Here is a 115,343-nt window from a genome sequence, read left to right as displayed (position 1 = left end):
GTTGAACATGGTACGTATCCAACATTAAAAGTAACAGGAAAAGGGAAAGAAGTGTTACTTGGTAAAGAGAATGTTTTACGCAAAGAACGTGTAGAGACAAGACAAATTGTTCAAGACCATCCTTTATTTGAAGTACTCCGTGAAGTACGTAAAGAAATTGCACAAGGAGAAGGTGTACCTCCATTCGTTATTTTCTCTGATCAAACGTTAAAAGATATGTGTGCCAAAATGCCGCAAAGTGACTCTGAACTTTTAACAGTAAAAGGGATTGGCGAACACAAACTTGTGAAGTACGGTTCTCATTTCTTGCAAGCAGTACAGCACTTTATTGAGGAAAACCCAAACTATGCTGAAACAGTTAAGACAGAAGTGGTGACAGAGCGGAAAAAGCCAGGGAAAGCTTCAGCAAATTCTCATTTAGAGACGTATGAAATGTATAAACAAGGCATTGATTTAAATGAGATTGCAAAAGAACGTAACCTATCAAGACAAACAATTGAAAATCATTTAATTCGCTGTTTTGAAGATGGAATGGAAGTAGACTGGAACAGTTTTGTTCCTGCAGAATATGAACTGCTGATTGAAACTGCAGTGCAAAATGCTGATGGTGGTCTGAAATCGATTAAGGAACAACTTCCGAATGAAGTGAGTTACTTTATGATTCGTGCTTATTTACAAATTAGAAAGTAGTGACATGTAAAGGGGATAGGGATTTTATGCATCACGTTTTTGTGTATGGCACGTTAAGAAAAGAGCAAACAAATGCTCATTATATGCAAGGTGCAACATGCATCGCAGACGAAGCATGGACGTATGGGGAATTATTTGATACAAACGAAGGGTATCCAGCCATGACTTATTCGAATGAAGAAAAGGTCTATGGTGAAGTTTATGAAGTAAATGATGAGATATTGCGTAAGTTAGATGAACTAGAAGAATATACAGGTAATGCGGAGACTGATTTATATGATCGCATTACGCAAACAGTATATGCTGCTGATAGGGAAATAGAGGCATATGTGTATATCGCTCAAGATAAAAAGATGATATTGAAAGTGATTGATTCTGGAGATTGGGTGGAGTATCAAAAAGAAAAATAAGAGTAACTAAAGAGTAGATAGTGGAATAATCCATTATCTATTTTTTATATTTACACTTTTAAAATTCTTATTATTTTGATAAATTGTAAATATAGGGAAATAAAAAGGAGGATTTTTCAGGGGTGTCAGAAATTTAGTTTCTCAACTGTAGTAGAAAAATAACGTACAGGAGGAGAATAATAATGAACGAATTAAATGTAAAAGAATTTTATAAAAAACAATTTGAATTACTAAGCCATGATATAAATAATGAAAATTGGTTACAGGAAGTTGCTGAAGAAATTCAAGAGCAAGTGGGATATCCATTTCAGACGATGTTAGAACTAGGTGCTGGAAATGGCGGGTTTGCAAGAGCGATGTCTAATTTGGGTGTAAAAATGACTACGGTTGAGCTTGTACCAGAGTTAGTTATGTTTGCTAAAAAACATTCTACTAACGACATTGTGATTCATTGTGCTGACTTTTATAAAATTAACTTTGAAGAAAAGTTTGATGTTGTTAGTTATTTAGACGGATTTGGTGTAGGAACAGATGAAGAACAATTGGTTTTATTAAAACGAATCCATAATTGGTTGAAAGATGGTGGGTGTGCACTTATTGATATTTATCAACCATTATATTGGGAAAAAGCAAATGGACAAGAAATGCCGATTTATTCTGCAATGCGAAAATATGAATACGATAGTGAAAATGCTAGGATGCTGGACCACTGGTGGGAAACGGATTCTTCAAATGATATCGTGACACAATCTTTACGTTGCTATACTATAGATGAGATTAGTAATTTATGTGCAGAGGCTCATTTCAGTATAGTTGGGATTTTCCCAGGGGGAGCATATGACTTCGAAGAGAGAAAATATAAAGAGCAAGCGTCTTTAAATGAATGTTTATCATATCGTATAAAAGTAAAAAAGAGTAAGGATTAATTCCTTACTCTTTTTTACTTTTATAGTGTGAATATTTAATTGTCGTTCTTTTTTTATTCTTATGGATCTTAGTATGATCCCAATTCGAAGAAATAATACAGTAGCAACGACGTCTTAATAGACAACTAGATAAGAAATTGGAGAGTGTGTAAGGGGAACTTAGTTAGATAGTATAAAGTTCTTTTAATCAATAGATAATAGCAGCTGTTGTATAAATCACTTTATTATATGTGTAGTTGTATGATTTAGATGTTATATATTCTTATAATGTAAAAATATCATTTGAATTTCGATATTAGAAAGGTGAAAAATAAGTTTTTTCGGAAAACTTAAATTAAAATTGTTGACTTTATAAATGGATTTTTAATACAATTATGTTTCGACTGAAAAATTAGAACGGACAGGAGGGAATCATCAAATGAACAACATTTTTAACGAAGAATTACAAAAAATGAAAGATACATTAAGTACGATGGATGAACAATTGGATCAGCTTGAAAAAATTCCAGTTTATTATGGCGATGATTTTAAAGAACAAATTCTTGAAAGTATGAGGGAGTCTAATAGACAAAACTTACGTATTGGTGTACAAGAGCCGTACTTTGGAAGATTAGATTTTCAGGAGGATGGCAAGGAAGACGTTATGCCGATTTATATCGGTAAAGTAGGTGTTTCGGATATAGACACGATGAAACCAATCATTATTGATTGGAGAGCGCCTGTCGCAAGTATGTTTTATTCATTTACCGGTGGTGAAGAATTAGCATTTTATCAATCACCAGACGGATTAGTAGAGGGTGATGTTTATTTAAAGCGAAACATCTCCATTCGAAAAAGAGAACTAGAACGTGTTGTTGATACATATGTGAAAGGAAATGAAGATGTATCGCATGCTGATGATTTTCTTCTATATCGACTAGGTGAGAATAAAGATAATAAACTAAAGGATATTGTTTCGACGATACAATCGGAGCAAAATGATATTATTCGTGCGGAAAGAAACTTACCATTACTAATTCAAGGGGTTGCAGGGAGCGGAAAAACAACGATCGCTTTACATCGCCTTGCTTTTTTAATTTATGAATATCGTGAACAGTTAGAAGCTGAAAGAATGATTGTATTCGCTCCGAATAGTTTATTTTTAGACTATATTTCGAGCGTACTTCCTGAATTAGGTGTAGGGAATATTAGTCAAACAACGTTTTCAAATTGGGCATTACGTACGTTAGATGATTCGGTGAAACTAAAGCAGACAGATGAAAAATTAAAAGAAGCCTTTTCTATTAATCGTGATGAAAGAAAGGTTATGCTTGGTAAATTGAAAGGTACACTGAAATTTAAGTCCTTTATTGAAGAGCGAATGGTTGAATTTGAAAAAGAACTAGTGCCAACAAGTGATTTTGAGGCGTGGGATAAAGCTGTTATTCCAGTGGAAGATATTAAAAAGTGGATGCAAGTGGAATATAAACATTATCCATTAAAGAAAAGAAGAGAACGTTTACTCGGCCGAATGAAACGCTGGATTGAAATTGAACTGAAAAAGTATGGAGAAACTAACGAGAAGAAATTATTAAAAAAAGAAGCGACAAAGAGATTGAACAGTTATATGAAGTTTTGGCCGAAAATGAGCCCACTTTCAATATATAGTTCAATATTGAAAAGTAAAGAAATACTCGAAGTATTACCTGAAGAACTTGTTAGAGAAACAGAAAAGAATTGTCGTAAAAAAGAAGTGTATGTAGAAGATTTACCCGCTTTAATATACATACATCACCGCATCACAGGTATTGAAATTGGACAAAAGTTTCATCACGTCGTTATCGATGAAGCGCAAGATTTCTCGCCATTCCAAGTTTATGTATTGAAAGAAATTACACTAGGTAATTCTTTTACTATATTAGGTGATTTATCTCAAGCGATTTATGATTATCAAGGGATTGAAGATTGGAGTGCTTTTAAGGAAGTCTTCCAAGAAACAGGTTATTATGAACTGACGAGAAGTTATCGCTCTACAAAAGAAATTATAGAATTTGCGAACGAAATAATTAAAAATGCAGAGATTCCTGTAGGGCTTGCAACGCCAGTTTTCCGTAGTGGAGAAGAAGTAAAAGTAATTCATACTGAAGATCAGTTTACTGAAATTGTGAAGACATTAAAACAGCTTCAAAATGCAGATGTGAAAACAATTGCGGTAATCGGAAGAACAGACGATGAATGCCGCGATATGTATGAGAAATTAACAAATGAAGGATTGTCTGTAAACGTTATTGAAGCAGATCAAAGTAAATATAAAGGTGGTATTTCGGTAGTACCTGTATACTTAGCCAAAGGGTTAGAATTTGATGCCGTTCTACTCATTGATGTTGATGAAGAACATTATAAAAATACGAAACACGATGCGAAGTTATTATATGTCGGATGTACAAGGTCGCTTCATGATTTATGGATTTTCCATAGCGGGGAAGCATCTCCGTTAATTAAGAAATAAAAATTCAAGAGGTTTTTCTAGTAATGAATAGGAAAGCCTCTTAGTTGATAAATATATAGGGGACATGATAATGATTACAAAAGTAATAACAAAAAGAAATTGGGAAATCGCAAAAACAACTGGAGAAATTTATGAAAAATCACTAATTGAAGAGGGATTTATCCATTGTTCATATTTAGAACAAGCTTTAAACGTTGCACAAAAACATTTCATGCATGAAGAAGATGTTTTATTACTGACAATTGATCGATCCTTAGTGAAAGCAGAAATAAAATATGAACTTGCTTCTAACGGCCAAGAGTATCCGCATGTTTACGGAGCAATTAATATTGATGCAATTATTGATGTTGTTCCATTTTCTAAAGAAAAATGGGAATTTATATTACCAGAGGTACAAAGATAAGAATGTTATATATAAGTTAGTGAGAAAAGCACAAATCATATAGTTTGTGCTTTTTATTATCCGTTTTTTGGTAAAAAATTGTTGTTTTTGTCACAATTATACTGTACGATACATAGTATAAAACATATACTGTATGACATATAGTAATAAAAATGAGGTGAATACATGGATGCTTTATTAAATTCATTAATTACTGAACTAAGAAGAGGCACATTAACATTAGCGGTTTTAAGCCAATTAAGAACGCCGCAGTATGGATATTCACTTGTCCAATTATTGGAGCAATCAGGGATTACAATTGATCAAAGTACTTTATATCCACTACTTCGCCGATTAGAAAAGCAGGAGCTAGTGACGAGTAGTTGGGATAAAACGGAGAGTAGACCTCGTAAGTATTACGTTTTAAGTGAATACGGATTAGAGATATTTTTGCAGTTAAAAAAGGAATGGATAAAGGATTCGAAAGAACTTTATAACTTATTAAAGGAGGAGGACAAGAATGAACTTGATTGATATTTATGTCGAGGAAGTAGCGAAGAGATTACCTGAAAAAAATCGTGAAGATATTATTCTTGAACTACGATCAACAATAGAGGATATGTTACCTGATGATTATAATGAAGAAGATGAAAAAAGAGTTCTTGAAAAATTAGGAAGTCCGGTTTCGTTGGCTAATGGGTACTTGGATAGACCGATGCATTTAATTGGACCACGTTATTTTGATGTATATATGACATTATTAAAAATGATCATTCCAATTGCAGCCGTTATCGCACTCATTGCAATGGTTGCAGAAAATTTTATAAGTTATACTGGTGATCAAGCGGTATTAAATATTGTTTTACAATTGATAGGTAAAGGTGTAGGAGAAATACTTGAAGTGGCTCTCCATGTATTTTTCTGGTTAACACTTGTATTTGCTATTTTAGAAAGAACGGATAAAGACAAAAATACGCAACCATTGACGACAAGTTTAAAAAAGTGGACGCCAGATGATTTGAAAAATATTTCGTATATTCCGAAGAAAAAAGCAATCTCTAAGTTTGAAGTTTTTGGAGGTTTAATGTGGACGGCAATTTGGGCTACACTTTACTTTTATGCGAATCACCTCGTTGGTGTATACAGTGGTACGGAAAAAGGATTGAAGTTTGTTGCGCCGACGTTTAATCAAGATGTGTTACTTCAATATTGGCTAATCGTTGTGATTATGATTGTTTTTGAAATAGCTATATCTCTTTATAAGTTAGTACAGGGACAATGGACGAAAAGATTGGCAATCGGAAATACTGTTCTCCAAATAGCGGGAACAATAGTATTCATTGTAATTGTAGTAAATCCGCACTTGTTTAACGAAGGATTTATTACGTTTGTGGCAAATGTGTTTACTATTTCTCCAGAGGAATTTAAAGGGTGGTTAATTGGTGGAGGTATTCTCATTTATATAGTATCTGCTGCATTAAACATTTATGATGGCTTCCGAAAAGCTAGTGTTCGTGTAACGAATAGGTAGTTAAAAAGATAACGTATATGAAAGGAAGAAAACAATGATAAGGGAAGCAATGGAAACAGATGTAACATATATTTTAGATATTTATAATGATGCGATACTAAATACAACAGCTGTATATGCATATAAACCTGTAACCCTTAAAAATAGAATAGATTGGTATGAACAAAAAAAGGCTGATGGCTATCCGGTTTTTGTATACGAACAAGATAATAAAGTAGTAGGATTTGCGACATTTGGTCCGTTTAGAGCTTGGCCTGCTTATAAATATTCAGTTGAACATTCTATATACGTTAAAAAGGGATATAGAAAATGTGGGATAGGAAATTCTTTAATGAAAGAATTAATTACAATTGCAAAAGAAAGGGAATATATGACTTTAGTTGCTGGAATTGATGCAGATAATGAGAAAAGTATTGCCTTACATGAAAAATATGGATTTGCTCATGCGGGGACAATCAAAAAGGCTGGTTATAAGTTTAATAAGTGGCTAGATTTAGCTTTTTATCAATTGGAGCTTAGTGGTCCTAAAAATCCTTTAGAAGAATAGAGGTTTTTCGTAAAAATTTATCTTTTAGGTAGCAAGGAGTAATTCATGCTACCTTTTTCTTATTGTAATAGCCGATTTAATCTGCTAAAAAGGATTTTTAAATTCTATATTGAATTATTAGAAGGTGATAAAACGATATGAAATGAGGAATGAAAATGGAAACTGTCATTCAAAAAATGAAAGAGATACACTCTGATCATGTTGGGATAGCTATTTATTCTACAAAAAGCAATCGTATAGTTGCTTCATATAATAGTGAATTAAATATTCCGTTAGCATCGGCAGTAAAAGTAGTAATTGGATTTGTAGTAGCGCAGATGGTGAAGGAAAATAAACGTAATTGGAATGATATACTTCATGATGTTAAATTTAATCCACATGAAGATAGTGCGCAGTTATATCCACATTTACAAGGAAGAAATACTTTAACACTTAGTAAAGTAGTTGAAGTAATGATAGCATGTCATGATAGTTACGTTGCACAGTCAGTTGTAATGTACTGTGGTGGATGGGATGCTGTGAAAATGTATGCTCAAACGTACTTTTCAAAAATTCATATACAAGAGGACGCTAGAGATGAGAAAAATATTGGAGAATTAAATGAACTTCTTTCACTTTTAGTACATATATTTCAAGGTTATAAATCAGAAGCAGAATTATGGGAACCAATTATTAGCGGCATGGTAAGGCAGCAAGGTGAATATGAAGGAATACATTCATATCACTTAGCTCATATGACAGGTGGACTATCTTCAGCTACAATAAATATTGGTATAATAGGAATATTTAACGAATTCCCGTTTCTTTATGTTATTGGGGGAAAAGACTTACCTAATCGACGTGAAAATAAAGAGGTAGATAAAGTTTTTGCAGTAGCTTTGAAGTACATATACAAAGAATATAGTGAAATTACGCTAGGAGTGATTGATTGAAAAGAAACTTAAAGACATCAACAATCATTATATTAATAGTAACAATTATCGCCTTGGAAGTTGGAATCGCGATTTACGATCACACTTTATCGTTAGATACAATTTACTTTGCAGCAATCCTCATTTGTATTGTATTACTTTTTGGTACACGTATTTCTAAAGAGAAAGAAAGTACATCGAAACAAGGGCGAAGAAAAACAGCTCTTCTATTTTGGACATTTATTTTACTGTCTATCGCTTCTTTTGCAGTTATAAGTTATATAAGAATAGGCTATGTTTCTGTGCCCGGGATAATTGGTTTTTCATGCTTTGTTACATATGGTGGATTCGTATTTATTAGTATTTTAAAGAGGAAAAGTAAAAATTAAAGGTAACTTACTAAGTTGAAAGGGAGGAATATATGAAACACATAGAGAATGGTACTCGCGCTGAAGGAGAATACATAAAAAATAAAGTCATTCAATATAACATGTCTATTTTAAATGATGAAGCGAAACAGCCGATGGAACAAGTAAATTTCGTAGTGAAAGATGAGGCTGGAAAAATCTTTGGCGGGGTAACAGGAACGATGTATTTTTATCATCTTCATATAGATTTTTTATGGGTTGACGAATTGGTTCGTCATGATGGTTATGGCAGTCAACTATTACATAAAATCGAAGACATCGCGAAGGAAAAAGGTTGTAGATTAATATTACTAGATTCATTTAGTTTTCAAGCACCAGAATTTTATAAAAAACACGGCTACCGAGAATATGGTGTTGTTGAAGATCATCCTAAGGGACATAGTCAACACTTTTTAGAGAAGAGATTATAGTAATAGTATTCTACAAGAAAAATAGATTTTAAAAGTATCACTAACAAGGTGATGCTTTTTATTTTGTTTATAGCTACTACTCAATCAGATGCAATTATGGGAACAAATAATAAGGTTCGTATAACAAAGATTTTCTTTTTTATCGGAAATGAGTTACTGTCTTTGTAGAAGAAACTAGTCGTATTTACTATATGCACTAACAAATACTATTGAATTTTTAGAAGGAGAAGAGCAATAAGACGAGCACTGAATATAATAATGATAAAGGAGGTGTTAAGTTATGGGGTATATTGTAGATATTTCAAAATGGAACGGTAACATTAACTGGGATGTAGCAGCGCCCCAACTAGATTTCGTAATCGCTAGGGTACAAGATGGTTCAAATTATGTAGACCCTTTATATAAAAATTATGCCCAAGCAATGAAAACAAGAAATATTCCTTTTGGTAACTATGCATTCTGCCGTTTTATTTCAATTGCTGATGCGAAGAAGGAAGCACAAGATTTTTGGAATCGTGGTGATAAGAGCGCTACAGTTTGGGCAGCTGATGTAGAAGTGAAAACAATGGATGACATGAGAGCCGGTACACAAGCTTTTATCGATGAATTACGCCGACTAGGTGCTAAGAAAGTTGGTTTATATGTTGGACATCATATGTATGCGCCTTTCGGTATGGCGAACGTAAAAAGTGACTTTGTATGGATTCCTAGGTATGGCGGTAATAAACCAGCATATCCTTGTGATATTTGGCAATACACTGAGACTGGTAATGTACCTGGTATCGGTACATGTGATTTAAATCAATTAATAGGAAATAAGCCACTTTCTTGGTTTACTGAATCAGTACCAAAACAAGAAAATGTGCAAGCGCAAGTTTCAAAACAAAACATTATCCAATCAGGTGCTTTTTCACCACATGAAACTCCAGATGTTATGGGAGCGTTAACTTCTTTAAAAATGACTGCTACCTTCATTTTACAATCAGATGGTTTAACATATTTTGTTACTGAACCCACTAGTGATACGCAATTAAACGCAATGAAAAGCTGGCTTGATCGAAAAGGTTGGTGGTATGAAGTTAAATAATAAAAAAATAACTAGCTACTATTTGTGTAAAAAAAGAGCCGTCCAGTTTTTTTGGAGGGCTCTTTTTTACTACTCAAATAGCTTATTCATTAAATCTTGTATTTCACGTCTTCTTTTATCTGTTTCGTCCTTATCAATTGTATACGTATCATCCTCTATTATAAGAACATCACCCTCTTTTGCAGTGGAAGGGAGTTTGGATTTAGGTACATCAATTGTTACGTTATTCACTTCAATAACTGCTAGTTCCCCTTCAAAACGGTCAATAATACCTCTTTTCATAATTATCTCTCCGTTCTTACAGAAATGCTAGAACCATCACTATTAATAGTTACAGTTCCATTTAAATCGGTTCTATATACCTTAACAGCCATTGCATTTAACTTTGCTAAAGTTTCCTGTGTAGGATGGCCATATCGGTTACCTGCACCTGCACTGATCACAGCGATACTTGGTTTCACTGCATCTAAAAATGGTTGAGAAGAAGATGTCTTACTTCCATGGTGACCAGGTTTTAATACATCGGATTTTAGGCTGGAACCGTACGTTGCAACCATATCTTTTTCACTTTTAGATTCAGCATCACCAGTAAATAAGAAAGATTTGCTGCCATGTGTTACTTTTAATACAGCACTCCACTCATTTAAATCGTTACCGTATTCTTTAACAGGAGCTAAAAATTGTGAGTTTAAACCATTGATTGGTAAAGTTACTCCAGATTTCGCTTCTTTAATAGTTAACCCTTTGTTAGCTACTGCAGTTAAAAAGTCTTTAAACGTTTGTGTCGTATGACTCACTTTAGGTGCGTAAACGTTTTTTACATTTATAGCATAAAGCACTTCATCCAATCCGCCTACATGATCGGCATCAGGATGAGTGGCAATCATATAATCGATAGTTTGAAATCCTAATCCTTTTAAATAATTTGCTACAACTTTACCTTTTCCGTTATTTCCACCGTCAATAAGGATCGTTTCTCCACTTGGAGATTTAATAAAAGTAGCATCACCTTGTCCGACATCAATGTAATGAACTTCTAACTCTCCTTTAGGCTTAGGAAGAGCAGGACGGAAATTTGGTTCTAATACACGAGCCAAAAATGCAGCAAATTGTTCACGAGTTACTTTTACACCTGGACCAAATGTACCATCAGGTAATCCAGTGGTAATATTATTTTGTGCTAAAATTTTGACATAATTGTAACCCCAGTGATTAGATGGAACATCAGGGAAATTGACGTCAGCACCTGTAGGCTTCAAATCAAAAGTTTTAACTAAAACTTTTGCCATTTCTGCACGAGTTAATGAGCGGTCAGGGAAATAGTTTGTTTCGCGTTGTACAATGTTATTATGTGCTAACTTATGTACAGAATCATAGTAATAGATACCTTTGGCTACATCGGAAAAAATATGATTATAACTAGATGGTTTTTCTAATTTTAATGATAAATCTAGCATTAAGGCCATTTGTCCACGAGTTACATCATCGCTTGGCTTAAAAGATCCATCTGGCGTACCTTTAATGATACCTTTATCCGATAAATAGTTAATTTCTTTAATTGCCCAATGATTAGATTGGACATCAGGGAAAGATTTGGCACTTGTAAGATTTGGAATGAACAATGATAAAATCATGACAAATGCTGTTAGTAATAAACTAAACTTTTTCAAAAAATCGCCTCACTTAATGTATTTTTTACCTTATTAACTTTACCATTTCTTACAAGTAATTTAAAGTTTAATAGATAAATATCCCATTAGTAATTGTTTATATTCATAAATTCACCAATTTTAAATAACGTAATTTAATAGAGGGGATATGAAAGGTAGTGAAGAACTGTTTATATTGCAATTGTAGAATCTGTATTATAAATTAATCTTATGAAGGTTTGGTAACAGGGGGATTCCAGAACTATATAGTGAAAGAAGGGAAGTAAGGAAAAGTAAATACCAAGAGAAACTGCACTGTGTAGATCGTATTGAGGAATTCGCTGCAATATCATTGGAGTTACTTAATGAGAAGTGCTAACAAGTATGCAAGCAAATTTGCTAATACCAAATTGAATTATTCATAAAAGTAATTATAATAATATAAATTCTATTCAATGGGAGAAAGAAAATGTACACGTATAAATTACAACATGATCAACCAATCTGCGCAGAAAAAATAAAGAAACTTTACGATTCTGTCGGTTGGTGGCCAGAAAGAAAAGAAAAGAAAACGATATTCAAAAAATGTTAAAGAATAGTATAGCTATTGGGGTATGGGAAAATAACGAATTAATAGGATTTGCTAGAGTTGTTTCTGATGGTGTTTTTCGAGCGTACATAGAAGATGTTGTTGTACATGAGAGTGTAAGAAATAAAGGTATTGGAGAGAAGATGCTTACAATGTTACTTGAAGAGATACCTCATATCGATATTGTGAGCTTATTTTGTGGAGAGAAATTCATAAAGTTTTATGGTGAACAGCAGTTTCAAGCGACGAAACAAATTGTAATGCATCGTAATCAAATAGTGAAAGAATAAGAGGTGACAATTAGAATGATTGCAATAAGAACATATTGTTTATCAAAAAGAAAAGCGACAGAAGATTCTCCTGATGGTTGGAATGCAACATGTATGAGGCTTAACAATAAAATATTTGCGATATTGAACCATGAAGAAGGTGAAAAAGCGGCAATTACATTAAAATGTGATCCAGAACTTTCAATAAGAATAAGAGAAGATTATCCAGATACAATCATTCCAGGATATCATATGAATAAAAAACATTGGAATACAGTGTATATTAATAAAGTTGTAGAGCGGGAGCAAATGTCACTGCAATTGACGTGAGTTCTGAAATGGTAAAAGCTGCAAAGGAAAGTACAGGTGATAAAGCGACGTTTCTTTGTCATGACTTGCAAGAAACATTACCATTTGAAGATAATACTTTTGATGTTATTGTGAGTTCGTTAACCCTTCATTACTTAGAAAATTGGAATCAAGTATTTCAGGAGTTTCGTCGAGTATTGAAGCCAGGTGGAGAATTTATATATTCCATTCATCATCCTTTTATGGACTTTACAAAGTTTACTTGTGAAAATTATTCCGAAAAACAATTATTAGTAGATACTTGGGTTAAATCCAACATTACAATTGAAGTTGAATTTTTTAGAAGGTCACTTCAAGACATTATTAATGAAACAACAAATTATTTTGTGTTAGAAAAAATGGTGGAACCGAGGCCAGTTGAAAAGATGAAAGAAGTAAATGAAAAATCTTATCATTATTTAAATACAAATCCCCATTTTCTTATTATGAAAGCAATTAATAAATAGCTAGTAAAATGATTATATTTTACTAGCTATTTGTAGTTTTAAATTACATTTTAGGAGAACTTTATATGAATAGGGAACGAAATAGATTATTATATGCACTGTTTACTATCGTTGTAATTATTTTAGGTCTTAGCTCAAGAAAGTTAGCTTTTGCGCTGCCCGCTCTATTAAATGATTATTTAGGTGATGCTTTATGGGCATTAATGATTTTTACTGGATTCGGATTTTTATTTCCTAAAATAGAAACGAAGAAATTGGCTTTTATTAGTTTAATGTTTTGCTACGGGATTGAAGTGAGCCAATTATACCATGCTGAATGGATAGATAGCGTTCGTGCAACGACTTTAGGTGGACTCGTATTAGGTTACGGATTTTTGTGGAGTGATTTGGTGGCTTACACAATTGGTGTGGGGATTGGAATGTTTTATGAATTTATGTTACGGAAGAAATAAGGGAATCTGAAAAGGAGTATGTATTTATGAAAAAAATAATATTAATAGGTTCTGGTGGTTCAGGGAAATCTACATTAGCAAAACAGCTAGGAAATAAACTAAATATTAAGGTGCATCATCTTGATGCACTATTTTGGAAACCAAATTGGGAGGGTGTTTCGAAAGAAGAGCAAAGAACGGTTCAAAATGAATTAGTTAAAGAAGATGAGTGGATTATTGATGGGAATTATGGCGGGACAATGGACATAAGAATGAACGCAGCTGATACAATTATCTTTCTTGATATTCATAGAACAATATGTGTTTATCGTGCTTTTAAAAGGATTGTACAATATCGGAATAAAACAAGGCCGGATATGGGGGCTGGATGTAAAGAAAGATTTGATTTGCAATTTTTCAAATGGATATGGGAATACCCTAAAACGAAACGACCTTTCATTTTAAAGAGGCTAAATCAATTAAGCAAGGATAAAGATGTTGTTATTTTAAAATCTTCAAATGAAGTAAAACTATTTTTAGAGAAGTGCGATAACGTAGATAGTTAGATTATAAAAAGAAGTAACATATACAAAGTTATTTATTACACATGGCGGGATGAACAGTACACATGGAGGATTAAATAACGGGATTCCACTCATTGTAATTCCACAAAGTGCAGATCAGCCAGTAATCGCAAAGCAAGTAGAGAATCTAGGAGCTGGGATTAAGTTGTCTATGAAAGAATTAACTGTGGAACAACTACGTGAAAGTGTAGAACTTGTATTAAATAATCCATCATATAAAGAAGCTGCATTACATTTGAAGGAGTCATTTCGAAAATCTGGTGGGCATAAACAAGCTGTCGATGAGATTTTTACATTTATAGGTCAGTAATAAATAGAAGATTATACATGAGAAAAGTGTCTATATGAAATGGTATAGACACTTTTCTGTTATATAAAGCGGAGAATCAATTACATTGAAAGATTAAATATCCTGTTTTATAAATTCTGGCCATAGTATTATGTGTTAGTAATGCTTTCACATTTTCTGCACAACTTCTGCACATGTTTTGTTGATTTCTATGTCATGATATATTCATTAAGTGAAATATTTCACATGAATAGAAATATATTTTCACTGCGGTGTATGCATAACTAACACATACATCGATACAAGATTGTCTCTCGTTATTCTTTTACATCAAAGCCCACATTACACTACAAAGTATAACAAGAAGGGGACAGGAACATGAATAATCGATTTTTAAAACAACTACAAAACATGAAAATGAACAAAAAAAGTCTAGGAGCTGTTGCATTAACAGCTGGAATTATTGGTACGACACTTATTCCTCAAAACGCATACGCGCACGGTTTTGTTGAAAAGCCTGGCAGCCGATCTGCTTTATGTAGTCCAACTTATGGTGCACTAAATGTAAATTGCGGAAGTGTTATGTATGAACCGCAAAGCTTAGAAGCACCAAAAGGATTCCCGCAAGGTGGCCCAGTTGATGGGCAAATCGCTTCTGCAGGTGGTAAATTTGGTGGTATTTTAGATCAACAAGCAGACAATCGTTGGTTTAAAAATACAATCACAGGTGGTGAAAATACATTTACTTGGAAGTATACAGCGCCTCATTTAACGAGTAAATGGCATTACTATATTACAAAAAAAGGATGGAATCCAAATAAAGCGCTCACAAGAGCAGATGTTGAACCAATTGGAACTGTACAACATGATGGTTCTGCAGCCTCAAATAATTTAACTCACAAAATCAATGTACCTACTGATCGAAGTGGATATCATGTGATTTTAGCAGTATGGGATGTAGCTGATACTGCAAATGCATTTTATAATGTCATTGATGTTAAACTCATCAATGACGTAAAACCAGATACAGAAGCTCCAAGTATTCCAAATGGAATTCAGGAACAAAAAGTAACAGCGCATAGTATAGAACTAGCATGGAACGCTTCTACGGATAATGTAGGGGTAAAAGGATATCAAATCTTCCGTAACGGAGAGATGATCGATACTGTACCGGGCACTCATTTTATTGATAAAAAATTACAACCAAGTACGGAATATTCTTATACTGTAAAAGCGATTGACACAGCTGGAAATGTCTCGAAAGAAAGTGCAGCATATACAGTGAAAACGACAGTTGAGGCTCCTGATACAGAAGCACCAACACAACCAAAAGGATTACATAGTATGGGAACAACAACGTCAAGTGTGGATTTAATGTGGAGTCCTTCTGACGATAATATTGGTGTAGACCATTACGATATTTATAGAGAAACAGAAGGATCGATGAAAAAGATTGCAACATCCAATACGACTTCTTATATGGATAAAAATTTACTCCCTAATACTACTTATAAATATGTAGTGAAAGCTGTTGATGGAGCTGGAAATGAATCTGTACAGAGTGATATGTTCACAATTACTACAAAAACTGAAAGCGCTTCATATGAAGAGTGGGATGCAAAGAAAGCATATGAAAAGGGAGATAGAGTTCTACACAAGGGAAAAGTATATGAAGCAGTCCAGAGTTATAAAGGAAATGGGGATCCAAACTGGATTTATGCCTTATCATTATGGAAAACAATATAAGCTTTACCGAGGTATGAACTAAGAGATAATGGGCTTTGATGCAAAAGGACATCTTGAGAATTCATTTTTCTATTAATAAAAGAGGGTAGTATATGAATACATAAAGTAGTTTCATATACTACCCTTTTTATTATGATAATATTTTCGTCATAAGTATATGCGGAATTCCATCTTCCATAAATACATCAGAAGAAGTTTGATAATCTAGTTTTTTATAAAACCCTTCAGCTTGTGTTTGACCGTGTAGTTTTACTTTTGTAGCGTCTTTGTTTCGAGCAATTTCTTCTAACGCTTGAATAATTACTTTTCCTAAACCGTATTTACGATAGTCTTTTAAAATACAAATGCGTTCTAATTTACCAGTACCATCAACAAATCGGATACGACCTGTACCTACAGGAAGCTCATTATAATAAACTAAAATATGTTTACATGTCTCTCCGATTTCATCAAACATATCGAATTCATCTTCAAGTGGGACATTTTGTTCTTTTACAAATACTTCTTTTCGAATGTGAAAGGCAGTTTCTAAATCTGTAAGTTCTGTTATGAGTTTGGAGTGCAAATTGTTCAGTCCTTTCTAGTGTGATGTGCTTTTGTTTTCATAGTATATCATAATGTTACGCAATAAAGAGAAAATATAAAAAGCTGACTGTAAGAGTCAGCTTTCATGATAATTCCTTAATCCCATTTTTTGTTCCAATAATCGCCTTACTAGTCATATTAACAAACAATCCGGTTTCAACTACACCAGTAATCATTTTTAATTGTTTGTGTAAATCGGAAGGAGTAGATATATGATTAGGGAATATACAATCGACAATCATGTTATTATTATCAGTTATAACCGTTACATTATTTTTTAAGCGTAATGTTGTTTGACATCCTAAAGATTGGATTTTATTTTCGGTTTGTTTCCATGAAAAAGGTATGATTTCAACAGGTAATGGAAAAGTTCCTAAACGTGTCACAACTTTTGATTCATCAGCGATAATTATAAGTTCTTTCGAGGAGGAGGCTACAATTTTCTCTCGTAGTAATGCACCACCGCCGCCTTTAATAAGCTGTAAATTAGGATCAATTTCATCAGCTCCATCAATTGTAAGATCAAGACTTTGTACGTCGTTTAACGAAATCAATGGGATATTTAATTGCTGCGCTAATGCCTCTGTTTCCTTTGATGTCGGTACAGCTTGAAATGATAACCCTTCTTTTACACGATCACCTAATTTTTGAATCGTCCAATATACAGTTGAACCTGTGCCAAGCCCAACTGTCATTCCATCTTTTACAAAGTTTGCAGCATATTCACCTGCGAGTTGTTTTAGATTCATCGCTTTATTCCGCCGGACGTGGCCCAGCATCAAGACCTGAATTCTCAACTGTAAGTACCGGACGAACGACTAAATCTTTATGTACACGCATTTGACAAGATAATCGTAAATGATCCTCAATCCCTTTTTCCGTCATCGCATTTTTTTCATTCGCACTCGCTTCACAAAAATCACCCGCTATAATTTCTACTCTACAAGTTGTGCAACGTGCTTTTCCGCCGCAACGATGAAGTATGTTTACACCGTTGTCTTCAATCGCTAATACTAACTTTGTGCCTTCTGTTACATCAAAAGTTCCTGCACCTTCAATTGTTAATTTTGGCAAATTTATTCCTCCTCACGTAAAATTGTACATAACATATTTATGACCGCGAATTATTGAACATAAACATAATTTTTTTATATGCCCCGTAACTTTTTTATTTGTTGAATCGTTAATTAAGTAAGCGCTGAGAAGGAGTGGTTATTTTGTGCACAAAAGTAACTCATATTTTAAAAAATCATATCGATATGAATCATTCAAATATAAACTTTTTAATTGAGCAATATGGAGAATTGAAAAGGTACTGTACATTTTTAACGAAAAACAAATGGGACGGCGAAGATCTTGCCCAAGAAACAGTTTGTAAAGTTCTTCAAAAATATAGTGATAAAGATATTTGTATGACGCTTGTATATAAAATAGCTAGAAATCGTTGGTTAGATCAAATAAAGTCAAAATCAGTTCATGAAAAAATAAGAGACCAAATTACTTTTGAAGAACCACATGAAAAAATTGCGGATTTGCATGAAATGGTAGGGAAAGTATTATTTTCATTAAATGTCCAGCAATCTGCAATTTTATTATTAAAGGATGTTTTTCAATATAGTATCGCTGATATTGCCAAAGTATGTTCCGTATCGGAAGGGGCAGTGAAAGCTTCTTTATTTCGGAGTAGAAATAGGCTGAAAACTGTAAGTGAAGAAGGGATTGAGATAGTCGAATTCACAGATGATATTGAAGTTGTAGTAACATCTATTCGTGAAGAAAGGCCGGAATTATTAACCAAACTTCTTCCGACAATTGATTTTACTAAGTTACCATCTAAACAGCCAGTCTTATTATTTAATGCGAAAAACCCTTCTTCCTACAGTTGTATGCTTTGCGCGGCATAACAATTATTGGAGGGATTTAAAATGAATGCAATTCCATATGTAGTAGAACAAACGAAATTAGGAGAACGTTCCTATGATATATATTCAAGGTTATTAAAAGACCGAATTATTATAATCGGTTCAGAGATTAATGATCAGGTTGCGAGCAGTGTAGTAGCGCAATTATTATTTTTAGAAGCGGAAGACGCGGAGAAAGATATATTCCTGTATATTAATAGTCCTGGCGGCTCAACGACAGCGGGATTTGCAATATTAGATACGATGAATCTTATTAAACCGGATGTGCAAACGCTTTGTATGGGCTTAGCAGCATCATTTGGTGCCCTTTTACTATTAGCTGGCGCAAAAGGAAAAAGGTTTGCCCTTCCTAATAGTGAAATCATGATTCATCAGCCACTTGGCGGTGTAAAAGGGCAAGCAACAGAAATCGAAATTACAGCAAAAAGAATATTGAAATTAAAGCATGACATTAATAAAATTATTGCTGACAGAACAGGACAGCCAATCGAAAAAATAGCACATGATACGGAAAGAGATTATTTTATGACAGCAGAGGAAGCTAAAGAATATGGGATTGTTGATGGGGTCGTTGAGAAAAAATAACATAAAACAGGCTAGAGAATATGCTAATTCTCTAGCCTGTTTTTTTAATCTTTAATCCATTCATCAACTAACGATTGATTCTTTTTAATCCAATTTCGCGCCGCTTCTTCGGGATCTTTCGTTTTATTTAACATGACCATTAATGTACCAAGCTGTTCATCGTTCATTTTCCATTTATCAAAGTATTTCACGATATCCGGATGATCTTTTTCGAAACCTTTACGAACAGAGTAATAAATGTCATCTTTTTCACCATATACTTTCTTAGGGTCTTTTAAATATTTTAAGTCAAATTCTGAAAAGCCCCAATGTGGATTCCAAAGCGTAACAGCGATTGGTTTCTTTTTCGTATATGCTTTCTTTAATTCACTCATCATCGCAGCTTCTGAAGATTGGACAAGTTTTAGTTTTAGGTCATATTCCTTCATTGCTTTATTCGTTAAATTCATAAGACTACTACCGGGTTCGATACCGACAATTTTATTATCTAGTTCATCTTTATGAGCATTTAAATCTTCGATACTGTTTATGTTTTTCACATAAGATGGTACGACTAAACCTAGTCCAGTTCCTTCATACCATTTTGATTTTAAGACAATATCATCTTTATAACGATCGTTTAGTGGTTTATCCGTAACGGGTAGCCATACTTCTAAATTAGCATCAACATCACCACGAGCGACACCAGTCCAAATCGCCGCTTTTTCTAAATACATGAGTTCAACTTTGTAGCCTTTTTGTTCTAATAAAACTTTCCACATGTTTGCTGTTGCAATGTTTTCTTTCCAACTTGTTACACCAAGTTTAATTTTCCCTTTCGAATTTGCATTTGTTGCATTACATGAGGTGAAAATCATAGTAATAAATAATGCAAGGCATATAAGCCATATTTTCTTTCTCATTGAAAACCTCCTAAGGAACGTTTGCCTTTTTAAATAAATGTATAAGTAAGCATTCTTATTATGAACGGAAACGAGAATTTTAAAGAAATCTTATGAATGTCATTTTTATGTAATATTTCTTTGCAAAATCGCAACACTATGTGAATAGATGGGTAGAAAAGGAGTAGTGACATGGATAATACAAAGGTGCGTGTTGAAAACGTAACAAAAGTATTCGGGAAACATCCGCAAAGAGCCCTTTCCTTATTAAAAGAGGGAAAAAGTAAATCGGATATTTTAAAAGAGACAGGAATGAATGTTGGTGTGAAAAAGGCAACGTTCGAAGTATATACTGGAGAAATTTTCGTTATTATGGGTTTGTCTGGTAGCGGGAAATCTACGTTAGTTCGTATGTTAAACCAATTAATTAAACCAACCGCAGGTCATATATACATAGATGGTGAAGACATCGCAACGATGGGGAAAGAAGAGTTGCGAAGAGTGAGAAGAACGAAGATGAGCATGGTATTTCAAAAGTTCGCTTTATTTCCTCATCGTACAGTGATTCAAAACGTTGCGTACGGGTTAGAAATTCAGGGAGTTCCAGTTGAGGAACGAGAGAAAAAAGCGTTAGAATCTTTGAAATTAGTTGGATTAGACCATCATAAAGATAATTATCCAAGTCAACTTAGTGGTGGAATGCAGCAACGCGTTGGAATCGCAAGGGCACTAACGAATGACCCAGATGTTTTATTGATGGATGAGTCATTTAGTGCATTAGATCCACTTATTCGAAAAGAAATGCAAGATGAGCTATTAGAACTTCAAGATAAAATGGAAAAAACAATTATTTTTATTACGCATGATTTAGATGAAGCGCTTCGAATTGGTGATCGAATTGCATTGATGAAAGACGGAGAAGTTGTCCAAATTGGAACACCGGAAGAAATTATGATGAGTCCTGCCAATGAATTTGTAGAGAAGTTCGTGGCGGACGTGAATTTAGGAAAAGTAATTACGGCAGAATCTATTTTAAAACGACCGGAGACTTTATTAATTGATCGTGGACCACGTGTAGCACTTCAAATTATGAGGAACGCCGGTGTTTCTACTGTATATGTTGTAAACAAAAAGTATGAGTTTTTAGGTATATTAACTGCGGATGATGCGAGTAAAGCAGTACAAAAACAGTGGCCGATTGCTGATTTATTACTTAACGATATTCCGCATGTTTATTTGGATACTTTACTTGAGGAAACATATGCAAAGATGGCGGAGATGAAATATCCGTTACCCGTAATTGATGAGAAGAAAAGACTTAGAGGAATCATTAAACGTGAAAGTGTCATTCAAGCTCTTGCAGGAAACATTGAGGAAGAGGTGAAAGACGATGAATAGTATTCCGCGTATTCCATTAGGGGAATGGGTCGATTCATTTGTTGCAAGTTTATATGAGCACTTTGAAGGCGTATTCCGAGGGTTCTCTTATATTATTGGAGGATTCGTTGATTTACTCACTAATTTTTTAATAATAATACCAGCTATATTGATGATTATTATCCTTTGTTTCCTCATTTGGTACACAACGAGAAAATTATCTTTAGTTATTTTTACACTGATCGGTTTATTATTTATTTTAAATATTAACTACTGGGCACAAACGATGCAAACATTAGCACTTGTACTTACATCTGTTATTATTTCAATCATTGTAGGTATCCCAATCGGAATTTTAGCTTCTCAAAATGAACGCTTCTCAAAATTTTTAAAACCGACATTAGATTTTATGCAAACAATGCCAGCTTTCGTATATCTTATTCCTGCGATTACATTTTTCGGAGTAGGTGTAGTACCTGGGATTATTGCATCAGTAATCTTTGCAATGCCACCGACAATTCGTTTTACTGATTTAGGAATTAGACAAGTTCCAGAAGATTTAATTGAAGCAGCGAATGCGTTTGGCTCTACCGCATCACAAAAATTATTTAAGGTACAATTACCACTCGCAACTGGAACAATCATGGCTGGTGTGAACCAAAGCATTATGCTTTCGTTATCAATGGTTGTAACAGCATCTCTTGTAGGAGCACCAGGTCTTGGAGTTGATGTATACCGCTCTGTAACACAAGTTAATATCGGGATGGGATTTGAAGCAGGACTAGCTATTGTTGTCATTGCGATTATATTAGACCGCATTACACAAGGATTTCATCAAAAAAGAAGATAAAAAGAAAACACACTTTATTATACAAAGTGTGTTTTTTTATATTCGAAAAGATCACATACGAACAATAACAGAACCATCAGCTGACGCAAAAACTTGGTTTTGTTGTTATTTCATTGATTTAATTCTTCGATGAATAACGATATGTTTATTTAATAGCGACTTGAAAATCTCTTTTTAAGAAGAGGATTATGTGGTGGAAAAGTATAAGTAATAAAGTACATTTTTTGGAAATTATTAAGTGGAATAGCGAATATATTAGGAGACAGCGACGTCATGTAAATGGATATTATTAGGGAAGAAATGATGGGAGGAGATGCAATTTGGCTAAAAATATAAAAAGAAATGATGCCTTGGCAATAGGCGTCGGTATAGGGGTTGTAATCGGTGTATTCCAAGGGTACTTTACAAATAATTTAGTAATCGGAATTGTGATTGGGCTTGTAATTGGAATTGCGTTTTTGAAGAAAAAATGAGGTTGTAAATTCATTTCAAAAATTGTTGCGTTAAAAGAACGAATATTCGGAATATAAAACCTTTTTTTTCCTTTTTTTATGATATTATATATAAAAAGGATGGTGATGGATATGTCAACAAACAAACAAGTAGAACAAAACTGCTTTATTTGTGAAAAACATAAAGGAAATATTATAGTTCCAGGTGGTGCTATTTATGAAGATGATCTTATATACGTTGGACATGTCCATTGGGATAGTGAAGAAACATATCTTGGTTATATAATGATTGACATAAAAAGACATGTACCTGGTCTAGCTGAATTAACTGAAGATGAGGCGAAAGCATTCGGACTTATAACTAGTAGAATGAGTAAAGCGCTAAAAGAAAGTGAAGGTGCAGAACATATTTACACTTTTGTTTCAGGAAATGGTGTACCACATATGCATATGCACATCATACCGCGTTATACAAATAAACCAAAAGAGTTTTGGTCACCGACTGAAGTAGCGAAATGGACAGGTGCGCCTTATGGTGACGCAGAAGAAATCAAAAAACTATGTGAAAGAATACGAAAGTATATGGTGAGTGAATATGCATACAACAAATAATAGACAATATTCATGGGTTGGAAGTAGGGAAATGTGTTTAGACGAAATTTCGGTAAAGCAATATGGTGACATCTTGCTTGGTACATATGGTGGGAATATAAGCGCAGGAGCAAAAAAGAATGAAGATGGTGCGTTAGTTTGGTCAAATGGTAATTGGGAATTTGCAGCTATACTAGATGGACATAATAGTGCAGAAAGTGTTGATTTAGTAGTAAATACAATTGAAAAAGAGTATGAAAATATAAAAACGATTATGAAAGAACCAATTGAAACTGTGTTTCGATCTCTTGAAAATCATATACTTACAATTTTTCAGTCCTCTTCATTTAAAGAACAGTGCAAAATAATTAAAGGTGAAACAGCTTGCTTACTATGTGTAAGAAAAGAAAATTATCTATGGTGGTTATCTATTGGAGATTGTTTAGTTTATGTATTTCATGAAGAGTTACATAAGTTAGGGCAATATGCATTAAATCAACGTCATTTTTACGAATGGATTGGAAATGTAAACACATTTGATTTACCTGTTCCTTGCTATTCATCAGGAATTCGTGAATTACGTACTGGCAACAATCGAATTGTAATGGTGACAGATGGGGTATTAGAATGTGGGGACCGTCGATATGAAACACCATTAAATCTGTATAATGATATGAATAGAAATAATATAATACATGAAGAAAGTGTTCATCATGTATTAGAGCACGTTCATCATCAATTCGGACGCGATAGTGCGACAATTATTAGTTGGGATATTGATAATAAAGGAAAGGCTACTTATCCGAGTGATCAGCCAGATAAAAAGTAAAGGAGGAGACATCACTGTTTTTAGTTAAAGGAATTTTATTAATAGTATGGATCATATTCTTAGTTGTTTTGGAAAAAGTAGTGAGAAAAAAATTAAATATACCGAAACAAACAGGATGGAATAGTAAATATGTAAACAACACTCATAAATGGGGTATTAGGGTTCTTATCGTTTCTTATATAATTGTTACGATGATATGTGCCAATTTAAATCCTATTTATATTAGCAACTTACCCATTTTATTTTTAATAACTTTATACTGCTTTCAATCATATATGGAGTGGAAATTTGATAAAGAATCGAGGGAATATGTCATTTCTTTAGGAACGGTTCCTCTATTAATAATAACAGGGATTATGCTTAATCTTTTCTTTTATACCTATTGGATTTAGACATATATGAAATGAATGGGGAGACAAAATGAAAATGCCTAAATTACGTGCTGAAGCAATGATTGTAAATGAAGATTATTCTAAAGTACTTGTACAATGTGATTTAAGTGAATCATTTTATCGTTTTCCAGGAGGCTCTATTGAATTTGGTGAAACAGCAAAAGAAGCGATAATAAGAGAATTAATGGAAGAATACGATTTGAAGATTGATGTCCAAGAGCTAGCTGTTGTAAATGAGCATATTTTCGAGTGGAACAACGAAAAAGGACATCAAGGTACATTAATACATAGGGGAACGGTTGAAGAGATGATTACAAATGAAATCATTTACTACTAAATGGTTTCTTATTTTATTTTAGCTAAAATAGATTTAACGAAATTTGTTTTATCCTCTGCATATTGATGTTTATCATTAGGATTAGCTTTTGAAAGTTGAATCTTTAACTGTTCATACTGTATACGAGCAGTTTTATTGTCTATTAAGTAATCTCGAAATTGTAATTGTTCTATTAAATATGCATTCCCTTGTTCATACATATGAATTTGATGAGTTCGTGGCTCTCCTTTATTAAAATAGTATCTTTCAGGCAATACATCTTTTCTGTACGTATAATTTAGTAGTTTTAATTTTTTAATACATTTTAAACCGTCTTTATAATCTTCTAGTTCGATTGCAATATCAATAATTGGCTTTGCACTTAAATATGGAATGGAAGTACTTCCAATATGGTGTATTGCTAAAATATGTTCGCCAATTTGTTCCTCAATGAATTGTTTCTCTTTCGTAAATTCAATTTCCCATTCTTCAGTCCACGGAACTAAAAACACTTTGCCATAGGGTAAACCTAACATATAATTAGCACCTCTTTCAAAAAAAATTACATCTTCTTTAAACTTTTCAAAACAAGGTATTCCCACAATCTCCAAGGAAGAATCTTCTTTGCTAAGATCATAAATTTTACACCTTTTCCAATTGGGTATCGTAATGTTGTACGCTTTGCTTCTGCAACTTCTACAATTTTATTAGCAACATCTGCCGGATTACCAAATGTATCACTGCCACTATTAATATGTTTTTGGATTTTATCCATATATTCTTTGTAAGGAGAAGTAGTATCAGATTGGTTTGTAGCTAGTTGTTTACCAACTTCCCAAATATTCGTGTTATAAGAACCAGGTTCAATTAATGTAACATCTATTCCGAAAGGTTGTACTTCTAAACGAAGGGATTCACTCCATCCTTCTAATGCATATTTTGAAGAAACGTAAGGGGATAGACCAGGGAATCCAACTTGACCACTAATGCTGCTTATATTAATGATTTTTCCACTTTGTTGTTCTCTCATATAAGGTAAAACAAGCTGAGTAATTGAAATAGCGCCAAAAAGGTTCGTTTCAAATTGTTTACGGTATTCCTCTAGTGGAATTTCTTCTACAAAGCCGCCATTTGCATATCCTGCATTATTTATAAGAAGGTCTACTCTGTTTATTTCTTTTAAAAATAATTGAAAGTTATGTAAAGAGTTTTGATCAGTTACATCTAATTGTTGAATTTTTATGTTTTGCTGCAAGTTGAGTTGATTAGCTTGAGATATTAAGTTCACTTGTTTTTTAAGGTTTCTCATTGTAGCGATAACTAAATAGTCTTTTTTCGCAAGGGCAATTGTTGTTAAAAGACCGAACCCACTTGAAGCCCCGGTTATAACTGCGATTTTTTTATTCATTTTTTGCTCGCTTTCTTTTTCTTTTATCATAACGAGTTATGATAAGAAAATCTATTATTCTTATATTCATTATGAAATCAATTCGTATGTAAAAAAGGGGTTTATAGGGAATCAGCGTATATAGAGTAGTGTATATTAATATGATAATGAAATGAGGGAAGAAAAATGGCTCAAGTGAAAGATGTATTAGCAGATCAGTTATTAGCAAATGCGAACGATCCCAGTTGGTATATTCCATTTTCAGATGCAGTTAAAGATCTATCTGAGAGAGAAGCTTTCTGGAAACCGAATGAAGAGAGTAATAGTATAGCTGAAATTGTACAACATTTACTGTATTGGAATTCAACGTGGCAAACTAGGTATAAAGAATCGAATGTTAATGCCGTGCCCGCTATTGGTGATAATAACAAAAGTTTTATGCTTTCAGATAATCAAACCTTCGATGAGTTAAGAGAAAAACTACTAGAGAAACTGTTACAATGGCAAAAGCTTATCAATGAAGAGAAGGTTGAAAGTGATGTAATTGGATTTCCAGTTTCCGCTAAGTGGTGGGAAGTGCTAGCAAATGTAACAACTCATAATGCGTATCATATTGGTCAAATTATTTACATCCGGAAGTTACAGAAGAGTTTTGATAATGAATAACATAATAATTCTAAAATTAGATGAACAAAAGTGGACAAAACGAGACAGATGTCTCATTTTGTCCACTTTTTTATTATGAAAGTAAAGAGAAAACCTATTAAATCAAGGATTAGAATTTGGCACAGTATTTGCAATATAAAAGATGAACAAGAAAATAGGAGGGCTGGACATGTTAAAAACAACTGAAAGTAAAGGGAATGAAATTACGAAAGAACAAGCTCGTTGGATGTACGAAAAAATGTTAGAGATTCGTAAGTTTGAAGATAAGGTGCATGAATTGTTCGCGCAAGGTGTTTTGCCAGGTTTCGTTCATTTATACGCAGGTGAAGAAGCGGTAGCAGTTGGTGTATGTGCCCACTTAACGGATAGTGACAGTATTACAAGTACGCATAGAGGACATGGACATTGTATCGCAAAAGGCTGTGATTTAAACGGTATGATGGCTGAACTTTTTGGGAAAGCGACAGGTTTATGTAAAGGTAAAGGCGGCTCCATGCATATTGCTGATTTAGATAAAGGAATGCTTGGTGCAAATGGGATTGTAGGTGGCGGTTTCCCGCTTGCTTGCGGCTCAGCACTAACAGCTAAATATAAAGGAACGAAAGATGTAAGTGTTTGTTTCTTCGGTGACGGAGCAAATAATGAAGGAACATTCCATGAAGGCGTTAATTTAGCAGCGATTTGGAAGTTACCAGTAATTTTTATCGCTGAAAATAACGGTTACGGTGAAGCAACGACATTTGAATATGCTTCAAGTTGTGACTCTATTGCTGATCGTGCAAAAGCTTATAATATTCCAGGTATTCAAGTAGATGGAAAAGATCTACTTGCAGTATACAAAGTTGCCGAAGAAGCGGTGGAACGCGCGCGTAATGGCGGTGGCCCAACAATAATTGAATGTATGACATATCGTAACTACGGTCATTTTGAGGGTGAAGCACAAACATATAAAACTGCAGAGGAAAAAGAAAAACATTTAAATGAAATAGATGCGATTGTGAATTTCCGTAAACATTTAATTCATGAAGGTTTATTAACAGAATCTGAACTTGTTGATATGGAGAAAGCAGTAGATGATGCAGTGCAAAGATCAATTGAATTTAGTGAAAATAGTCCATATCCAGAGGATGAAGAATTATTAAAAGATGTATACGTTTCTTACAAATAAGAGGAGGGTGAAAAATAATGACTAGAACAGTAAGTATGTCAACTGCAATTAATGAAGCGATGAAAATCTCAATGCGTCGTGATGAAAATGTAATTTTAATAGGAGAAGACGTTGCAGGTGGTGCACAAGTTGATCACTTGCAAGATGATGAAGCGTGGGGCGGTGTACTTGGCGTGACGAAAGGGCTAGTACAAGAATTTGGCCGAAATCGTATTTTAGATACACCAATTTCTGAAGCGGGTCACATGGGAGCTGCGATGGCAGCGGCGGCAACAGGCTTACGTCCGATAGCTGAATTAATGTTTAATGACTTTATCGGTAGTTGTCTTGATCAAGTATTAAACCAAGGTGCAAAGTTCCGCTATATGTTCGGTGGTAAAGCAAAAGTTCCAGTTACAGTACGTACGATGCACGGTGCTGGATTTAGTGCAGCAGCGCAGCATTCACAAAGTTTATACGCGTTATTTACAAGTATTCCAGGTATTAAAGTCGTCGTTCCTTCCACTCCGTATGATGCAAAAGGCTTACTATTAGCGGCAATTGAAGATGATGATCCAGTAATCTTCTTTGAAGATAAAACACTTTACAATATGAAAGGCGAAGTACCAGAAGGGTACTATACAATTCCTTTAGGAAAAGCAGATATTAAACGTGAAGGTACTGATGTAACAATCGTTGCAATTGGAAAACAAGTTCATACTGCGCTCGCTGCTGCTGAGCAATTAACAAAAAAGGGACTTGAAGTAGAAGTAATTGATCCACGTTCTTTATCACCGCTTGATGAGGATACGATTTTAGCATCTGTTGAAAAAACAAATCGTCTTATCGTTATTGATGAAGCAAACCCAAGATGTAGTATCGCAACAGATATTGCGGCAATTGTAGCGGATAAAGGATTCGATTTGTTAGATGCACCTATTAAACGAATTACAGCACCACATACACCTGTTCCGTTCTCACCACCGCTTGAAAAGTTGTATTTGCCAACGCCAGAAAAAGTAATTGAAACTGTATCAGAAATGATCGCAGACCAATCTTTATTACATGTGTAATGAAACGATGAGAAGGGAGAGAGAAGCATGGCTGTAGAAGTTGTAATGCCGAAGTTAGGTATGGCGATGAAAGAAGGTATTATTACGAGTTGGAATATTAAAGCGGGCGATAATGTGGCAAGAGGAGAATTAATCGCTAGTATTAATTCAGAAAAAATTGAAACAGAGATAGAAGCACCAGCTGATGGAACTGTTCTTGATATAGCTGTAAGTGAAGATGAGGGAGTTCCACCTGGCACTGTAATTTGCTATATCGGTAAACCGAACGAAAAAGTAGAAGTCTATGAAAGTACAAATGTTGTAGAAGAAAAAACATCTAATCCAGAACCTAAAAAGGTCCAACATCTAGAACCATATGTGATAGATGTGACGAAGCAAAGAGTTAAAATATCTCCAGTAGCGAAGAAAATTGCAAAAACTGAAAACCTTGATATTAGATCATTACTTGGTACAGGTCCTGGTGGAAGAATTACAAAGGTAGATGTATTAAAGGCGCTTGAAGAAAGAGTAGCAATACCAGCAGTACTTGAACAAGAAGAAAGTAAAGTGATTCCTGTTACAGGTATGCGGAAAGCAATCGCAAATCGTATGCATGCCAGCTTACAAAATAGCGCGCAATTAACGTTAACGATGAAAGTAGATGTTACAGATTTAGTTGCTTTACATAAAGAAATAGCGGAAGTTGTACAAAAAAGATACGATAACAAACTAACCCTTACGGATTTCGTTTCTCGTGCTGTTGTATTAGCACTTGGAGAGCATAAAGAAATGAACAGCGCTTATGTAGATGATGCAATTCATCGATTTGAACATGTTCATTTAGGCATGGCAGTCGCATTAGAAAAAGGATTAGTCGTTCCAGCTATTCGCTTTGCAAATAATCTACCTTTAGTAGAGTTATCTAAAGAGATTAAGAATGTGGCACAAAAGGCACGAGCAGGCAGTTTAAATAGCGACGATATGCAAGGAACAACATTTACAATTAGTAATTTAGGAAGCTTTGGTATTGAATATTTTACGCCAGTACTTAATACACCTGAAACTGGTATTTTAGGTGTCGGTGCGATTGAATATGTTCCTGTATATAAAGGAAAAAAATTAAGAAAAGGAAGTATATTACCTTTAAGTTTAACATTCGATCATCGCGTATTAGACGGTGCACCAGCAGCTGCATTTTTACGCACAATTAAATGCTATTTAGAAGAACCTGTAACAATTCTTTTATAAAGAGAAGGTGAGAGAATGAGTAAATTAGTTGTAATTGGGGGCGGACCTGCTGGTTATGTAGCAGCAATTACCGCGGCTCAAAATGGTAAAGACGTCACTCTTATTGATGAAGCTGATCTTGGTGGTACGTGTTTAAATGTTGGGTGTATGCCTACGAAATCACTGTTAGAAAGTGCTGAAGTGCATGACATTGTGAGAAAAGCGAATAATTATGGAGTTAAGCTTAACAAAGGAAGTATATCAATTGATTGGAAGCAAATACAGGGAAGGAAGTCACAAATTGTAACGCAGCTCGTACAAGGAATTCAATATTTAATGAAGAAAAATAAAATTAAAGTAATAAAAGGGAAAGTAAAATTTGAAACGGATCACCGTGTGAGAGTTATGCACAGTGATAAAGAAGCTGTAGTAGATGGAGAACAGTTTATTATAGCGGCAGGTTCAGAACCAACTGAATTACCTTTTGCTCCATTTGATGGAAAGTGGATTTTAAATAGTACCCATGCAATGTCTCTAGAAAACATACCGAAATCATTATTAATCGTTGGCGGTGGTGTAATAGGTTGTGAATTTTCAAGTATTTATAGTCGTCTTGGAACAAAAGTTACGATTGTTGAAATGGAACCGCAATTATTACCAGGTGAAGATGAAGATATCGCACACATTTTAAGAGGGAAACTAGAAAATGATGGCGTAGAAATATTTACAGGAGCAGCTTTAAAAGGATTAAATAATTATAAAAAGCAGGCTTCATTTGAATACGAAGGAAGTATCCAAGAAGCCAATCCAGAATTTGTTCTCGTTTCTGTAGGTCGAAAACCACGTGTACAAGAGTTAGGATTAGAAAAAGCAGGCATTCAATTTTCGAATAAAGGAATTTCTGTGAATGAACATATGCAAACAAACATATCACATATTTACGCAGCTGGTGATGTGATTGGGGGAATCCAGCTTGCTCATGTTGCCTTCCATGAAGGAACGACAGCAGCATTACACGCGAGCGGAGAAGGTATAAAAGTAAACTATCATGCTGTACCTCGCTGTGTTTATACAGCACCAGAAATTGCTAGCGTCGGTTTAAGTGAAAGATTAGCAAGAGAGCAATATGGTGATATTCTTATTGGAGAATTTCCTTTTACGGCAAACGGTAAAGCACTTATTATTGGAGAACAAACGGGTAAAGTAAAAGTTATTGTTGAACCTAAATATCAAGAAATTGTAGGGATTTCTATTATTGGTCCTCGTGCAACCGAATTAATCGGACAAGGAACTGTAATGATTCATACGGAAGTTACCGCTGATATAATGAGAGATTATATTGCAGCTCATCCAACTTTATCTGAAGCGATTCATGAAGCGCTATTGCAAGCTGTAGGACATGCTGTACATGCTTAAATGGAATTATAATAAACCACTATTCTCTAGATGAATGAGAGAATAGTGGTTTGGATTTTTATAGAAGAAATTAAATCCTCTATTACTTTTTAATGTCAATAGCTGAAGTTTTATCGTTCCATTCAGGAGCTAAATTAGCAGTTTTACCATACCAATCAGCGTGTTTAAATACAACACCTTTCCCATATCCTTGTGTAGAAGTATGCTCCCAAAGTGTCGTTGAATAACTTGCAGAAGGTGATGCTGTGCTTACAGAAGAAATTCTGTCATTCCAGCTAGAAGGTAAGTTTTTAAAGCCGCTACTCCAGTAAATATATTGTCCACCTTTATTTATATGTTCATAAAAATCAGTACTACCAGCGCCGCTACCTAAAGGATTAATTTTATTTTTAAGCGCTTTTTTATCCTTCTCAATATAAGCATCCAATGTTTCTCTATTAGTAAAACCATAAGCTAACCAATCTCCATTTGCATTTTGCTCTGGTAATACCATAGTAATTTGGATGTCTTTCTTATCTTGATCACTTAATTTTGCAAAGGAAGAAACATTTTGTTCATCCACTTTTAAATAATCAAATGATTTGATTGTGTTACTTTTTTCTTCAGCACTTACTGCACCTAATCCTCCAGTTAATGCAAATCCAGCTACTAATGTCCCTGCTACTAATTTCTTCAACATATAACCATCCCTTTTTGTTTAAGATTTTTGTACAGATGAATCTTTGTACTAGTAAAATGTAGTCTAATTATTGATTTTTGTAAATATTCTGAAATTTTAGAAATAAAAGGCGGAATATTTAAAGTTTTACATTTTTTCTTTAGAAAAAATGGTTATTGGAATGATATAATAAGTGGATATATTGCTTTTGTTGGATTTTAAAATGTTTTAGGGGGCTGCCATTGAAGTACTTCACTAGAGATTGGTATAAAGAAATGCAAGTATCTGGATTTTTAATTTTCTCAGAAACTATTGAAGAATGGAAAGAGATTTTGCGAGAGAGCGAAAAGGCAGGAATGGATTATAAGCAAAGTTTGAGAGAAGACGTGGAAGAAAAGAAAGAAGAGTTATTAAAGTTTCTACCTAAGTCATTACATCCATACATTTATAACAATACAATTAATTCAGAATACCCATCGGAAAAATTAAAGCAACTTGTGCTTGAGTGGACAGTAGATTATGAAAAAAGAATGCATGATTTAGAGCAAGCTTATATAGAGAATTATAATTCTATAAAAGAAAGGCTCGCGCAGAATGTCGTTCAACTACATGAATACTCACTACATGACAGTGTAGTCAAATCAGTAGAGAGAAGATCAGAGGATACGCTAATTATAACTTTAGATTGCAGTGGTACTTTCAGTGAATTTGATAAACTACAAGTAACTTTTACAGGAGTAACGAAATGTTCTATTCCGGAAAATTTTGAAGGTGCTTGGTGGTTATGTCATGAAATAGACCTTGCTGAAGATGGTTTCGAACTAGGAGTTTTATTTGATTGCCCATTTATAGAAGTAACGATTTGCGCAGCAGATGTATTACTGGAGAAGATGTAATTTTGTATGGAGTATTACAAATGTTTGACAGGATAAAGAAATAGAGTTATTGTAGATATATGAAGTCTGCAATAGGAGCCGTACTATGAAATATTCTAAAGCTACAAATTATGCTCTTCATACAATGCTTTTTCTGGCAAAGGCAACACCAAATAAGTTAGTTAGTGTTCACCAATTAGCAGAAATGCAAAATGTTTCACCAACATACTTGTCTAAAATACTAACTAAGTTGACGAAGGAAGGGATGATACATTCATCATCTGGTCCAAAAGGTGGTTATTCGCTTAGTCATAATTGGGAAGATATTTCATTTTTAGATATTATACATGCGATTGAAGGTAAAACATCATTATTTGAATGTTGTTTACATGAAAAACCTGGATGTTTAATTAATGAAGCAATGCTCGCAGCAGAAGAGAAAATGGAAGAAGAGTTAAGAAATCAAAAAATTGTAGATCTTGCGAAAAAAATAAAAGTGGATTTTTAATCCGCTTTTATTTTTAAAGATATTAAAGATAAAAGGACTCTTTAATATCTTTAATTATAGTTAAATTTATTCATTCATGGAGGATATTTGCTTATGAAATATATAGACTGTGCAGTAATAGGTGCAGGACCAGCCGGACTTAATGCGAGTTTAGTTTTAGGAAGAGCTCGTAAACAAATAGCGTTATTTGATAATAAAACGAATAGGAATCGTGTAACACAAAATTCTCACGGATTTATTACGCGTGACGGGATTAAACCGGAAGAGTTTAAGGAAATAGGATTAAATGAATTGATGAAGTATCCATCAGTTCATTATTATGAAAAAACAGTTGTAATGATAACGAAACAATCCAATGGTTTATTTGAGGTTGTGACCAAAGATCACACAAAATATTTGGCAGAAAGAGTTTTATTAGCGACGGGCATACAGGAAGAATTCCCATCTATTCCTAATGTTCGAGAATACTATGGGAAAAGCTTATTTAGCTGTCCGTATTGTGATGGATGGGAATTAAAAGATCAACCACTCATTATTATTTCTGAAAACGAAGATTATACGTTGCATATGACAAAATTAGTTTATAACTGGTCTACTGATTTGGTAATCGCAACAAATGGCAATGAGCTAAGTCAAATTACTATGGATGAACTGTCTAATAAAAATATACCTTTTATTACAGAACCTATACGTGCACTACAAGGTGAAGGAGGTTTTTTAAAAGAAGTAGAGTTTTATTCAGGTTTACGGATTGAAAGAGCTGGAGGATTTATAGTACCTACTTTCTTTAGAGCAAATCAATTTATAGAACAACTTGGTTGTGAACTACAAAGTAATGGAACTTTTGTAATTGATGATTTTGGGCGTACTTCAGAAAAGAATATTTACTTAGCAGGAGAAACAACGACTCAAGGACCATCCTCATTAATTATTGCTGCATCACATGGGAATAAAGCAGCAATAGCTATTAATAGTGATATTACAGATGAGCGGTTCTAACTAGAAAATGATTTGAAGAAGGAGAGAAGATGATGAATAAATTTTGGAATGATCGATATAAATCAGATGAATATTTTTACGGGGAAGAACCTAATACGTTTATTAAAGAACAAGCATTTCGTTTAAAAAATTATCATAAAGTAATAGCTTTCGCAGAAGGAGAAGGTAGAAATGCTGTATTTCTAGCAAGACAAGGGCATAAAGTAACAGCTATTGATTATTCGGAAGACGGATTAGAAAAGACAAAAAAATTGGCGGAGAAACATAATGTAGAGGTACATACAAAAAAAAGTAGATTTATTAGCTGATAGTTCGCCAGTAAATGAATATGATGCAGCGATTATGGTATTTGGACATTTTCATAATGATCATCAAAAAATGATATTGGATAAAATGATACAAACGATAAAGCCAGGTGGATTAATAATGTTTGAAGTTTACTCAAAAAAACAAATCAATTATGGTACTGGTGGGCCAAAAGATATTGATATGCTGTATGATCCAATTGATATCCTTACTTGGTGTGAAGAACATGAGGTAATTCATTTCTTTAATGGGGAACAAGAGCGAGTTGAAGGGAAAGGGCACACTGGTTTAGCTGATGTAATTCAAGTTGTTATTAGCAAATCAATGTAAATGTTAATGAAAAATAGATACATGAATGTAAAAAGACCAGTCATGTAAGACTGGTTTTTTTATTTAGATACTAAATTATCAAGTTTCCAATATGTATCTGTTAACGGCGCAGCTTTGCTATCTATGTATAAATACATATTATTTAAATCTTTTGGAGAAGTTTTCATATTAAATACAATGTCAGTAGTTAAAGAAAACTCAGATGGAACCTTTTTAGCATTTTCATTTTGTATAACTTCACCTTCGTATTTTTCACCCGTTTTGTCATCTTTTATGAAATATTTTATTTCTGAAAGATCTATCGTTTGTCCGTCAACACGAGCGTTATTTATAGTAACGCGAGCTGTGAGACGCCACTCTTTGTCTATTTTTTCGAATTTAGCATTTTCAACAGTTGCTCTATAGTATTCGTTTTTAAATATTTCCCCATAGTGCATTGCATTCTTTTCAAGAGCGCTCTTTTCTTGTTTTGGTGCAGTATCCCCATTACATCCTGCCATTATTCCTGTAAATAATAATGCTGTACAAGTTACTTTAATTATAGATTTCATAGTAATTCCTTTCTGTATTAAAAAGTAAAACATAGGAATAATTTTACATCAATAGGAAAGTAAATGGAAGTATATTTATGGAATATGCAAATATACATTTATTTTGTTGTCCAGTTCACGGAATAGAAAGAGGGAAAAGCTGAATAAAACGGAGTGGATAAGAATTGAAAATATTGTAAAATGGAAGAGGCATGCATATAATTAAAATAAGGATGAGATTTCAGAATCTTTAATAACGGCGGTGGGCACATGTTTACTGAAGAGCGTAGAGAGAAAATTTTAGAGTTACTTCAGAAAGATGGAAGGGTAATTGCTAAAAATCTTGCGGAAAGTTTCGATATGTCTATTGATTCTATAAGAAGAGATTTGTCTATTATGGAGAAGGATGGCTTGTTAAAAAGAACACATGGAGGTGCAATCGAACTTGCTAGAGTAAGGAATTTAGCTGCTGAACCATCGAGACGTAATCGTGATAGTTCACTAGATGAAGAAGTGATTGCAAAAGTTGCTGCATCCTACATACAAGAAGGAGATTCCGTTTTTATTGGCGGGGCTTCTATTCATTATGCCATGTTAAAGTATTTACCTGAAACATCATTTACAGTGATTACGAATACTTTAGAAATTGCTAGTAAGTTACGGGAGTATAAGAATGTAGAAACGTATTTAATTGGTGGAAAGGTGAAACCATCAGGAAATATGACAGATACACTTGCCTCTGAAATGATAAGTAGATTCTCTATTGATCTGTATTTCTCTACAGGTGATGGTGTTTCATTGAATGGTATAAGTACTGCAACGCCGGAAGTTGCTTATTTTGGAAAAACAGTAAGTAAAATTGCTAGAAGAAACATTTGTTTAGCTCCTCATACTAAAATCGGAATAGACTGCTTTATAAAAGGAGAGTCACTGATTGAGATTGACCTTATTATAACAGGTGAAGAGGCTAGTAAAGAAACGATTCAACAATTTGAGAAACAAGGTAAAGAAATTTTGATAGCATCAATAGACTGCATTTAAAAGGAGTTTGTAATGATTATAAAAGAACAAGAGTTTTATATAAATGGATTAACTTATACAGTTCGTTCTGCAGCTGAAACGGATGCTGAGCAATTATCGAAGATTAGAGTTCAGATCGATGGCGAAACTGAAAATATGGATAGAGAAGCTGGAGAGGGATTTATAGATAAGATAGGGTTTCAAAAAATAATAAAAACAGATAGTGAAGAGACAAAGAATTTGTTTTTAGTTGCAGAAGTGCACAATCGAATCGTTGGATTTTCAAGATGTGAAGGATCAAATTTGAAGAGATTATCTCATAAAGTAGAGTTTGGTGTTTGTATTTTAAGAGAGTTTTGGGGATATGGAATGGGCAAGAGTCTATTGCAACAATCTATTCATTGGGCTGATGAAAATGAAGTGAAAAAGATATCATTACAAGTATTAGAGACAAACGAAAAAGCCATTCTACTTTATAAAAAATTAGGTTTTGAAGTAGAAGGAATTTTGAAAAATGATAAGAGGCTGTCAGATGAGCAGTATTATAATACGGTTGTAATGGGAAGATGTATTTGAGTCTGTTCATAAAAGAGGTGGAAAGTATGTTTTATAGAAGAAAGTACTATATAGTAAAAAATGAATTTATTAAAATGTTTAATGATCATTTCAATAACACGAACTTACCTAATCAGGTAAAGCATGGATCTAGGCTAATAGGACGCTGGATGAAAGATAATAAGAATGGTACGACTGAAATGTTTGCCATATGGGAATATGATAGTTATGAACAGTATAAAGAAATAGAATCAAAAATTAGAAGTGACGAGAAACATACTAGAAGAATACATGAATGGTATGAAAAACATGGCGGGAAAGAGTATGTTTTACAGGAGTACATAGTAGAGATGAAAAATGAAGAGTTAATATATACTGTAAAGTGATAGAGAGGTGAGGGATAATGGGAATTAAAACAAAATTATATTTTAGTGTAGCATCCACTATTTTATTTACAATAGCCGTGATTGTTTTCTTTATAAATGGCAATCCACAAAAGTGGTTTTGGTTATGTATTTTCGTTGCGTCCATTATACAAAATATAGTTCTACTAAAAAAGAATAAAGAAATGTATTGATATATTCAAATTATTAACATATTTGTGTCATCTTTCTAGTTTTGTTGAAAACGCTTTTATTCGATTTTATAATAAAAGTATGTTTTTATAAATCTCCAAAACAATTAAAAGGGAGATGATATGATGTTAGCTTCACCGTTTTACTTACATACTTGGAAAAAGTTTGTTGATGAAGGAGTTCTTGATTCGAGCCGTATTAACGAGAGAATTTCAGAGTCATGGCATCGATGTAAACAAGCAAATGTGAACCCTCATATGAATAAAGGTCAGAAAATTTTGTCTTCTAATATTTTTCAGGATCAAAAGACAAAGAGTGAAATCTTCCTTGATATAGCAATACCTCAAATACAAAATATGAGAAAAACCATTGATGAACTGCAAATGATGGCATTATTAATTGATCCAGACGGTTACGTTCTATCGTTAAGTGGAAATCAACAAACGTTGAAACGAGCGAAACATATTAATTTCATTGAAGGTGTGAAGTGGACGGAAGCAGCTGTTGGTACAAATGCGATAGGAACAGCGTTAGAAATTGAAGAAGCTATTATGATAAGTGGTACAGAACATTATTCTGTCGCATCTCATAGCTGGAGCTGTGCGGCCGCTCCCATTCATAATGATGATGGAAAATTAATTGGCGGTCTAGATTTCTCCTGTCCAATTGAGTTTTCACATCCATATATGCTCGGTATGGTAACTTCGCTTGCCCATGCAATTGAACGTGAATGTAGTATTCGAGTGCATCAAAATGAGCTACACTTAATTCATCGTTTTTTAGATGTAATTGATAGTGATGAGCAAGTTGTTATTTGTAATCATCGTGATGTTATCGTTTCCGCAAGCAAGAGGGTTCGTGAACGAGTATGTAATTGGTCACGAATGAAATCTGAAGATTTAATGCACTATGGATTGAAAACTAAATTAGAAGTTCCAGTATACAGTAATAATAGAATGATTGGGAAATGTATTTATGTAAAGGAAAATAAACAAGAAAAATTATTTTCAACTTCCCTATTTATAAATGGAATTACTTTCCCTGGAGTAACTGGGACGAGCAGTGTATTTCAACATACATTAGAAGAAATTAAGCTTGTATCACCAACTGACGCAAGTGTATATGTTTGTGGTGAAACAGGTGTAGGGAAAGAATATGTAGCGAGAGCGATTCATGAAAATAGTCCAAGAAAAAATGGTCCTTTTATAGCTGTTAACTGTGGTTCATTACCGAAAGAATTAATGGAAAGTGAATTGTTCGGTTATGCTGAAGGAGCGTTTACAGGTGCGCGGCGCCAAGGATATAAAGGGAAATTCGAACAAGCAGACGGTGGAACAATATTTTTAGATGAAATTGGTGAAGTGCCACCAGAGATGCAAGTCGCATTATTGCGTGTTTTACAAGAACGAACAGTAACCCCAATTGGCAGTTCAAAAGAGGTACCAGTCAATATTCGTATTATTACTGCGACACATAAAGATTTACTGCGATTAGTTGAAGAAGGAAAGTTCCGTCAAGATTTATATTATCGTTTACATGTTTATCCGCTATATGTTCCATCGTTAATAGAAAGAAAGGAGGATATTCCGTACTTCATACAACATTTTTGTGAACGAAAGAATTGGAATGTTGCATTTCCAAAGAGCATTTGTAATCAATTTTCACAACATACATGGCCCGGAAATATTCGAGAATTATTAAATGTATTAGAACGTATTTACATTTTGTCGCAAGGACGGGAAATATGCGAAAAACAAATCTCTTTTTTATTACAAACTATGATGGGAAATCAACATCAACTTGAATTGCAAATAGAAAATAAAACGAAGTATACATTAAATTTCCGTGAGAAAATACAGCGTGATAGTATGATTGAAGCGCTTGAAAAGACGAATGGAAATGTTTCGTTAGCTGCAAAACTGTTAGATGTACCTCGAAGTACATTTTATAAACGAATGCAAAAATATAAGTTATAAAGTAGATTTTTGTAATCTACTTTTTCTTTGTGGGCTCATGTTCTGTCGGAATGTGCGCTTACCGGGGAAATAATAGAATAGTTAGAAATTAATTTCCGAAAGGGGGACTTATGTGAAGTATATTGAAATTGGTATTGGAAATAGGTGGTTCGTTCGAACAGAAACAGAAAATAAAGATGGAACTGAATTTGAGGAACGAGGTATTATAAAACCTATTTATTTTGAGTCTTTATATGTACGAATTTGGTTTCGCAAAACGTGTTTAATTTTTGATGCGAAAGAAGGGTTTAAAAAGGTTAAGAAAAGGAGGGTTGAATATAAATTTATAGTTGGAATTGTGAGTAGATTAAATAAAGAAAAAGTGTGTTAACATACGTAGTTATATTAACCAGGAAATTCTTTTAATTTATATCTAATTCATGAAAAACAATTTCACAAATATAAATTGTTAATAAAGCCGCTAAGGAAACTTAGCGGTTTCTTTTTGAATAGGAGGGATTTGCGTATGAATAGGATTGTAACGGTTTTACTTGCAATTATTGTAATGGGGTATTCCATTTATAGTTGGAATGATGCTTCGAAACAGAGTTTGCTAATTTTACAAACACTATTAGGGTTTATGTTAGTTAGTTTAGGGGTGCAAAATTTTAAAAATAAAGAAAATAGAAGTATGGGCATCGCTTTACTACTCGTTGCGTTATATTTAATTGTTGTATCGTTAGTAAGATATTTTGCATGAATAAGTATTTAAATTATTTATTCATGATTTTCTTATTACGAAAAACATTCTCGCAATAAAAGTTAAAATTCCACTTGTATTTCACTATATAAAATATGGCATAATGATTTAGTTAAATAGAAATGGATAGGGTATTTGAGAGGGGCAGTATAATGAGTTTTGCAATTGAAATAGTAATAAAAGCACCAATGGATGTTGTATGTGACTATATAATAGAAGATGAAAAAATAAAAGAATGGAATACGTTTATAATAGAAAATCGCTATCCTTCAAATATAGATAAAGAGAATCCACATGTAGGAGATAAATATATTTCTGTTCAAAAAGTCGGTAAGAAAATATTGGAGGCAGAAGTAGAAATTCTTGAATACGATGCCCCCCATATCATTTCACTAGGTAGTGAAATGAAGCAAGGATATTCAGCGATGACTTATATGTTAGAAGAAGATGAAGAAGGTACAGCACTAACATTAATTTCAGAATATGAACCGAGTAATTTTTACTATAAAATTATGTATAAGTTAACAGGATGGATTTCACGAGGTTTAACTATGGAACAAATGGAGCGTTTAGCAGAATGTGTGGAAACTGCTTATAATAAAGAAGTTTAATATTAAAAATCTCAATAGTTCTTTCATATATTTTTTTATCGACACAAAATCTTTCTGTTATCCAATAATTAAGTTCGGAAGATGTAAGACTTTCTTCTCTTTTCTTACCTTGGAAATATCGTTTTAAAACATTATTATTAATAGAAGTCGGAATGCCATCGATATAACCGAAGATCTGAATTGTCTTTAATACAGGAGAGGTAGGCCAATCATTAGACTTTGTAATGAGTTCTTTCATACTTGATAAATGTATTTGCTCTGTATTTAAGATTTTTGCTGGACCTGGATTTCTAGTAATTTTAACCCTATTATTTGAGACTTCATAAGTAAAAGTTTCTCTTACATTACTTATTTGAAATGATTCATAAAGTGAGTAAGCTTGGAATAAAGGTGCACAGTAAACAACATCGACATAATAAGGTTGGTCTAAGTTGACTCGTAAGCATAAATGTCCGGGGTCCATATACATATAATGAACATCAAAACCAAGATTTGATAATAACCAATGGAATCCAATCGAGTGCGTCCAACAAGTACCGCCCAGACCTTTTGTTGTAATACGGTTTATGTATGTCTCAATGAAAGGAAAATAATCCCCTGTTTCATTACCTTTTTCCCAGTCAATTATTTTAGAAAGGGTTTCCCACTTTACTTTTTCTTGATGAGCTTTAATTAGCTCATTTAAAAATTTTAAGCTATTAGGCTGTTTTGTAGCACTTAAAAATGATAGAAATTCGTTTACTAGTTTTTCTGACGACATATTCTTTTCCTTTCTATATAGAAGTTAGTATTAAGAATATTATATAATAAATGTCAGAAAATACAGTTATTAGTAGGGTAGGAGAGAATTATATGTCTATGTCGCTATATTATAAAAAGATCCGGAAGCAATTAGGTCATGAACTAATTTTTATGCCGAGTGTAGCTGCTGTGATAAAAAATGAGCAGGGGGATATTTTGTTTCAATTTCCTGGTGGGGAATACTGGAGTTTGCCAGCTGGAGCAATTGAGCTTGGGGAAACTCCAGAAGAAGCAGTAGTTCGGGAAGTTTGGGAAGAAACAGGATTGAAAGTGCAAGTAAAAAAACAAAAAGGGGTATTTGGAGGAGAAGAGTACCGTCATACATATCCGAATGGTGATGAAGTAGAATATATAGTTGTTGTGTTTGAGTGTGAAGTTACTAGTGGCGAGCTAAAATCGATAGATGGTGAATCTTTAAAACTACAATATTTCTCTTTATCTGAAAAGCCGCCTTTAGCGTTACCATACCCAGATAAAATATTTTTATAGATGTAAAATAGCACACCTTATTCATTGAAGGTGTGCTATTTATATAATCCCGTCGTATACATTTCCGTCAATGTATGCACTATCTTTTCTAACTCTAATTTTTTATCATTTTTCACAATCGTCCAAAGAAACATCTCATTCATCGCAAACCAAGCACGGGCTACAATTTCTTTATTTAATTTAGATTGTGCTAATCCACTTTCTTGAGAGTATGTAATATCCTGCGTAATATTGTTTATAAAGCGTTCTCGTATCTCGTCCCATTTTTGACGTATCTCTTTTGATAATCCGATTGCCTCCTGCACAACTTGCAATATAGCTCGTTCTTTCTCTGCTAATTGTAGGAATGCTCTAACTTGATTTTGAATCATGCTACGTGCTTCTTCTTTTGTTTGAGGCGAAAAGGAGCGCTCAGCAATATCATAAAATTGATTCATAACATCTTCCATTAAAACGATGAGGAGATCATCTTTGTTTTTAAAGTATACATATGCGGTTCCATAACCAGTTTCTGCATGCTTAATAATTTGTGTAATTGTCGTTTTTTGAAAACCATTATGTATAAAAATAGTATAGCCAGAGTGTAAAAGTTTTTTCTTTGTTTCTAAGGAGCGGTGTTTTCTTGATGAAAGAGTACTGTTTTTCAAAGAACCACCTCTTTATACTGAAATATCTGAAAATATAACTGTATTGTAAAAGAAATTCATATATAAAGTCAACTGACATAATATCATTGACGTTATATCAACGAAGGTGATATATTTCAATTAGTTAGAATAAAAAGAAAATTAAGAGAAGGTGACACCATGTATAAAGAACCATTTCAACCAACTTATGAGTATGCGCTTGAATGTGATAAACATGATGAACTGAAAGATTTTCAAACTGAATTTTATAAAAAAGAAGGAACAATATATTTAGATGGAAACTCATTAGGGCTACTTTCAAAAAGAGCAGAGAAATCGTTACTTACGTTGCTAGATTCATGGAAAGAGTATGGCATTGACGGCTGGACAGAGGGTGAGCATCCTTGGTTTTTCCTTTCGGAGAAATTAGGTGAACTGACAGCACCTCTTATTGGAGCTTTACCAGAAGAAACTATTGTAACCGGTTCCACGACGACGAATATTCATCAAGTAATCGCAACTTTCTATGAGCCGAAAGGAATACGTACAAAAATTCTTGCGGATGAGTTAACATTCCCATCAGATATATATGCACTTCAAAGTCAAATTCGATTAAAAGGGTTAGAGCCAGATGAGCATTTAGTGCGAGTGAAGAGCCGAGATGGTAGAACACTTTCTGAAGATGATATTATTCATGCGATGACAGATGATGTCGCTTTAATTTTATTGCCTTCTGTACTGTATAGAAGCGGCCAAATTCTTGATATGAAACGTTTAACAGCGAAAGCGCATAAGCGTGGTATTCATATTGGATTTGATTTATGTCATTCAATCGGTGCTATTCCACATCATTTCAAAGAGTGGGATGTTGATTTCGCTATTTGGTGTAACTATAAATATTTAAATGCAGGACCTGGTGGTGTAGCGGGGCTATATGTAAATAAGAAGCATTTTAATAGACTTCCAGGGTTATCAGGTTGGTTTAGTTCCAGAAAAGATAAGCAATTTGATATGGAACATACATTAACAGCTGCTGATCATGCAGGTGCTTATCAAATTGGTACACCGCACGTATTAAGTACAGCGCCGTTAATCGGTTCTCTTGAAATGTTTAAAGATGCTGGTATAGAACGTTTACGTGAAAAATCCATACATATTACAAGATACATGCTTGATTTAATTGATCATGAATTAAAAGATTTTGGATTTACAATAGGAAATCCATTAGAAGATGAAAAACGAGGCGGGCATATTTATTTAGAGCATGCAGAAGCAGCACGCATATGTAAAGCGTTAAAAGCAAATGGTGTAATTCCAGATTTTAGAGCGCCAAATGGAGCGAGACTTGCGCCAGTTGCTTTATATAATACGTACGAGGAAGTATGGCAGTCTGTTCGTATTTTAAAGAATATTATGAAAGATGAAGAGTATAAGCAATTTGAAAATAAGCGAGAGGTTGTGGCATAAACATGAAAACATCAGAGTGGATTGATATTTCACAACCGTTAAATAATGATATTGCCACTTGGCCAGGGGATACACCATTCTCGTATGAAGTTTCATGGTCAAAAGAAGAGAGTGGATCAGTAAATGTCGGAAAGTTAACGATGAGTATTCATACAGGTACTCATATTGATGCACCGTTTCATTTTGATAATGAAGGAAAGAAAGTAATAGACTTAGATGTTCGAGTTTATGTTGGGCCTACAAAAATCATTGATGTTTCTAATCTTGAAAGCATCGGGAAAAAGGAATTAGAAAACTTTCATTTAGAAGGCGTAGAACGCTTATTGTTACGCACATCTTCACATGGTAAAGCGAATGAATTCCCAAATGTAATCCCGCATTTACGTGCAGATATAGCACCGTTTCTTTCAGAGAAAGGGATACGTTTAATTGGGGTAGATGTTCCCTCAGTTGATCCATTAGATGATAAAGAATTAGAAGCGCATCATCAATTGTTTAAACATGGAATACACATTTTAGAAAATGTCGTACTAGATCATGTAGTAGATGGAGATTATGAACTAATCGCATTACCACTTGCCTTAACAGATGCAGATGGAAGTCCAGTTCGAGCAGTTATTAGACCAATATAAGTAGAAATATATATAAAGGGGCGTTTGGCTAATATGAAAGAAAACGAAAAGGTAATTATGGAAAAAGGGATTCATACGGACTTTAAAGAAAATATGACGTACGGGGAGTATTTGCAATTAGATAGTTTACTATCTTCTCAAAAGAGATTATCAGACCATCATGATGAAATGTTATTCATCGTTATTCATCAAGCAAGTGAACTTTGGATGAAACTCATTTTACATGAGTTAAATGCAGCAATTGAATCTATTAAACAAGATAAATTACAACCAGCTTTTAAAATGTTAGCACGTGTATCAAAAATTCAGTCTCAAATTATTCAATCTTGGGATATTCTTGCGACATTAACGCCATCAGAGTACATTGAATTCCGTGATTCACTTGGTCAAGCTTCAGGTTTTCAATCGTACCAATATCGTATGATTGAGTATGCACTTGGTTATAAAACACCACATGCATTAAAGATTTATGAAAAAGATCCAGAATTACATGCTCGCCTTTATAAAGCACTACATGCACCTAGTATATATGATGTGGCAATTCAAGCGCTTGTAAAAGAAGGGTTCCCGATTCATAAAGATGTGTTAAATCGTGATATTACGCAGCCTTATGAAGAAGATGCAACAGTAGAAGCAGCATGGATAGAAGTATATGCAGACGTAAAAAAATATTGGAATTTATATCAGCTTGCTGAAAAATTGATTGATATTGAAGATTGGTTACAACAATGGCGTTTCCGTCATATGAAAACGGTAGAACGCATTATCGGACATAAAATGGGAACAGGCGGATCTTCTGGTGTATCTTATTTAAAACGAGTACTTGATCAACGTTTCTTCCCAGAGCTTTGGAATGTTCGTACGAAATTATAAAAACAAACCTGTCAGTTTAACTGGCAGGTTTGTTTTTTTATTTGAGCACAATTATGTTTTAATGGAAACTACAAGATATAATACATTAAGTAACTATTTAAATGGAGGTAAAGTTTTGGATTTCAAGCAACTAGAAAATAAATTTGAAAAGAAAAAAGTGAATACATTTCTCGTTTATCAAAAAGGTGAGTTAACAACTGAGTATTATAAAACGTTAGAGTGTGAAAATAATCTATTTAAAATAAATTCGATTACAAAAAGCATTGTATCTATATTAATTGGTATTGCAATCGATAAAGGATATATAAATGATATACATACACCGATTACAAAGTGGATTGAAAATGTATCTAATGAAAAGCGGGATTTGACTCTGTATCATTTATTAACGATGACTACAGGTGAGGACTGGAAAGAGTTCGGAAATGGAGTAGTGTTCCCAAATGATTTTGTAGAATCGGAAAACTGGGTGCAGTACATATTAGAAAAACCAATAATTGAAGAACCCGCTACAAAAATGAATTATAACTCAGGGTCTTCGCATTTGCTTAGCTATATTATTCAAGAAGCTACTAGAATGCCGACAGAACAGTTTGCGAAAAAATATTTATTTGATCCATTAGAAATTACCAAATATGAGTGGCAACAAGATCCGCAAGGAATACATGTCGGCGGCTTCGGAATGAAAATGAAGTCTAAAGATTTATTAAAGTTAGGAATATTATGTTTACAGAATGGGTATTGGCAGGGGAATAAAATTGTATCATCGAAATGGTTAGAAAAATCAAGTATGGCTCTATTTGAAACGTATGAATATGTCGGGGCATATGGATATCACTGGTGGGTATTGAATAATGAAAGATTTCACATACCGTATTGTATGTACTTTGCTATGGGATATGGCGGACAATACATCGTTATCATTCCGCAGTTAGAGGTCGTTGCTGTAATAAGCAGTCATATGCCAAAACGTGGACTCGTTCCATTGAAATTATTTATTGAGCATGTACAAGAGAATTACAATGTTCAATAAGGCCACAGGTGGATCCGTTCAATCCAGTTCAATTGTTTAGTTTCTTCGCAATTAAAAGTAATTTAGAAAATAAAACCCCACTGTTTACATTAGTAACAGTGGGGTTTTATTTTATCTACTCGTCTTCTGGAACGACACCTTTATAAATTTCTCTGTCTTCGTTTCAAATTCTACATCAACAAAAACACCATATTCTTTTCCATCTTCACGTAGCCATAATTTAAATTTTTCAACTGTTATTTGAACGGTTTTTGGTTTTCTACCTATATGAAGATAATCAATAATCTCAGCTTTCGGGTATTGTTCTTTCGTCTTTTCTACAGCAAGTTTCCCCCATTTAGCATACGGCGGCTGCGCATGAACAATTGATGAGCCGGTATATATATTTGAACATGTTGTTAGGAACAGAATGACGAGTGCGACACGCTTTAACAATTTCTTCATGATGAACTCCTTTTATTCTTTTTGTATATTGTTTACATATTTTTTCAACGATATTAGCTTGGATTTTTTTGTCTTCTTTACATAAAAGCGAGGCTTTTACAAAACATAACCAAGAAATCATTTCCGTAATTAAGGAGGGAAAATTATGCGTCAAAAAGCTATTTTTAAAATAGCAGTTTTACTTGCGTTCATAGGACTATCTTTGATGGTCAGTAGTATACAACTAAAAAATGTAGAAGCCTTTTCTAATCAAGTCATTCAAAGAGGAGCATCTGGCGAAGATGTCATTGAACTGCAATCTCGTTTGAAATATAACGGGTTTTATACGGGAAAAGTGGATGGTGTTTTCGGATGGGGTACATATTGGGCACTTCGAAATTTTCAAGAGAAATTCGGATTACCTGTTGATGGTTTAGCTGGAGCTAAAACGAAGCAAATGCTCGTGAAGGCAACGAAGTATGACAAGTCAACTGCTAATAAAGGAAATAGTGGTGGTACTGCGCAAGAAAATAAACCACCTCAAAATAAAGGGACAAATGTTCCAAATGGCTATTCTCAAAATGACATTCAGCTCATGGCAAACGCAGTATATGGAGAATCACGTGGGGAGCCATACTTAGGACAAGTTGCAGTAGCTGCAGTTATATTGAATCGTGTTACAAGTGCATCATTTCCAAATACCGTTTCAGGTGTAATCTTTGAGCCAAGAGCATTCACAGCAGTAGCAGACGGGCAAATATATTTAACACCAAATGAAACAGCAAAAAAAGCTGTATTAGATGCAATTAATGGATGGGATCCAACAGGAAATGCATTGTATTATTTCAATCCAGATACTGCAACAAGTAAATGGATTTGGACGCGTCCACAAATTAAAAAGATCGGAAAACATATTTTCTGTAAATAGAGCGGAGGTGGAACTATGTTACGAGGTATTATAATCGTATTATTAACAATCGGTGTAGTTGGGACAGGATACTGGGGCTATAAAGAGCACCAAGAGAAAAATGCAGTATTAATTCGAGCGGAAAATAGCTATCAACGTGCATTTCATGATTTAGCATATGAGGTTGATTTATTGCACGACAAAATTGGAACAACGCTCGCGATGAATTCACGTGCATCTTTATCACCTGCATTAGCAGATGTATGGAGATTAACATCTGAAGCTCGTTCGGATGTAGGGCAACTTCCTTTAACATTAATGCCTTTTAATAAAACGGAAGAATTTTTAGCGAATATTGGTGATTTTAGTTACCGTGCAGCCATTCGTGATTTAGAAAAAGAGCCGTTAAATGCTCAAGAATACAAAACGTTGCAAACTTTATACTCAAATGCAGGAAATATACAAGATGAACTAAGAAAAGTGCAACATCTTGTTTTGAAAAATAATTTACGCTGGATGGATGTTGAGATGGCACTCGCATCAAATCGTGATCCTGCAGACAATACAATTATTGATGGATTAAAGACTGTAGAAAAAAATGTAACATCGTATTCATCTACAAACTTCGGACCGACCTTTACAAGTACGCAAAAAAATAAAAAAGGCGGATTTGAAGCAGAAGGAAAAGCGATTTCAAAAGATGAAGCGGCGAAAATCGCAAAATCATTTTTAAATTTAAAAGGAAATGAAAAAGTAGAAGTTGAGAAAAGCGGAAAAGGTGCAAAAGAATCTTTCTATAGTGTGAAAATTAAAGATGAAGTGACGAATAATGAGTTTTATATGGATATTACCGGAAAAGGCGGATATCCAATTTGGGTTATGAATAATCGAGAAATTAAAGAACAGAAAGTTAGTTTAAACGATGCAGGAAGTAAAGGTTTGAAATTCTTAAAGGACCATAAGTTTAATAATATGGAGCTTTATGATAGCTCACAATATGATAATGTTGGTGTATTTACGTATGTTGTAAATGAGAATGGCATACGAATTTATCCAGAAGCAATTCAAATGAAAATTGCTTTAGATGACGGTTCTATCGTTGGATTTTCCGCAAAAGAATATTTAGCGTCACATCAAAAACGAACGGTTCCATCAGCAAAGCTAACTGCAGCAGAAGCGAGAAAGAAAATCAATCCAGATGTTAAAGTTATGGAAGAACGCAAAGCCGTCGTAGTAAATGATTTGCATAATGAAGTACTTTGCTATGAATTTGTAGGTACGTTAGGGAAAGATACGTACCAAATTTTCATTAATGCAAATAGCGGAGCTGAAGAAAAAGTAAAGAAAATGCAAGCTGTTGAAAAAATTTATGATTAAACCTTATTAGTAAAGTGGTGAAAATAATGAAAACCCTAATATATATGTTAATGTTTTGCTTTATTATAGTTGGATGTAGTATTGGAAAAAAGGACAACCCAAACGAAAAGCCAGAACAAAAAAATGTTTCGACGAAAAATGTTAATTATACGAACAAATCAAATAAGCCAAATGAAAAAGCAGCAGACCATTTAGCATCTTTAGCCGCAAGTGTGCCAGGAGTGAATGATGCAACAGCAGTCGTTGTTGGGAAATATGCTATTGTAGGTATTGATGTAAAAGCGAAACTCGATCGAACTCGTGTGGAGTCCATTAAATACTCTGTAGCAGAAAGTTTAAAAAACGATCCTGATGGTGCTAATGCAGTTGTTGTAGCGGATGTTGATACGTATGAACGTCTCAAACAAATTGGAAAGCAAATTAAAAAAGGAAAAACAGGTGAAGGTATACTTGATGAGTTAGCAGCAATTGTTGGCCGAGTAATGCCACAAGTTCCAAATGACATGATTGAAAATCGAGAAACGAATCCAATTAAAGATAATGATAAACAATTACCAAAAGATGAAGAACAAGAATTAAGAAAAGAACAGAATGACCAATCAAATAATCATTTGAATAAATAAAATTAACCTTAGACCCGTACTAAATTGTACGGGTTTTTTTATACAATATTAAATATTCAGTTTATTTTTAAGGGAATATATGGTTTAATTATGATGGGGGGGACAACTGTTATGATGAAAAAAAGCACATTAATATTATGTAGTTTATGCTTAGGTTTCAGTATGACAGCGTGTGAACAGAAGAAAGAAGTAAAAAAACAAACCACAACTTCTTCTACTGTGATGGAGAGACAGCAGAAAGAATCTATCAATATAAATCATTTCTCGCACATAAATGAAGGAATGACTTATAAAGAAGTAAAAGAATTAATTGGTTTTGAAGGGAATTTACTCATAGAAGAAGGCGTAGAACATTCTACACAAATTAAACAAATTTTTTCTTGGAAAGGAAGCGATTCAACTTCATTTGTTGAAATTACCTTTTTAGATGGAAAAGTGCATTCAAAAACGCAGCAAGGTTTAAGTTAATAAGTAAAAATGGGAGAGTTTTGCATGAACATACATACAGGGGAAATTCAATTAGTTCCGTATAAAGAAAAATATAAAGAAGTTATACAAACATTTACTTTACCAAGTGAACAAGTTCAATTTACATCAGACCCAGGTGAATTGCTGGAGAAAGCTAAAAGTGATTATACAAAAAATGTGATTGTTATTTTGGATTACAATGGGGTACCTGTTGGCCTTTTCGCATTGCAAACAGGTGATAGAGTACAGGAGTTCACAGATAATGAGAACGCATTACTTTTAACTTCATTTTCTATAAATCACAATAGACAAAGGAAAGGATATGCTAAAAAGTCATTGGCGCTATTACAAGAGTTTGTAAAACGTTATTTTCCGATAAAAAATGAAGTTATACTTGCTGTGAATGAAAAAAATATTCCTGCACAAAATTTATATGAAAAAGTCGGCTTCCAAGATAAAGGCTTTAGAAGAATGGGACCAATTGGTCAACAAATCATAATGCATTTACCTATCATGAAATAATGGGAAGAAAAACTTACTCTTGCATAACAAAGTAGTAAGTTTTTTACTTAGAACGATAAGAGAATAAATATAAAACACATATATTTAGGAGTGAAGAAATTATAGCTAGTGACATAAAAAAATAAAGATACTTGAAAAACATTAATTTTAGTTAGTTTTACAAGTATTAAATAATACTAATGGAGGTCGTAGCTTTATGGAAATAATTCAATTACTAAAGAAGGATGAATTATTTAATAAGGCAATAGATGTGTTTTGGAAAGAATGGGGTGAGGAAGGAGGGCGTGCTTTTTATGAAGATTGTATGACTAATGCTTTAATTGATCCAAATGACATACCGAGTTTTTACATTGCAAAAGTAGATGATAAGATTATCGGAACTTATGCATTAATTCGTAATGATTTAAACAGTCGTCAGGATTTGAGCCCGTGGCTAGCATGTTTGTTTGTAGATGAAAAATTTAGAGGTAACTCTATAGGAGCAGACTTGTTGAATCATGGACTGCTAGAAGCAGCAAAAAGAGGATACAAATTTCTTTATCTTACTTCAGATCTTAAAGGCTATTATGAAAAATATGAATGGGAAAAAATTGGAGTTGCTTATGGGCCTAGTGGAGGATACATACCTTTGTTTAAAAAGGCAACAGTTCTATAACGAAAGCACCTTTCGTTGAACAAAATTAAAGAACTTTAAAGAACCTTACTACGATAGATTGTGGCAAGGTTCTTATAGTTTATATTAAAATTAACTTACTTTATTATCACTGTAGATCAATTGTGAAATACATTTAATTGAGGAGAAATGATATGGCAATTTATATTGCATTACTAAGAGGGATAAATGTAGGCGGCCATAAGGTAATTAAAATGGCTGATTTAAAACGAGTGTTTGAATCAATTGGGTTAAAACAAGTGAAAACATATATTCAAAGCGGTAATATCGTATTCGAATCTGAGGAAGATATAAAATTTCTAAAGGAGCGAATACAATCTGAAATTAAAAACGTTTTTGGTTTTGATGTTCCAGTCATGTTAAGAACAAATGAGGAATTTATAAATATTATAAAAAGATGCCCCTATAAAGCCAATTCATTGCTAGAAGGGGAAAGTATACATGTTGCCTTCCTAGCAAATGAACTTTCTGAAATAGAAAAAGATCAGCTGCTTATGCAAAAAAATGAGACTGAAGATTGTTATATACATGAAAAAGTTGTGTATTTATTTTTCAAAAATAGCATTCGAAATTCCAAATTAATGAACCAGTTTCAGAAGTTACATACACCAGCTACAGTAAGAAATTGGCGGACTGTGAATAAATTAAAAGCGATAGTTGAGGATATGTAAATATAAAAAGATGAGATTTTCTCTATATAGAAAATCTCATCTTTTTATTTATATTGTTTTCCGACTATAAGTTCGACAATAGGATAAATAAAGAATGAAGAACAAAGTGCGATAAAGAGAGGAAGATTCTTTATTTCATCAAGTAATAGGAAGGCAAATCCTTCTGAAAATATTAAAATTAGAAACATGAAACAAATAAGTGCAAAATAAGAAATTTTAAAGCTTTTATATTTGATTTGCTGTCGCTGTCCCATTTCATCTTGGCTTTCTTCCGATACTCCGTTTGGATCTCCCCAAGTAATTTGATTAATTAAATTACCAAGTATTAACGAAAAAGCGAATAATGTTCCTCCCAAAATCGAACCTTCTGTTACATATTTATATGCGCCATGTATGAGGACTCCGATTAATGATAAAACGATAATTATGAAAATAAATTTTTTATGCTTCAATTTAGAAATGACACCTCCATAGTTGTAAAAAACTCTTTACAATCATAGTATAAAATTGGAAAAGTTCCATGTCAAATACTTTTTACATAAAGGGCGAGAATATGATATTTTGTTTTTAAGATTAATAAAAAATTACATTACATTTGAATGTAAAAGAATGGGCTCGCATATATTTGGAAGGGATGTCAGATTAATTTAGGGGGTAGTTATGTCTATTCTTTTAAAAGCTGGTGCTGATGCAGGAAATAACGGTTTGAAGTTAATGGTGAAAGGGCAAGACCCTATTTTTATTCCGAGTATATATTCTTTATATATAGGAGAGCCTACAGGACTCTTAGATGAGGGAGATGTTTCATTATCTGAATTAGAAAATCACATTGACGTGACCATTAGTTCTCCATCGTTAATGTTAAATAACGTGCGGTATATCGTTGGAGAAAAAGTAATTCAAGATCAATTAAAAGGTACTGAAGTAGAGAAGAAATCGAATAAGTCAACGGATGAGTTAATGGTTATTACAATTCTATCAGGCTTAGCAGTAAGTGCTATGCGTCAAAGTCCAACTTCTAGTCATATTAATATTCGTTATGATTTATCAGTTGCTCTTCCTATGCAACTCATTACGCAAGAAATAGCTGCGGAAAATGCAAAACGTTATATGGGTAACCATAAAGTGGTGTTCCATTATCCAAACGGACGTGATGTGACAATTAATATTTCTATCGAATATTGTAAATGCCTACCTGAGGGCGCTTCTGGGACGTGGGGCATTGTATATGATGAAGAAGGAAATGTTGTGAAACATAAAATAGAATGTGAACCAAATCAAGTTTCTGAAATTGATTTTGTTGATAAAACACTATTATCTTTTGATATTGGAGCAGGGACTACAGAAGAAGTAGTTTCACTAGGCGTAAACTTTAGACCACAACTAAGTAAAGGCTTATCATACGGTGTGAAAGAAACGTTACTACAAATAATTACGAGATGGAACCGGAAGTATCCAACAAAGACGATTGATAGCATTACAGAGTTTAACCAAATATATTTAAATGAAAAGCATCCAAGAAATGCGTTATTAGTTGAAGAATCACAACCAGCATTATTAGGTTTAGCAGCACGTGTCGCAACGGATATTATTAACAAAATTGATGATATGAAAGACGATCCATACGTGTTTATTTATGGCGGGGGCGCAGTTATCATTAAAAATAGCTTGAAAATGATTTTAAAACAAAAAGGGCGTTTAACAAATGTAATCTTTGTAGATAATCCATTATTTACAAATGCACGTGGATTATTAGTATACACTTGTTCACCAAAATATAGAGAGCATAAGCAAAAAGAGTTAGGATTTACAAACTTAACGATAAGTTAGTTGGTGGAAACATGCGATCTAGGCGATATAAACGTGGTGATCGAGTGAAAATCAATATTCATAAATCAGTATCACCTGAAATGCTTGCATGGCTGAATAAACAATCAAACCCAACCAATTTCTTTTTCTTTGCTGCACAGCAACTCTTTAAACAAGTAGGAGATATTGATGTGTCAAAAGCTATACCAAGCAGCCATGTTTTCTCATTATACGTAGAGCCATCATCCTTGTTAAAGGTCGAAGTTAATCCTTTTAAAAACGTACCACTAGAAGCAAATAAATCCACCGATAATATAAAAAAAAAATCATGGGAAGCTGTTGATCAATTAGATTGTCCGTTTTTTTAAACATATAAAAATATAAGTATCGCCCATCACTATACATACGGATACAGTGATGGGCTTTTTTTAATGTAACGAATAGAAGGGGCACAAATTACGGTGTGCCCTTCTATTCGTTATTTATCTATAATTTAGATGTATGCTCAGTAACAGCATGAATTATGTCTTCCCAGTCATCGGGATGATTTTCATGTCCTGCGCCTTCAAGGGTTAACAGCGCTGAGTTAGGAATTTCATCAATAATTGCAAGACCATGTTCAAAAGGGAGTGCAGTATCGTCTGTTCCGTGAATGACTAATGTAAGTGCTTGTATGGAGTCAAGCACACCTTCATATGCATCATCTCCTTGAAGTAGAGCGTGATTAAACATACTTAATAGATTGTTAGCTCGTTCTATTTCTTGTTTGACTTGTTTGTAGACCCTTTTTTCATCAAATGTTCGTTTGGATCCACATAATAGGCGAGATCCTGAAACTAAATATTCTGCTACAACATTTTCATTTGTCCAATCTAAATGCGCGCCATTAGCATGGTGTGTTAAAATTTTTTCATCCATCGGGGGTAAATCGCGCGTGTTATTGTCAGATCCTATCACACTTGTAGCTAGTAATGTTAACGTTAAAATTCTTTCGGGATGTTTTACAGCAGCAATTTGAGCAATCATGCCACCTAATGACATACCAAATAGATGTGCTTTGTCAATATGATAAGCATCTAGTACCCCAATTGCATCTTCAGCCATATCTGTAACGGTATAATTGGAAGTTCCAGGCTCGTATGCAACTGAGCGTCCCACATCACGGTTATCAAAACGAATAACAAATTTCCCTGTTTTCGCCAACCGTTCACAAAATTCTTCATCCCAATAAACCATTGAACACGTAGCACCCATAATTAATAAAATAGCTGGGTTCTTAGGATTCCCAAAGCTTTCTGTACATATATCAATTCCGTTTATTTTAAATATCTTTTCAGTCATAAAATTATCTCCATTTCTTTTGAATTTAATTAACAATACAGTTTGTAATGGTTCTAAGATGTGAGTAAGATTTGTTTATAGCATAATTACCCCCAAAAATAATTATATGATTATTCAAGACAAAAAATTTTGAGAAATAATTGTATGTTATTACAATAAACAACAAGGAGGAGAGGAAATGAAAGCGATTGTTATAGATCAATATGGTAGTGTTGAAGAATTAAAAGAAAGACAAGTTTTAAAACCGGTTGTTAAGAATAACGAGGTATTAATACGTATTCTCGCAACAGCTGTTAATCCTGTTGATTGGAAAATAAGAAAAGGAGACCTACAAGAACAGTTGCGATTCTCATTTCCAATCATCTTAGGGTTAGATGTAGCTGGAGTTATTGAAGAAGTTGGGGAAGGTGTAGATTGTTTCAAAATAGGAGATAAAGTGTTTACGAAACCTGAAAATATAGGAAAAGGCTCTTATGCTGAATTCATTACAGTAAAATCAGATTTAGTTTCCTATATGCCTACTAACTTAAGTTTCGAAGAGGCAGCTTCAATTCCTCTTGCAGGACTTACAGCATGGCAAAGTCTTGTAGATTACGCAAAAATAAAAGAACATGACCGAGTGCTCATTCATGCTGGAGCAGGTGGAGTTGGAAGTTTAGCAATCCAAATCGCCAAATCATTTGGAGCTTTTGTTGCGACCACTGCGAGTGATAAAAATAAAGAGTTTTTACAGTCTTTAGGGGCAGATCTTGTTATTGATTATAAAAACGATAAATTTGAAGAATTACTATCAGATTTCGATATTGTATTAGATACAATAGGTGGTGAAGTACAAGAAAAAAGCTTTCAAATTATTAAGCCTGGTGGTGCTTTAGTTTCGATTGTTCATGAGCCAATTCAAAAAGTAAAAGGGATAAAATCAGGGTTTTTATGGCTAAAACCAGATGGAAAGCAATTAGAAGCATTGTCAGATTTAATTGTACATGGAAAAGTTCAGCCTATTGTAAGTAAGGTGGTGCCGTTTAATGAAGAAGGGATCAGAGAAGCTCATATTTTGAGTGAAGGTCAACATGTTAGAGGTAAGATTGTCATGAAAGTGGAATAAAAATGACTTAACATACTTAAAAATTTCATAATACCCCAAAACAAAAATATTTTGGGGTATTTACTTTTTTTAGCTTAAAAGGATTGTGCATGTGTTTCTAAAGTTTATAGTTTCGTATTGTATCATGTAATTTCTCTAATCCAATCAACATCTCTTTTTCATTTAACATAGAATAGCTAATTCTTAATTGGTTATTATTTCTTTCGTTATGTAATAGACAAGCTGTTCCTGGCAAAAAAGAAACATCTACTTCATTTGCTTTTTGTAATAAAGTAAAAGGATCTATCGAATTAGGAAGTGCAATCCATAAATTAAAGCCACCATTTGGAATTTCAAAGTTTATTTCCTTAAGTGGTGATAAAATATCAATCGTTATATCACGTCTAATTTGTAAAGCTGTACGTAATTTTTCTAAATGATTTTTCATACGTTCTGCACGTAAAAACGGTAGAAGTGCTTTTTGTGTTAATAAAGGGCTACCGATATCCATTGAACCTTTTACAGCAAATAACCATTCAAAAATAGGACCATCGGCAATAAGTGCTGCGATACGCAGTCCTGGTGCTAACGTTTTACTAAATCCTTTTATATATATTACGTGGCCATTCTTATCAAAATTTTTGATTGGAGGGGGAACAATAGCATCCTCAAAATATATTTCTCCGAAAGAATCATCTTCAATTATAAAAAACTCATATAGCTCTGCTAGTTCTATAAGTTCCATTCTTCGCTCTTTACTCATTACTGTACCTGTTGGGTTCTGAAAAGTGGGATTCGTATACAATAAAACGGGATTTTTACTTTGACAAATATCATCGATTAAATCGGAGCGAACTCCATGATTATCAAGAGAAACTGGAATAATTTGAACACCTTTATTGATGAAAATATCAAGTGCAGCACTGTAACACGGACTTTCCACTAATACAATATCACCAGGTTTTAATAATGTTTGAGCAATTAAATCAATTCCTTGTTGTGCTCCGCTTGTAATTAATAATTGAGATGGGTCTGTCACTAATTTTTGGTGCTCATTTAAGTAATTTGCTATTTCAACTCGCAGTTCATAATCGCCTTGAACTGGCCCATAAGTTGCTAGAATCATCTGGTCTTTATTAAGTATTTTATGCATTTCTTCTGCCAAGAATGGATTTGGTAATAAGCGAGGATATAAAATCGCTTGTGAAAAATCATAATATTTCCGGTGCTGATTCATTGCATATTGAGATCGCATAACATTAATCGTTTTTGTTTGTTGCCATTTATACGGAATTGACCTGAAATCTTTCTTTACATGTTTATGTATATAAGCACCTTTTCCTTGCTCAATGCGTATATATTCTTTCTTTTCTAACCGCTTATACGCCTTACGAACAGTTAATAGGTTAATCTGTAAATCTTCTGCCATAGAGCGTAAAGATGGAAGTAAGTCACCATGCAAAAGCATGCCACTTTGTATTCTTTCAACAATTTGCATATATATTTGCTGGTAATACGGTATGTTGGATTCTTTACGAAGGACAATCTTCATGGTTTCACCTTTTTCGTTTTTATTTTATTAAAGCGAAAAATATATAGAGAATCAACTATGATTTTAGGCAACTGTTATATACATAGTTACACTGTTATACACTATACCTTCTATACTCATGTTAAGAGTAAAAAGGAGGAAAAGTAATGGTTATTTTCAATTATATTTTAGTATGTATTATTTTTGGTACAACATTTTTAACGATAAAAATTGGAATTGAAGCAGGAGCACCCCCATTATTTTCAGCAGGAATTCGTTTCTTTTTAGCAGGCGTTATCCTTATGATTATATTTAAGTTAAAGCGAAAAGAGATTACACCGCATCTATTTTCAAAACGTATTATGTATGCTGGATTTTGTTTAACTTTCATGACGTTTGCATCATTGTACTGGGCGGAACAATATATTTCTTCAGGGCTAGCTGCTGTTCTTTCGGCTACGGGTCCAATGATGATTTTGTTATTACAAGCTAAGAGAAATAAGGAAAAATTACAAAAGGAGCAACTCGTCGCTTTAGTTATTGCACTAATAGGCGTTATCTTTGTTTCTTTACCAGGGATGCACCAAGAAATAAGTTTCATATGGAGTATCGCTTGTTTTGTTTTAATAATAGGAGAATTATTTTACGGAATAGGCTCTATTCGCTCAAAAGAAATACTTTCGGATTTACAAAGTGTATCGCCATTTCTCATTAATGGTATTCAAATGTTTTACGGAGGTGTTTTATTACTAATCGTATCCGTCATAGTAGAACAACCGGATGTAACTGTATTAGCTTCATGGAGTGTACAGTGGCCTATTTTATATCTCATCTTTATCGGATCAATTGGTGGACACGGATTATATTACTGGCTCTTATCAAAAACGAATCCTGTATTTCCGTCAACGTGGTTATATGTCTCACCACTAATTGCTATTTTAGTTGGATACATCATATTAGGAGAACCTTTAAACCCTACAATGGGAATAGGCGCTTGTTTTATTTTGGTTGGTGTATTTTTAGCTAATCGATCCACACTCCGTATGTATTTCAAACAAGGAAGATTATTTGAGAAGGAAATGTAGTTGTATAAAGAAGCAGCCCTGTATAAATCAGGGCTGCTTGAATTTTATTTACGATACGGATTGACTTTATTTATTGGAAAGGCGTAATATTATTAATCTATATGAAAGAAAACTGTAAAAAGAGGGGAGTTATTATGAAAATGAATTGGACTGAAGTAAAGGAAAAAATTCGACCGCAAATTTCAAAACCATCATATGAAACTTGGTTTACTAATACTACTGTTTATTTAGAGGATGATATATTAACAATTTATTGTCCGAATGAATTTGCACGTGATTGGTTAGAAACTCATTATAAAGAATTAGTATTTAATACATTACGAGAAATGTATAATACGACATTTGAAATTCAGTTTGATCTATGTAATAGCGAACCATCTAAGTTGAAAGATGTAAAAAAAGAAAGGCTTAATAGCTGGGATGAAGTAAAGAAAGCATTAAGACCAAAGCTAGCAGAGAAAACATTTATGACATGGATTAGAAATACAAATGCTACAATAGAAGATAATAAATTAATAATATTTTGTGAAGATGTGTTTCATCGTGATTTGCTTGAAGGGGAGTATAAAAATATAATTTCAAGTACCGTACAGAAAAATACAAATGAAGAATATCAAATTTGGTTCGAAATAGAATCAAACGCCACTTCTAAAGCACAGATTCATCACGTGCAAAATAATCAACTTACTTCCGGACAAGAGGAATCAAAAATAATTTGGAATAAAATAAAAGATAAAATGCAATTAACAATTTCGAGACCATCATATGAAACATGGGTCAAAGAAACGACAGCCAGAATAAATGAAAATTCATTGATCATTTATTTTAAAAATAAATTTCAACAAGAGTGGGTTGAAAAGTCTTATAAAGATTTAATTTCGCAAATAGCTAAAGAAGTAACTGGAAATACATATGAACTTCAATTTGAATTAAATTCAAATACAAATACAACCAGTAATGGCGAAAAATCAAAATCAACTATTGAAGATATCACTTCCGAATTAGGGGAGCAGTTCAAAGTCTCCAATAACAGTTTAAAACATAATGATGTAGACGAAAGCAATAAGCGTATTCAAGCCTTAGAAGAAAAAATAATGAACTTAGAAAAAATCATTGGTACATTAGTGGGAACATTAGAGGTAGTAAAATCAAAAACACAGTTGGAAAAATAACCAACTGTGTTTTTTTACTTAATTCGCTTTTTTTATAAACCCTTTATAATGACGTTTCACAAGCTGACTTTCTAACGTCTTCATTGTTTCTAGTGCTACACCGACAATGATCAGTAAGCTTGTACCACCAATTTGAGCAGAAGGTGGTAACGTAGCAATTTTTGTGAATACGAGCGGTAAAATTGAAATTGCACCTAAGAAAATTGCGCCGATAAATGTTAAACGGTATAAAATTTTAGTTACATATTGTTCTGTTGATTTACCAGGACGAATACCAGGAACATATCCATTTTGCTTTTTCAAATTCTCTGCCATTTGTTCAGGATTTACTTGAATAAATGCGTAGAAGTATGTGAAAGCAACGATAAGACCGACATAAAGTGTCATTCCAATTGGATGTGCAAAATCAAGATTTGCAACTAACCATTTTGATACGCTTGAATCAGGGAAGAGCTGCGCAATTGTACGCGGCGTCATTAAAAATGCGGAAGCAAAGATTACTGGAATTACACCAGCACTATTTACTTTTAGAGGTAAATGAGTGTTTTTTGCTCCTTGATATTGATTGTTTCCTGAAACAGCTTTTGCATATTGAATCGGTATTTTACGCACGGCTTGTTGAATGTAAATAACGCCAACAACTATCGCTAAAATTACGAGACCAATTAAAACCATTTTTATGATGTGCATGAATAATTGATCGCCTGCATTTTGAAATTGTTGCAAATAAATTTGATTCGCAACATTTGGAATCGCTGCTACAAGTCCTGCGAAGATAATCATCGAAATACCATTACCTACGCCATTAGCAGTAATTTGTTCACCTAACCAAAGTAAAAAAGCAGTACCTGCAGTTAAAACTGTCGCAATAAATAAGTATGTAGTCCAGCTTTGATCTGTTATTAATTGTCCACCTGCTATATTATTAAAGCCATAAGACATCCCAATGGCCTGTATGAATGCGAGAATGATTGTAAAGTATCGAGTGAATTGAGCTGATTTCTTACGGCCCATTTCTCCTTGCTTTGCCCATTCCGAAAATTTAGGTATAACGTCCATTTGTAGTAATTGTACTATGATGGAAGCTGTAATATATGGTGTAATACCTACAGCAAAGATTGAGAAGTGTTGCAGTGCTCCTCCGCCAAATACGTTTAGCATACCTAAAACGTTAGCTTGATCTTGTACTTTTAATACCTCTGCGTTAGTATGAGGAACTGGAATAAACGTGCCAATTCGAAAAACAATTAGCATCGCTAGTGTAAAAAGAATTTTGTTTCTTATCTCAGCTACTCTCATGAAATTTGAAATCGTACGAAACATTATGTCGCCTCCTATATTTTGATCAGTTCAAAACTGATTATTATATCCCGATGAAGTAACCACAAACCTCCTTCCGCATTAAATTCATTTGACAAATGGAATTTTATACATTTTGTAGTTTTCTCGGATATAAAAATATAAGGTGTTTTTTAGCGACCAATAAGCTTTTCGTAATCATTCAATACACATAATATATCGAATAAATTAACAAATGTACATACATACGCATGAAAAATGAATGAATAGGGGCATTTTTTACATTTATTTAATGCTAGATTGATAATTAGGAACGTTTTATGTAGTTGTATTGAAAGGATTCCGTGGAAAGTATTATGGTGTAGCTGTAGCACATGATAACCTCAAGGAAATCTTCAAGGATGTTGAGAAAACTCATATATTTAGTCGTGAATTAGAGAAACTATTAAAGCAAGAAAAGATTTGATTGAAATAGTAGTGAAGGAAAATCTTTCTTCTATAGAGAATATTTCTAACGCAGGAATCTAAGTATATAGGTTCTAATGAAAGGAGAATTCACATGAATACATTTGTAAAGGACAAGTTTTATGAAACGAGAAATCAATTATTTGAGGAAATTACTTTGTTAAGTGATGCTCAATTTAATAGAAAACCAGATAAGGATAAATGGAGTATAGCACAAGTTTGTCATCACTTAGTTTTATTAGATGAGAGAGTTATAACGGTTATTTTGTCAGGATTAAAAAAGATGGATAGTTTCCAAAATGAGCGTAAAGAAATTCATACTATTGTATTAGATAGATCGATAAAATTTATAGCACCAGAAATGATTGAACCAAGTATAGAACCATTTGAATTGCTGCAAATGGTTGATTTGTTAAACGACTCTAGAAAAGAATTGATGCGTTTTCTGGGTACAATAGAAGATGAATCTAAATTGGCAAAAAAATCAGTAATGCATCCAGCTCTTGGAGAATTACTTCTTGATCAGTGGATAGAATTAATCTATTTGCATGAACAGCGTCATATAGAACAAATCAAAGAGGTAAAATTGCTTTGTGAAGTTGAAAAGTAAAAATTATTATCTATTTATTGAGCGATTTAGGATAGCATCAAGGGTTCGAGTGATAAAATACAAGTCTTGATTAAAATTATGATGAATTTAGTTGAAAGCAACCAATAAGCAGAAGAAAATACGAAACTAGCAGATCTTACTCTTGAATAGGAAACGAACATTCAAAAAACTGAATCCGAATTGCTGTATAAGTGTACCCCCGTCTTAAATGAAGAACGGGGTTATTATTTTTGGAAGTGATCTCAGCATTTTCATTTAGAAGGAAATAAATTAGCAATGAAATCCGAAAATGTAATCGGCATTACACACTATATCTTTAAGTTATAATGATTTCCGGAAATGAGTTATATGTCCATAATTTTGATAGTACATATACATCTACCGTTGGTTTAGCGCTCTTCACGCGTTAGAGGAAGAAGTAAATACTATCCTGCTAGGGAGGGATATGCATTTTATTCTCTATATTTTCACAGCAGAATCACCTCCAAAATTATCTTTTGCAGTTGAATTTTTCCGAATAATAAGTTACATTTTTAAAGTTCAAGCAACTTTATAGCAGTACAAAAAGGGGAGAAATATTGTTATTATGCAAAAAATGAAATGGAAGAATTATGTATGCTATTTTATTATTCTTATGCTTCTTGTAACAGCAGTAACAGCCAAACCAGCTATTTCTAAGGCTGAGGAATCTGATGTTAATATTACATTGTTAGGTACGGCAGATATTCATGGTAGATTTATGCCTTGGGATTATGCACTTGATGGAGCAAATATGAGTGGAAGTTTGACACAGCTTTATACGGTTATAAAGAAGGTACGTCAAGAAAATCCAAATACCATATTAGTAGATGCCGGGGATACAATTCAAGGAAACTCAGTAGAATTATTCAATGATAAGCCACAATCGCCAATGATGGTAGCGATGAATACAATGGGATATGACGCCTGGGCATTTGGAAATCATGAATTCAACTTTGGATTAGATACATTGAAAAAAGTTAGTGAGCAATATAAGGGAAAGACGTTAGCAGGAAATATTTATAAGGAAAATGGAGAGCGTTTTCTTCCTGCATATACAATTGTTGAAAAAGGTGGAATTAAAGTCGGGATTATTGGTATGAATACACCAATGATTAGTGATTTTGAAAAAGGGACAGATCATTTGGATGGTTTGGTAGTGAAAAATCCAGTAGAAGAGACAAAGAAGGCCATTAAAGAATTAGAAGGTAAAGTAGATGTAATGGTAGGCGTTATGCATATGGGATTAGAAAATGAGAATGGGATCCCTGGTACTGGTGTTCAAGATATTGCGAATGCTTGTCCGGAACTAAGTGCTATTTTTGCAGCTCATATGCATAAACTTGTTAAAAAAGAAGTTTTAAATGGCGTTATTATTACAGAACCAGATAAATATGGAACACATATCTCGCGTATTGACCTTACTTTTACAAAACAAGATGGAAAGCTGGTTTTAAAAGATAAAACTGCTACAGCTATACCTGTAAAAAATACTGATGGAACAACAGTAGTATCTGATCCTACACTTGAAGACACACTGACACCTTTTCACGAGTATGCGAGGGGAGATGCAAATGTTGTAGTCGCTCAATTAAAGGGTAGAAACCTTGTTCCTGAAAATGAAATAAAGGGTATTCCAAGTGTGCAGATTCAAGAGACACCTTTATCAGATTTCTTTCATGAAGTCATGCTCTACTACAGCAAAGCAGATGTAGTAGCCCATCAAATTGATAACGATAATGCTCGTTTGGATGTAGGTCCTATTAAGAAAAAAGATATTGCGTATAATTATCAATATGCTTTGGGAGAAATTACGGTATATAAGGTAACTGGGAAAGACTTAAAAGACTATATGGAATGGGCGGCAGGGTACTTTAACCCATCTCGTGCCGGAGATGTAACAGTTAGCTTTGATAAAACCCGTCGTGCTTCTAAATACAGTACGAATGACTTCTTTGGAGGCGTAAAATATGAAATTGACTTAACAAAACCATATGGAAGTAGAATTACAAATTTACGTTCTATTCGTACAAATAAACCAATCAAAACGAACGATGTTATGACGCTAGGAATGAATGCATATAGAATGGAGGCTCTTCAGGCAAAAGGTGGAGCTTTAGAGGGGCGTAAGTTTGAACAAATTTGGTCATCTAAACAAGAGAATGCATTCGGGGAAACTGGTGGAACCATTCGTAACCTTGCTATTACATATTTAAAAGAGGTAAAGAATGGTGTATACACACCAAAAGTTATGCATAATTGGAAAATTACTGGCGTGAATACACATTCTTCAGAGCATAAGGCTGTAGTGGATCTTGTAAATAAAGGGATTTTAGAAATTCCAAAAACTGAAGATGGAAAATATACAAATATAGCATCTATAAATACTAAAGATTCAATTACAAAAGAAGAGATTGTAGCACTCTCACAAAAAGCTAATATTAATCCAAATCAGTTTAATCATGTAAAAAGAAAAGGTGAATTTTACAAAAAACTTAGTAGGATAATTAAATAAATATAAAATAGATAGCTTTCGTGCAAAAAACTATTAAACTTGGACATACCATTATCCTAAAAAAGTTTGTGATTGGTATAGAAATATAAAGAATCAACGATAAAACATCCCCTGGATCATTAAACAAATCCGGGGGATGTTTTATTTAAATAATTTTGGTTTTATTTCTTACTATGCATATTTATAATATGCTTTAAAAGAACATACCTTGAGCTAATAACATGCAATAGATGTGTCCTTTACTATATTTAAATGGGAGACAAATTAAAGATGTTTTTGACAAAATAAAAAAGTCTGAAACTCATATGAGACTTCAGCTATCTCATAATGTTACAATCCATGCAGCTATAGACATACATAACAACATTATATTAAAAAATCTAAATTGTAGATGCGCTGTCTCACTAAAGTATTTATATACTATATACATCATAAAACAAAACACGCACTTTCTTTTTCTTATTTATCAAGGTCATTAGTATTCATTTGATCCATCTTTATCCTAAATCAACTTCATGTCCGAAATATAAGTTTAAATAAGTAATATAAATTATAAGATGTCCTATAATAATTGTTATTTTAATAGCATTAAACCTACTCTTAAAATAGTAAAGAGTGGGTTTTTATGTTGTTATTTAGATGTAAGGGTACTTTGATTAGAATGAATATAGATAATTAACAACTAACCAATTGGATGAGCGCCTAAAAGAGCTCTTTTTTATTGAAATTAATATACATATATGTGTCGTTCTTTATTTATATCATCGACCACATATATGTAATTTTGCATAATGTTACATAAATTGTGTATTTTCCCTTTTTTTCGACAGAAACAGGCAGTATACTTTGTACAAGCTTTCTATTTCAAAATTATACGAGGTGAAAAAAATGAAAAACAAAAAGACGTTAACTAAGGTAGCATTAACAACAGGTTTAGCTTTAACAGCTGTAGCACCATATGGGGTAGGGCATGCAGAGGAAACAGATCAACTACAAGTTCAAATTCAGGAGGAATCGTTCCGTTCGGGTGAACTTACACAACCGTCACAAAAGGCACCAGAGAATGTAGTAAAAGATGCTCTTAAGGAGAAAACAGAACAAGTTCTATCACCAAAGCAAGTCAATGGAGAAACAGGAGTAGATTATAAAGTTATTCAAAAACGTGGTTCATATGATGGGACTACACTTGTACGTATACAGCAAACATACGAAGGAAAAGAAGTATATGGCCATCAATTAACTGCACACGTAGATAATAACGGTGTGATTAAAAGTGTTTCTGGTGATAGCGCGCAAAATTTAAAACAAGAAGAATTGAAAAAACCTATCAATCTATCAAAAGATGAAGCGAAACAATATATTTATAAGAAGTACGGGAACGATATCAATTTTATTTCTGAGCCAGAAGTTAAGGAAGTTATTTTTGTTGATGAAAATAATGGACAAGCTAGCAATGCATACCAGGTTACATTTGAAGCTGCAACACCAAACTATGTTTCTGGAACTTATTTAGTAAATGCACAAAATGGCGATATGTTAAAAAATATGGTACAAGAATCTAACTTAAAAGCAAGTGAAAAACTAGTTGGAGCATTAAAGAAGAGTAAAAAAAGCAGTCTTACATCATTAACAGGAACAGGAAAAGATGATTTAGGTATATCACGTACATTTGGTATCTCTAAACAAAGTAATGGTAAATATGCTCTTGCTGATTATACAAGGGGGCAAGGAATTGAAACATACGATGTGAATTACAGAGATATTACTAAAGAAGAAAGCTATTATCCTGGTACATTAGCAACTAGTACTTCGACAGCATTTAACGATCCAAAAGCAGTAAGTGCTCATTACTTAGCAACAAAAGTATTTGATTTTTATAAAGAGAAATATAAGCGTAATAGTTTTGATAATAAGGGACAGAAAGTAGTTTCAGTTGTACACGCTTGGGATTCTGGAGATACGAATGATCCGAAAAATTGGCAGAATGCGTTAAGTGCTAATAATGGTAGTATGCTTGTATATGGAGATCCTATCGTCAAGGCATATGACGTAGCTGGCCATGAATTTACACATGCTGTTACTTCTAGTGAATCTAATCTTGAATATTACGGTGAATCTGGTGCGATTAATGAGGCGCTATCTGATATTATGGGAACATCTATTGAGAAATACGTAAATAATGGAAGCTTTAACTGGACGATGGGAGAACAAACTGGATCTGTCTTCCGTGATATGGAAAACCCGGCTTCTGTTCCATCTTCACTTGGAGTACCTTATCCAGATGATTACAGTGAATTTAACGATTTTAATGGATGGGATCAAGGTGGCGTTCATTTTAATTCGAGCATTATTAATAAAGTTGCGTATCTCATTGCAAAAGGCGGAACTCATAACGGAGTAACTGTCAAAGGAATTGGTGAAGATAAAATGTTTGATATTTTCTATTATGCAAATACAGATGAGTTAAACATGACTTCTAATTTCAAAGAATTGAGATCAGCATGTATTCGAGTAGCAACTAATAAATATGGTGCGAATGCAGCTGAAGTTCAAGCAGTTCAAAAAGCATTTGATGCAGCAAAAATTAAGTAAGTTAGAAATATAGTTTTCATTCATATATTATTACATTATGAAAAAACAGCTAATGTCATTATAGAGATATTAGCTGTTTTTTTACGTAGCAATGTATTAGTAAAAATAAACTTAGTAAGTAATAAGTAGGCATTCTATCTTTAAGTAGTTGAAACAAATTTTTAAGGTTTACAGTATATAAAAACAGAAAATTAATAATATATTGACCTCTTGATAGAAAGTGCTATAGAATGAAAGCGATAACAAACGATTGCTTTAAAATGATTTCCCTGATCTTTTAGTATTTACAAATATATGAAGACAAAAACATATCTATTTTTTTAAACATTAATGCAAACGTTTTCGTATTAAAAGATCATTGAAATACATATGTGAAGATAGCCAACATGGGGGTGAAATAATAAAGATTTCTAGATTAATTTAAGCAGTGTAATTTAGTACAAGCATAATAAATTGCTCGTATTATTTAAAGAAGGGGTGTATGTGGTGCAAATGATAAAAAGATTAATAAACAAATCAGTTTTATTACTTACTATAATCGTTATGTTATCATCTGTTTTCTCGTTTCAAAGTGTAAAGGCAGTTTCAAATTCGAAAATAACTGAAGTGATTGTTCATTACAAAGAGCAGTCTGGAAATACAAAAGACTGGAACCTTTGGTTATGGGGAGAAAATGCAAATGGTAAATCATATGAATTTACTGGTGAAGATGAATTTGGAAAGTACGCTAAGATTAATATAGATGGTGACTATAATCGTGTAGGATTTATCATTCGTACGAATGAGTGGGAAAAAGATGGTGGCGATCGTTGGATTGAAAATATAAAGGACGGTCGTGCTGAAGTATGGATTCTTTCTGGTGATGAAAAAGTATATAACTCTAAGCCTTCTTCGAAACTATCAATTCAAAAAGCAACTATTGATAGTTTCAATGAAATTACTGTAACGACTAATGTCCCTTTTAATATTAAGGAACGGAAAATTGAAATTGAAGGCATTAAAATTAAAAATATTAGTCCTTATGATATAAACAGTAGCAATTTTACTAATAAGGTTAAAATAATTACAGAGCAGAAAGTTGATTTAAAACAGACATACAATGTTAAAATTGAAAACTTAGCTGATACGAATACTGAAATCGGTAAAGTCATTCGTAGTGAGGAGTTTGATAATTTATTTTATTATGGAAGTAACGATTTAGGTAATGTATATACTCCGCAACATACAAAGTTCCGTGTATGGGCTCCTACTGCGAGTGAAGCGAAGTTAGTTACATATAAAAAATGGAACGATAAAATAGGTACTGAAATAAACATGCAACAAGGTGAAAAGGGCACTTGGAAAGCAGAACTTAAAGGGAACAAAAAAGGTCTCTATTATACATATAAGGTGAAAATTGGTGATAAGTGGACTGAAGCAGTTGATCCGTATGCACGTGCTGCTTCTGTAAATGGAGATAAAGGTGCTGTTGTTGATTTAGAAGAAACAAATCCGAAAAAATGGAAAGCAAACAAAAAGCCAAAATTTAAAAATCCGGAAGATGCTATTATTTATGAATTGCATGTACGCGATCTTTCCATCCAACCTGAAAGTGGCATTAAGCAGAAAGGGAAATATTTAGGAGTAACAGAAAAAGGAACAAAAGGGCCTGAAGGTGTGAAAACAGGACTTGATCATATGAAAGATCTTGGTGTTACACACGTTCAGCTTTTACCGATATTTGATTATGCTTCAGTAAATGAAGAGAATTTAAATGAACCACAGTATAACTGGGGATATGACCCAAAAAACTTCAACGTTCCAGAGGGATCCTATTCTACAAATCCATATGAGCCGACTGTTCGAATCACTGAATTAAAGCAAATGATTCAAACACTGCATGATAATAATCTTCGTGTTGTTATGGATGTAGTCTATAACCATATGTATAATGCTGCTGAATCTAATTTTCATAAGTTAGTTCCAGGTTATTATTATCGTTACAATGAAGACGGAATATTTGCTAATGGAACCGGTGTAGGAAATGATACTGCTTCAGAACGAAAAATGATGAGGAAATTTATGATCGATTCTGTAGCATACTGGGCAAAAGAATACAATTTAGACGGATTCCGTTTTGATTTAATGGGTATTCATGATTATGAAACAATGAATGAAATACGTAAAGCTGTTAATCAAATTGACCCTTCTATTATACTGCATGGAGAAGGCTGGGATTTAAATACACCCCTTGCAGTTGAGTTGAAAGCAAATCAAAAGAATGCAGAAAAAATGAAAGGGATTGCCCATTTTAACGATAATATACGTGATGGATTGAAAGGTAGTGTATTTGAGGAGAAAGAAAATGGGTTTGTAAGTGGAAGGGAAAACATGGAAGACCGTATTAAAAAAGGTATTACGGCAGGAATTGACTACGATACAAATTCGTCTACTTATCAAGATCCGGAGCAGGTGCTAACTTATGTGGAAGCACATGATAATCATACATTATGGGATAAACTTGAGTTGACTAATCCAGGTGACAGTGAAGAAGTACGAAAACAAATGCACAAATTGTCTTCTTCGATTTTATTAACATCACAAGGTATTCCATTCTTACATGCAGGACAAGAGTTTATGCGCACGAAATATGGTGATCATAATAGTTACAAATCTCCTGATTCAATTAACCAGATGGACTGGTTGCGCCGTGCAGCATTTAATAATGAAGTAGATTATATGAAGGGCTTAATAGAATTACGCAAAAAGTATTCAGCTTTTCGAATGACATCTGCTGAGCAAATAAAAACACATGTATCATTTATTGATGCTCCGAAAAATACTGTAGCTTATACAATAGAGTGGAATAAACATGAATACTTTACAGTGGCTCACAATGCAAATAGAGAAGCTGTTGAAATAACACTTCCATCGAAAGGGCCTTGGAAAGTACTAGTAGACGGGAAGCAGGCGGGAAGTAAACCACTTTATGTTGTCCATGACAATAAAATTAAAGTTCCTGCATTAAGTTCCATTGTTTTAAAATCAGAAAAACCAATTAAATAAAAGCGAAGAGTGTGGAAATAAATACTGAATTGAGCAAAGTGATTGCAAATGAAAAAAGCGAAGTGAAGGTTGTTCTCACTTCGCTTTTAAAGTTAATGTAATATAATTTCACATACTGTAATTATATTACAATTTAATAAAAGAAATAAGCAATAGATTATTGCTATCGTGACAGTAGGGGAGAAGATATCTTTGAGTTTATTTATAAAATTATCTGAAATACATTCGTAATTTACATAATTTTTATTGTATATTAGAACATACAAAAAGTTAGATATTAGAGTTGTATTAATTCCTACAAATCGTTTAAAAATAACAAATGCGTAAAAAGTATATGGAATTAAAATAGAGAAAAGACACCATCCAAGGTGTCTTTTCTCTATTTTGAATATGAAATGTAAGTAACTCAATTGTATGTAATAGTATGTGATATTTTCACACTAACTGATTAAGAAAAATTTAAAACTCTTTTCTTAATCTATTTGTAATAAATTACATCATAAAATTTTATCAATATAATAAATAAAACTTTCTCAACATTATTTGATTTAATAACTATATTCAACTGCTCTCCAATCCATTACAATAATTTCACATTGGAAATACATGAATATTCCCAATGTTCTAAATGGTTTATACCTTATAGGATTACTATGGGAAAGGATGTGAAATATCCAAAGAAAAATCATTTTTTACAATGAAATAAAAAATTTTAATGAAGAAAAAGTTATTTCATTATTTTCAAGTTTCATTGAAGTGTATGTATTTATAATCACTATGAGACAAGGATCAGAATCTAAAAAATATTTTTTGTAGATTAGAAAATTGCATTTCAAAAATAAGTTAAACGTTTATGGAGGGTTATATGAGCGAGAAAATTTATTACTGGTCTCCTATTAAGCATTGGGAGAAGTTGCATAATGAGGTTTTGATAGGAGAAATGAGATTTACAGGTATTCTGTCTGAGTGGTTTCCTGATTTTTATTTTATGGCTCAAAAAGGTGTGAAAATTAGTGAACTAGTAGAACGCTTTTCGTTAGGAAATGTAGAAGAGACACAAAAAAACATAGAGCTTATGATAAAAAATCGTGTGTTAGTAAGTAACATATTACACCCAAGAGAAGTATTTTCTTCACAAGAAAATATTTTTCCAAATCCATATAGCGACCAGATTCGCTTTTCTAAAGAAGAGTTAGATAAGTATATGAGTGAACAATTAAATCGTACGCACATTGCTGCACGGTCAACCGAAATTCAACTTGAAACAACAGATGAGCTACCCACTTTAATCAAGGAACGTAGGTCTTGTCGTCAATTTGATGTGGAAAAACATATTAGTTTTTCACAATTTTCTCAACTTATATCAACTCTAAAACAGGTTAGGGAAGAAAAAATATACTATCATTACGCAAGTGCAGGCGGGCTCTATCCCATTGATATCTTTGTTTATGTAAAACCAAAACGTATAGGGGGTATGAAAGCTGGATTTTATTATTATAACCCATCAAAAAATAGTCTTGTGATTGTAAACAACATTGATCAAGTAATCAAAAGTGATCATGAGTTAATTAATCAGGATTTATTTACTCAATCTGCCTTCTCAGTTTATTTGGTTTATAATGCGAACGCTTCCATCCCGAAATACGGTTCAGATGGATATTTATTTGCTTGTATTGAGTCAGGTATTATCACTGCTACCTTAAATATGGTTGCTGAGACATTAAATTTAGGGGTTTGTTCAGTTGGTCATATGAAATTTGAAGAGATTCAGCAATTTTTATGTTTGGATAACCATCAAGTGTTTCTCCATGGGCTTGAAGTTGGCTTGAAAATTAACAAGTAGAAGAAATGAATATTAGGGGGATAAAGATAAAAATGCACATTAAAGATCGAAGTTCGATTCATGAAAATAAAGAAGTAGAAGCGTTTTGGAAGGAGCAATTATCTTCCGAGGTTCTCGATTTTTCTGTATTTAATAGCGATTACCAACTAAATAAAGAAACACCTTGTGAGTACGTTCAAGTCATAGTGAATGCAGAGTTTAGTAAAAGTACACAAAAAATAAGTAAGTCTCAAGATTTATTATTATTTAGCTGGTTTCAAGCCGCTTTAAGGGTTTGTTTGGCACATTATACAGATCAAGAAAGAATTACTATTGGTATTCCTATAATTGAAAAAAATCTTGAACAAAGTGAGAATCTTAATAAGTTGATTCCTTTAGGAAGTGAAATCCATCCGCATCACACTTTTAAACAATTAGTAAATGAGATTGAACAAACGACTTTATTCGGGTATGAAAATCAGGAGTATCCGCTCTCTGAATTATTAGTTAAACACAATTCAACTCCTTTTCAAATTGTAATCGGGATGGAAGGATTACATAATGAAAATTCGCTAGAAGAATACGCAGAGAATAATTTAGCCCTATGGATACGAAGAAAATGGAATGAAATACATAATGAATTTGAATTTCAAATTTCTTGCAAGTCCCATTCATTCTCTTCTTTGCAACAATTTGCAAATTCGTATTGTTATGTTTTAAAGCAAGTTTCACAAAAACCGAATTTGACAGTGAAAGATATTTGTATTATTGCAGAAGAAGAAAAAGAGTTGCTAGAAGGATTGAATACTTTTCAAACGGGCATAGACTTGTTTCAATCATTTCAAGATTTGTTTGAAGCGCAAGTATTAAAAACTCCAGATCAAATTGCTGTTGTTTGTAATGATCAATCTTTGACATATAGAGAATTGAATAAGAAAGCGAATCAATTGGCTTCTATTCTTCAAAGTAAAGGTGTTTCAAAAGAAAGTATTATTGGCGTTATGGTAGATCGGTCATTAGAAATGATTATTGGTATGATGGGGATTTTAAAAGCAGGAGCAGCGTATTTACCAATCGACCCTAACTACCCAACTGAACGAATTGAATATATGTTACAAGATAGTCAAGCAAAATATTTACTTAGTAAGCGAACAGAGGAGGTATTGCCACAATTTGCGGGTGAAGTACTGTATCTTGATAAAGAATATCTTTTCCAAGGTGAAGAAAGTAATTTAGTACGAGAACATAATCCTAATGATTTGGCTTATGTTATTTACACATCAGGATCGACAGGAAATCCAAAAGGGGTAATGATAGAACAAAAATCGCTAGTTCATTTTTTAAATATAATGAGAGAAAAAGTAAAGGCTAATCAATCATTCTTGTTTCTTGCTAGTGTATCTTTTGATATTTCCTTATTAGAAATATGTCTTCCTTTAACGCAAGGTTCAAAAGTAGTAATTGCTACAGAGGACCAGTTTGCAACAAAAGAATTGGCTCATTTGGTCAAAAAACATAAGGTGGATTTATGGGAATCAACGCCATCGCGAATGGAAGTGATTTTGAGTGATCCAGAAGGGGCAAATTTTCTAAAAGATTTAAAATCTATTTTATTAGCAGGAGAAGCATTTTCCATTGATTTGGTTGAAAAAATTCGTTGTATCAGTGAAGCAACAATTTTAAATATTTATGGTCCCACAGAAACAACCATTTGCGCAACAGTAAAAGACTTGAGCACTTCCAAAGAAGTTACGATTGGCAAACCTAACCCGAATTATCATTCCTATATATTGAATAAGTATGGCCAATTAAAACCATTTGGAATTCCCGGTGAACTCTGCATTGCTGGCGTAGCGGTAGCACGAGGGTATCTTGGTAAAAATAAACTGACAGATGAAAAGTTTGTACCGAGTCCTTTTACGGCAGGGGAAATGATGTATCATACGGGTGATCTTGTTCGTTGGTTGCCTAATGGAGAACTTGAATATTTAGGTCGAATGGATCATCAAGTGAAAATTCGGGGGTATCGGATTGAATTAAGAGAAATCGAAACTCAATTAAGGGAATATCCAGAAATAAACCAGGCTATCGTTGTTGATCAAGTGTATGGAAATAGGAAATTATTGGCTGCCTACTATGTATCGGATAACAAGGTGTCTTTTGGTGAAATTAGAAAATATTTAAGTGATAAACTACCTGAGTTTATGATTCCTGAAAAAATGATTCAGGTAGAAGAGATTCCATTGAATCCAAATGGAAAAGTGGATAGAAAAAGGTTGTTGGATATAACACAAATGGATTATGTATCAATTCCATACGTTGCCCCGCGCAATGAAATTGAACAAAAATTAGTGCGTGCATGGGAAAAAGTTATGGAGATTGAGGGCATCGGTATTCATGATAATTTTTTTGCATTAAAAGGAGAATCCATTAAAGCACTTCAGGTAATTAATTTATTAAGAAAAGACTGCTTAAAAATAAGTACAACAGATTTTTTTAAGCACCCTACAATCGCTCAACTGAGTTCTTGTGTAAAGTTAGAGCATAAAGAGGAAAACCTTGAAAGTAGACCAACTCATGTTAAAGATTTGTCTAAGCCATTTTCCTTAACAGAAGTTCAGACAGCGTATATGTTAGGACGGAATTCACAGTTTGAATTAAGTGGTATTTCACCTCAAACATATTTTGAATATGAAACAGCATTGGATATCAATCGTCTTTCAAAAAGTTTTCAAAAGGTAATCCATCGTCATCCAATGTTGCGAGCTGTAATTTTACCAGAGGGAAAACAACAAATATTACAAAGCGTTCCTGATTACGAGATTGAGATAGTGAGTCTCATAGATTTAGATGATAGGAATCAAAATGCTCGCTTACAAGAAGAGCGTTCTCGAATGACTAACCATGTATTCCCTTTGGGGCAATGGCCTTTGTTTGAATTAAAAGCCTTTCTTTTAAAAGAAGACACGTATTTATTATGTTTTCGATACGATGCTTTATTAATGGACGGAGCAAGCATGAACATTGTTGGACAGGATTTGTTACATTATTATTATAAACCCAATCAAAAATTAGAATCTCTATCTTTTGATTTTCAAGATTACATGTTTATCTATGATGAAATGGAACAAAGCGAAGAATATAAAACAGCAAAAAATTATTGGACAAGTAAGCTTACTGACTTTCCGTTTGCACCTTCTTTGCTGTTAAAAAAGGATCCAGCAGAGATTGCTACTCCTAAATTCAAATCACTTACTAAGATCCTGGACAATGAAAAATGGACAAAGCTACGAAAGTTAGCACAAGAGAAAGAGGTAACTCCTTCCGCTCTACTTTGTACAATATATGGTGATGTGTTGGCATATTGGAGTAATCAACGTAAATTGGCAATTAATTTGACTGTATTTAACCGTTATCCTGTTCATGATGAAGTAGAACAGATTGTGGGAGATTTCACATCGCTTATTTTGTTGGATGTTGATGTAAAACCAGAGCAAACTTTCTTTACTAGAGTAAAAGAAACGCAATCTACTTTATTAGATGGCCTTGAACATCGTCATTACGATGGAGTTAACTTTATTCGAGATTTTACTCGATATCATCAAATGACGCCAAAAGCAGTTATGCCAATCGTTTTCACCTCGATGTTAGCAGGTGCAGGTGCTTTCTCTTGGGAACAACTTGGTTCTCTTCGCTATATTCATGCTCGGACTCCACAAGTGTATTTGGATAATGTAGTAATTGAAAAAAATGGAGAGTTATTAATTAGCTGGAACTATGTTGAAGAGTTGTTTGATGTTGATGTGATAGAAGCAATGTTTTCCCAATTTGTTGACTTATTGGAACAATTGGTGAAACAAAGCGATATAACATCTTTGCAGATGAAAGAATCGGATCAAACTTTAATTGAGCAATACAATGAAACAACAGAAAAAATACCTTCAACTACTCTGTATCAATTATTTACAGACCAAGTAAAACGTACACCGGATGAAGTGGCAGTGGTATTTGAACAAGAATGGTTAACATACTCAGAACTTCATAAACGCTCCAATCAAATTGCCCACTTCTTAAAAGAGCAAGGCATTGGTCTAGGTGACAAAGTGGGTCTTTTAGCAAAAAGGCAAGTTGACACAATTGTTAATATGTTAGGTATTTTAAAAGCAGGTGCCGCTTATATTCCGATTGATCCCGATCATCCTTTAGATCGCCAAACATATATTTTAAAAAATAGCTCATGCAAACTTTTATTAGAACCTAGTCTTTATGAAGAAAATCATTTGTCATTTTATACAACAGAAGATATGCCCGCTATTGCTGGTCCAGAAGATATTGCCTATATTATATACACTTCAGGAAGTACAGGGAAACCAAAAGGAGTAATTATTACTCACCAAGCGGTTACAAATACTATTCAAGACATAAATCAAAAATACGAGGTAAATGAAGATGATCGTATTATTGGTATCTCTTCCATGTGTTTTGACCTATCTGTATACGATATTTTCGGAACGTTAAGCACAGGTGCAATGTTGGTAATGATTCGTGATCCAAGAGACATGCAAGAATTAATCCGTACCGTCGAGCGTAGAGGGGTTACAATTTGGAATACAGTGCCTGCAATCATGGATTTGGCATTGGATCAAGTAGGTTCTCATTTTGAACATTCTTCTTTGCGTTTAGTTTTACATAGTGGAGATTGGATTCCACTTTCTTTACCAGAAAAAATAAAACGACATTTTCCGATTGCAGAAGTAGTTTCACTAGGAGGAGCAACAGAAGCATCGATTTGGTCAATTTATTATCCGGTCAAACAGGTGGAATCACATTGGAATAGTATTCCATACGGGATGCCCTTGGCAAACCAAACGTATTATGTGTTGAACTATGAAAAGAAAATGTGCCCTGTTGGTGTAATTGGGGATTTATATATCGGGGGAGTGGGCCTTGCTAAAGGATATTTAAATGATGAAAAGAAAACAAATGAAGCGTTTGTGTCACATCCTGATTTTGGTCTTATATACAAAACAGGAGATTGTGGAAAAATGCATTCTGAGGGATATATTGAATTTTTAGGCCGCCAAGATTATCAAGTGAAAATTCAAGGATATCGAGTAGAGTTAGAAGAAATCTCTCATTGTCTTCTAACTTATAAACAAGTCGAACATGCTGTCGTAATTGATCAAACAGATGAGAACGGAATAAAATTTTTAGTTGCATATGTGGTAACTGAGCAAAATATTAGTACAACAGAACTACGAAAGTATTTGCAAGATCACTTGCCAGATTACATGATTCCTTCTTATTTTGTTTCTTTGGACCAATTACCCTTGACTCCAAACGGTAAATTAGATAGAAAAGCGCTCCCTACTCCAGAGAAACAAAAAAATGAAATATTTATTGCTCCAAAAACTGAAATGGAAAAAATATTAACTAGTATTTGGCAAGAAGTACTCAAAATAGATCAAGTTGGAGTAAATGATCATTTCTTCGCCTTAGGTGGAGATTCGATAAAAGCGATTCAAGTGTCCGTCAGACTGTATCGACAAGGATTTGAGCTTGAACCAAAAAATCTATTTTCATTTCCTATATTAAGAGACATGGTTCAATTTGTTAAAAAGCTAGACCATTTTTCAAGTTCACAAACAAATGATGTAAACATAATGAACGATAATAAAGCTACATTACTAAATGTTAAAGATAAACAACTTAATCAACAAACTCTTACCAAAATACAAGAAAAAATGCCGGATATAAAAATAGAACGTATTTACCCGTTAGCACCTTTCCAAGAAGTTATTTATGAACATGCTACGAATGAACCTGATACAAATGCATATTTTGAACAAACAATTTGGGCACTTGAGGGGGAGCTGGATATTAAACTCTTTATTCAGTGTTTCCAACAATTAGTTGATCGTCATGATTCTTTAAGAACAATAATTGTGCAAGATGAACAAGCAAAACCTTGGCAAGCTGTTCTATATGATGTTCAAATAAATTCAGAAATAAAAAACTTGATTGAGATGACGAAACAAGAACAGCAAGAATTCCTAAAACAGTGGATGAATGAAAATTTAAGCCGAGGATTCAAAAATGATGAACTTATGACACGTCTCTGTATATTCCAAATAGGTAATAACGAGCATAAGGTAATTTGGAGTTCCCATCATCTATTATGTGATGGTTGGAGTGTCAGCATTTTGATAGACGAATTATTCCAGCTCTATGAAACAACAAATGCGGGAACTACGGCGGAGTTACCTATGGTAAAACCTTTTGAAACATTCATAGACTGGACTTTGGCACAAGATCATGAGAAAGCACGTCATTTTTGGAGGGATTATTTATCAGGATACAATCGGAAAATTAGTATTCCTAAAAAGAAAGTCCCAACTCAAAGTGAAGGGTTAAACTTCACTTTTATGGATTTAACATTAGACAAGGATTTGACTAATCAGTTACAGACATTTGTAACTAAAAACAATATAACTATGAATACAGCACTACTAGCTGTATGGGGAATATTACTTGGCAAATTCAACGGAACGAGAGAAGTAGTATTGCCTAATCTAGTATCAGTCAGACCTCCCGAAGTAGAAGGAATTGAAAATATGTTCGGTCTGTTCACAAATGTTTTGCCTATCCGATTAGCATGGACAGAAATGCAATCTTTTGTGGACCTCCTGCAAAAAGTACAACTAGAAACATTGAAATGTAATGAGTATGCATACTATTCATTTGTTGATATACAAAAGCAAAGTGAATTAAAAACTGAGTTGACTGACCATCTTTGGGTTTTTGAAAACTATCCAACTAATCCAGCAATCTTTTCTTCAAATGAAAACAGACATTTTGCCATCACAGATTACGAAGTTGTCGATGAGCCACATGTAAAGTATGGAATTATGTGCTTCCCTGAAGAGAAACTTACAATAAAGTTTGGATATGATCAAACCGTATATGAAGCGGCGAAAATACAAGAAATATTGAATCACATGCATCAGTTAATCAATATTATTCTTCAAAATCCCATACAGGCAATCGATGATTACAAATTATAAAAAATGAAAAGGCGAGCAAGAACTCGCCTTTTTAAATAGAATAGGAGTAAACCAAATGACAAAAAACTTGCAGTTATCAGCCGAAGAGATGCGTCAGTTAGGATATCAAGCGGTTGACTTGATTGTTGATCATATGAATCATTTAAAAAGTAAACCAGTTTCGGAAACGATTGATAGTAATATTTTTAGAGACAAGCTAATTGAAACGATTCCGGAAAACGGATCTAATCCAAAAGAATTACTTCATTTTCTTAATAACAATGTGTTTAATCAAATTACTCATGTGGATCATCCTCATTTTATGGCTTTTGTGCCAGGTCCTAATAATTATGTTGGTGTAGTAGCAGATTTTTTAGCAAGTGGTTTTAATGTATTTCCTACAGCTTGGATAGTAGGTGCAGGTGCTGAACAAATTGAATTAACAACAATCAACTGGTTAAAATCAATGCTAGGATTCCCTGATTCAGCTGAAGGACTATTTGTCAGTGGCGGTTCCATGGCTAATTTGACTGCACTTACTGTAGCGAGACAGATCAAGTTGAATAATGACATAGAAAATGCGGTTGTTTATTTTTCTAACCAAACTCATTTTTCTGTAGATCGAGCACTTAAAGTATTAGGTTTTAAACAGCATCAAATTTGCCGAATTGAGACAGATGAAGATTTGAAAATTTCAGTTAGTACTTTAAGAAAGCAAATAAAAGAAGATCGATTAAAAGGGAAAAAACCATTCTGTATTATTGCGAATGCAGGGACAACGAATTGCGGAGCGGTGGACTCCCTCGATGAATTGGCTGATCTATGTGGTGATGAAGATGTATGGCTACACGCGGATGGCGCTTATGGGGCTGCAGCAATTCTGAGCGAAAAAGGAAGAGAGTTATTAAGAGGAATTCATCGTGTTGATTCTTTGACGTTAGACCCGCATAAATGGCTTTTTCAGCCTTATGATGTTGGTTGTGTACTCATTCGAAATAGTCAATATTTAAGTGAAACGTTCCGTATGATCCCAGAGTATATTAGGGATACGGAAACTAATATAGAAGAAAAAGTGAATTTTGGGGAACGTGGAATTGAACTTTCTCGTAGATTTAGAGCATTAAAGGTATGGCTTTCTTTTAAAGCATTCGGAGTTACAGCTTTTCGTGAGGCAATAGATCATGGCATTATGCTAGCTGAACAAGTTGAAGAGTTTTTAAGGAAAGAAAAAGATTGGGAAATAGTAACACCCGCCCAATTAGGAATTGTTACTTTTCGTTATATTCCATGTGAGCTAACATCTACAGATGCAATTCATGAAATAAACAAAAAATTGGTGGAAGAAATTAATCAAAGAGGATTTGCTATGCTAAGTACGACTAAATTAAAAGAAAAAGTAGTAATTCGACTTTGCTCTATCAACCCAAGGACAACAAAAGAAGAAATACTTCAAATCATGATGAACATAAAAGCATTGGCAGAGGAAATAAACACATCGCCTAAACATCTTATATCTGTTTCTCAACCTTGATATATTAGGTGAATTTTACATATTAATAGCCGATTTCAAATGAGAATCGGCTATTATGTTTAAATGATAATAACACTCACAAATGTATACTATTTATGAGTGTTTCTCTTGTAATGGGATTAAGCCTCAACCTTAGATACTCTTTTGAACCCAGTTTTTATTGCTTGTACTATTTCGTTCACAGCATAAATAGATACATCGGCATTTGGATTTAACCCTTCAAACCAGTGATAGGCATTTGGATATAAATGAAACTCGACATCAACACCAGCTTGCGCTAGTTTGCTTACATAGGTTAATGTTTCGCTTCGGAATGGATCTAATTGACCAACAAATGTGTAAGTATACGGTAAGTCACTATAATCCTCAGCTCGAGAAGGCGCTGCATAGGCAGGAATTTGATCCGTTCCATACATTCCTCCTAAATACATTTTCCAGCCAGCTTCATTTGCCTTTTGGTTCCAAACAAATCCCTCTTTAATTTCATTCGCTGAAGGTGTATTATTTCGGTCATCAATCATTGGATATAGTGGCATTTGTAAACAAATTGAAGGATATTTTCGATCTCGTGCTAATAATGATAATGCTGCTGTTAGTCCACCGCCAGCACTTACTCCTGCAACCCCAATTCGAGTCGAATCAATGTTTAATGACTTTGCATTATCAGCAATCCATTTTAAAGCTGAATAACAATCCTCAATTGGTGCTGGGTAAGGGTGTTCAGGTGCTAAGCGGTAGTCTACAGACACGACCACACAGCCAGCTTCTTTTGCAAACCTCATACAAGTATCATCGTTATCATCTATAGACCCTAAGATATAACCACCACCATGTATCCATAATAAGACAGGTAAAAATTCATGATTGGATTTTGGACGATAAATTCTTAATCGTAACGGATTATCATCAGGTCCAACAATGACTTTATCTGATAAAGAAAGGGAGTCATCAACAACGGTAGGTGGTCTCATTTGAGCTATTCCTTCTCTGATTGATTGCAAGTTTTCCGGGCATAAATCGAGATCCGGAAACATCTCTAACCCTTGTAATAATTCTGGATTTACTCTAGTTTTCATTTTAGCACCTCTATTTGTAATTGTTTTCAAATAAATGAAGTGTATTCTAAGTAGTTTAATTGTGAAAGAACACTACAATTAAATTGTAAATTGGATATGTTATAATGGTCAACAGAATATTCCGAAATTAAAACCTTTCTCAAGAAGGAGTTTCATGCAATCAATAATACAAGTAGTGGATTTAAGAGCTAAGTGTTTTCATGTCGTTGTAATTATGTACATTAGAAAAATTTCTTTTTGAGTCTAGAAAAGAATTAGATTCTTTTCTAGACTCATGAAGAATTATGAAAAGCAAAATTTTATAGATAGTTATCTTAAAAATAAACAAAGAGAGAAGAACTAACCAATGTTCTTCTCTCTTTTTCATATGTAATTAGGGTATCCATAAATGTAAATACGGATGGTATAGATTAATGGATGAATAATTTATTTTTAAATTAATAACGTAATAAATAAAGATTTTTGTATGTAATATTGCATATACAGGGACCACTGGTGAAAATGCTGAGCAATGTTTTTCCATATGGTAAATTAGTTCCTTAGTTATTTATTTATTTATTTCATTTTCAATCGTGTAAGGCTTGGGGCTAAGATTTACAAAGGTGACTAGTAAAAAATATAACAATATAAGTATAAGATTTTGTACTTAGTAATCTCGCAATTTAAGGCATGACATTGGATAAGTGTGGGGAGTTCAATCGATTTTGAATAAAATCAATAGTATCAGTTGCAATTTTTTTACGTTTAAGAACGATCTCGGCATGCCCACATGTATAAATATATCGTGTAGGTCTTTCCCAAGATTCCCACAAGTAGTCTGTATCCTCAGAATGCACATATAGATCGTGCTTACCTGAAATTAATAAAATATTTTCTTTTTTTACTTTTGGCAATGCTTGACTCGGTTCAGTGATTTTCCAATAATCTATTAAATCATCATACGTAACACCATGATATTCCAAGTCTTCTCTAATAAATTTACCCGGAGTTGTATTTCAAATAGAATAAGAAAGTCGATTTGCATAGAAAATGGATACTAACACATCAATTTCTTCTTCAACAAGAGAGGTTAAGTTAGTAATAAATCCGCCTAAACTAATCCCTATTAGAATCAGGGGACCATTTTTGTTTGCTTTAATCCATTTAATCAAAGCTCGTAAATCAGCTATCGCTTGTCTAGTTGCGTGTACTGTTCGTTCAATATTTGCACTTACCATATACTCTCCACTGAATAAGGATTGATCGGGTTTTCTTTCAAAATGATAGGGTAGAGTGAAATAATACATATTCCACTTCAGGCTGGTCATATGATCGTTGAATATTTTTTTCACACGTTCGCTAGAATCCATTCTCCAACCGTGAACAAAGATAACATGAGGTGTATTTTCATTATTATGTAAGAATAATTCCCCAGTTACAGAGTCGTTGCGTGAATCACCGGATTGAACCGAGCTTTTATATTTGAATTGCCCAACCATGTATTCATTTTTCTGCTTTGAATGCTTAATGTCAAAATGAATATGTGATGGTTTTGCTTTATAAAAAGATTCTATGTCCTTTATATTTAATGAAGTGTTAGAAAGGGAAGTATACTGAAACGCTACACTTCTTTTTTTGTGTAAATCATATAAGGCGTACCGATCAATGAGTTTTGAAAAAATCAAATTAACCTCCTCCAAAATACATATTGTTTAAAACATAGACAAAATTTATGTTTTAAATTAATTAGGAAATATTCTCTTTTCCTAATAGTAGGTGCTTGAATTATAAAAACAGGTGATAAATTTGCATATTAAATTGACTAACTCCTTACCAATATTCAACAACGACTGCGTTTTTGAATTTGTGTTCTAGTTTTTCTTGAACAGGTAAATGAATAACTACACATAAACTCCTTATATCTCTAGTTAAACTACCGATTAGCTCCATATAAACTCTAGATAACCTATATAGAATACAAGATATCAAGGAGGTAAGAAAAAATGAATTTTATGAAACGAGCAATTCTCAGTATGAAAAAAAGGATAGGAACATCATTAATTTTGATGGCAGTTTTTCTGATTGTTACAAATTTGGTTCTTTCAGGTTTCACAATCCAAAATGCGTCAAAAAAAGCAGCGGATGCTGCAAGAAAAAAACTTGGTGCAGATGTTACTTTAGGTCTTGATTTCGACAAATTAGGTCAAAAAGCTAAGGAAACTGGAGAAATGCCAAATCCGCCGCAGCTCGATACACAAGAAACAGATCAATTAGCGAAGTCCAAGTATGTAAAAGACTATAATTACATAGCTAACACTTTCGGTATTTCTGATGGACTTAAACTAGTAGGAGCTTCAGAAGGAGAAGAAGAAGGAAAAGGTAAAGCGGGAATGGCGGCTGTGCGAGGCGGTTCAAGCTCTGGTACAGAAATAGATATGAATGCTTCTTTTATGATTGAGGGGGTCCGCAAGACTGCATTACAAGAAAGCTTTAAAAACGGAAAAAGTAAAATCATTGATGGAAAACCAATTACAGAGCAAATGAAGGATCAGAATGTAGCTTTAATGGAAAAACGATTAGCGGAATTAAACAATTTGAAAGTAGGAGACAAAGCTAAAGTGCAATCAGGGGATAAGAAGGAAACCCTTGAGGTTAAAATTATCGGTATTTACGAAACAAATGAGCAAGCAATGGGTCAACAGGCTCCTCCTATTATGGATCCAGCTAATAAACTATATATGCCGCATTCAACTATGAAAAAATTAGAAGTAGACCAAGGTATAAGTAGTGTTCAAGTCGTGTATTTCTTGAATGATCCACAATATATTGATGCATTTAAAAAAGAAGCAAAAAAATCTAATATTGATTTTAATTATTATAAATTAGATGCACATGATTCATTGTACAAGCAAATGATTGGTCCTATCGAAAATATCTCTTCGACTTCTCAAATGATTATTTATATTGTATCGATTGCAGGTGCGATTATTTTAGGATTAATCATTATGCTATCAATTAAAGGACGTCGTAAAGAAATGGGAATTCTATTGTCCATTGGAGAGAAAAAGTGGAAACTGATGGCACAGTTCGTAGTAGAAGTAGTATGTGTCGCTATTTTAGCATTTGGATTATCCGTAACAACAGGAGCTAAAGTTTCTCAATATATCGGGGATAATTTACTTTCGAATGAAATTGCTACTGCAAGCGAAGAAACAGATACCTCGCAACATGGTACTGTAATGATGGCTGGACCTGGTGGTACTCTACAAAATCAAAAAGAAGATCCAATTGATAAAATTGATGTAAGTGTAACAGGAGAAGATGTAGGGAAAATGGGTGGAATTGGACTAGCTATTGCTATAATAGCAACGCTTCTTCCATCATTATCCATTCTACGTTTAAACCCAAAACAAATTCTTTTAAAAGATGAATGAGGAGGCTCGATATGGAGACGATTTTACAGTTTAAAAATTTGGATTATTATTATGAAAGTAATGGAAAAAATGTAGCGATACTAGATAATGTTAACTTTTCTTTTCAAAAAGGGCATTTCTACACGATTTTAGGACCATCTGGATCTGGTAAAACCACAACTCTGAGCTTAGGTTGTGGACTGGATGTCCCTAAAAATGGTCATGTACTGTATAATGGCAAAGATATTAGAAAAATTGGTTTGGATCGATACCGTAATCAAAATGTATCTGTAATTTTCCAATCTTATAACTTAATTACCTATATGACCGCTCTTCAAAACGTCTTAACAGCAATGGAAATTACAGGTGTTAAAGTGCAAAATAAAACAGCAAGAGCATTAGAATTATTAGAGAGGGTAGGACTCACAGAACTTGAAGCGAAACGAAACGTATTGCAACTAAGCGGTGGACAACAACAGCGTGTAGCAATTGCTCGAGCACTATCTTGTAATGTTGATTTACTGATTGCGGATGAGCCGACAGGAAACCTCGACGAGGAAACTGCAATGGATATAATAGAACTGTTTCAAGAACTTGCACATAAAGAGAATAAATGCATTATTGTTGTGACGCACTCACAAGAGGTTGCTAAAAAATCAGATCGTGCAGTATATTTAAGTAAGAAGAAGTTGGTCGTAAATGAAATCTAATATAAACATCGTAGCTGTTCAATTCACATAATTTTCAAGATATATCCCTTTCAAAAACTTATATTTAATTTATAATAAAATCAAGCCATAACCAAAATGGTCTCCCTGTACTGAATGTTAAAATAGTTTGTTGTTCCCGTTTTAATAATATTCGAAAAAGAACTTGTAGGATATTCTACAAGTTCTTTTTATTATAATTGGTTACCTATATCATGGGATAATCACACATAAAAAACGAGACAATACCTAGATATATAATCTAAATGCTGTCCCGTTTAACTGTTTATCTGTGTAGTTATTGCAGAATTAAACCTACAATCATAATTAAACTAAATACTATTATCCAACCAAACGCACAATAGCCAAAAATTCTAATCCATTTAGGTAATTGATTCATGTTAATTTTATTTGAGGGAACTCCCTGCATGAAAAACATCATTTTTTGATCTCTATCTCTATTATTTTGTTGTTCATACATAATATCATCACCTTTCCAGAACTATTGTGTTTATACTATATCAGCCTAAAGAAAATTATGTACAGAATAAAAAGGGATAGCATATATATTATGTGGTGAATTTTGTAAATAAATGCATTTAATTGCCATGATTCTAAGCGCTAATCCGCTATAAATACTGAAAAAGAGTCCTACATAAATAGGATTCTTTTTCTTTAAATATTAACTTACTGGATATGCATCAGAACCAAGGTAACGTTCTTTTATAATTTGAAGATGATGAAGCTCATGACCAGCAATGATGTATGCTAATGCACGAACTGTAACTTCAGAATTATTCGCATTTCCTCTTTGTGACCAAGCTTCTTTATCTAAGCTTCTAAGTAAATACAGGGTAGATTGGCGAACAACTATTAAATTCTCAAGAAGATCTTGCATAGATTGCTTATCAAAAGCAGCTCTAAGAACATACATATCATCATTATAGCCTAGAAGTTCTGCTGTCTCGCCTCGAGCGATAGATAGCAATCGATATGCCATAATACGTTCTGTATCTGCTATATGACCGATTATTTCTTTTATACTCCATTTAGTAGGAGCATACCGGAAAAGTCCCTCACTATCAGAAATTCCCTTTAATAAAAGATTCGTTTCCTTCATTTGTTGTTCTAGAATATGTATGATATTTCCGTCTGATACCAAGTTGGTATACGCTGCATAATAGGAGTTATATTCACTTACTTGTGGTCTTATTTGCATACGAATCATCCTTTATGTTTAATCTTTACATATAGCTTATCATAAAAGAATTCCAAATTAATCTGAAAAATGGAGGCAAATATTCATTTTTCATCCTCCTTTTCAGTTTCATAGATGAAATGCAGCTCAAATAAGAGAATCTAATTTGCTGCTAAGCGGAATTTCGTTTTTTTGCTTTTATAGTAGAAGGTAAATATTTAAGTTGAATACAGTTTGTCAATACTTATGACAATCGCCATTTAAGAAGCAGCATATGTCATTAAATGAAAAACCTGTTAATAAGTTTATACTTACTACAAAAACAAACAAACTCGTCTTATTTAAAGGAGAGTTTGTTTGTTTTTATGTTTAGATAATGGAATCCTCATGCAAAATTGCACACTATGTTCCATATTTTTTATTGAAAACTTTATATCTAGCGTTTTAAGAATTTGTTTAACAATATATAGCCCCAAACCACTTCCTCCAGTATTTCGATTTCTTGATTTTTCAATTCGATAAAATGGTTTGAAAATTTGTTGTAAATCTTCATCTTTAATATTGACACCTGTATTTATAATTTGTATTTCGATTTGATCTTGTTTAGAATTCTCGCTTAACTTTATATAGACTTTTTCATTATGTGGTGAATACATAACCGCATTATGGATAATATTTTTACATGCTTTTTCTAAAAGAGCACAATCTGTATAAATAGAAAGGTCAGAATCAATTTCTTTTATTATTTCGATGCTTTTTTGAGCAGCAAAAAATTCGAGATCTTTTGTGATTGTACCTATTAACTTTGAAGGAGTAACTTCCTCTACTTTTAGTTTGAAGGTGTGTTGTTCTAATTTCGATACGCTTAAAATTTCACGAACTAATTGTTCCATACTTTCAATAATTTGATGATTTTTCTTTAAATATTGATCGCGATTTTGATAAGGGCCAATATTGTATATCATCCCTTCTAAGTATCCTTTCATTACAGTAAGAGGGGACTTTAATTCATGTGCTACAATCGCAAAAAACTCTCTGCGTTTTGTTTCTATTTCTCTTTCTTTTTCAATATCATTTTTTAATTGTTCATTTGCTTTTTTTAAATCAAACATAGCTTGTTGTAAGTTAATAGACATGTCATTCAAACTATTAGATAATTCTCCTAACTCATCTGTAGAGCGAACCTCAATTTTTTCGGAGAAATCTAAATTTGCCATCTTTTGTGCACCTTCATTAATATAAATAAGTGGCTTTGTAATAAACCTAGAATAAAAATAAGCACTCCCTATACCAATAACGAGCACAATAATACTAATATAAGGGAGAAAGCGCACTAAAACCTGTGAAGCTTCATCAATCGGTTGAAATGTAGCAAACACTACAAGAGTTAAACTACCATCTTGGAATTGAATTGGTTTCGTAACGTTATATGAATTGCTAAGGGTACTTGCATTCTCGAATCGTGTGGCTTTAGTAACTACTGTTTTTTGCTTACCACTTTGAATAAAAGAAAATGAAGGAGAGTAAATAATTATTCCTTCTTTATTTTGAAGCGAAAGCATTGCATTATTTTTTTGGGCGTATTCATCAAAAAGTGGTATCGCATCTTGAAACGTAAGATTTTTAGATTTATCAATTATTTCGTTTATCCCTGTTTGAAGTTGATCTGTTTTATATTGCTCATAAAACGTAGGAAGAAAGAAGTATAAAGTTAAATAAATCAATACTGCAAAAGATAATAAAATGAGAGATGTAGTCATAAAGAGTTTATAAGTAATTTGCTTCATCTTCATGAGTTTCACAATACTATACATCAATTTTATAACCAATACCCTTTATTGTTTTAATATAAGGGATAGCTAATTTTTTGCGTAGATTTTTAATATGTGTATCAATTATTCGTGTTTCTCCAAAATAATCGTACCCCCAAACCTTCTCTACGATATTTTCTCTTGTAAGTACTTTTCTCTCATTTTGAAATAGTAGTTGTAGAATTTCAAACTCTTTTGTTGTTAATATAATTTCAACGTCATTTACATATACTCTATATGCATCCACATCGATACGCACTTCTTTAAATATCAAATGATTATTTTCATTTTTATAATAACTTCTTCTAAGTACAGCTTCGACTCGTCTAATCAAAACATGAAATGAAAAGGGTTTTGTTATATAATCATCGATCCCAAGATCGAATCCTTTCATTTGATCTTCTTCTTCTTCCAACGCAGTTAGCATAATAATTGGTACGTTTGACTGACTTCGAATCATTTTAGAAACTTCAAATCCATTAAGATTGGGCATCATGACATCTAGAAGAATTAAATCAAAGGATTGCTTATTAAATTGTGTCATACCTTCTAGTCCATCTGAAGCGACTACCACTGTATAATGCTGCGTCATTAAAAATTGTTTAATTAATTCCTGAATTTCTTGATCATCCTCTACCACGAGAATATGATAGTTTTTCATAATATCACCTCTGGTAGTCATTATAGCCGTACTATCTGGAGTTTATGTGGAGATACAATAGGAACTTCATAGGACGTTTAACGTATTAGCTTCATTTTCAAGAATGTGTATTCTCCAAAAAAGTATTATTAGCCATATTCCTTTTTTATAAAAAAATAATTGTATGCTTGAAAAAACTTATCGTATGAAAAGATGTACGATTAAAATTTACGAAAAGCTAATGTATAATAATGTAAATTGCATATAATTTCTTAAAATTTGTGAAAATATACTTTTGCTTCTTTACCAGAAGCGGGAAAGGAATTTCAATATAGAAGAAGCTACCGTAATACTAGAGTGTGTGGCACAAATTTTGGATTTCTTTTATCTTGTTTCTGTTTAATCGTTAATCACTACATAACAATGCTCTTGCAAAACCAAAAGTTTAAAGGTACGAACTTAGAGAGATTTACATAATGACAGAAAGGTTGTGAAATGATTTTTGGGGTTATAAAGCTGTGCTGTTTGATTTAGATGATACGTTACTTGATAGGGATAAGGCAGTAGATAAATTGTTTTTATTTGTTTTAGAGAAGTGTTATGAGGATGTTAATGATGTAGTCAAAAACAACATGTTACGGAAATTCAAAGAATACGATAAAAGAGCATACGGCATTGCTAATAAAACGACAGTTTTGGAGTCTTTATTTGATGAATTTCCACCGAAATATCGATTGCCACAGGATAATATTCAAGATTTTTGGAATAATAATTTCCCTAAATGTTTTTCTATAAACAAAAATACTATTAATTTCTTAAATAGTATCAAGATGCATATTAAAGTTGGTATTATTACAAATGGTTCAACTCAGAGGCAAAAAGCTAAAATATTTAACACGAATTTAAATAGATATTTTGAAACAATCATTATTTCTGAAGAAGCGGGATGCAGTAAACCTGACAAACGTATTTTTGAATTAGCATTAAATGAGCTTAATATGGAACCAGAAGATGTGCTCTTTGTTGGAGATGACTTAGAAAAGGATATCGGTGGTTGTCAAAATGCGAATATAAAGGGAGTATGGTTTAACCCTCAGAGAATTAAGAATACTACCGAAATAAAACCGTATGCCGGAATTAGTACTTTTGATAGTTTATTATGTTATTGTGGAGACATAAATTTTCAAAAATAGTTAATAGATAGATTACCCTTAATTTTATTGACCGTATAATAAGTTTAAAAATAATATGCATTAACAACAACATAGGGAGAATATTAACCTAGGGCAAATCATTTATGTGTATTCATGAAGAGTTGTAAAGCATGTTTTTATATAAGCCTTAAGCATTATAGAGGAGTGAGAATATGGAAATACAGAAAGTAGTAATCGACGGGATAAATATTGGGATCATAAGAAACGATAAGGTACTAATATCCGATGTTCAATCTGCATTGGATCTTATGGCGACGGTTCAATACGAGGTAGATGCGAAGTATATTATTATCAACAAGTCATTAATAAGTGAAAGTTTCTTTGATCTAAAAACACGTCTTGCAGGCGATATTCTTCAAAAGTTTATAAATTACAGAGTAAAGATTGCTATCATTGGAGATTTCTCTATTTACACTAGTAAAAGCTTAAAAGACTTTATTTATGAATGTAATAAAGGGAATGACATTTTTTACTTAGCAACTGAACAACAAGCAATTGAAAAACTAAGTACATTAAAACAATAATAATATCCCAGTAAAATCTCCCTCTTTTTCACATCGCTTATTATTTACAACATATAAGAACTGATGTTTGTGGTAAACTAAGAAATGAATAAAGGGGGAGTTTTTTTGAACAATTATAATGATACGATTCGAAATTTAAACAATATAGTTTACAAACCTAATAATTTAATGATAACGAATCTAAAAGAAGAAAAGCAAAACACAGAATATGCAGGATGTTTATTTTACTTAAATAACAAAACCATTCGTTTTAGAAAATCAAAAATTACTCCTAATAAAATTGGTCAATTTGTTTCTTTTTGGGAGAAAGATGACAATATGCAAAATCAAGCGTTTCCTTATGACGCTGCTCCTGACTTATTAGTTATCACTTGTATAGATGATAATAAACTAGGACAATTTATTTTCCCTAAAGAGATTCTTCTTAAGGAAAAAATCTTGAGAACACAAAATCAAAAAGGCAAGATGGCTATGAGGATTTATCCGATCTGGGATACCCCTGTTAGCAATCAAGCTAAAAAGAGCCAAATGTGGCAGCTTCAGTATTTTGTTGATTTAAGCGATCATAATAATTTACCCATAGACAAACTATTAAATTTGTATTCGTAGCTTCTTATCTTAAGTAATCTTGTGGGTTAGACTTTTTGTACCGGTACAGTTAAACGAAATGTACATTGTTTCAGTACCCCATCAAAATTACAATCAGCATATACTATTTTAACTTATATATTTTAAGGGGTGCTGACTATGACAAATCTACAACATAAGCTTTTTACAAGATTGAATCTTGCAAACCGTAGTGAAGTGAAGATTGAAGAATTAAATACAATTCTCTTTGCTTTTGCACATGCTATACCATTTGAGAATTTAGATGTTATAGCAAGTAACACGAATACAATTACTATGGAAAATTTACAGGATAAAATTTTAACTAGTTCCCGCGGCGGGCTTTGTTATGAGTTAAATACTCTTTTTTACTACTTTTTAAAAGATTGTGGTTATGATGTACAACTCGCATTAGGTACCGTATATAAAAATGATATAAACGCTTGGGCACTTGAGGATGGACATATAACGATTATTCTAAATTATGATAACGTACGATACTTAATTGATGTAGGTATTGCTTCATTAGTACCTCTAGTCCCTGTACCTTTTAGTGGTGAGTCAGTTTCTTCTAAAAATGGTACGTATCGAGTGAGACGAAAAGATACAAGTAAAGGAAATTGCGTTCTAGAAAGAAAAGATACGAACGGAGAGTGGAAAGTTTGTCATGCTTTTTATAATCATATGATTGATGAGGCAGTAGTAAATGATGTTCAAAAAAGAGTAATAGAAGATGAGAAATCTATTTTCAATAAAGGGCCCATTGCAGTCAAATTGACGGAATCTGGTCATGTCTCTTTAACAAATACTAGTTTAACTGAAATAATTGATGGTGAAAAAGCGAAACGTGAAATTACAGAAGATCAATATAGAGAGCTTTTATATACTTTATTTGCTATTGAGTTATGATAAAACAAATAGCTAGCCGGTTCTTATGAAGAATCGGCTATTTTATTTTAATTTAAAACAACTATTAAAGTTTGATTTTCTTAATAGATATAATACACTAGAACAGTATGAAAAAGTATAAACAATGAATTTTGAATGTAAAGGAAGATTTTTATGTCAATTATTGATAAATTGAAACTTAATAAGTATACGAATATGGTTGTTATTAATGAACCAAGTGATTACGAAGTTTTTACAGGAAAAGAGACTGTATTTTCAAAAGAACACGATGCCATTTTTATTTTTGTAGAAACACTTGATGAAATGGTAAAACAAACGAATTATATTATTAGTAATGAAGAATTACTAATTGAAAAAGGATACATATTCTTCGCATATCCGAAAAAAGGTAATTCTCGCTACAGTACGTTTATTCACCGTGATGAGATGTTTCCAGCATTAAATGTTGGAGAAGATGGATATGTGGGAGAAAGCGATATTAAATTTGCGCGAATGGTAAGTATGGATGACATCTTTACTGTTGTAGGTTTAAAGCGTGAGAAGAAAAAAGCGACGAAAACGCCTGCAATGAGCCAATGTGTAGCTGATTATGCAGATCGAATTCAAGATGTTGAAGCTTTATTAGCTAATCACCCAAATGAACTTAAGTTTTATCAAAGTTTAACACCTGGATACAAAAAAGATTGGGCACGTAATCTGTTTTCTGTAAAACAAGAAAAAACACGTAAAAAACGTTTTGAAAAGATGATTGAGGTTCTATCACAAGGCTATAAAACAATTGATTTATTCCGGAAAAAGAAAAAATAACATTAGGAAAGTCACAATGATCGATGAGTACATTGAAAAAAGTATTCCTTCCATTACACTAAGAAATGTTCTTATATTTATATAATTAGTAAAAGAGAAAAGGTGTTTGAAATGAAATCGTATATTGTAGTTGGAGCTGGAATTTTAGGAGCATCTAGTGCTTATCATCTTGCTAAGGCTGGCGCAAACGTTACTATCGTGGATCGTCAACAAGTAGGTCAAGCAACGGATGCAGCAGCTGGTATTGTCTGTCCATGGCTTTCGCAACGTCGTAATAAAGCATGGTATAAAATCGTTAAAGGCGGTGCACGTTACTATTCTTCGTTAATTCAGCAATTAGAAGAAGACGGTGAAACGGACACAGGTTACAACCGTGTAGGTGCAATTAGTTTACATACTGATGAGAAAAAACTAGATCAGATGGAAGAGCGAGCTTATAAACGCCGTGAAGATGCACCAGAGATTGGTGAAATTACGCGTTTATCAGCTGAAGAAACGAAAAAATTATTCCCGGCATTATCAGAAGAATATAGTTCTGTTCATATTAGTGGTGCTGCACGAGTAAATGGAAGATTATTACGCAACGCGTTAATAAGCGCTGCGAAAAAACATGGTGCAACTTTTATAAAAGGCGATGCAGTATTAGTCCGTGAAGGTAATCATATTACGGGAGTTAAAGTAAACGATGCAACAATTTTAGCAGAAAAGGTTATTGTAACTGCAGGTGCATGGGCGAACGAAATCTTAAACCCTTTAGGAATTAACTTCTTAGTTACGTTCCAAAAAGGACAAATTGTTCACCTGCAAATGGAAAATACAGCAACAGAAAATATGCCAGTTGTTATGCCGCCAAATGATCAATACATTTTAACATTTGACAATGGCCATGTCGTAATTGGTGCAACACATGAGAATGATACTGGTTTCGATCACCGTGTAACGGCTGGTGGTTTAAATGAAGTTTTCCATAAAGCCTTAACAGTTGCACCTGGATTAGAAAATGCTACAATGCTTGAAACGAGAGTTGGATTCAGACCATTTACGCCAGGATTCTTACCTGTTATTGGTCCGCTCCCTAATTTTGAAGGTATTCTCGTTGCGAACGGATTAGGTGCTTCAGGTTTAACTGCAGGTCCATATTTAGGGTCTGAACTTGCTAAATTAGCACTGGGACAACTAATGGAATTAGATTTAAATGATTATGACGTTGCTGGTGCAATTGAATAATATGGGGTACTGCTAACATTTAGAAAAAACCATGCTAAGCGAATTCGATAGGAAACAAGCAGGGTTTTCCTCCGTTAAGAGTAAGCCTGTTTATGAAAAATAAAATTCTTTAAAAATAGAGGGCCGCCACCATAAACCTGCATTATTAATGTAGAATTGTGATGTCGGCTCTTTATTCATATTTATTTAAAGCTTATTTTCGAGAGGAGATTAAGTAATGAGAGCACCATATCAAGTATTAATATTTCCTTATATAAAAACTGACGATTCTATTCAATATGCGATTTTCAACCGAAGTGATTATGGTTATTGGCAAGGGATAGCCGGTGGTGGAGAAGACGATGAGATTCCTATTGAATCAGCAAAACGGGAAGCGTTTGAAGAAGCTGGTATTACAAGAGAATGTCCATATATACAATTAGATTCTGTTTCTTCACTACCAGTAGAGGATGTAGTTGGAGGATTCCTTTGGGGAGATGAGGTTTATGTAATAAAAGAATTTTCTTTTGGAGTTAAAGTCCCTACAAAAAACATCTCATTATCTAAAGAACACTTAAATTATAAATGGTTATGCTTTGAGGAAGCAGTAACACTTTTGAAATGGGATAGCAACAAAACAGCATTGTGGGAATTAAACAAAAGACTATTAAAACAATTAAAGTGTTAGCTAACAAAGATATGAGTGGGACAAGAATTGAGCAATTTAAAAAATTTTCTACAATTCATATGTAGCAAGGCTTTTATTTTTCGTAGCGTCTTTTTTTAACCAAATTGTGATTAAATCCATTTATTTGTTCATCTAAGCGTACGCAATTGTTAGGTTATGCTTATACGATGAACAAATATGGATTTGGCATAGGCAATGACCAAGAGAACTTGCACTAAGAAAAGCCCTATACAGTTTCCTCTGAAAAAATGAAAATAGTTAGAAATATTTTTATGTTGTACGGTTTTTGGCTATGAATAGCGGAATACATATTAAGTATTCAACAGTTCAAATGAAACGAGTCATTTTTTATTTTAAGAAGAAAGATGACTCGTTTTATGCTAAAATTCGCTTAGTGTATATTTTCGTTAAAATGTGGGTAAGTCCCCTTTTAGCAAAACCGGAGTGGAAATGATGAGTATAAATAGTTTTGTGGGATTAATAAAGGACGAATTATTAAAAGAGGTAAGCATAAGAAGCGAGGATGAATTCGAGCCTGTAGTAGTTAATAATATTCCTAGACTTTGGAAGTGTTTAGGGATAGGTAATTATGCCGCAGTATTCATGCACAGAGAATACAAAGATTGGGTAGTGAAAGTTTACGCGCGAGAAGGAGAAGGAATTGAAAAGGAGTCAGAAGTATACCGCAGAATCGGAAATCACCCTTCTTATTCGAAGCTTATTTATAAAGGAGAAAATTTCATAGTATTGAAACGTTTAAAAGAAATTACCTTATACGATGCTATTCATAAGGGAATTAAAATTCCTAAGCAGGTGATCCTTGATATAAATAAAGCTTTAGAGTATGCAAGAAAACAAGGACTAACTCCTTGTGATGTTCACGGGAAAAATGTGATGATGGAAAAAGGAAGGGGATATGTAGTCGATGTATCTGATTTCTTAAAAACAAAAGAAGATAGTAAGTGGATAGACTTAGAAAAGGCATATTTTACATTTTATTTGCCTTTCATTTATAAATTGCCTTTCCCTGTTAAAATACCGTATTTTATGTTAAACGTTGTTAGACGTTCGTATAGAAAATATAAGGAAGTTAAAAAGAAATTCAAATTGTAAAAGGATCACATACTTATAAGTGAACCACTAGTAAACAAAAGGACTGTACATATTAGATATATCTAATATGTACAGTCCTAATCTTTTTTATGTATACATATTTTTGTTAGTTATATCACTATCAATTCTAAAACGAAATATTTTGAATAAATGAAACTGTCGAAATAAGTGTTGATACGGAACCAGCAGTTAATAACATTACTATTTTTCGTCCATTCTGTTCTTTTGAAGGTTTTATAAGTTCTGTAATCAACACAATCCATAATATTATAGAAACTATAAAAATAATATTTATAGACATATGCAACACATCCCTTCGTGTTTTTACATAAACATTGCTTTTTTTATAAAATAATAGCAGTCTAATATGAAAATATGTACAACATTACAAATCAATATTCTCCTGTTAAACCACCTTTTTTAAATAGAAATACGACTGATAAAACGATAACAACAGCCTTCAAACTGCCCCAATATGGATAAATAGCATGATCTGTTAGATTAGCATGTTGAAAAATGTTCTCTAAACCAAAAATCCCAATAATGACTGCTAAAAGAAAAGCGGCTTTTCCAATAGTTGTATTACGATAGAGGGTAAATAAATATAGTGCAAATATAAGTGGTAAGATGATTTGTAGTAAAAGTGTCATAAGTAGACCCCTAGTTTATTTATAATTATATTATATACAAAATTGTAATAAAAAGGAATTCGACTTATTTGATACTAATAAGATCACCCTAATCATACTCTTCTATTAAAAAGAATATAAAGGGGTGTAAAGTTAATTGACAAAAGTTAAAGTTCGTTTACGACCCATTGTTCATAATATAAATTTACCTACTGTAATAAAAACAACTATTCTTCCAGGTGAGTCGGCTGAAAGACTATTTATCGCAACACAATTAGGGGAGATTTTCTACATAGGAGACGGAGCTATAAAAACATTTTTAAATATTCGTCAACGTATTATTACATTAGGTACATCTGAAGAAGGTGTTTCTAGTAGTGGTTATGATGAACGAGGATTGCTAGGACTTGCGTTTCATCCACAATTTAATCATAACGGCTTATTTTATCTTCATTATTCAGCAGCTGGAACTCAAGGAGCCGGTGCACTTTCTGAACAATTTAAACCGAATCCTTGTGACCCGAAAACTTTAAACTTAAAGTGGCTAAATAGAGATACTCAATATGATCATATTGATACAATTGAAGAATGGAATTTACAATCAAACGGTCACCCTCAAAAACGTAGGACATTACTTAATATAAAACGCCCATTTTTTAATCATAATGGAGTGAATACATTGAATTTTTCTCCTGAAACGGGAAAACTTGTTTTTACAAATGGAGATGGTGGGTCGGGTTATGATCCTTTTAATTTAAGCCAAGATGATTTAGAAATAGCGGGTAAAATAATTGAAATTGATGTAAGTAAAAATACATTCATAAATAATCCTCCAGTTGTTACACGCTTTAATGAACTTCCCCTATCTATACAAGAAACACTTACAGTAATTGCGAAAGGTGTTCGTAATATAACCGGCATTTCATTCCAAAGGTTTTATAATCAATATATTAAATATGTGGGTAATGTCGGACAGGATATTGTAGAGTCTATTTTTTCATTTGTTCAATATAAAGCGATACCGGTTACCGAACTTGTTAAAATGCATGTAATGAGACTCACTCCCAAACAAGATGGTTTTATTAATTTTGGTTGGCGGGGATGGGAAGGGGAATTACCTACTTCTTTTATAAGACACTGTTCTGATAATCCTGCTTTGGATGTGAGAACAATGGCTTATTATAATGAAACAATAGAATTATCCGCAAAGCGTATTCAGCCACTAATTAGTTATTTTCATAAAGACCCCAGACCAGATAAGTTTGGAGGAACTTCACTAACAGGAGTTCAGCCATATATGGGAACTGCAATCCCGAATTTAAATAGTAGTGTTGTATTTACCGACCTTGCTAAGAAAGAAGATTCTCGGCCACCAGTAAAGGGTGTTTTAGCATATACTAAAGCCGGTACAGACGGTAAACATACTGACTTTCATGTAATTGAAACTAATTATGATTTTGGCATGCAAGCAGCTTATTATATGAGTTTAGGAACAAATTTGGATCAAACTCGGTTATATTTAGGAGTTTACGGTTCTATGAAAGTAACTGATTTTAACAAAGGTACCATTTTTGAAATTATTCCTTAATGCGATATACACTCGCAGTTTAATAATACAAGGATTTCATTTTATTTCAAAACGCAAAATTTGTCCCCCTAAAAGCCTTTTATTGTCTAGTAATTCATAACAAGTAGAAAGCATCTCATAAACAACTAGTGTATGAATAATATAGAAAGTGATGAATTAGATATCTTTAGGGGGTATTTTGATGAATCGGTTTGTACATTATTGGTGTCAACTTATGATAGAGAATGATGGGAACTTTGTACATAAAGGAAAATTGTCCCTAGCAAATAAGCTAGTCATTACAGCTTTAATGAGTGCTTTGTCCACCATGTTTCAAGCAGCAGGTAACTTAATTCCTGCTATAGGGTTATTTATTAGCCCATTTGCGACATTACCAATTTTTTTGGCTATTTGCTACTCTATTCGCGAGGGAATACTTTCTTATATTCTTACTATTCTCCTGTTATTTATTATTGAGCCAAGTGAACTAATTGTATTTCCCTTTACTACAGGCTTATTAGGTATAGCTTTAGGACTATCCTTTATACAATTCAAGAGAAGAATTTGGGTAGTTTCCTTTTCTGCGCTTTGTCTACTAATAGGAATTATAATTGTTCTAGATATTTTCCGTTTTCCCGTACTTAGTCCTGCTATTCATACAACTATGAATATAAAAATTATTTTATCAATATTTATACTAAGCTTTCTATACTGCTGGATCTATGCAGGGCTTTGTAGAATATTGTTGAATAGAGTATATAAAGTATGGTTTTAACAATTGTATAGAATGGAGATTTAAATCATGTATAACGTTGAAATTAGGAGACCGAATTCGGATGATTTAGAGGAACTTCACTTGTTTTTCCGTATAGTTATTACGAATACATATAAAGACGAAGGATTGTCACAACTATTGGATGACATAGAAAATGAAATTAACATGAAAAAGCAATATTTGAAAACAGATTTTGATAGTAATGGAGAAAAACGTTACTTTTTATTAGCAATTGATACAAATTACGATAAAATCATTGGAACAATTGAAGTTGGTCCAGCAAGTACATTGATTAATAGTTGTACAGGCGGTGTACTTAAGGATTTGTATGAAATAGGAACTGTATTTATACTTCCGGAGTATCAAAGAAAGGGTATAGGAAGTTTACTACTAAATACAATGTTTCTTACGTTACTTAGCAGAGGAATAACTGAATACTGTTTAGATAGTGGATACAAAAAAGCGCAAAGTATATGGATGAAGAAGTTTGGAGAGCCTAGTTATGTACTGAAGGCCTATTGGGGAGAATCAAGTGATCATATGGTTTGGAAGAAGAGTTTACATGATACACCTATAATATTTGAATTATAAAATGAAATATGGCTCTGAACGTAGCTTTTCTAACATATGTATGCTATTATTTATCTTTATAATAAAAGAGGACGTGAATGAACTTGATTAAAATTAATATTCCTGAAGCTGATGTTTCAATTACTGAACGTAAACAAGTTATTAAAGGAGACGAGCCAATCATTACTCCAATTAATGGTTTTATTGATTTCCACTTGTTCCCTAGAGATAAAGGCGGCATTTTTATGTTTTACAATATTAATGACGAACTTCTATTCGTAGGTAAAGCTCGTAAAATTAGACAACGTATTAAGAAGCATTTTGAAGACAATGTATCACCAATTAAAAATCACCGTGATGAAGTATACCGCATCGATGCATGTATCGTAGAAGATCCAACAGAAAGAGAAATCTACGAAACATATATCATTAATGAATATAAAGCAAAGTATAACGTTGATAAAGTATTCTATAAATAAGTAATAAAAAAACAATCCTAGTACATATACTGGGATTGTTTTTTTATTTAGATTTAATCTTCATATTTTGCTCTTTTTTAAATGATTAGCAACAATAAAACAGCATACACCTATACATATAAGTACAATTCCAATCGTTTTATGTTTCCCCTCAAAGAAAGGAATATCAGAAATAACATTTGTCATACATAACCCTACAAACACAAGTATAGGCCCTAGCCACAGTAAGACATTACCGAATTTCGTATGTTGCCACATAGTAAGCCTTCTCACCTCTTTTTTACATATATCCATGAATTAAAAGTAAATTCATAGAGAAATATAGTTTTTTTCATATCGAAAATTTAACCTTCATATATTGGTACAAGCAAACAAGAAAGGGGACCATCATGAATTGGTTAGAAGCTTTTATATTAGGGATCATACAAGGTTTAACAGAGTTTTTACCGATAAGTAGTACAGGTCATCTTTATTTAGGGAGGCATTTGTTTCAATTAGATGAAGCAGGCTTATTTTTAGATACAATGCTGCATATTGGGACTTTACTTGCGGTGTTTATTTATTACAAAAAAGAATTTATATATTTAATTAAAAACCCATTTTCAAAACTCATGTTATTACTTATCGTTGGTACAATACCCGCAGTTATAATTGGTTTATTGTTTAAAGACTTCTTTGAAGATATTTCAAAAACAGGAATCACGATTGGTTGGGAGTTTTTAGTGACCGGATTCTTTCTCTACATGGCAGATAAACAAAAGAATGGTCGTAAAAAAATGGATGATATAACATATAAAGACGCATTAATTATAGGTTCATTTCAAGCGGCTGCTATTTTCCCAGCAATTTCTCGTTCTGGTATGACGATCGTCGCTGCATTATGGAGAAAGTTAGACCGTGAAACTGCTGCTTACTTTTCTTTTTTATTATCAACTCCAGCCATTGTCGGAGCTATCATTTTGCAATTTGCAGATGTTTTTCAAGGGAAAGCAGAATCTATTTCAAGTACATCTTTAATTGTCGGAACGTTATCAGCAGCGTTCTTTGGTTACATAGCCGTTTCATGGATGATACAATATTTAAAAAATCATTCCTTAAAAGTATTCGCGTATTATGTATGGGGATTAGGTATTTTAATTTTAACGTTGCAATTTACTCATGTGTTTTAATGTAGTAACTAATCGTTTAGATCCTGTTTCATTCATACAAGGCAGGGTCTTTTTTCATTAAGGGGGAAAATATGTTTAATAAAGCTATTGTTATTGGTGGAAGTATAGCAGGAAAACTCGCAGCAAAAGCATTATCAACTACTTTTAAAGAAGTAATCATTATAGAAGCCGATGAAAGATGGGATGGAAAAGCTTCGAGAAAAAGAGTTCCACAAAGTAATCACCCTCATGTGTTGTTAAAAGGTGGAGAAAAAGCCATTGAGGAATTGTTTCCTAATATCACTAATGAACTAATTGAAGCAGGTAGTATCGTAAATAACTTTACCCGCGATTTAAAATGGCATCAATTTGGTTTATGGAAACAACCATTCATAGGAGAAGTACATATGATTCAACAAAGTAGGTTTTTGCTTGAATGGCATATCCAAAAACGAATACATCAGATTTCAAATATCACCAGTAAATTTGGAACACTGGTTGAAGGGTTATTAGTAGATGGAAAGGTTAACAAAGTACGTGGAGTAAAAGCTAAATGTTTAGAGACAGGCACGCAAGAAGAAATTCAAGCAGATATTATTATTGATGCAAGTGGATTTAGTTCAAAAAGCATAGCGTGGTTACGAGAATACGAAATCGAAGTGCAAGAAGAGAAAGTGCGTATTGATTTATTTTACGCAACTAGAATGTTTAAACTTAAAGAAAATGAGACATTAGACTGCTGTAATATGCTGATGTCTCCAAGTTTTCCTAACAATCCGTATGGTGTTCTTATTCAAACGATTGAGGATAATCGTTATTTTGTTACTTTTAGTGGATATGCAAATGAGAAAGCACCACAAACAGATGAGGAATTTTATGATTTTGCTGAAAACCTCTCAATTTCTAATGTGACAGATTTTCTAAATAAAGCTGAGGCAATTTCAGATATCAAAACGTATAAAATTCCTTATCAAGTACGTCGGCGATTTGATTTAGTGAATAATTTACCAGATGGGTTGTTAGTAGTTGGAGATGCTCATTGTCGTTTTGATCCTGTTTTCGGGCAAGGTGTTTCAGTTGCTGCTATGGAAGCTCACCAATTGCAGTTACTTTTACAAAGAAGACAAAAGCTCGATAATGCATTTACACAGCAGTTTTATAATGAGACCGCTCATATCATACAAACTCCTTGGGAAATGACAACAACGGAAATATCACGTCATCCACAGCTAAAAAGAGAATTAACGATAAAGCAAAAATTTCAGCTATGGTATATGAAACAAATATATCAACTATCTGCAACGGATTCTGACGTTTATATTCGATTAGTAAGAGTGATGAATTTAATTCGTAGTCCATTTCACCTATTTCATCCAAAAGTACTACTTGTTGTGTTACTGAAACGAAAGAAATAGCAGGAAATTAACAGATTTAAAAAGAATATATAACAGTTAGTAGATATAGAAGGGGTAAGCGAGATGAAAATATACATAGAACAATTAAAGAAACACGATGCTAAGGATTTATTTACGTTTGAACTTACGAATAAGTCTTTTTTTGAAACAATGGTACCAAATCGTGGCTTGCAATATTTTGATTTTGAATATTTCCAAAAACTACTAGATGATTTGTTAATAGAACAAGCGAATGGAGATTCTTATTTTTATATAATTCGTAATGAAGAAAATGAAATTGTAGGACGAATAAATTTAGTAGATGTAGATTCAGAAACTCGAATCAGTTCGTTAGGTTATCGGGTCGGAGAAAAGTTTACTAAAAAAGGAGTTGCAACAGCAGCTGTAAAATTAATTTTAGACGTAGCGAAAAATAATAAAATTAATGAGGTTCATGCTAAAACAACTACTAATAATCTCGCATCACAAATTGTATTAGAAAAAAGCGGTTTTTCTTCTTATCAAAACGAAGCAGATACAACATCTGTACAATTAAATGGGGAACATGTGAATTTTGTACATTATATTTGGAGAAATACTTCGCGCTTATAATAAGGGGGACTTATTCATGAATGATTTACGTTATCCAATTGGGCAATTTACATACAAACGTCCTATAACTGAAGAAATGATAGATACATGGATTCAAGAAATTGAAGATTTACCTAATGAACTAACGAAGGCAATCAAAGATTTAGATCAGAAACAGTTAGACACACCGTACCGCGTTGGTGGATGGACAGTTCGCCAAGTAGTCCATCACGTTGTTGATAGCCACATGAATAGTTACATACGCTTTAAATTAGCACTAACAGAAAAGAATCCCACGATTAAACCATATAAAGAAGAGAAGTGGGCGGAATTACCTGATTCTAAATTACCAGTAGATGTTTCACTAGTTATGTTAGATTCATTACATAAAAGATGGGTTAACCTTTTATATTCTTTAGAACTTGAAGATCTGGAAAAGACATTTAACCATCCAGAGACTGGTGAAACAAAACTTGCTGCTACAATAGGACTATACGCATGGCACGGACGTCATCATACAGCTCATATAACTTCATTAAGAAAGCGACTAAATTGGTAATATGGAGATTACATTAGAGAAGGCGACAGAAAGTGATGCAGCAGTTTTATTTCAAATGCAAATAGACTTATTTAGCCCTCTATTAAATAAATATAAAGACTATGAAACAAACCCAGCAAATGAATCTATTGAAAAAACTATTTTTAGAATAAATAATTCCAACAGTAATTTTTATAAGATGATAATAGATTCGAAACTTATTGGAGCGATATGTATATCCCCAAAAGAACTACCTTATAAATTTTGGATTAGTCCAATGTTTATTCATCCAATCTATCAAGGAAAAGGAATTGCTCAGAAGGTACTTATTTTAATTGAAGAGATGTTTCCAGAAGCACGTAGTTTTGAACTTGCTACGATTTTAGAAGAAGAAAGAAATTGTTTTATATACGAAAAAATGGAGTATAAAAGAACAGAAGTAATAAAGAAATTAAATGATAAAACTACACTTATTTTTTACAAAAAAGAAAGGTAAAGCATTTGAAATACGCTTTACCTTTTTATGTTACTTTCGATTAAATATACAAAATTTATGTATATTCTTCCAAAATACTCGGGTTAGTAATTTTAAAAACGAATAAACATGCACAAACCAACTATTTCGTCGTATATGTTACCAATGCTTTTTGAATGCTTAAAACACTATCGTCACCTTTAAATTCCTTTGTAATTGGCGTACTCAAACTAGATACCCAAATTTTAAGTTCAGCATCTAAATCAAAATGTCCAGCTGTTTCAATGCTAAATTGTGTAATGCTTTTATAAGGAATAGAATGATACTCTGTTTTTTTACCTGATATTCCTTGTTTATCTACTAAAATAAGACGACGATTTGTAAATACGATTAAATCACGAATTAATTTATAAGCATGTTCAACTTTTTCATCATCTAACATAATCTTCTCTAAATCACGTTCAACACTTTCTGTACTCGCATTTGATGCATTTCCTAAAATGCCGCTAAATAAACCCATAGGAAATTCCTCCTCCATTATTTGTGGATTGTGTTACTTATATTGTACCATGCTATTTACTAAGACATTATGATATTACTTTAGTAGTTTCTGGTTATTGTTGCAATTCATTTATATAACCTCATCTTAATATCTTATGCTAATATGTAAGTAAGAAAAAAGAAGCAGAGGGATATAGCATGAAAAATATTGGTTTAGTATTAGAGGGCGGAGGAATGAAAGGTTTGTATACTGCAGGCGTACTCGAATATTTTATGGAAAAGAACTTATTCTTTCCTTATGTAGTCGGCGTATCGGCTGGAGCCTGTATGGGAGCAACTTATTTATCACGTCAAAAAGGAAGAAATAAAAAAGTAAATACAGAGCTAGTAGCAGATCACCGTTATATATCTTATCGAAATTTGATTCGAAAACGTGAATTATTCGGAATGGATTTTTTATTTGATGAAGTACCTAATAAAATTGTACCATTTGATTTTCAAACTTTCTTAAACTCAAATGAACAGTTTGTCATAGGGACGACTGATTGCGAATCAGGACAGGCTATTTATTATAATAAAACAGAACACGGAAATGATATTTTAAAAATCATTCGTGCCTCAAGTTCTGTACCGTTTATAGCACCTGCTGTAGAATATGATAATCGAAAATTGCTAGATGGAGGAATTATAGATCCTATTCCGGTTTTAAAAGCTCAAACTGATGGTTATCAAAAAAACGTTGTAATTATGACAAAGCCAGAAGGATATGAGAAGCAGCGAAATAAATTTTCAGGCCTAGCTAAAATTTTATATAGGAAATATCCGAATATCGCACAATCTTTAGTAGAACATTATCGTTTTTATAATGAGACGATATCTTATATGAATCAAATAGGACAAAAAGATAACTTTTATATCATTCAGCCTAGCGTACAACTTCCAATAAGCGGGATAGAAAGAAGTAAAGAAAAGCTCGTTAATTTATATAATCTTGGCTATACAGATGCTCAATATCATTATGAAAACGTATTAAATTGGATAGAGAAATAAAGGGGTGGAAAGTTGAAGTTAGGAAAACAAATTATTTTTAAGGAATTGCAGAAAATGCATAGTCCACTGTATAAACCGTTTCCGAATTGTGACATTCGAAAAATACGAAAAGATTTTAATAATATGTTTACTGAAGATAATTGTATAAGCGCTGATTTAAATTATTATTGGATGCATACAGCAGGTACTTTAAGTTACGTACTTAATAACAATGAACAGGAGATTGTGTTTAATCAAATAAAATGGCTAAGGAAATCGTTTTTTGAATGGTTTCCACAATATTGTTTTCTAGAAACAAAGATTATGAAGTATCCCATTTTATATAGAGATTTCATGAATTATGAAAAGACCCGTAAGCTATTACTTTATTATCTTACTGAATAAAAATTAAAACGTACAAGTGATGCTGCTTGTACGTTTTTTGTTCATAAAATATACAATATTTACAACTTATCCATGTAGGTATTTTAACGAGAAAAAAGAAGTACATATAGAATGGCGCAAGGGAGGAGAGAGAAGTTTGTTAGTTGTTTCCCTTTAAATTCATGTCCAACTCAAATATTTCGAGTAAAATTCGTTTCTTAATGGTATTATCAAATATCAAGAAAACTAATTTAGAAATGAAGAAGGGACAGGTTTAATATGGAAAACGTATCAAATGTAGATAAAGTAGAATCAATAAAGTCTTTACAGTCAACAATCCGTAAACTTGAAAATGCCTTATCACAGATGACTCAAAAAGGCTCAAACACTACTTTAGTGAAAAAAAGACTCAAAGCAGCTAGTATCGGCTTAGCTATGTTAGAAAGCATTTGGAATCAAGAAACCCATCATTACACGCAAGAGGATTTAGCAGACGCTCGAAATATTCTTATTGGTTTGCTTCCATCAATTGAAAAGATTTATGTTAAGTCAAAGCTCGAGAGTCCTCAAAGAACACTTTTAGAAAGAAGAATAAAATCATTGGAATTTTCTATTCAAGCAATTGATCATTTTTCTAATACATAACTCCTTTAAACACATAACTTACGACTACTTTTATATAGGAATTCTAATGCGAAGAAAAAAATACATAAAGAATACTACAAAGGAGGAAGAGGGGTGACTTCAATAATTAGTCCTAAGTTAGAGGAACTTAATAATCAATTAGAAAATGGAAACGAGAAAGCTTTTTATACCTTTCTGCATGAAATAAAGTCAAATCATACACCACTAATAGAACAATGTCCTGTAGATGATCAGTATAAGCTTATAACGTATATATGGTTAGGGGACCGAAAAACTGAAAACGTTTATGTATTCGGTAGTTTTCCTGGTTGAGATCTGTCTGTAAATCAATTGCAACGATTGTTACAGACAGATATTTAGCATGTTACGTTTAGGACGAATAAGAGGTTTATTTCAACTTATTACTTTTCAGTAAACGATTTTTTCGAAAATGATTGGATAAAGCGTAGTGAACAGTACCGACTAGACCAATTTAATGAAAATGTATTTGGAGAAGGTACCAATAAAGGGTCTGTGTTAAAAATAGGTATGGAAGTGCAGTATAGCAGTCGTTTTCCTTCAAATCATTATCCATCCGGAAAGATTGAAACATACTCTTTTTATAGTTCGATTTTAAATAACACACGCAAAATTCATATTTATACGCCTCATGATTATTCTCACACTTCACATCTTCAAGAACTTCTCATTGTATTTGATGGGAATTCATTCATTCATTCATAACCTTTCAATCGCAAAAACACTTAATTATTTAATTTACGAAAAAGAAATCCCATCGTGTATTGCTGTTGCTATAGATCCTGTTGATCGATTAGAAGAGCTAACTTATAACGATAAAATGAATACATCTTTAACAGGTGAATTACTTCCGTGGATTGAAACTAGATATCGTGTGTATAAAGAAGCAAAACATACAACAATTGCTGGTTTCAGCCTTGGTGGCTTAGCAGCTTTTTATGCAGCACTTCAAAATCCACATATTTTCGGGAATGTGTTGTCAATGTCTGGATCCGTACATTGGAAAAAGAATGATTATGAAAATACAATTTCTTGGATTGAAAATCAAATTTCATCAATAGATTCTAATGCGACTCATCTTAACTCTTACATAGCAGTAGGAGAACTTGAAAACAAACCTCTTTTAACGGCTAATAGCCGCCTGTATAGAGCTTTAAAACAAAAGAAATACCAAATTCACTTATGAAGAGTTTCAAGGTGGACATGATAGCGTGTGGTGGCGAGAAAAGCTATTCGATGGATTAAGGGCATTAGAACTTACAAAAACGACACTAAAAAATAAAAAGGAGAGAGAATCTATGAATCAAGAAGAACTAGATAAAAAACTAAAAAAGCAAGAGATTTTAGTAAAAGATGAGAAAGTTTGGTCCTATACGTATGAGGATCATATTAGTTCTATCGTTAAAGAAGCAGAAAAGAAAGGGTCTTTTGATAATTTACCTGGTAAAGGGAAACCTCTTAATCTTGATAAAGACCTTTCGTACAATCCTGAAAAGCAACTGTATAGAACTTTGAAAAATAATCATGTTTTACCTAGGTGGATTGAGCTTTCAAAGGAAATTGATGACTTAAAAGAAAAACTAAAAGAAAATACAAATACTGCAGAAGCAGCGGATTTAATTCGAACTATAAATAAAAAGGTATTAGAACACAATTTACTTTGTCCACCAAGTGCGCAAAAAACGAGGGTGAAAACGGACTTTTAACAATTTTTAATGAAGCTATCTCTTGCTATATAATTAAGTAAGGCATTTTCAATTCATTTTTAAAGGGAGGCAAATGCGATGAAGAATACGTATCAACTTCAAATTCCGAAAGAACTAGAACAGTATCGTAATATTTTAGAAGAAAGTGTGAAACCGTATATTAAAGTGGCTGGAACGAAAGCAGAGACAACTCTTTTTGAGAGCAAGTTTGGTGGTTATCCGTATTTACCTATAGATCAAGAGCATCCTAAAGATTCAAATGGACAACCTATGATGTTACTTGCGCAGTTAAACTTTGAAGAAATTCCGCATGTTGAATATATGCCTCAAAAGGGAATGTTACAGTTTTTCGTAAGTGCTAGTGATGAGCTTTATGGAGCAGATTTTGATCATCCAACAATCCAAAAAGACTTTCGAATTATTTATCATTCTACAATTATAGAAGATTTAAATAAGGTAATTACTGATTTTAGTTATTTAAACACTTTAAAATTAGAAGACTTTATCATACCTGAAGCAGCGAAATTACAATTCGAATTAGGTTATCAACCCGTAACATCAAGGGATTATCGATTTGAAAAGATATTTAGTGAGGATATTAATTGGGAAGAAATTGTTGATGAAGAAAATCATACAGAATTAGGCGAACTGTATGATGATTTATGTAAAGATTTCGGACATAAAATTGGTGGTTATCCATTTTTCACACAGACAGATCCAAGGGAATGGGAAGAAAAATACCAACAACATGATATATTATTACTGCAAATTGATACAGATGATTCATTAAATATTATGTGGGGAGATTCTGGTGTTGCAAATTTCTTTATAAAAAAAGACGATTTGTTAAATCTAGATTTTTCCAATGTTATTTACAATTGGGATTGCTACTAAAAATATATAAATGAAAATACTGGCAAGTTAAAAATCTTCCTGAAGGTGAGGGAGATTTTTTATGTTAAAAATGAACATTATGTTAACTAGAGTGTAGAACAATAGGAATAATAAAAGTCAAGCGTAAATAACAGGAATAGCAACAAATAATATAAAGTTATAAAACGTGTGTAAATAGCAATAAATTCATTAAGTTAAACATAAAATAAAATTAGTAATTTATATTTTGTATAGAAATAATTTTTTCGCGTAAAAATTTCTTGCCGACCAAAAATGATTTTGATTCGTTAAATCTTAATCGATTATTGATTAAGATTTGCTGTGATGGATTAATAACTACGATAAAAAACTGTATAAATGCGTTTAAATAAGATTTTATGTGAATCTCACTGAAAATCTCCGTTTCGTCTCATTAAGTATAGTTTACTTGGTTTTTGATACCTGATGTTGCTTTGTTTCTGTAACTGCCTATAATATATATTATGTTAACTGTAAAAAATAATAAACTTATTAAACATTAGTATAGGTTGTTACACTCCCCTTTTTTACTGAATTAGTAATGCGTGACTGGATAAGTAGTTATTTGTTTCATTAGCTATTGATAATAATATTTTCGGATATAAATTAGATTTTAAATAATAAAAAATACAATTCGTTTAATGTGTCCATTTTAAACGAATTGTATTGATATGATTGCGAATACGTTTTTATAACTAGTTTGCTACAGCAATTGCTTCAATTTCAATTAATAAGTTATCGTTAATAAGCTTTCTAACTTCTACAGCTGAACTTGCTGATGGATTGTTAGTGTTAATGTATTGATCTCGAATATCTCTAACAATGGCCATTTGAGAAATATTTGTTAAGAAAAATGTTAATTTTACTACATCATTAAATCTTAATTCCGAAGTTTCTAATGCACTTTTAATATTTTCGAAAACTTGTCGTGTTTGTGTAGCTAAATCACCAATGCCGACTATTTGACCATCAGTGTTAATCGCTACTTGTCCAGATATGTAAATTGTTCGTTTAGCGTTAGTAACTTCGACTACATGTGAGTATCCAAAAGTTGATGGCATCGTTTCTGGATTGATAAATTTCTTTTGCATGGCTCTTCTCCTCTTTAAATATCTTATTTTCTTTATATTAGTTTTTAATTTCAGATTATCACTTATTTACTAATAATTATTTATCCATTCAGCTGCTACATTTGTAAAAGTATATTAGCACTTTAATTTAAAGTTATTAATGGATTATGTACGTTTGATTTTTTTGTGTGCTTGTTATAATTACACCTTGTTTTATTAATTCTTCAGTTACTTTTGTATAGAAAAAGTGATACCACCAGATAAAAAACTCTTCATAAGTAATTTATTTTGAGTATCTGCTGCTGGCAAAGTATTGTTTTAAAGGTTTATCGTTTTCTTTAAACAATAAGACTAAATCTTCACTGATTGTGTTTGCAATTTCGTTAAGTATAAATAAGTCTGTTGATTTAAATACAGGGATAACAGGTTGTGAATTTTGATATAACCCTAATTTTTCGTAAACTACGTTTAAATAAATGTACGTCTTTTTGTCTATCTGCTGCTACGAAACCTTCCGAAAGCCTCTATATCTGTTAGTTCTTGTTCTTGAATAGCATAATAATATCTTTTCTTATTTCTTAAAGGTCGTTTCTTTTTTAAATAGTTTTCTTCAATGTAATTTATTTGTCCGAAATCTAATAACACATCACTATACAGTAAAAGACTATACGATTCTTTAGATAAATGATTAAACGTGTCGTTTCTTTTTTAAATAGATCCAATTTGATTTGAATGCTTTTCAAGGATCTTAAGTGTTGGTTTAATTAGAGGTTCACAAAGGTTATAGCATCTTTTTTCCTTCTAAGCTGCTATAACCTTACATGTTGAATAGTAGCCCCCTTCTAATTTTAATGAATTGATGTGTATTTCAAATTCTTCATTTGTCCAACTTAGCATTATTTTTATAGCATTTGACCCAAAACCAAGATGAAGCATTACAAGTAAATATTGAAGTTTCGTCCCTTTTATTTTTATAGATGGCGAATTATCTCCAGACGAAATCATTTTAGCTTCATAACCTGTATGTAATATATTCTCCAGACTATTATTAGTGAGAATTTCATATTCCCTCCCTTACTAGTAAATTCATTGTAAAATCTATGTATTTACTAAGTTCTATAAATGAAAATAAGTATCCTTTAATAAGATCAAATTAAAAACCTTAGCATAGATATACTAAGGTTTCTTGCATTTTTATAATGAATGAATTCTTTCATAGTCTTTTTTAAATTGATTATCATTTTTTAACCAACTTTTAAAAGTTGGTTCCTTTATTTCTAAATTGGAACAAGTTTTAGCGATACATTTATTTTTCATATATTCCTTAAGGAAATTTTGTTTTCTCTGCTTAACAGCGGCTTGAGTTCTTTTTAGTTTTCGATCTTTTAATTGATCTAGACTTAGTCTTTCTTTCTGAAATTCTTCATATTTTCTATGCAAATAAATATCTGTGTCTTTATAAATCCAATTTGAAAATAGTTGTATTGATTTTCTTCCGGTAAAAATGACGCGATAATGTTTATTTTGATTTAGTAAATCGGTTGGTAAATTGTGATTTTGTAGTACCTGATTTAAAGAATTCATAAAGCTATATGATCCTCCTACAAAGCTTACTGTATAAGTTTCATACTTGACATAACCATCCCCATCAAAATACCCACGAACAAAATGATGTAAATATTCTTCTGGCACGAATGGAAATTCGATGTTAAATGATTTACATGGCATAATTCCGTGTATGTTCATAAGGTCATCTTTTATTGTTTTGCTATTAATGTTTAGCATATATACGTCTGTTTTTTTGTTTTGATAAAGTGGCTGGTTGGTGTTTAATTCTTTTTTTATCGCTTCTAAAATGTAACTTTCTTTTTGTGATATACTGACGCATTGATTTTCTTTTTGTATGACACCATCTGCTGCTATAAACCCTAATATATAAGCCTTGTTATTTGACCACGTTTTAAAATAATTTTCTGTTATGTCATACTTTCTCTTCCAACTCCCTATAGCGCGCCTTGGAACGTTGCTGTCTGATAGAACCATACGAATATACCTTGCAGACATATTAGCAAGCATAGCGATTTCTGAGGTACTCTTTCCTTCTGCATACAAATGAATGATTTCAGATTTTGACAGTTTACATTTTGATTTCTTTTTTCTCTCTATTTGCACTTACGTCCTCTCCTTCCTTTTAATAATTAGAGACATATTTTCTTCTATAACATATAACGAAACATATGTTCTATATTACTTATAAGAAGAAATTTACAAAATTAAAACAATTTACATTTACTTCGTATTCGTTTTGTCTGCTGCATGGTTTTTATTTTGTATATAAGAATAATGAATTTGACAAATTTATGAAATGTACTGCAATTACGGTGAAAGGTAAAATGATTTCGTTTAAACTACAAATAGCTACAATAACAACATACGTATATTGTTAAACGTAAAAAGGAGAACGAATGAAAAAGAAATATATAAATCAAATTCATACTGATGTAAGTTTTAAACCGAAAGATATTATTGGTTTAATGACTGATTACTTTAAAGCGAAATCAAAACTGCGTCCTATAAAGAATTTACCTATCGTTTTATCAAATAAAAATAATGAGTCTTTAGATAGTGTGACGTGGTTTGGACACTCTGCTTCTCTTTTGAAAATAAAAGGTAAAAAATTGTTATTAGACCCTATGTTTGGAGATGCCTCTTCCCCGTTTCCTGTGTTTAATAGCAAACGTTATAGTGGTGTGTTTTCTTTAGAACGTGAAGACCTTCAAGAAATTGATGCGATTATCATCTCTCATAATCACTATGACCATCTGAATTACAAAAGTATTATACAGTTAAAAGATCGTGCAAAGCACTTCTATGTTCCAACTGGAGTTGCGCAATATTTAATGAAATGGGGTGTTTCACCTAGTAAAATTAGTGA

The 115,343-nt window shown here is 33.0% G+C and carries 112 protein-coding genes and 11 pseudogenes (2 of these 123 only partly in view); 94 read left to right on the top strand and 29 right to left on the bottom strand.

Features of this window, described 5'->3' with window-relative positions; translation table 11 throughout:
- The 13 genes from recQ to ACQVV1_RS02970 form a co-directional block, all read left to right on the top strand.
- Nucleotides 1-690, top strand: the 3' portion of a protein-coding gene (gene recQ / locus ACQVV1_RS03030; RefSeq protein ID WP_242253008.1) for a DNA helicase RecQ. Its footprint begins 1,428 nt before the window's first position; only the last 690 of its 2,118 coding nucleotides appear in the window; its start codon lies off the left edge, out of view; its stop codon occupies nucleotides 688-690.
- A gap of 26 nt (nucleotides 691-716) precedes the next feature.
- Nucleotides 717-1,100, top strand: a complete 384-nt coding sequence (locus ACQVV1_RS03025) for a gamma-glutamylcyclotransferase family protein (RefSeq protein ID WP_063221458.1) — start codon at nucleotides 717-719, stop codon at nucleotides 1,098-1,100.
- A 182-nt stretch (nucleotides 1,101-1,282) separates the two neighbouring features.
- Nucleotides 1,283-2,026, top strand: coding sequence for a class I SAM-dependent methyltransferase (locus ACQVV1_RS03020; RefSeq protein WP_309258893.1), 744 nt, complete (start codon nucleotides 1,283-1,285; stop codon nucleotides 2,024-2,026).
- A gap of 418 nt (nucleotides 2,027-2,444) precedes the next feature.
- A complete protein-coding gene (locus ACQVV1_RS03015) occupies nucleotides 2,445-4,514 on the top strand; it encodes a HelD family protein (protein ID WP_242253012.1) in 2,070 nt (689 codons plus the stop codon).
- 70 nt (nucleotides 4,515-4,584) lie between these two features.
- Nucleotides 4,585-4,917 (top strand): DUF952 domain-containing protein, encoded by a 333-nt coding sequence (locus tag ACQVV1_RS03010; RefSeq protein ID WP_242253014.1) that lies wholly within the window; start codon nucleotides 4,585-4,587, stop codon nucleotides 4,915-4,917.
- A 165-nt stretch (nucleotides 4,918-5,082) separates the two neighbouring features.
- Entirely contained in the window at nucleotides 5,083-5,430 is a 348-nt protein-coding gene (locus ACQVV1_RS03005) for a PadR family transcriptional regulator (protein ID WP_060486712.1), read from the top strand.
- Complete coding sequence (locus ACQVV1_RS03000) at nucleotides 5,417-6,427, top strand: HAAS signaling domain-containing protein (protein WP_309258891.1); 1,011 nt, start codon at nucleotides 5,417-5,419, stop codon at nucleotides 6,425-6,427. Before ACQVV1_RS03005 ends, ACQVV1_RS03000 begins: the two co-directional genes overlap by 14 nt.
- 34 nt (nucleotides 6,428-6,461) lie before the next feature.
- Complete coding sequence (locus ACQVV1_RS02995; RefSeq protein ID WP_242253016.1) at nucleotides 6,462-6,974, top strand: GNAT family N-acetyltransferase; 513 nt, start codon at nucleotides 6,462-6,464, stop codon at nucleotides 6,972-6,974.
- A gap of 155 nt (nucleotides 6,975-7,129) precedes the next feature.
- Nucleotides 7,130-7,906 carry a serine hydrolase gene (locus ACQVV1_RS02990; protein WP_431168596.1) on the top strand — a complete coding sequence of 259 codons (777 nt, stop codon included), beginning with the start codon at nucleotides 7,130-7,132 and terminating at the stop codon, nucleotides 7,904-7,906.
- Entirely contained in the window at nucleotides 7,903-8,274 is a 372-nt protein-coding gene (locus tag ACQVV1_RS02985; RefSeq protein WP_063221451.1) for a hypothetical protein, read from the top strand. Before ACQVV1_RS02990 ends, ACQVV1_RS02985 begins: the two co-directional genes overlap by 4 nt.
- 32 nt (nucleotides 8,275-8,306) lie before the next feature.
- Nucleotides 8,307-8,723 carry a GNAT family N-acetyltransferase gene (locus ACQVV1_RS02980; protein ID WP_242253017.1) on the top strand — a complete coding sequence of 139 codons (417 nt, stop codon included), beginning with the start codon at nucleotides 8,307-8,309 and terminating at the stop codon, nucleotides 8,721-8,723.
- A gap of 21 nt (nucleotides 8,724-8,744) precedes the next feature.
- Nucleotides 8,745-8,891 (top strand): phage holin family protein, encoded by a 147-nt coding sequence (locus tag ACQVV1_RS02975; RefSeq protein ID WP_286676873.1) that lies wholly within the window; start codon nucleotides 8,745-8,747, stop codon nucleotides 8,889-8,891.
- A gap of 112 nt (nucleotides 8,892-9,003) precedes the next feature.
- Nucleotides 9,004-9,810 carry a GH25 family lysozyme gene (locus tag ACQVV1_RS02970; protein WP_309258887.1) on the top strand — a complete coding sequence of 269 codons (807 nt, stop codon included), beginning with the start codon at nucleotides 9,004-9,006 and terminating at the stop codon, nucleotides 9,808-9,810.
- Nucleotides 9,811-9,879: 69 nt separating this feature from the next.
- Here ACQVV1_RS02970 and ACQVV1_RS02965 read toward each other — a convergent pair whose 3' ends face one another.
- Nucleotides 9,880-10,092, bottom strand: a complete 213-nt coding sequence (locus tag ACQVV1_RS02965) for a DUF3006 domain-containing protein (RefSeq protein WP_000820164.1) — start codon at nucleotides 10,090-10,092, stop codon at nucleotides 9,880-9,882.
- 2 nt (nucleotides 10,093-10,094) lie between these two features.
- Complete coding sequence (locus ACQVV1_RS02960; protein ID WP_431168595.1) at nucleotides 10,095-11,480, bottom strand: S-layer homology domain-containing protein; 1,386 nt, start codon at nucleotides 11,478-11,480, stop codon at nucleotides 10,095-10,097.
- A 448-nt stretch (nucleotides 11,481-11,928) separates the two neighbouring features.
- Here ACQVV1_RS02960 and ACQVV1_RS02955 point away from each other — a divergent pair.
- The 7 genes and pseudogenes from ACQVV1_RS02955 (at nucleotide 11,929) to ACQVV1_RS02925 (ending at nucleotide 16,182) form a co-directional block, all read left to right on the top strand.
- Nucleotides 11,929-12,338: pseudogene (locus ACQVV1_RS02955) on the top strand (GNAT family N-acetyltransferase).
- Between the two features lie 15 nt (nucleotides 12,339-12,353).
- Nucleotides 12,354-12,632, top strand: a pseudogene (locus tag ACQVV1_RS02950) (MmcQ/YjbR family DNA-binding protein); the annotation flags it as partial.
- Nucleotides 12,620-13,132, top strand: a pseudogene (locus ACQVV1_RS02945) (class I SAM-dependent methyltransferase); the annotation flags it as partial. The pseudogenes ACQVV1_RS02950 and ACQVV1_RS02945, both read left to right, overlap by 13 nt.
- A gap of 65 nt (nucleotides 13,133-13,197) precedes the next feature.
- Nucleotides 13,198-13,584 carry a ribosomal maturation YjgA family protein gene (locus ACQVV1_RS02940; protein ID WP_309258885.1) on the top strand — a complete coding sequence of 129 codons (387 nt, stop codon included), beginning with the start codon at nucleotides 13,198-13,200 and terminating at the stop codon, nucleotides 13,582-13,584.
- A gap of 26 nt (nucleotides 13,585-13,610) precedes the next feature.
- Nucleotides 13,611-14,129 carry a DNA topology modulation protein gene (locus tag ACQVV1_RS02935; RefSeq protein ID WP_242253025.1) on the top strand — a complete coding sequence of 173 codons (519 nt, stop codon included), beginning with the start codon at nucleotides 13,611-13,613 and terminating at the stop codon, nucleotides 14,127-14,129.
- A gap of 13 nt (nucleotides 14,130-14,142) precedes the next feature.
- A pseudogene (locus ACQVV1_RS02930) lies at nucleotides 14,143-14,457 on the top strand (nucleotide disphospho-sugar-binding domain-containing protein); the annotation flags it as partial.
- 357 nt (nucleotides 14,458-14,814) lie between these two features.
- A complete protein-coding gene (locus ACQVV1_RS02925; protein ID WP_431168594.1) occupies nucleotides 14,815-16,182 on the top strand; it encodes a lytic polysaccharide monooxygenase in 1,368 nt (455 codons plus the stop codon).
- Between the two features lie 130 nt (nucleotides 16,183-16,312).
- Here ACQVV1_RS02925 and ACQVV1_RS02920 read toward each other — a convergent pair whose 3' ends face one another.
- From ACQVV1_RS02920 to ACQVV1_RS02910, 3 genes are all read right to left on the bottom strand, one after another.
- Complete coding sequence (locus ACQVV1_RS02920) at nucleotides 16,313-16,747, bottom strand: GNAT family N-acetyltransferase (protein WP_063221440.1); 435 nt, start codon at nucleotides 16,745-16,747, stop codon at nucleotides 16,313-16,315.
- A 103-nt stretch (nucleotides 16,748-16,850) separates the two neighbouring features.
- Nucleotides 16,851-17,516 carry a ribose 5-phosphate isomerase A gene (rpiA, locus tag ACQVV1_RS02915; RefSeq protein WP_242253027.1) on the bottom strand — a complete coding sequence of 222 codons (666 nt, stop codon included), beginning with the start codon at nucleotides 17,514-17,516 and terminating at the stop codon, nucleotides 16,851-16,853.
- 4 nt (nucleotides 17,517-17,520) lie between these two features.
- Nucleotides 17,521-17,841, bottom strand: coding sequence for a 2Fe-2S iron-sulfur cluster-binding protein (locus ACQVV1_RS02910; RefSeq protein ID WP_242253028.1), 321 nt, complete (start codon nucleotides 17,839-17,841; stop codon nucleotides 17,521-17,523).
- Between the two features lie 143 nt (nucleotides 17,842-17,984).
- Here ACQVV1_RS02910 and ACQVV1_RS02905 point away from each other — a divergent pair, with 143 nt between their 5' ends.
- Nucleotides 17,985-18,671: an RNA polymerase subunit sigma-70 gene (locus ACQVV1_RS02905; protein WP_063221437.1), complete on the top strand. Its 687-nt coding sequence runs from the start codon at nucleotides 17,985-17,987 to the stop codon at nucleotides 18,669-18,671.
- Nucleotides 18,672-18,692: 21 nt separating this feature from the next.
- Nucleotides 18,693-19,274: an ATP-dependent Clp endopeptidase proteolytic subunit ClpP gene (gene clpP / locus ACQVV1_RS02900; RefSeq protein ID WP_001992188.1), complete on the top strand. Its 582-nt coding sequence runs from the start codon at nucleotides 18,693-18,695 to the stop codon at nucleotides 19,272-19,274.
- Nucleotides 19,275-19,318: 44 nt separating this feature from the next.
- Here clpP and ACQVV1_RS02895 read toward each other — a convergent pair whose 3' ends face one another.
- The gene (locus ACQVV1_RS02895) at nucleotides 19,319-20,176 is read right to left on the bottom strand and encodes a glycine betaine ABC transporter substrate-binding protein (RefSeq protein ID WP_242253030.1); all 858 of its coding nucleotides are present in this window, start codon (nucleotides 20,174-20,176) and stop codon (nucleotides 19,319-19,321) included.
- Nucleotides 20,177-20,347: 171 nt separating this feature from the next.
- On the opposite strand from ACQVV1_RS02895, the gene ACQVV1_RS02890 reads away from it, so the two are divergent.
- From ACQVV1_RS02890 to ACQVV1_RS02860, 7 genes and pseudogenes are all read left to right on the top strand, one after another.
- Nucleotides 20,348-21,553, top strand: coding sequence for a quaternary amine ABC transporter ATP-binding protein (locus ACQVV1_RS02890; protein ID WP_242253032.1), 1,206 nt, complete (start codon nucleotides 20,348-20,350; stop codon nucleotides 21,551-21,553).
- Nucleotides 21,546-22,382, top strand: a complete 837-nt coding sequence (locus ACQVV1_RS02885) for an ABC transporter permease (protein ID WP_063221434.1) — start codon at nucleotides 21,546-21,548, stop codon at nucleotides 22,380-22,382. Before ACQVV1_RS02890 ends, ACQVV1_RS02885 begins: the two co-directional genes overlap by 8 nt.
- 303 nt (nucleotides 22,383-22,685) lie before the next feature.
- A pseudogene (locus tag ACQVV1_RS02880) lies at nucleotides 22,686-22,855 on the top strand (glycine zipper domain-containing protein).
- Nucleotides 22,856-22,933: 78 nt separating this feature from the next.
- Nucleotides 22,934-23,446, top strand: a complete 513-nt coding sequence (locus tag ACQVV1_RS02875; RefSeq protein WP_242253034.1) for an HIT family protein — start codon at nucleotides 22,934-22,936, stop codon at nucleotides 23,444-23,446.
- The gene (locus ACQVV1_RS02870; protein WP_242253036.1) at nucleotides 23,430-24,254 is read left to right on the top strand and encodes a PP2C family serine/threonine-protein phosphatase; all 825 of its coding nucleotides are present in this window, start codon (nucleotides 23,430-23,432) and stop codon (nucleotides 24,252-24,254) included. The genes ACQVV1_RS02875 and ACQVV1_RS02870 overlap by 17 nt, the downstream gene beginning before the upstream one ends.
- 68 nt (nucleotides 24,255-24,322) lie before the next feature.
- Nucleotides 24,323-24,646: a DUF4181 domain-containing protein gene (locus tag ACQVV1_RS02865; protein WP_080468295.1), complete on the top strand. Its 324-nt coding sequence runs from the start codon at nucleotides 24,323-24,325 to the stop codon at nucleotides 24,644-24,646.
- 28 nt (nucleotides 24,647-24,674) lie between these two features.
- Nucleotides 24,675-24,971 (top strand): annotated as a pseudogene (locus tag ACQVV1_RS02860) (NUDIX domain-containing protein); the annotation flags it as partial.
- Between the two features lie 20 nt (nucleotides 24,972-24,991).
- Here the strand turns inward: ACQVV1_RS02860 and ACQVV1_RS02855 are convergent.
- On the bottom strand, nucleotides 24,992-25,498 hold the full coding sequence (locus ACQVV1_RS02855) for a GrpB family protein (RefSeq protein WP_309258880.1): 507 nt from the start codon (nucleotides 25,496-25,498) through the stop codon (nucleotides 24,992-24,994).
- A gap of 26 nt (nucleotides 25,499-25,524) precedes the next feature.
- Nucleotides 25,525-26,370, bottom strand: a complete 846-nt coding sequence (locus ACQVV1_RS02850; protein WP_431168593.1) for an oxidoreductase — start codon at nucleotides 26,368-26,370, stop codon at nucleotides 25,525-25,527.
- 165 nt (nucleotides 26,371-26,535) lie between these two features.
- Here ACQVV1_RS02850 and ACQVV1_RS02845 point away from each other — a divergent pair, with 165 nt between their 5' ends.
- The 5 genes from ACQVV1_RS02845 to lpdA all read left to right on the top strand — a co-directional run bounded on the left by ACQVV1_RS02845 (nucleotide 26,536) and on the right by lpdA (nucleotide 31,857).
- Nucleotides 26,536-27,015 (top strand): DinB family protein, encoded by a 480-nt coding sequence (locus ACQVV1_RS02845; RefSeq protein ID WP_242253041.1) that lies wholly within the window; start codon nucleotides 26,536-26,538, stop codon nucleotides 27,013-27,015.
- Nucleotides 27,016-27,184: 169 nt separating this feature from the next.
- Complete coding sequence (gene acoA, locus ACQVV1_RS02840) at nucleotides 27,185-28,183, top strand: acetoin:2,6-dichlorophenolindophenol oxidoreductase subunit alpha (protein WP_242253042.1); 999 nt, start codon at nucleotides 27,185-27,187, stop codon at nucleotides 28,181-28,183.
- 17 nt (nucleotides 28,184-28,200) lie between these two features.
- On the top strand, nucleotides 28,201-29,235 hold the full coding sequence (gene acoB / locus ACQVV1_RS02835) for an acetoin:2,6-dichlorophenolindophenol oxidoreductase subunit beta (protein WP_431168592.1): 1,035 nt from the start codon (nucleotides 28,201-28,203) through the stop codon (nucleotides 29,233-29,235).
- Between the two features lie 27 nt (nucleotides 29,236-29,262).
- The gene (locus tag ACQVV1_RS02830; RefSeq protein WP_431168591.1) at nucleotides 29,263-30,462 is read left to right on the top strand and encodes a dihydrolipoamide acetyltransferase family protein; all 1,200 of its coding nucleotides are present in this window, start codon (nucleotides 29,263-29,265) and stop codon (nucleotides 30,460-30,462) included.
- Nucleotides 30,463-30,477: 15 nt separating this feature from the next.
- The gene (lpdA, locus tag ACQVV1_RS02825) at nucleotides 30,478-31,857 is read left to right on the top strand and encodes a dihydrolipoyl dehydrogenase (RefSeq protein WP_431168590.1); all 1,380 of its coding nucleotides are present in this window, start codon (nucleotides 30,478-30,480) and stop codon (nucleotides 31,855-31,857) included.
- A gap of 82 nt (nucleotides 31,858-31,939) precedes the next feature.
- Here lpdA and ACQVV1_RS02820 read toward each other — a convergent pair whose 3' ends face one another.
- Entirely contained in the window at nucleotides 31,940-32,536 is a 597-nt protein-coding gene (locus tag ACQVV1_RS02820) for a hypothetical protein (RefSeq protein ID WP_431168589.1), read from the bottom strand.
- Between the two features lie 221 nt (nucleotides 32,537-32,757).
- On the opposite strand from ACQVV1_RS02820, the gene ACQVV1_RS02815 reads away from it, so the two are divergent.
- The 4 genes and pseudogenes from ACQVV1_RS02815 (at nucleotide 32,758) to ACQVV1_RS02800 (ending at nucleotide 35,533) form a co-directional block, all read left to right on the top strand.
- Nucleotides 32,758-33,411, top strand: coding sequence for a DUF4085 family protein (locus tag ACQVV1_RS02815; RefSeq protein ID WP_431168588.1), 654 nt, complete (start codon nucleotides 32,758-32,760; stop codon nucleotides 33,409-33,411).
- A gap of 85 nt (nucleotides 33,412-33,496) precedes the next feature.
- On the top strand, nucleotides 33,497-33,898 hold the full coding sequence (locus ACQVV1_RS02810) for an Rrf2 family transcriptional regulator (RefSeq protein WP_000877648.1): 402 nt from the start codon (nucleotides 33,497-33,499) through the stop codon (nucleotides 33,896-33,898).
- 93 nt (nucleotides 33,899-33,991) lie between these two features.
- Complete coding sequence (locus tag ACQVV1_RS02805; RefSeq protein ID WP_431168587.1) at nucleotides 33,992-34,897, top strand: NAD(P)/FAD-dependent oxidoreductase; 906 nt, start codon at nucleotides 33,992-33,994, stop codon at nucleotides 34,895-34,897.
- A gap of 29 nt (nucleotides 34,898-34,926) precedes the next feature.
- Nucleotides 34,927-35,533, top strand: a pseudogene (locus ACQVV1_RS02800) (class I SAM-dependent methyltransferase).
- Between the two features lie 59 nt (nucleotides 35,534-35,592).
- On the opposite strand, the gene ACQVV1_RS02795 reads toward ACQVV1_RS02800, so the two are convergent.
- Complete coding sequence (locus ACQVV1_RS02795; RefSeq protein ID WP_242253051.1) at nucleotides 35,593-36,084, bottom strand: hypothetical protein; 492 nt, start codon at nucleotides 36,082-36,084, stop codon at nucleotides 35,593-35,595.
- 249 nt (nucleotides 36,085-36,333) lie between these two features.
- On the opposite strand from ACQVV1_RS02795, the gene ACQVV1_RS02790 reads away from it, so the two are divergent.
- From ACQVV1_RS02790 to ACQVV1_RS02760, 7 genes are all read left to right on the top strand, one after another.
- Nucleotides 36,334-37,104, top strand: coding sequence for a DeoR/GlpR family DNA-binding transcription regulator (locus ACQVV1_RS02790; protein ID WP_242253052.1), 771 nt, complete (start codon nucleotides 36,334-36,336; stop codon nucleotides 37,102-37,104).
- Nucleotides 37,105-37,116: 12 nt separating this feature from the next.
- On the top strand, nucleotides 37,117-37,659 hold the full coding sequence (locus ACQVV1_RS02785; protein WP_242253053.1) for a GNAT family N-acetyltransferase: 543 nt from the start codon (nucleotides 37,117-37,119) through the stop codon (nucleotides 37,657-37,659).
- A 26-nt stretch (nucleotides 37,660-37,685) separates the two neighbouring features.
- Entirely contained in the window at nucleotides 37,686-38,024 is a 339-nt protein-coding gene (locus ACQVV1_RS02780) for an NIPSNAP family protein (protein ID WP_242253054.1), read from the top strand.
- A gap of 314 nt (nucleotides 38,025-38,338) precedes the next feature.
- The gene (locus tag ACQVV1_RS02775) at nucleotides 38,339-40,189 is read left to right on the top strand and encodes a sigma-54-dependent Fis family transcriptional regulator (protein WP_242253055.1); all 1,851 of its coding nucleotides are present in this window, start codon (nucleotides 38,339-38,341) and stop codon (nucleotides 40,187-40,189) included.
- A gap of 112 nt (nucleotides 40,190-40,301) precedes the next feature.
- Nucleotides 40,302-40,559, top strand: a complete 258-nt coding sequence (locus ACQVV1_RS02770; RefSeq protein WP_242253056.1) for a DUF3977 family protein — start codon at nucleotides 40,302-40,304, stop codon at nucleotides 40,557-40,559.
- A gap of 135 nt (nucleotides 40,560-40,694) precedes the next feature.
- Nucleotides 40,695-40,928 (top strand): YczI family protein, encoded by a 234-nt coding sequence (locus ACQVV1_RS02765; RefSeq protein WP_063221413.1) that lies wholly within the window; start codon nucleotides 40,695-40,697, stop codon nucleotides 40,926-40,928.
- Nucleotides 40,929-41,080: 152 nt separating this feature from the next.
- Nucleotides 41,081-41,539: an SRPBCC family protein gene (locus ACQVV1_RS02760; RefSeq protein ID WP_242253057.1), complete on the top strand. Its 459-nt coding sequence runs from the start codon at nucleotides 41,081-41,083 to the stop codon at nucleotides 41,537-41,539.
- On the opposite strand, the gene ACQVV1_RS02755 is transcribed toward ACQVV1_RS02760, so the two are convergent.
- Nucleotides 41,478-42,299 (bottom strand): arylamine N-acetyltransferase, encoded by an 822-nt coding sequence (locus ACQVV1_RS02755; protein ID WP_242253058.1) that lies wholly within the window; start codon nucleotides 42,297-42,299, stop codon nucleotides 41,478-41,480. The two genes, ACQVV1_RS02760 and ACQVV1_RS02755, sit on opposite strands and share 62 nt — an antisense overlap.
- Before the next feature lie 92 nt (nucleotides 42,300-42,391).
- Here ACQVV1_RS02755 and ACQVV1_RS02750 point away from each other — a divergent pair, with 92 nt between their 5' ends.
- On the top strand, nucleotides 42,392-42,829 hold the full coding sequence (locus ACQVV1_RS02750) for an NUDIX hydrolase (RefSeq protein ID WP_309260242.1): 438 nt from the start codon (nucleotides 42,392-42,394) through the stop codon (nucleotides 42,827-42,829).
- Between the two features lie 35 nt (nucleotides 42,830-42,864).
- Here ACQVV1_RS02750 and ACQVV1_RS02745 read toward each other — a convergent pair whose 3' ends face one another.
- Entirely contained in the window at nucleotides 42,865-43,476 is a 612-nt protein-coding gene (locus ACQVV1_RS02745) for a TetR/AcrR family transcriptional regulator (RefSeq protein ID WP_063221411.1), read from the bottom strand.
- A gap of 159 nt (nucleotides 43,477-43,635) precedes the next feature.
- On the opposite strand from ACQVV1_RS02745, the gene kynU reads away from it, so the two are divergent.
- The 4 genes from kynU to ACQVV1_RS02725 all read left to right on the top strand — a co-directional run bounded on the left by kynU (nucleotide 43,636) and on the right by ACQVV1_RS02725 (nucleotide 47,460).
- Nucleotides 43,636-44,922, top strand: coding sequence for a kynureninase (gene kynU, locus ACQVV1_RS02740; protein WP_242253060.1), 1,287 nt, complete (start codon nucleotides 43,636-43,638; stop codon nucleotides 44,920-44,922).
- A gap of 2 nt (nucleotides 44,923-44,924) precedes the next feature.
- Nucleotides 44,925-45,554 (top strand): arylformamidase, encoded by a 630-nt coding sequence (gene kynB / locus ACQVV1_RS02735; RefSeq protein ID WP_242253061.1) that lies wholly within the window; start codon nucleotides 44,925-44,927, stop codon nucleotides 45,552-45,554.
- Nucleotides 45,555-45,587: 33 nt separating this feature from the next.
- Entirely contained in the window at nucleotides 45,588-46,427 is an 840-nt protein-coding gene (gene kynA / locus ACQVV1_RS02730; RefSeq protein ID WP_242253064.1) for a tryptophan 2,3-dioxygenase, read from the top strand.
- Nucleotides 46,428-46,542: 115 nt separating this feature from the next.
- Nucleotides 46,543-47,460 (top strand): serine hydrolase domain-containing protein, encoded by a 918-nt coding sequence (locus ACQVV1_RS02725; RefSeq protein WP_242253066.1) that lies wholly within the window; start codon nucleotides 46,543-46,545, stop codon nucleotides 47,458-47,460.
- A 111-nt stretch (nucleotides 47,461-47,571) separates the two neighbouring features.
- On the opposite strand, the gene ACQVV1_RS02720 is transcribed toward ACQVV1_RS02725, so the two are convergent.
- On the bottom strand, nucleotides 47,572-47,904 hold the full coding sequence (locus ACQVV1_RS02720) for a DUF3889 domain-containing protein (RefSeq protein WP_242253067.1): 333 nt from the start codon (nucleotides 47,902-47,904) through the stop codon (nucleotides 47,572-47,574).
- Between the two features lie 145 nt (nucleotides 47,905-48,049).
- Between ACQVV1_RS02720 and sleB the strand changes: the two genes are divergently transcribed.
- The 7 genes from sleB (at nucleotide 48,050) to ACQVV1_RS02685 (ending at nucleotide 53,124) form a co-directional block, all read left to right on the top strand.
- Nucleotides 48,050-48,811 carry a spore cortex-lytic enzyme gene (gene sleB / locus ACQVV1_RS02715; RefSeq protein ID WP_063221405.1) on the top strand — a complete coding sequence of 254 codons (762 nt, stop codon included), beginning with the start codon at nucleotides 48,050-48,052 and terminating at the stop codon, nucleotides 48,809-48,811.
- A 15-nt stretch (nucleotides 48,812-48,826) separates the two neighbouring features.
- Nucleotides 48,827-50,167: a germination protein YpeB gene (gene ypeB, locus ACQVV1_RS02710; protein WP_242253068.1), complete on the top strand. Its 1,341-nt coding sequence runs from the start codon at nucleotides 48,827-48,829 to the stop codon at nucleotides 50,165-50,167.
- Between the two features lie 26 nt (nucleotides 50,168-50,193).
- Nucleotides 50,194-50,790: a YhcN/YlaJ family sporulation lipoprotein gene (locus tag ACQVV1_RS02705; RefSeq protein ID WP_431168586.1), complete on the top strand. Its 597-nt coding sequence runs from the start codon at nucleotides 50,194-50,196 to the stop codon at nucleotides 50,788-50,790.
- Nucleotides 50,791-50,901: 111 nt separating this feature from the next.
- Nucleotides 50,902-51,258 (top strand): DUF3862 domain-containing protein, encoded by a 357-nt coding sequence (locus tag ACQVV1_RS02700; protein ID WP_309260237.1) that lies wholly within the window; start codon nucleotides 50,902-50,904, stop codon nucleotides 51,256-51,258.
- A 24-nt stretch (nucleotides 51,259-51,282) separates the two neighbouring features.
- Nucleotides 51,283-51,780, top strand: a complete 498-nt coding sequence (locus tag ACQVV1_RS02695; RefSeq protein ID WP_309260236.1) for a GNAT family N-acetyltransferase — start codon at nucleotides 51,283-51,285, stop codon at nucleotides 51,778-51,780.
- Nucleotides 51,781-51,976: 196 nt separating this feature from the next.
- Nucleotides 51,977-52,435, top strand: coding sequence for a GNAT family N-acetyltransferase (locus ACQVV1_RS02690; RefSeq protein WP_309260235.1), 459 nt, complete (start codon nucleotides 51,977-51,979; stop codon nucleotides 52,433-52,435).
- Between the two features lie 152 nt (nucleotides 52,436-52,587).
- Nucleotides 52,588-53,124: a DUF1697 domain-containing protein gene (locus tag ACQVV1_RS02685; protein WP_063221399.1), complete on the top strand. Its 537-nt coding sequence runs from the start codon at nucleotides 52,588-52,590 to the stop codon at nucleotides 53,122-53,124.
- 44 nt (nucleotides 53,125-53,168) lie between these two features.
- On the opposite strand, the gene ACQVV1_RS02680 is transcribed toward ACQVV1_RS02685, so the two are convergent.
- Complete coding sequence (locus ACQVV1_RS02680; protein ID WP_309260233.1) at nucleotides 53,169-53,576, bottom strand: hypothetical protein; 408 nt, start codon at nucleotides 53,574-53,576, stop codon at nucleotides 53,169-53,171.
- A 208-nt stretch (nucleotides 53,577-53,784) separates the two neighbouring features.
- On the opposite strand from ACQVV1_RS02680, the gene ACQVV1_RS02675 reads away from it, so the two are divergent.
- Entirely contained in the window at nucleotides 53,785-54,954 is a 1,170-nt protein-coding gene (locus ACQVV1_RS02675) for a ParM/StbA family protein (protein ID WP_242253077.1), read from the top strand.
- 11 nt (nucleotides 54,955-54,965) lie between these two features.
- Nucleotides 54,966-55,301 (top strand): hypothetical protein, encoded by a 336-nt coding sequence (locus ACQVV1_RS02670; protein WP_001257753.1) that lies wholly within the window; start codon nucleotides 54,966-54,968, stop codon nucleotides 55,299-55,301.
- Nucleotides 55,302-55,419: 118 nt separating this feature from the next.
- Here the strand turns inward: ACQVV1_RS02670 and mleBCA are convergent, their stop codons facing one another.
- The gene (gene mleBCA, locus ACQVV1_RS02665) at nucleotides 55,420-56,274 is read right to left on the bottom strand and encodes a BCA family alpha/beta fold macrolide esterase (protein WP_431168585.1); all 855 of its coding nucleotides are present in this window, start codon (nucleotides 56,272-56,274) and stop codon (nucleotides 55,420-55,422) included.
- Nucleotides 56,275-56,452: 178 nt separating this feature from the next.
- Between mleBCA and ACQVV1_RS02660 the strand changes: the two genes are divergently transcribed.
- Nucleotides 56,453-57,379: an NADP-dependent oxidoreductase gene (locus ACQVV1_RS02660; RefSeq protein WP_336376456.1), complete on the top strand. Its 927-nt coding sequence runs from the start codon at nucleotides 56,453-56,455 to the stop codon at nucleotides 57,377-57,379.
- A 97-nt stretch (nucleotides 57,380-57,476) separates the two neighbouring features.
- Here ACQVV1_RS02660 and pdxR read toward each other — a convergent pair whose 3' ends face one another.
- A complete protein-coding gene (gene pdxR / locus ACQVV1_RS02655) occupies nucleotides 57,477-58,910 on the bottom strand; it encodes a MocR-like pyridoxine biosynthesis transcription factor PdxR (protein ID WP_242253081.1) in 1,434 nt (477 codons plus the stop codon).
- A gap of 146 nt (nucleotides 58,911-59,056) precedes the next feature.
- Here pdxR and ACQVV1_RS02650 point away from each other — a divergent pair, with 146 nt between their 5' ends.
- Together ACQVV1_RS02650 and ACQVV1_RS02645 are read left to right on the top strand one after the other, a co-directional pair.
- Entirely contained in the window at nucleotides 59,057-59,974 is a 918-nt protein-coding gene (locus ACQVV1_RS02650) for a DMT family transporter (protein ID WP_431168584.1), read from the top strand.
- A gap of 134 nt (nucleotides 59,975-60,108) precedes the next feature.
- Nucleotides 60,109-61,146 (top strand): DnaA N-terminal domain-containing protein, encoded by a 1,038-nt coding sequence (locus tag ACQVV1_RS02645; RefSeq protein ID WP_431168583.1) that lies wholly within the window; start codon nucleotides 60,109-60,111, stop codon nucleotides 61,144-61,146.
- A gap of 18 nt (nucleotides 61,147-61,164) precedes the next feature.
- Here the strand turns inward: ACQVV1_RS02645 and secY are convergent, their stop codons facing one another.
- Entirely contained in the window at nucleotides 61,165-62,469 is a 1,305-nt protein-coding gene (gene secY, locus ACQVV1_RS02640) for a preprotein translocase subunit SecY (protein ID WP_063221392.1), read from the bottom strand.
- Nucleotides 62,470-63,004: 535 nt separating this feature from the next.
- On the opposite strand from secY, the gene ACQVV1_RS02635 reads away from it, so the two are divergent.
- The 7 genes from ACQVV1_RS02635 (at nucleotide 63,005) to ACQVV1_RS02605 (ending at nucleotide 82,086) form a co-directional block, all read left to right on the top strand.
- Nucleotides 63,005-63,520, top strand: a complete 516-nt coding sequence (locus ACQVV1_RS02635) for a DinB family protein (protein ID WP_431168582.1) — start codon at nucleotides 63,005-63,007, stop codon at nucleotides 63,518-63,520.
- 586 nt (nucleotides 63,521-64,106) lie between these two features.
- Nucleotides 64,107-66,053, top strand: coding sequence for a bifunctional metallophosphatase/5'-nucleotidase (locus ACQVV1_RS02630; RefSeq protein WP_242253084.1), 1,947 nt, complete (start codon nucleotides 64,107-64,109; stop codon nucleotides 66,051-66,053).
- Nucleotides 66,054-66,941: 888 nt separating this feature from the next.
- Nucleotides 66,942-68,645: a M4 family metallopeptidase gene (locus ACQVV1_RS02625; protein ID WP_431168581.1), complete on the top strand. Its 1,704-nt coding sequence runs from the start codon at nucleotides 66,942-66,944 to the stop codon at nucleotides 68,643-68,645.
- 486 nt (nucleotides 68,646-69,131) lie between these two features.
- The gene (gene pulA / locus ACQVV1_RS02620) at nucleotides 69,132-71,690 is read left to right on the top strand and encodes a type I pullulanase (protein ID WP_431168579.1); all 2,559 of its coding nucleotides are present in this window, start codon (nucleotides 69,132-69,134) and stop codon (nucleotides 71,688-71,690) included.
- 865 nt (nucleotides 71,691-72,555) lie between these two features.
- Complete coding sequence (locus ACQVV1_RS02615) at nucleotides 72,556-73,533, top strand: SagB/ThcOx family dehydrogenase (protein ID WP_242253087.1); 978 nt, start codon at nucleotides 72,556-72,558, stop codon at nucleotides 73,531-73,533.
- A gap of 32 nt (nucleotides 73,534-73,565) precedes the next feature.
- A complete protein-coding gene (locus tag ACQVV1_RS02610; RefSeq protein WP_431168578.1) occupies nucleotides 73,566-80,576 on the top strand; it encodes an amino acid adenylation domain-containing protein in 7,011 nt (2,336 codons plus the stop codon).
- 55 nt (nucleotides 80,577-80,631) lie between these two features.
- On the top strand, nucleotides 80,632-82,086 hold the full coding sequence (locus ACQVV1_RS02605; RefSeq protein ID WP_242253089.1) for a pyridoxal phosphate-dependent decarboxylase family protein: 1,455 nt from the start codon (nucleotides 80,632-80,634) through the stop codon (nucleotides 82,084-82,086).
- Between the two features lie 119 nt (nucleotides 82,087-82,205).
- Here the strand turns inward: ACQVV1_RS02605 and ACQVV1_RS02600 are convergent, their stop codons facing one another.
- Both ACQVV1_RS02600 and ACQVV1_RS02595 read right to left on the bottom strand, forming a co-directional pair.
- Nucleotides 82,206-83,162, bottom strand: a complete 957-nt coding sequence (locus ACQVV1_RS02600) for an alpha/beta hydrolase (protein WP_309260227.1) — start codon at nucleotides 83,160-83,162, stop codon at nucleotides 82,206-82,208.
- Nucleotides 83,163-83,824: 662 nt separating this feature from the next.
- Nucleotides 83,825-84,826 (bottom strand): annotated as a pseudogene (locus tag ACQVV1_RS02595) (alpha/beta hydrolase).
- Nucleotides 84,827-85,144: 318 nt separating this feature from the next.
- Here ACQVV1_RS02595 and ACQVV1_RS02590 point away from each other — a divergent pair.
- The gene (locus ACQVV1_RS02590) at nucleotides 85,145-86,575 is read left to right on the top strand and encodes an ABC transporter permease (protein WP_431168575.1); all 1,431 of its coding nucleotides are present in this window, start codon (nucleotides 85,145-85,147) and stop codon (nucleotides 86,573-86,575) included.
- Between the two features lie 11 nt (nucleotides 86,576-86,586).
- Entirely contained in the window at nucleotides 86,587-87,264 is a 678-nt protein-coding gene (locus ACQVV1_RS02585; RefSeq protein ID WP_242253093.1) for an ABC transporter ATP-binding protein, read from the top strand.
- 295 nt (nucleotides 87,265-87,559) lie between these two features.
- Here the strand turns inward: ACQVV1_RS02585 and ACQVV1_RS02580 are convergent, their stop codons facing one another.
- From ACQVV1_RS02580 to ACQVV1_RS02565, 4 genes are all read right to left on the bottom strand, one after another.
- Nucleotides 87,560-87,742, bottom strand: a complete 183-nt coding sequence (locus ACQVV1_RS02580; RefSeq protein ID WP_048560893.1) for a hypothetical protein — start codon at nucleotides 87,740-87,742, stop codon at nucleotides 87,560-87,562.
- A gap of 201 nt (nucleotides 87,743-87,943) precedes the next feature.
- Nucleotides 87,944-88,480: a DinB family protein gene (locus ACQVV1_RS02575; RefSeq protein ID WP_242253545.1), complete on the bottom strand. Its 537-nt coding sequence runs from the start codon at nucleotides 88,478-88,480 to the stop codon at nucleotides 87,944-87,946.
- Between the two features lie 320 nt (nucleotides 88,481-88,800).
- Nucleotides 88,801-90,273, bottom strand: a complete 1,473-nt coding sequence (locus ACQVV1_RS02570; protein ID WP_242253543.1) for a sensor histidine kinase — start codon at nucleotides 90,271-90,273, stop codon at nucleotides 88,801-88,803.
- Nucleotides 90,266-90,931, bottom strand: coding sequence for a response regulator transcription factor (locus ACQVV1_RS02565; protein WP_242253542.1), 666 nt, complete (start codon nucleotides 90,929-90,931; stop codon nucleotides 90,266-90,268). The genes ACQVV1_RS02570 and ACQVV1_RS02565 overlap by 8 nt, the downstream gene beginning before the upstream one ends.
- A gap of 497 nt (nucleotides 90,932-91,428) precedes the next feature.
- On the opposite strand from ACQVV1_RS02565, the gene ACQVV1_RS02560 reads away from it, so the two are divergent.
- From ACQVV1_RS02560 to ACQVV1_RS02525, 8 genes are all read left to right on the top strand, one after another.
- Nucleotides 91,429-92,103, top strand: a complete 675-nt coding sequence (locus ACQVV1_RS02560) for an HAD family hydrolase (RefSeq protein ID WP_242253539.1) — start codon at nucleotides 91,429-91,431, stop codon at nucleotides 92,101-92,103.
- 173 nt (nucleotides 92,104-92,276) lie between these two features.
- Entirely contained in the window at nucleotides 92,277-92,648 is a 372-nt protein-coding gene (locus ACQVV1_RS02555; RefSeq protein ID WP_242253537.1) for a DUF4180 domain-containing protein, read from the top strand.
- 105 nt (nucleotides 92,649-92,753) lie between these two features.
- Nucleotides 92,754-93,257 carry a MepB family protein gene (locus tag ACQVV1_RS02550; protein WP_431168572.1) on the top strand — a complete coding sequence of 168 codons (504 nt, stop codon included), beginning with the start codon at nucleotides 92,754-92,756 and terminating at the stop codon, nucleotides 93,255-93,257.
- 138 nt (nucleotides 93,258-93,395) lie between these two features.
- Nucleotides 93,396-94,163, top strand: coding sequence for an arylamine N-acetyltransferase family protein (locus ACQVV1_RS02545; RefSeq protein WP_309260225.1), 768 nt, complete (start codon nucleotides 93,396-93,398; stop codon nucleotides 94,161-94,163).
- Nucleotides 94,164-94,316: 153 nt separating this feature from the next.
- The gene (locus ACQVV1_RS02540; RefSeq protein WP_242253529.1) at nucleotides 94,317-94,970 is read left to right on the top strand and encodes a YdeI/OmpD-associated family protein; all 654 of its coding nucleotides are present in this window, start codon (nucleotides 94,317-94,319) and stop codon (nucleotides 94,968-94,970) included.
- A gap of 111 nt (nucleotides 94,971-95,081) precedes the next feature.
- Nucleotides 95,082-96,197, top strand: a complete 1,116-nt coding sequence (locus ACQVV1_RS02535) for an NAD(P)/FAD-dependent oxidoreductase (protein WP_242253528.1) — start codon at nucleotides 95,082-95,084, stop codon at nucleotides 96,195-96,197.
- A gap of 217 nt (nucleotides 96,198-96,414) precedes the next feature.
- On the top strand, nucleotides 96,415-96,864 hold the full coding sequence (locus ACQVV1_RS02530; protein WP_309260222.1) for an NUDIX hydrolase: 450 nt from the start codon (nucleotides 96,415-96,417) through the stop codon (nucleotides 96,862-96,864).
- Between the two features lie 450 nt (nucleotides 96,865-97,314).
- Nucleotides 97,315-97,977, top strand: coding sequence for a protein kinase family protein (locus ACQVV1_RS02525; protein WP_242253523.1), 663 nt, complete (start codon nucleotides 97,315-97,317; stop codon nucleotides 97,975-97,977).
- Between the two features lie 392 nt (nucleotides 97,978-98,369).
- Here ACQVV1_RS02525 and ACQVV1_RS02520 read toward each other — a convergent pair whose 3' ends face one another.
- Complete coding sequence (locus ACQVV1_RS02520; RefSeq protein ID WP_242253519.1) at nucleotides 98,370-98,627, bottom strand: hypothetical protein; 258 nt, start codon at nucleotides 98,625-98,627, stop codon at nucleotides 98,370-98,372.
- Between the two features lie 136 nt (nucleotides 98,628-98,763).
- Between ACQVV1_RS02520 and ACQVV1_RS02515 the strand changes: the two genes are divergently transcribed.
- The 4 genes from ACQVV1_RS02515 (at nucleotide 98,764) to ACQVV1_RS02500 (ending at nucleotide 101,997) form a co-directional block, all read left to right on the top strand.
- A complete protein-coding gene (locus ACQVV1_RS02515) occupies nucleotides 98,764-100,194 on the top strand; it encodes a PQQ-dependent sugar dehydrogenase (protein WP_309260220.1) in 1,431 nt (476 codons plus the stop codon).
- Between the two features lie 181 nt (nucleotides 100,195-100,375).
- Nucleotides 100,376-100,948 carry a hypothetical protein gene (locus ACQVV1_RS02510; protein WP_431168569.1) on the top strand — a complete coding sequence of 191 codons (573 nt, stop codon included), beginning with the start codon at nucleotides 100,376-100,378 and terminating at the stop codon, nucleotides 100,946-100,948.
- Nucleotides 100,949-100,975: 27 nt separating this feature from the next.
- Nucleotides 100,976-101,539 carry a GNAT family N-acetyltransferase gene (locus tag ACQVV1_RS02505; RefSeq protein ID WP_063223454.1) on the top strand — a complete coding sequence of 188 codons (564 nt, stop codon included), beginning with the start codon at nucleotides 100,976-100,978 and terminating at the stop codon, nucleotides 101,537-101,539.
- Between the two features lie 77 nt (nucleotides 101,540-101,616).
- Complete coding sequence (locus ACQVV1_RS02500) at nucleotides 101,617-101,997, top strand: nucleotide excision repair endonuclease (RefSeq protein ID WP_001048941.1); 381 nt, start codon at nucleotides 101,617-101,619, stop codon at nucleotides 101,995-101,997.
- A gap of 60 nt (nucleotides 101,998-102,057) precedes the next feature.
- On the opposite strand, the gene ACQVV1_RS02495 is transcribed toward ACQVV1_RS02500, so the two are convergent.
- Nucleotides 102,058-102,255 (bottom strand): hypothetical protein, encoded by a 198-nt coding sequence (locus ACQVV1_RS02495; protein ID WP_431168568.1) that lies wholly within the window; start codon nucleotides 102,253-102,255, stop codon nucleotides 102,058-102,060.
- A gap of 131 nt (nucleotides 102,256-102,386) precedes the next feature.
- On the opposite strand from ACQVV1_RS02495, the gene ACQVV1_RS02490 reads away from it, so the two are divergent.
- The 5 genes and pseudogenes from ACQVV1_RS02490 to ACQVV1_RS02470 form a co-directional block, all read left to right on the top strand.
- The gene (locus ACQVV1_RS02490; protein WP_063223456.1) at nucleotides 102,387-103,166 is read left to right on the top strand and encodes an undecaprenyl-diphosphate phosphatase; all 780 of its coding nucleotides are present in this window, start codon (nucleotides 102,387-102,389) and stop codon (nucleotides 103,164-103,166) included.
- Between the two features lie 71 nt (nucleotides 103,167-103,237).
- Complete coding sequence (locus ACQVV1_RS02485) at nucleotides 103,238-104,560, top strand: FAD-dependent oxidoreductase (RefSeq protein WP_431168566.1); 1,323 nt, start codon at nucleotides 103,238-103,240, stop codon at nucleotides 104,558-104,560.
- A gap of 63 nt (nucleotides 104,561-104,623) precedes the next feature.
- Nucleotides 104,624-105,151 carry a GNAT family N-acetyltransferase gene (locus ACQVV1_RS02480; protein WP_242253511.1) on the top strand — a complete coding sequence of 176 codons (528 nt, stop codon included), beginning with the start codon at nucleotides 104,624-104,626 and terminating at the stop codon, nucleotides 105,149-105,151.
- A gap of 16 nt (nucleotides 105,152-105,167) precedes the next feature.
- On the top strand, nucleotides 105,168-105,689 hold the full coding sequence (locus tag ACQVV1_RS02475) for a YfiT family bacillithiol transferase (protein WP_063223459.1): 522 nt from the start codon (nucleotides 105,168-105,170) through the stop codon (nucleotides 105,687-105,689).
- Between the two features lies 1 nt (nucleotide 105,690).
- A pseudogene (locus ACQVV1_RS02470) lies at nucleotides 105,691-106,164 on the top strand (GNAT family N-acetyltransferase); the annotation flags it as partial.
- A gap of 121 nt (nucleotides 106,165-106,285) precedes the next feature.
- Here the strand turns inward: ACQVV1_RS02470 and ACQVV1_RS02465 are convergent.
- Nucleotides 106,286-106,663 (bottom strand): PH domain-containing protein, encoded by a 378-nt coding sequence (locus ACQVV1_RS02465; protein ID WP_000522465.1) that lies wholly within the window; start codon nucleotides 106,661-106,663, stop codon nucleotides 106,286-106,288.
- A 179-nt stretch (nucleotides 106,664-106,842) separates the two neighbouring features.
- Between ACQVV1_RS02465 and ACQVV1_RS02460 the strand changes: the two genes are divergently transcribed.
- The 5 genes and pseudogenes from ACQVV1_RS02460 (at nucleotide 106,843) to ACQVV1_RS02440 (ending at nucleotide 111,320) form a co-directional block, all read left to right on the top strand.
- Nucleotides 106,843-107,694 carry a patatin-like phospholipase family protein gene (locus ACQVV1_RS02460; RefSeq protein ID WP_242253509.1) on the top strand — a complete coding sequence of 284 codons (852 nt, stop codon included), beginning with the start codon at nucleotides 106,843-106,845 and terminating at the stop codon, nucleotides 107,692-107,694.
- Between the two features lie 12 nt (nucleotides 107,695-107,706).
- Nucleotides 107,707-108,078, top strand: coding sequence for a YxiJ-like family protein (locus tag ACQVV1_RS02455; RefSeq protein ID WP_242253506.1), 372 nt, complete (start codon nucleotides 107,707-107,709; stop codon nucleotides 108,076-108,078).
- Between the two features lie 258 nt (nucleotides 108,079-108,336).
- A complete protein-coding gene (locus ACQVV1_RS02450; RefSeq protein WP_242253504.1) occupies nucleotides 108,337-108,702 on the top strand; it encodes a hypothetical protein in 366 nt (121 codons plus the stop codon).
- Nucleotides 108,703-108,795: 93 nt separating this feature from the next.
- Nucleotides 108,796-110,426: pseudogene (locus ACQVV1_RS02445) on the top strand (DnaJ family domain-containing protein).
- A 78-nt stretch (nucleotides 110,427-110,504) separates the two neighbouring features.
- The gene (locus ACQVV1_RS02440; RefSeq protein ID WP_431168563.1) at nucleotides 110,505-111,320 is read left to right on the top strand and encodes a YwqG family protein; all 816 of its coding nucleotides are present in this window, start codon (nucleotides 110,505-110,507) and stop codon (nucleotides 111,318-111,320) included.
- A 713-nt stretch (nucleotides 111,321-112,033) separates the two neighbouring features.
- Here ACQVV1_RS02440 and ACQVV1_RS02435 read toward each other — a convergent pair.
- The 3 genes and pseudogenes from ACQVV1_RS02435 to ACQVV1_RS02425 form a co-directional block, all read right to left on the bottom strand.
- Nucleotides 112,034-112,429, bottom strand: a complete 396-nt coding sequence (locus tag ACQVV1_RS02435) for a RidA family protein (RefSeq protein ID WP_431168561.1) — start codon at nucleotides 112,427-112,429, stop codon at nucleotides 112,034-112,036.
- 136 nt (nucleotides 112,430-112,565) lie between these two features.
- Nucleotides 112,566-113,467, bottom strand: a pseudogene (locus ACQVV1_RS02430) (hypothetical protein).
- Between the two features lie 135 nt (nucleotides 113,468-113,602).
- Nucleotides 113,603-114,580, bottom strand: coding sequence for an LAGLIDADG family homing endonuclease (locus ACQVV1_RS02425; protein WP_431168560.1), 978 nt, complete (start codon nucleotides 114,578-114,580; stop codon nucleotides 113,603-113,605).
- A gap of 293 nt (nucleotides 114,581-114,873) precedes the next feature.
- Between ACQVV1_RS02425 and ACQVV1_RS02420 the strand changes: the two genes are divergently transcribed.
- Nucleotides 114,874-115,343, top strand: partial view of an MBL fold metallo-hydrolase gene (locus ACQVV1_RS02420; protein ID WP_242253496.1) — the 5' end (the start) only. Its footprint extends 493 nt past the window's final position; the window shows 470 of its 963 coding nt (coding positions 1-470); it begins with the start codon at nucleotides 114,874-114,876; its stop codon lies beyond the right edge, outside the window.

The organism is Bacillus basilensis (assembly GCF_050630465.1).
GTDB classification, from domain to species: domain Bacteria; phylum Bacillota; class Bacilli; order Bacillales; family Bacillaceae_G; genus Bacillus_A; species Bacillus_A basilensis.
This window is presented reverse-complemented; position numbering and strand designations above follow the sequence as displayed.

Coding starts and splice junctions, on each gene's coding strand:
- ACQVV1_RS03025 (WP_063221458.1), top strand. CDS start 717: ATGCATCACGTTTTTGTGTATGGCACGTTAAGAAAAGAGCAAACAAAT.
- ACQVV1_RS03020 (WP_309258893.1), top strand. CDS start 1,283: ATGAACGAATTAAATGTAAAAGAATTTTATAAAAAACAATTTGAATTA.
- ACQVV1_RS03015 (WP_242253012.1), top strand. CDS start 2,445: ATGAACAACATTTTTAACGAAGAATTACAAAAAATGAAAGATACATTA.
- ACQVV1_RS03010 (WP_242253014.1), top strand. CDS start 4,585: ATGATTACAAAAGTAATAACAAAAAGAAATTGGGAAATCGCAAAAACA.
- ACQVV1_RS03005 (WP_060486712.1), top strand. CDS start 5,083: ATGGATGCTTTATTAAATTCATTAATTACTGAACTAAGAAGAGGCACA.
- ACQVV1_RS03000 (WP_309258891.1), top strand. CDS start 5,417: ATGAACTTGATTGATATTTATGTCGAGGAAGTAGCGAAGAGATTACCT.
- ACQVV1_RS02995 (WP_242253016.1), top strand. CDS start 6,462: ATGATAAGGGAAGCAATGGAAACAGATGTAACATATATTTTAGATATT.
- ACQVV1_RS02990 (WP_431168596.1), top strand. CDS start 7,130: ATGGAAACTGTCATTCAAAAAATGAAAGAGATACACTCTGATCATGTT.
- ACQVV1_RS02980 (WP_242253017.1), top strand. CDS start 8,307: ATGAAACACATAGAGAATGGTACTCGCGCTGAAGGAGAATACATAAAA.
- ACQVV1_RS02970 (WP_309258887.1), top strand. CDS start 9,004: ATGGGGTATATTGTAGATATTTCAAAATGGAACGGTAACATTAACTGG.
- ACQVV1_RS02965 (WP_000820164.1), bottom strand. CDS start 10,092: ATGAAAAGAGGTATTATTGACCGTTTTGAAGGGGAACTAGCAGTTATT.
- ACQVV1_RS02940 (WP_309258885.1), top strand. CDS start 13,198: ATGAATAGGGAACGAAATAGATTATTATATGCACTGTTTACTATCGTT.
- ACQVV1_RS02935 (WP_242253025.1), top strand. CDS start 13,611: ATGAAAAAAATAATATTAATAGGTTCTGGTGGTTCAGGGAAATCTACA.
- ACQVV1_RS02925 (WP_431168594.1), top strand. CDS start 14,815: ATGAATAATCGATTTTTAAAACAACTACAAAACATGAAAATGAACAAA.
- rpiA (WP_242253027.1), bottom strand. CDS start 17,516: ATGAATCTAAAACAACTCGCAGGTGAATATGCTGCAAACTTTGTAAAA.
- clpP (WP_001992188.1), top strand. CDS start 18,693: ATGAATGCAATTCCATATGTAGTAGAACAAACGAAATTAGGAGAACGT.
- ACQVV1_RS02895 (WP_242253030.1), bottom strand. CDS start 20,176: ATGAGAAAGAAAATATGGCTTATATGCCTTGCATTATTTATTACTATG.
- ACQVV1_RS02890 (WP_242253032.1), top strand. CDS start 20,348: ATGGATAATACAAAGGTGCGTGTTGAAAACGTAACAAAAGTATTCGGG.
- ACQVV1_RS02885 (WP_063221434.1), top strand. CDS start 21,546: ATGAATAGTATTCCGCGTATTCCATTAGGGGAATGGGTCGATTCATTT.
- ACQVV1_RS02875 (WP_242253034.1), top strand. CDS start 22,934: ATGATATTATATATAAAAAGGATGGTGATGGATATGTCAACAAACAAA.
- ACQVV1_RS02870 (WP_242253036.1), top strand. CDS start 23,430: ATGCATACAACAAATAATAGACAATATTCATGGGTTGGAAGTAGGGAA.
- ACQVV1_RS02855 (WP_309258880.1), bottom strand. CDS start 25,498: ATGTTAGGTTTACCCTATGGCAAAGTGTTTTTAGTTCCGTGGACTGAA.
- ACQVV1_RS02850 (WP_431168593.1), bottom strand. CDS start 26,370: ATGAATAAAAAAATCGCAGTTATAACCGGGGCTTCAAGTGGGTTCGGT.
- ACQVV1_RS02845 (WP_242253041.1), top strand. CDS start 26,536: ATGGCTCAAGTGAAAGATGTATTAGCAGATCAGTTATTAGCAAATGCG.
- acoA (WP_242253042.1), top strand. CDS start 27,185: ATGTTAAAAACAACTGAAAGTAAAGGGAATGAAATTACGAAAGAACAA.
- acoB (WP_431168592.1), top strand. CDS start 28,201: ATGACTAGAACAGTAAGTATGTCAACTGCAATTAATGAAGCGATGAAA.
- ACQVV1_RS02830 (WP_431168591.1), top strand. CDS start 29,263: ATGGCTGTAGAAGTTGTAATGCCGAAGTTAGGTATGGCGATGAAAGAA.
- lpdA (WP_431168590.1), top strand. CDS start 30,478: ATGAGTAAATTAGTTGTAATTGGGGGCGGACCTGCTGGTTATGTAGCA.
- ACQVV1_RS02820 (WP_431168589.1), bottom strand. CDS start 32,536: ATGTTGAAGAAATTAGTAGCAGGGACATTAGTAGCTGGATTTGCATTA.
- ACQVV1_RS02810 (WP_000877648.1), top strand. CDS start 33,497: ATGAAATATTCTAAAGCTACAAATTATGCTCTTCATACAATGCTTTTT.
- ACQVV1_RS02805 (WP_431168587.1), top strand. CDS start 33,992: ATGAAATATATAGACTGTGCAGTAATAGGTGCAGGACCAGCCGGACTT.
- ACQVV1_RS02795 (WP_242253051.1), bottom strand. CDS start 36,084: ATGAAATCTATAATTAAAGTAACTTGTACAGCATTATTATTTACAGGA.
- ACQVV1_RS02790 (WP_242253052.1), top strand. CDS start 36,334: ATGTTTACTGAAGAGCGTAGAGAGAAAATTTTAGAGTTACTTCAGAAA.
- ACQVV1_RS02785 (WP_242253053.1), top strand. CDS start 37,117: ATGATTATAAAAGAACAAGAGTTTTATATAAATGGATTAACTTATACA.
- ACQVV1_RS02780 (WP_242253054.1), top strand. CDS start 37,686: ATGTTTTATAGAAGAAAGTACTATATAGTAAAAAATGAATTTATTAAA.
- ACQVV1_RS02775 (WP_242253055.1), top strand. CDS start 38,339: ATGTTAGCTTCACCGTTTTACTTACATACTTGGAAAAAGTTTGTTGAT.
- ACQVV1_RS02765 (WP_063221413.1), top strand. CDS start 40,695: ATGAATAGGATTGTAACGGTTTTACTTGCAATTATTGTAATGGGGTAT.
- ACQVV1_RS02760 (WP_242253057.1), top strand. CDS start 41,081: ATGAGTTTTGCAATTGAAATAGTAATAAAAGCACCAATGGATGTTGTA.
- ACQVV1_RS02755 (WP_242253058.1), bottom strand. CDS start 42,299: ATGTCGTCAGAAAAACTAGTAAACGAATTTCTATCATTTTTAAGTGCT.
- ACQVV1_RS02750 (WP_309260242.1), top strand. CDS start 42,392: ATGTCTATGTCGCTATATTATAAAAAGATCCGGAAGCAATTAGGTCAT.
- kynU (WP_242253060.1), top strand. CDS start 43,636: ATGTATAAAGAACCATTTCAACCAACTTATGAGTATGCGCTTGAATGT.
- kynB (WP_242253061.1), top strand. CDS start 44,925: ATGAAAACATCAGAGTGGATTGATATTTCACAACCGTTAAATAATGAT.
- kynA (WP_242253064.1), top strand. CDS start 45,588: ATGAAAGAAAACGAAAAGGTAATTATGGAAAAAGGGATTCATACGGAC.
- ACQVV1_RS02720 (WP_242253067.1), bottom strand. CDS start 47,904: ATGAAGAAATTGTTAAAGCGTGTCGCACTCGTCATTCTGTTCCTAACA.
- sleB (WP_063221405.1), top strand. CDS start 48,050: ATGCGTCAAAAAGCTATTTTTAAAATAGCAGTTTTACTTGCGTTCATA.
- ypeB (WP_242253068.1), top strand. CDS start 48,827: ATGTTACGAGGTATTATAATCGTATTATTAACAATCGGTGTAGTTGGG.
- ACQVV1_RS02705 (WP_431168586.1), top strand. CDS start 50,194: ATGAAAACCCTAATATATATGTTAATGTTTTGCTTTATTATAGTTGGA.
- ACQVV1_RS02700 (WP_309260237.1), top strand. CDS start 50,902: ATGATGAAAAAAAGCACATTAATATTATGTAGTTTATGCTTAGGTTTC.
- ACQVV1_RS02695 (WP_309260236.1), top strand. CDS start 51,283: ATGAACATACATACAGGGGAAATTCAATTAGTTCCGTATAAAGAAAAA.
- ACQVV1_RS02690 (WP_309260235.1), top strand. CDS start 51,977: ATGGAAATAATTCAATTACTAAAGAAGGATGAATTATTTAATAAGGCA.
- ACQVV1_RS02685 (WP_063221399.1), top strand. CDS start 52,588: ATGGCAATTTATATTGCATTACTAAGAGGGATAAATGTAGGCGGCCAT.
- ACQVV1_RS02675 (WP_242253077.1), top strand. CDS start 53,785: ATGTCTATTCTTTTAAAAGCTGGTGCTGATGCAGGAAATAACGGTTTG.
- ACQVV1_RS02670 (WP_001257753.1), top strand. CDS start 54,966: ATGCGATCTAGGCGATATAAACGTGGTGATCGAGTGAAAATCAATATT.
- mleBCA (WP_431168585.1), bottom strand. CDS start 56,274: ATGACTGAAAAGATATTTAAAATAAACGGAATTGATATATGTACAGAA.
- ACQVV1_RS02660 (WP_336376456.1), top strand. CDS start 56,453: ATGAAAGCGATTGTTATAGATCAATATGGTAGTGTTGAAGAATTAAAA.
- pdxR (WP_242253081.1), bottom strand. CDS start 58,910: ATGAAGATTGTCCTTCGTAAAGAATCCAACATACCGTATTACCAGCAA.
- ACQVV1_RS02650 (WP_431168584.1), top strand. CDS start 59,057: ATGGTTATTTTCAATTATATTTTAGTATGTATTATTTTTGGTACAACA.
- ACQVV1_RS02645 (WP_431168583.1), top strand. CDS start 60,109: ATGAAAATGAATTGGACTGAAGTAAAGGAAAAAATTCGACCGCAAATT.
- secY (WP_063221392.1), bottom strand. CDS start 62,469: ATGTTTCGTACGATTTCAAATTTCATGAGAGTAGCTGAGATAAGAAAC.
- ACQVV1_RS02635 (WP_431168582.1), top strand. CDS start 63,005: ATGAATACATTTGTAAAGGACAAGTTTTATGAAACGAGAAATCAATTA.
- ACQVV1_RS02630 (WP_242253084.1), top strand. CDS start 64,107: ATGCAAAAAATGAAATGGAAGAATTATGTATGCTATTTTATTATTCTT.
- ACQVV1_RS02625 (WP_431168581.1), top strand. CDS start 66,942: ATGAAAAACAAAAAGACGTTAACTAAGGTAGCATTAACAACAGGTTTA.
- ACQVV1_RS02615 (WP_242253087.1), top strand. CDS start 72,556: ATGAGCGAGAAAATTTATTACTGGTCTCCTATTAAGCATTGGGAGAAG.
- ACQVV1_RS02610 (WP_431168578.1), top strand. CDS start 73,566: ATGCACATTAAAGATCGAAGTTCGATTCATGAAAATAAAGAAGTAGAA.
- ACQVV1_RS02605 (WP_242253089.1), top strand. CDS start 80,632: ATGACAAAAAACTTGCAGTTATCAGCCGAAGAGATGCGTCAGTTAGGA.
- ACQVV1_RS02600 (WP_309260227.1), bottom strand. CDS start 83,162: ATGAAAACTAGAGTAAATCCAGAATTATTACAAGGGTTAGAGATGTTT.
- ACQVV1_RS02590 (WP_431168575.1), top strand. CDS start 85,145: ATGAATTTTATGAAACGAGCAATTCTCAGTATGAAAAAAAGGATAGGA.
- ACQVV1_RS02585 (WP_242253093.1), top strand. CDS start 86,587: ATGGAGACGATTTTACAGTTTAAAAATTTGGATTATTATTATGAAAGT.
- ACQVV1_RS02580 (WP_048560893.1), bottom strand. CDS start 87,742: ATGTATGAACAACAAAATAATAGAGATAGAGATCAAAAAATGATGTTT.
- ACQVV1_RS02575 (WP_242253545.1), bottom strand. CDS start 88,480: ATGCAAATAAGACCACAAGTAAGTGAATATAACTCCTATTATGCAGCG.
- ACQVV1_RS02570 (WP_242253543.1), bottom strand. CDS start 90,273: ATGTATAGTATTGTGAAACTCATGAAGATGAAGCAAATTACTTATAAA.
- ACQVV1_RS02565 (WP_242253542.1), bottom strand. CDS start 90,931: ATGAAAAACTATCATATTCTCGTGGTAGAGGATGATCAAGAAATTCAG.
- ACQVV1_RS02555 (WP_242253537.1), top strand. CDS start 92,277: ATGGAAATACAGAAAGTAGTAATCGACGGGATAAATATTGGGATCATA.
- ACQVV1_RS02545 (WP_309260225.1), top strand. CDS start 93,396: ATGACAAATCTACAACATAAGCTTTTTACAAGATTGAATCTTGCAAAC.
- ACQVV1_RS02540 (WP_242253529.1), top strand. CDS start 94,317: ATGTCAATTATTGATAAATTGAAACTTAATAAGTATACGAATATGGTT.
- ACQVV1_RS02535 (WP_242253528.1), top strand. CDS start 95,082: ATGAAATCGTATATTGTAGTTGGAGCTGGAATTTTAGGAGCATCTAGT.
- ACQVV1_RS02530 (WP_309260222.1), top strand. CDS start 96,415: ATGAGAGCACCATATCAAGTATTAATATTTCCTTATATAAAAACTGAC.
- ACQVV1_RS02525 (WP_242253523.1), top strand. CDS start 97,315: ATGATGAGTATAAATAGTTTTGTGGGATTAATAAAGGACGAATTATTA.
- ACQVV1_RS02520 (WP_242253519.1), bottom strand. CDS start 98,627: ATGACACTTTTACTACAAATCATCTTACCACTTATATTTGCACTATAT.
- ACQVV1_RS02510 (WP_431168569.1), top strand. CDS start 100,376: ATGAATCGGTTTGTACATTATTGGTGTCAACTTATGATAGAGAATGAT.
- ACQVV1_RS02505 (WP_063223454.1), top strand. CDS start 100,976: ATGTATAACGTTGAAATTAGGAGACCGAATTCGGATGATTTAGAGGAA.
- ACQVV1_RS02500 (WP_001048941.1), top strand. CDS start 101,617: ATGAACTTGATTAAAATTAATATTCCTGAAGCTGATGTTTCAATTACT.
- ACQVV1_RS02495 (WP_431168568.1), bottom strand. CDS start 102,255: ATGTGGCAACATACGAAATTCGGTAATGTCTTACTGTGGCTAGGGCCT.
- ACQVV1_RS02490 (WP_063223456.1), top strand. CDS start 102,387: ATGAATTGGTTAGAAGCTTTTATATTAGGGATCATACAAGGTTTAACA.
- ACQVV1_RS02485 (WP_431168566.1), top strand. CDS start 103,238: ATGTTTAATAAAGCTATTGTTATTGGTGGAAGTATAGCAGGAAAACTC.
- ACQVV1_RS02480 (WP_242253511.1), top strand. CDS start 104,624: ATGAAAATATACATAGAACAATTAAAGAAACACGATGCTAAGGATTTA.
- ACQVV1_RS02475 (WP_063223459.1), top strand. CDS start 105,168: ATGAATGATTTACGTTATCCAATTGGGCAATTTACATACAAACGTCCT.
- ACQVV1_RS02465 (WP_000522465.1), bottom strand. CDS start 106,663: ATGGGTTTATTTAGCGGCATTTTAGGAAATGCATCAAATGCGAGTACA.
- ACQVV1_RS02460 (WP_242253509.1), top strand. CDS start 106,843: ATGAAAAATATTGGTTTAGTATTAGAGGGCGGAGGAATGAAAGGTTTG.
- ACQVV1_RS02450 (WP_242253504.1), top strand. CDS start 108,337: ATGGAAAACGTATCAAATGTAGATAAAGTAGAATCAATAAAGTCTTTA.
- ACQVV1_RS02440 (WP_431168563.1), top strand. CDS start 110,505: ATGAAGAATACGTATCAACTTCAAATTCCGAAAGAACTAGAACAGTAT.
- ACQVV1_RS02435 (WP_431168561.1), bottom strand. CDS start 112,429: ATGCAAAAGAAATTTATCAATCCAGAAACGATGCCATCAACTTTTGGA.